The 115,343-nt window shown below is 68.3% G+C and carries 102 protein-coding genes, 1 tRNA gene and 2 pseudogenes (1 of these 105 running past the window's edge); 47 read left to right on the plus strand and 58 right to left on the minus strand.

The window, feature by feature from the left end:
• The first annotated feature begins 97 nt into the window (after positions 1 to 97).
• Positions 98 to 307, plus strand: a complete 210-nt coding sequence (locus NGR01S_RS24420; protein ID WP_063040739.1) for a hypothetical protein — start codon at positions 98 to 100, stop codon at positions 305 to 307.
• Between the two features lie 67 nt (positions 308 to 374).
• On the opposite strand, the gene NGR01S_RS24425 is transcribed toward NGR01S_RS24420, so the two are convergent.
• From NGR01S_RS24425 to NGR01S_RS31180, 3 genes are all read right to left on the minus strand, one after another.
• The gene (locus NGR01S_RS24425) at positions 375 to 659 is read right to left on the minus strand and encodes a hypothetical protein (protein ID WP_157107421.1); all 285 of its coding nucleotides are present in this window, start codon (positions 657 to 659) and stop codon (positions 375 to 377) included.
• Positions 660 to 920: 261 nt separating this feature from the next.
• On the minus strand, positions 921 to 1,217 hold the full coding sequence (locus tag NGR01S_RS24430) for an excalibur calcium-binding domain-containing protein (protein ID WP_084481673.1): 297 nt from the start codon (positions 1,215 to 1,217) through the stop codon (positions 921 to 923).
• Between the two features lie 192 nt (positions 1,218 to 1,409).
• Positions 1,410 to 3,770 (minus strand): Rv0361 family membrane protein, encoded by a 2,361-nt coding sequence (locus tag NGR01S_RS31180; protein WP_063040745.1) that lies wholly within the window; start codon positions 3,768 to 3,770, stop codon positions 1,410 to 1,412.
• 86 nt (positions 3,771 to 3,856) lie between these two features.
• Here NGR01S_RS31180 and NGR01S_RS24440 point away from each other — a divergent pair, with 86 nt between their 5' ends.
• Entirely contained in the window at positions 3,857 to 4,300 is a 444-nt protein-coding gene (locus NGR01S_RS24440; protein WP_063040747.1) for a DUF3151 domain-containing protein, read from the plus strand.
• 68 nt (positions 4,301 to 4,368) lie between these two features.
• Positions 4,369 to 5,484, plus strand: coding sequence for an FUSC family protein (locus NGR01S_RS24445; RefSeq protein ID WP_063041009.1), 1,116 nt, complete (start codon positions 4,369 to 4,371; stop codon positions 5,482 to 5,484).
• 316 nt (positions 5,485 to 5,800) lie between these two features.
• On the opposite strand, the gene NGR01S_RS24450 is transcribed toward NGR01S_RS24445, so the two are convergent.
• Together NGR01S_RS24450 and NGR01S_RS24455 are read right to left on the minus strand one after the other, a co-directional pair.
• The gene (locus NGR01S_RS24450; protein WP_063040749.1) at positions 5,801 to 6,580 is read right to left on the minus strand and encodes a site-2 protease family protein; all 780 of its coding nucleotides are present in this window, start codon (positions 6,578 to 6,580) and stop codon (positions 5,801 to 5,803) included.
• Positions 6,581 to 6,704: 124 nt separating this feature from the next.
• The gene (locus tag NGR01S_RS24455; protein ID WP_063040751.1) at positions 6,705 to 7,364 is read right to left on the minus strand and encodes a hypothetical protein; all 660 of its coding nucleotides are present in this window, start codon (positions 7,362 to 7,364) and stop codon (positions 6,705 to 6,707) included.
• Between the two features lie 199 nt (positions 7,365 to 7,563).
• On the opposite strand from NGR01S_RS24455, the gene NGR01S_RS24460 reads away from it, so the two are divergent.
• A complete protein-coding gene (locus tag NGR01S_RS24460) occupies positions 7,564 to 8,853 on the plus strand; it encodes an adenylosuccinate synthase (RefSeq protein WP_063040753.1) in 1,290 nt (429 codons plus the stop codon).
• A gap of 4 nt (positions 8,854 to 8,857) precedes the next feature.
• Here NGR01S_RS24460 and NGR01S_RS24465 read toward each other — a convergent pair whose 3' ends face one another.
• Together NGR01S_RS24465 and fbaA are read right to left on the minus strand one after the other, a co-directional pair.
• A complete protein-coding gene (locus tag NGR01S_RS24465; protein ID WP_063040755.1) occupies positions 8,858 to 9,973 on the minus strand; it encodes a BTAD domain-containing putative transcriptional regulator in 1,116 nt (371 codons plus the stop codon).
• Between the two features lie 24 nt (positions 9,974 to 9,997).
• Positions 9,998 to 11,032, minus strand: coding sequence for a class II fructose-bisphosphate aldolase (gene fbaA, locus NGR01S_RS24470; protein WP_063041011.1), 1,035 nt, complete (start codon positions 11,030 to 11,032; stop codon positions 9,998 to 10,000).
• 210 nt (positions 11,033 to 11,242) lie between these two features.
• Here fbaA and NGR01S_RS24475 point away from each other — a divergent pair, with 210 nt between their 5' ends.
• Complete coding sequence (locus tag NGR01S_RS24475) at positions 11,243 to 11,983, plus strand: DedA family protein (RefSeq protein ID WP_245664760.1); 741 nt, start codon at positions 11,243 to 11,245, stop codon at positions 11,981 to 11,983.
• Between the two features lie 30 nt (positions 11,984 to 12,013).
• Positions 12,014 to 12,649, plus strand: a pseudogene (locus NGR01S_RS24480) (DedA family protein); the annotation flags it as partial.
• Positions 12,650 to 12,736: 87 nt separating this feature from the next.
• Here the strand turns inward: NGR01S_RS24480 and NGR01S_RS24485 are convergent.
• The gene (locus tag NGR01S_RS24485) at positions 12,737 to 13,927 is read right to left on the minus strand and encodes a glycoside hydrolase family 76 protein (RefSeq protein ID WP_084481693.1); all 1,191 of its coding nucleotides are present in this window, start codon (positions 13,925 to 13,927) and stop codon (positions 12,737 to 12,739) included.
• Between the two features lie 302 nt (positions 13,928 to 14,229).
• Here NGR01S_RS24485 and NGR01S_RS24490 point away from each other — a divergent pair, with 302 nt between their 5' ends.
• Positions 14,230 to 14,991, plus strand: coding sequence for a TrmH family RNA methyltransferase (locus NGR01S_RS24490; RefSeq protein ID WP_063040757.1), 762 nt, complete (start codon positions 14,230 to 14,232; stop codon positions 14,989 to 14,991).
• A gap of 27 nt (positions 14,992 to 15,018) precedes the next feature.
• On the opposite strand, the gene NGR01S_RS24495 is transcribed toward NGR01S_RS24490, so the two are convergent.
• The 7 genes from NGR01S_RS24495 to clpB all read right to left on the minus strand — a co-directional run bounded on the left by NGR01S_RS24495 (position 15,019) and on the right by clpB (position 22,713).
• Complete coding sequence (locus NGR01S_RS24495) at positions 15,019 to 15,336, minus strand: hypothetical protein (protein ID WP_063040759.1); 318 nt, start codon at positions 15,334 to 15,336, stop codon at positions 15,019 to 15,021.
• A 54-nt stretch (positions 15,337 to 15,390) separates the two neighbouring features.
• On the minus strand, positions 15,391 to 16,095 hold the full coding sequence (locus NGR01S_RS24500; protein WP_063040761.1) for a lysoplasmalogenase: 705 nt from the start codon (positions 16,093 to 16,095) through the stop codon (positions 15,391 to 15,393).
• A gap of 1 nt (position 16,096) precedes the next feature.
• Complete coding sequence (locus tag NGR01S_RS24505; protein WP_063040763.1) at positions 16,097 to 17,155, minus strand: beta-ketoacyl-ACP synthase 3; 1,059 nt, start codon at positions 17,153 to 17,155, stop codon at positions 16,097 to 16,099.
• Positions 17,156 to 17,249: 94 nt separating this feature from the next.
• Positions 17,250 to 17,798: an orotate phosphoribosyltransferase gene (pyrE, locus tag NGR01S_RS24510; protein ID WP_063040765.1), complete on the minus strand. Its 549-nt coding sequence runs from the start codon at positions 17,796 to 17,798 to the stop codon at positions 17,250 to 17,252.
• 135 nt (positions 17,799 to 17,933) lie between these two features.
• A complete protein-coding gene (locus tag NGR01S_RS24515; RefSeq protein ID WP_245664753.1) occupies positions 17,934 to 18,950 on the minus strand; it encodes a TtfA family protein in 1,017 nt (338 codons plus the stop codon).
• Positions 18,951 to 19,015: 65 nt separating this feature from the next.
• Positions 19,016 to 19,789, minus strand: coding sequence for a DUF5666 domain-containing protein (locus tag NGR01S_RS24520; protein ID WP_063040769.1), 774 nt, complete (start codon positions 19,787 to 19,789; stop codon positions 19,016 to 19,018).
• Between the two features lie 332 nt (positions 19,790 to 20,121).
• Positions 20,122 to 22,713: an ATP-dependent chaperone ClpB gene (gene clpB, locus NGR01S_RS24525; RefSeq protein ID WP_063040771.1), complete on the minus strand. Its 2,592-nt coding sequence runs from the start codon at positions 22,711 to 22,713 to the stop codon at positions 20,122 to 20,124.
• A 334-nt stretch (positions 22,714 to 23,047) separates the two neighbouring features.
• On the opposite strand from clpB, the gene NGR01S_RS24530 reads away from it, so the two are divergent.
• Positions 23,048 to 24,205 (plus strand): globin domain-containing protein, encoded by a 1,158-nt coding sequence (locus NGR01S_RS24530; RefSeq protein ID WP_063040773.1) that lies wholly within the window; start codon positions 23,048 to 23,050, stop codon positions 24,203 to 24,205.
• A 65-nt stretch (positions 24,206 to 24,270) separates the two neighbouring features.
• A complete protein-coding gene (locus tag NGR01S_RS24535) occupies positions 24,271 to 25,053 on the plus strand; it encodes an FAD-binding oxidoreductase (RefSeq protein ID WP_063040775.1) in 783 nt (260 codons plus the stop codon).
• A 441-nt stretch (positions 25,054 to 25,494) separates the two neighbouring features.
• Here NGR01S_RS24535 and NGR01S_RS24540 read toward each other — a convergent pair whose 3' ends face one another.
• The 4 genes from NGR01S_RS24540 to dnaK form a co-directional block, all read right to left on the minus strand.
• Positions 25,495 to 25,929 carry a heat shock protein transcriptional repressor HspR gene (locus NGR01S_RS24540; protein ID WP_174551748.1) on the minus strand — a complete coding sequence of 145 codons (435 nt, stop codon included), beginning with the start codon at positions 25,927 to 25,929 and terminating at the stop codon, positions 25,495 to 25,497.
• Between the two features lie 53 nt (positions 25,930 to 25,982).
• Positions 25,983 to 27,152: a molecular chaperone DnaJ gene (gene dnaJ / locus NGR01S_RS24545; RefSeq protein WP_063040779.1), complete on the minus strand. Its 1,170-nt coding sequence runs from the start codon at positions 27,150 to 27,152 to the stop codon at positions 25,983 to 25,985.
• A gap of 171 nt (positions 27,153 to 27,323) precedes the next feature.
• Positions 27,324 to 28,034, minus strand: a complete 711-nt coding sequence (gene grpE / locus NGR01S_RS24550; RefSeq protein WP_063040781.1) for a nucleotide exchange factor GrpE — start codon at positions 28,032 to 28,034, stop codon at positions 27,324 to 27,326.
• Complete coding sequence (gene dnaK / locus NGR01S_RS24555; protein WP_063040783.1) at positions 28,031 to 29,881, minus strand: molecular chaperone DnaK; 1,851 nt, start codon at positions 29,879 to 29,881, stop codon at positions 28,031 to 28,033. Before dnaK ends, grpE begins: the two co-directional genes overlap by 4 nt.
• A gap of 496 nt (positions 29,882 to 30,377) precedes the next feature.
• Here dnaK and NGR01S_RS24560 point away from each other — a divergent pair, with 496 nt between their 5' ends.
• The 3 genes from NGR01S_RS24560 to NGR01S_RS24570 all read left to right on the plus strand — a co-directional run bounded on the left by NGR01S_RS24560 (position 30,378) and on the right by NGR01S_RS24570 (position 34,554).
• Positions 30,378 to 31,718: a hypothetical protein gene (locus NGR01S_RS24560; protein WP_174551744.1), complete on the plus strand. Its 1,341-nt coding sequence runs from the start codon at positions 30,378 to 30,380 to the stop codon at positions 31,716 to 31,718.
• Between the two features lie 145 nt (positions 31,719 to 31,863).
• Positions 31,864 to 33,219 carry a S1 family peptidase gene (locus NGR01S_RS24565; protein WP_063040787.1) on the plus strand — a complete coding sequence of 452 codons (1,356 nt, stop codon included), beginning with the start codon at positions 31,864 to 31,866 and terminating at the stop codon, positions 33,217 to 33,219.
• Positions 33,220 to 33,237: 18 nt separating this feature from the next.
• On the plus strand, positions 33,238 to 34,554 hold the full coding sequence (locus tag NGR01S_RS24570) for a S1 family peptidase (RefSeq protein ID WP_444979989.1): 1,317 nt from the start codon (positions 33,238 to 33,240) through the stop codon (positions 34,552 to 34,554).
• Between the two features lie 477 nt (positions 34,555 to 35,031).
• Here NGR01S_RS24570 and NGR01S_RS24575 read toward each other — a convergent pair whose 3' ends face one another.
• Positions 35,032 to 35,790, minus strand: a complete 759-nt coding sequence (locus NGR01S_RS24575) for a DUF8020 domain-containing protein (RefSeq protein ID WP_063040789.1) — start codon at positions 35,788 to 35,790, stop codon at positions 35,032 to 35,034.
• 452 nt (positions 35,791 to 36,242) lie between these two features.
• Between NGR01S_RS24575 and NGR01S_RS24580 the strand changes: the two genes are divergently transcribed.
• The gene (locus tag NGR01S_RS24580) at positions 36,243 to 39,542 is read left to right on the plus strand and encodes a heterodisulfide reductase-related iron-sulfur binding cluster (RefSeq protein ID WP_063040791.1); all 3,300 of its coding nucleotides are present in this window, start codon (positions 36,243 to 36,245) and stop codon (positions 39,540 to 39,542) included.
• 133 nt (positions 39,543 to 39,675) lie between these two features.
• On the opposite strand, the gene NGR01S_RS24585 is transcribed toward NGR01S_RS24580, so the two are convergent.
• A complete protein-coding gene (locus NGR01S_RS24585; protein WP_063041017.1) occupies positions 39,676 to 40,107 on the minus strand; it encodes a PPOX class F420-dependent oxidoreductase in 432 nt (143 codons plus the stop codon).
• Between the two features lie 171 nt (positions 40,108 to 40,278).
• Here NGR01S_RS24585 and NGR01S_RS24590 point away from each other — a divergent pair, with 171 nt between their 5' ends.
• Entirely contained in the window at positions 40,279 to 41,088 is an 810-nt protein-coding gene (locus NGR01S_RS24590) for a phytanoyl-CoA dioxygenase family protein (protein ID WP_063040793.1), read from the plus strand.
• A 19-nt stretch (positions 41,089 to 41,107) separates the two neighbouring features.
• On the plus strand, positions 41,108 to 41,761 hold the full coding sequence (locus NGR01S_RS24595; protein ID WP_063040795.1) for a Uma2 family endonuclease: 654 nt from the start codon (positions 41,108 to 41,110) through the stop codon (positions 41,759 to 41,761).
• Positions 41,762 to 41,862: 101 nt separating this feature from the next.
• On the opposite strand, the gene NGR01S_RS24600 is transcribed toward NGR01S_RS24595, so the two are convergent.
• The 3 genes from NGR01S_RS24600 to NGR01S_RS24610 all read right to left on the minus strand — a co-directional run bounded on the left by NGR01S_RS24600 (position 41,863) and on the right by NGR01S_RS24610 (position 44,928).
• Positions 41,863 to 43,008 carry an acyl-CoA dehydrogenase family protein gene (locus tag NGR01S_RS24600; protein WP_063040797.1) on the minus strand — a complete coding sequence of 382 codons (1,146 nt, stop codon included), beginning with the start codon at positions 43,006 to 43,008 and terminating at the stop codon, positions 41,863 to 41,865.
• On the minus strand, positions 43,008 to 44,240 hold the full coding sequence (locus NGR01S_RS24605; RefSeq protein WP_063040799.1) for an acyl-CoA dehydrogenase family protein: 1,233 nt from the start codon (positions 44,238 to 44,240) through the stop codon (positions 43,008 to 43,010). Before NGR01S_RS24605 ends, NGR01S_RS24600 begins: the two co-directional genes overlap by 1 nt.
• Positions 44,241 to 44,373: 133 nt before the next feature.
• Complete coding sequence (locus NGR01S_RS24610) at positions 44,374 to 44,928, minus strand: YdcF family protein (protein WP_245664754.1); 555 nt, start codon at positions 44,926 to 44,928, stop codon at positions 44,374 to 44,376.
• A gap of 344 nt (positions 44,929 to 45,272) precedes the next feature.
• On the opposite strand from NGR01S_RS24610, the gene NGR01S_RS24615 reads away from it, so the two are divergent.
• Positions 45,273 to 46,595, plus strand: a complete 1,323-nt coding sequence (locus NGR01S_RS24615) for a UDP-glucose dehydrogenase family protein (RefSeq protein WP_063040802.1) — start codon at positions 45,273 to 45,275, stop codon at positions 46,593 to 46,595.
• A gap of 156 nt (positions 46,596 to 46,751) precedes the next feature.
• A complete protein-coding gene (locus NGR01S_RS24620; protein WP_084481676.1) occupies positions 46,752 to 48,443 on the plus strand; it encodes a DUF7159 family protein in 1,692 nt (563 codons plus the stop codon).
• 398 nt (positions 48,444 to 48,841) lie between these two features.
• Here the strand turns inward: NGR01S_RS24620 and NGR01S_RS24625 are convergent.
• From NGR01S_RS24625 to NGR01S_RS24635, 3 genes and pseudogenes are all read right to left on the minus strand, one after another.
• Positions 48,842 to 50,113, minus strand: a pseudogene (locus NGR01S_RS24625) (YibE/F family protein); the annotation flags it as partial.
• Positions 50,114 to 50,436: 323 nt separating this feature from the next.
• A complete protein-coding gene (locus NGR01S_RS24630; RefSeq protein WP_063040806.1) occupies positions 50,437 to 51,690 on the minus strand; it encodes a pyridoxal phosphate-dependent aminotransferase in 1,254 nt (417 codons plus the stop codon).
• Positions 51,691 to 51,853: 163 nt separating this feature from the next.
• The gene (locus tag NGR01S_RS24635) at positions 51,854 to 53,176 is read right to left on the minus strand and encodes a helix-turn-helix domain-containing protein (protein WP_084481677.1); all 1,323 of its coding nucleotides are present in this window, start codon (positions 53,174 to 53,176) and stop codon (positions 51,854 to 51,856) included.
• Between the two features lie 290 nt (positions 53,177 to 53,466).
• Between NGR01S_RS24635 and NGR01S_RS24640 the strand changes: the two genes are divergently transcribed.
• Positions 53,467 to 53,913, plus strand: a complete 447-nt coding sequence (locus tag NGR01S_RS24640) for a hypothetical protein (protein WP_063040815.1) — start codon at positions 53,467 to 53,469, stop codon at positions 53,911 to 53,913.
• A 108-nt stretch (positions 53,914 to 54,021) separates the two neighbouring features.
• On the opposite strand, the gene NGR01S_RS24645 is transcribed toward NGR01S_RS24640, so the two are convergent.
• Positions 54,022 to 54,522: a hypothetical protein gene (locus tag NGR01S_RS24645; protein ID WP_063040817.1), complete on the minus strand. Its 501-nt coding sequence runs from the start codon at positions 54,520 to 54,522 to the stop codon at positions 54,022 to 54,024.
• 94 nt (positions 54,523 to 54,616) lie between these two features.
• On the opposite strand from NGR01S_RS24645, the gene NGR01S_RS24650 reads away from it, so the two are divergent.
• The gene (locus tag NGR01S_RS24650) at positions 54,617 to 55,186 is read left to right on the plus strand and encodes a TetR/AcrR family transcriptional regulator (RefSeq protein WP_063040819.1); all 570 of its coding nucleotides are present in this window, start codon (positions 54,617 to 54,619) and stop codon (positions 55,184 to 55,186) included.
• Between the two features lie 10 nt (positions 55,187 to 55,196).
• Here NGR01S_RS24650 and NGR01S_RS24655 read toward each other — a convergent pair whose 3' ends face one another.
• Both NGR01S_RS24655 and dcd read right to left on the minus strand, forming a co-directional pair.
• Complete coding sequence (locus NGR01S_RS24655; RefSeq protein ID WP_063040821.1) at positions 55,197 to 55,490, minus strand: hypothetical protein; 294 nt, start codon at positions 55,488 to 55,490, stop codon at positions 55,197 to 55,199.
• 10 nt (positions 55,491 to 55,500) lie between these two features.
• Positions 55,501 to 56,076: a dCTP deaminase gene (dcd, locus tag NGR01S_RS24660; RefSeq protein WP_063040823.1), complete on the minus strand. Its 576-nt coding sequence runs from the start codon at positions 56,074 to 56,076 to the stop codon at positions 55,501 to 55,503.
• A gap of 142 nt (positions 56,077 to 56,218) precedes the next feature.
• Between dcd and NGR01S_RS24665 the strand changes: the two genes are divergently transcribed.
• Positions 56,219 to 56,593 (plus strand): VOC family protein, encoded by a 375-nt coding sequence (locus NGR01S_RS24665; RefSeq protein WP_063040825.1) that lies wholly within the window; start codon positions 56,219 to 56,221, stop codon positions 56,591 to 56,593.
• 89 nt (positions 56,594 to 56,682) lie between these two features.
• A tRNA-Gly gene (locus NGR01S_RS24670) sits at positions 56,683 to 56,756 on the plus strand.
• A 367-nt stretch (positions 56,757 to 57,123) separates the two neighbouring features.
• Here the strand turns inward: NGR01S_RS24670 and NGR01S_RS24675 are convergent.
• A complete protein-coding gene (locus NGR01S_RS24675) occupies positions 57,124 to 57,606 on the minus strand; it encodes a GbsR/MarR family transcriptional regulator (RefSeq protein WP_063040827.1) in 483 nt (160 codons plus the stop codon).
• Positions 57,607 to 57,691: 85 nt separating this feature from the next.
• On the opposite strand from NGR01S_RS24675, the gene NGR01S_RS24680 reads away from it, so the two are divergent.
• Entirely contained in the window at positions 57,692 to 58,507 is an 816-nt protein-coding gene (locus NGR01S_RS24680) for a class I SAM-dependent methyltransferase (RefSeq protein ID WP_063040829.1), read from the plus strand.
• A gap of 65 nt (positions 58,508 to 58,572) precedes the next feature.
• Here the strand turns inward: NGR01S_RS24680 and NGR01S_RS24685 are convergent, their stop codons facing one another.
• The 5 genes from NGR01S_RS24685 to NGR01S_RS24705 all read right to left on the minus strand — a co-directional run bounded on the left by NGR01S_RS24685 (position 58,573) and on the right by NGR01S_RS24705 (position 61,650).
• Positions 58,573 to 59,376 (minus strand): alpha/beta fold hydrolase, encoded by an 804-nt coding sequence (locus tag NGR01S_RS24685; RefSeq protein ID WP_169811962.1) that lies wholly within the window; start codon positions 59,374 to 59,376, stop codon positions 58,573 to 58,575.
• 221 nt (positions 59,377 to 59,597) lie between these two features.
• A complete protein-coding gene (locus tag NGR01S_RS24690; RefSeq protein WP_063040833.1) occupies positions 59,598 to 60,095 on the minus strand; it encodes a flavin reductase family protein in 498 nt (165 codons plus the stop codon).
• A 10-nt stretch (positions 60,096 to 60,105) separates the two neighbouring features.
• Positions 60,106 to 60,615, minus strand: a complete 510-nt coding sequence (locus NGR01S_RS24695; protein WP_063040835.1) for an NADPH-dependent FMN reductase — start codon at positions 60,613 to 60,615, stop codon at positions 60,106 to 60,108.
• A gap of 52 nt (positions 60,616 to 60,667) precedes the next feature.
• Positions 60,668 to 61,243: a hypothetical protein gene (locus NGR01S_RS24700; RefSeq protein ID WP_063040837.1), complete on the minus strand. Its 576-nt coding sequence runs from the start codon at positions 61,241 to 61,243 to the stop codon at positions 60,668 to 60,670.
• Positions 61,244 to 61,314: 71 nt separating this feature from the next.
• The gene (locus NGR01S_RS24705; protein ID WP_063040839.1) at positions 61,315 to 61,650 is read right to left on the minus strand and encodes a hypothetical protein; all 336 of its coding nucleotides are present in this window, start codon (positions 61,648 to 61,650) and stop codon (positions 61,315 to 61,317) included.
• 278 nt (positions 61,651 to 61,928) lie between these two features.
• Here NGR01S_RS24705 and NGR01S_RS24710 point away from each other — a divergent pair, with 278 nt between their 5' ends.
• A complete protein-coding gene (locus NGR01S_RS24710; protein ID WP_063040841.1) occupies positions 61,929 to 62,726 on the plus strand; it encodes an alpha/beta fold hydrolase in 798 nt (265 codons plus the stop codon).
• A 78-nt stretch (positions 62,727 to 62,804) separates the two neighbouring features.
• Here the strand turns inward: NGR01S_RS24710 and NGR01S_RS24715 are convergent, their stop codons facing one another.
• The 3 genes from NGR01S_RS24715 to NGR01S_RS32695 form a co-directional block, all read right to left on the minus strand.
• Complete coding sequence (locus NGR01S_RS24715; protein ID WP_063040843.1) at positions 62,805 to 63,569, minus strand: crotonase/enoyl-CoA hydratase family protein; 765 nt, start codon at positions 63,567 to 63,569, stop codon at positions 62,805 to 62,807.
• Positions 63,569 to 65,089, minus strand: a complete 1,521-nt coding sequence (locus NGR01S_RS24720; protein WP_063040845.1) for a TLP1 C-terminal extension domain-containing protein — start codon at positions 65,087 to 65,089, stop codon at positions 63,569 to 63,571. The genes NGR01S_RS24715 and NGR01S_RS24720 overlap by 1 nt, the downstream gene beginning before the upstream one ends.
• Before the next feature lie 188 nt (positions 65,090 to 65,277).
• Positions 65,278 to 65,517, minus strand: a complete 240-nt coding sequence (locus tag NGR01S_RS32695) for a hypothetical protein (protein WP_245664756.1) — start codon at positions 65,515 to 65,517, stop codon at positions 65,278 to 65,280.
• A 55-nt stretch (positions 65,518 to 65,572) separates the two neighbouring features.
• Between NGR01S_RS32695 and NGR01S_RS24725 the strand changes: the two genes are divergently transcribed.
• The 3 genes from NGR01S_RS24725 (at position 65,573) to NGR01S_RS24735 (ending at position 67,469) form a co-directional block, all read left to right on the plus strand.
• Positions 65,573 to 66,496: a glycoside hydrolase family 183 protein gene (locus NGR01S_RS24725; RefSeq protein WP_245664757.1), complete on the plus strand. Its 924-nt coding sequence runs from the start codon at positions 65,573 to 65,575 to the stop codon at positions 66,494 to 66,496.
• A gap of 66 nt (positions 66,497 to 66,562) precedes the next feature.
• Positions 66,563 to 66,763, plus strand: a complete 201-nt coding sequence (locus tag NGR01S_RS24730) for a hypothetical protein (protein ID WP_063040849.1) — start codon at positions 66,563 to 66,565, stop codon at positions 66,761 to 66,763.
• 40 nt (positions 66,764 to 66,803) lie between these two features.
• Positions 66,804 to 67,469 (plus strand): class I SAM-dependent methyltransferase, encoded by a 666-nt coding sequence (locus tag NGR01S_RS24735; protein WP_063040855.1) that lies wholly within the window; start codon positions 66,804 to 66,806, stop codon positions 67,467 to 67,469.
• 12 nt (positions 67,470 to 67,481) lie between these two features.
• Here the strand turns inward: NGR01S_RS24735 and NGR01S_RS24740 are convergent, their stop codons facing one another.
• Positions 67,482 to 68,081: an alpha/beta hydrolase family protein gene (locus tag NGR01S_RS24740; protein WP_063040857.1), complete on the minus strand. Its 600-nt coding sequence runs from the start codon at positions 68,079 to 68,081 to the stop codon at positions 67,482 to 67,484.
• A 319-nt stretch (positions 68,082 to 68,400) separates the two neighbouring features.
• Here NGR01S_RS24740 and NGR01S_RS24745 point away from each other — a divergent pair, with 319 nt between their 5' ends.
• The 3 genes from NGR01S_RS24745 to NGR01S_RS24755 all read left to right on the plus strand — a co-directional run bounded on the left by NGR01S_RS24745 (position 68,401) and on the right by NGR01S_RS24755 (position 71,856).
• The gene (locus NGR01S_RS24745) at positions 68,401 to 70,236 is read left to right on the plus strand and encodes an acyl-CoA dehydrogenase (RefSeq protein ID WP_063040859.1); all 1,836 of its coding nucleotides are present in this window, start codon (positions 68,401 to 68,403) and stop codon (positions 70,234 to 70,236) included.
• 482 nt (positions 70,237 to 70,718) lie between these two features.
• Positions 70,719 to 71,246, plus strand: a complete 528-nt coding sequence (locus tag NGR01S_RS24750) for a CAP family protein (protein ID WP_169811963.1) — start codon at positions 70,719 to 70,721, stop codon at positions 71,244 to 71,246.
• Between the two features lie 247 nt (positions 71,247 to 71,493).
• Positions 71,494 to 71,856 carry a nuclear transport factor 2 family protein gene (locus tag NGR01S_RS24755; RefSeq protein WP_063041019.1) on the plus strand — a complete coding sequence of 121 codons (363 nt, stop codon included), beginning with the start codon at positions 71,494 to 71,496 and terminating at the stop codon, positions 71,854 to 71,856.
• A 335-nt stretch (positions 71,857 to 72,191) separates the two neighbouring features.
• On the opposite strand, the gene NGR01S_RS24760 is transcribed toward NGR01S_RS24755, so the two are convergent.
• Positions 72,192 to 72,980 (minus strand): glucose 1-dehydrogenase, encoded by a 789-nt coding sequence (locus tag NGR01S_RS24760; protein ID WP_063040863.1) that lies wholly within the window; start codon positions 72,978 to 72,980, stop codon positions 72,192 to 72,194.
• A 110-nt stretch (positions 72,981 to 73,090) separates the two neighbouring features.
• Between NGR01S_RS24760 and NGR01S_RS24765 the strand changes: the two genes are divergently transcribed.
• Positions 73,091 to 73,786, plus strand: coding sequence for a TetR/AcrR family transcriptional regulator (locus tag NGR01S_RS24765; protein ID WP_084481679.1), 696 nt, complete (start codon positions 73,091 to 73,093; stop codon positions 73,784 to 73,786).
• A gap of 397 nt (positions 73,787 to 74,183) precedes the next feature.
• Positions 74,184 to 75,275 carry a glycoside hydrolase family 183 protein gene (locus NGR01S_RS24770; RefSeq protein ID WP_063040865.1) on the plus strand — a complete coding sequence of 364 codons (1,092 nt, stop codon included), beginning with the start codon at positions 74,184 to 74,186 and terminating at the stop codon, positions 75,273 to 75,275.
• Positions 75,276 to 75,330: 55 nt separating this feature from the next.
• Here the strand turns inward: NGR01S_RS24770 and NGR01S_RS32910 are convergent, their stop codons facing one another.
• Positions 75,331 to 78,036: a VanW family protein gene (locus NGR01S_RS32910; protein WP_063040867.1), complete on the minus strand. Its 2,706-nt coding sequence runs from the start codon at positions 78,034 to 78,036 to the stop codon at positions 75,331 to 75,333.
• Between the two features lie 339 nt (positions 78,037 to 78,375).
• On the opposite strand from NGR01S_RS32910, the gene gnd reads away from it, so the two are divergent.
• Entirely contained in the window at positions 78,376 to 79,407 is a 1,032-nt protein-coding gene (gene gnd / locus NGR01S_RS24780; protein WP_063040869.1) for a phosphogluconate dehydrogenase (NAD(+)-dependent, decarboxylating), read from the plus strand.
• Here the strand turns inward: gnd and NGR01S_RS24785 are convergent.
• On the minus strand, positions 79,383 to 80,444 hold the full coding sequence (locus NGR01S_RS24785; protein ID WP_084481680.1) for a LysR family transcriptional regulator: 1,062 nt from the start codon (positions 80,442 to 80,444) through the stop codon (positions 79,383 to 79,385). The two genes, gnd and NGR01S_RS24785, sit on opposite strands and share 25 nt — an antisense overlap.
• Before the next feature lie 113 nt (positions 80,445 to 80,557).
• On the opposite strand from NGR01S_RS24785, the gene NGR01S_RS24790 reads away from it, so the two are divergent.
• Both NGR01S_RS24790 and NGR01S_RS24795 read left to right on the plus strand, forming a co-directional pair.
• Positions 80,558 to 81,310, plus strand: a complete 753-nt coding sequence (locus NGR01S_RS24790; RefSeq protein WP_063040871.1) for an SDR family oxidoreductase — start codon at positions 80,558 to 80,560, stop codon at positions 81,308 to 81,310.
• A 153-nt stretch (positions 81,311 to 81,463) separates the two neighbouring features.
• On the plus strand, positions 81,464 to 81,811 hold the full coding sequence (locus NGR01S_RS24795; protein ID WP_063040873.1) for a nuclear transport factor 2 family protein: 348 nt from the start codon (positions 81,464 to 81,466) through the stop codon (positions 81,809 to 81,811).
• A 200-nt stretch (positions 81,812 to 82,011) separates the two neighbouring features.
• Here NGR01S_RS24795 and NGR01S_RS24800 read toward each other — a convergent pair whose 3' ends face one another.
• A complete protein-coding gene (locus NGR01S_RS24800; protein WP_063040875.1) occupies positions 82,012 to 83,304 on the minus strand; it encodes an acetyl-CoA C-acetyltransferase in 1,293 nt (430 codons plus the stop codon).
• Between the two features lie 276 nt (positions 83,305 to 83,580).
• On the opposite strand from NGR01S_RS24800, the gene NGR01S_RS24805 reads away from it, so the two are divergent.
• Positions 83,581 to 84,939, plus strand: coding sequence for a 3-oxoacyl-ACP reductase (locus tag NGR01S_RS24805; protein ID WP_063040877.1), 1,359 nt, complete (start codon positions 83,581 to 83,583; stop codon positions 84,937 to 84,939).
• Positions 84,936 to 85,799, plus strand: coding sequence for a MaoC family dehydratase (locus NGR01S_RS24810; protein ID WP_063040879.1), 864 nt, complete (start codon positions 84,936 to 84,938; stop codon positions 85,797 to 85,799). The genes NGR01S_RS24805 and NGR01S_RS24810 overlap by 4 nt, the downstream gene beginning before the upstream one ends.
• A 188-nt stretch (positions 85,800 to 85,987) precedes the next feature.
• On the opposite strand, the gene NGR01S_RS33265 is transcribed toward NGR01S_RS24810, so the two are convergent.
• Both NGR01S_RS33265 and NGR01S_RS24815 read right to left on the minus strand, forming a co-directional pair.
• The gene (locus NGR01S_RS33265; RefSeq protein ID WP_373861461.1) at positions 85,988 to 86,272 is read right to left on the minus strand and encodes a recombinase family protein; all 285 of its coding nucleotides are present in this window, start codon (positions 86,270 to 86,272) and stop codon (positions 85,988 to 85,990) included.
• A 304-nt stretch (positions 86,273 to 86,576) separates the two neighbouring features.
• Positions 86,577 to 87,992: an ATP-binding protein gene (locus tag NGR01S_RS24815; RefSeq protein WP_063040881.1), complete on the minus strand. Its 1,416-nt coding sequence runs from the start codon at positions 87,990 to 87,992 to the stop codon at positions 86,577 to 86,579.
• A 327-nt stretch (positions 87,993 to 88,319) separates the two neighbouring features.
• On the opposite strand from NGR01S_RS24815, the gene NGR01S_RS24820 reads away from it, so the two are divergent.
• On the plus strand, positions 88,320 to 89,279 hold the full coding sequence (locus tag NGR01S_RS24820; protein ID WP_063040883.1) for an NsdA family TPR-like regulatory protein: 960 nt from the start codon (positions 88,320 to 88,322) through the stop codon (positions 89,277 to 89,279).
• A complete protein-coding gene (locus NGR01S_RS24825) occupies positions 89,276 to 89,857 on the plus strand; it encodes a GNAT family N-acetyltransferase (RefSeq protein WP_063040885.1) in 582 nt (193 codons plus the stop codon). Before NGR01S_RS24820 ends, NGR01S_RS24825 begins: the two co-directional genes overlap by 4 nt.
• 1,118 nt (positions 89,858 to 90,975) lie before the next feature.
• Here the strand turns inward: NGR01S_RS24825 and NGR01S_RS24835 are convergent.
• Together NGR01S_RS24835 and pgfA are read right to left on the minus strand one after the other, a co-directional pair.
• Complete coding sequence (locus tag NGR01S_RS24835; RefSeq protein ID WP_157107425.1) at positions 90,976 to 91,200, minus strand: hypothetical protein; 225 nt, start codon at positions 91,198 to 91,200, stop codon at positions 90,976 to 90,978.
• A 167-nt stretch (positions 91,201 to 91,367) separates the two neighbouring features.
• Entirely contained in the window at positions 91,368 to 92,540 is a 1,173-nt protein-coding gene (pgfA, locus tag NGR01S_RS24840) for a cell envelope lipid trafficking protein PgfA (RefSeq protein ID WP_063040891.1), read from the minus strand.
• A gap of 352 nt (positions 92,541 to 92,892) precedes the next feature.
• On the opposite strand from pgfA, the gene NGR01S_RS24845 reads away from it, so the two are divergent.
• Complete coding sequence (locus NGR01S_RS24845) at positions 92,893 to 93,978, plus strand: acyltransferase family protein (protein WP_245664762.1); 1,086 nt, start codon at positions 92,893 to 92,895, stop codon at positions 93,976 to 93,978.
• Positions 93,979 to 94,029: 51 nt separating this feature from the next.
• On the opposite strand, the gene NGR01S_RS31185 is transcribed toward NGR01S_RS24845, so the two are convergent.
• The 3 genes from NGR01S_RS31185 to NGR01S_RS24860 form a co-directional block, all read right to left on the minus strand.
• On the minus strand, positions 94,030 to 94,275 hold the full coding sequence (locus NGR01S_RS31185) for a hypothetical protein (RefSeq protein WP_063040893.1): 246 nt from the start codon (positions 94,273 to 94,275) through the stop codon (positions 94,030 to 94,032).
• Positions 94,276 to 94,281: 6 nt separating this feature from the next.
• Entirely contained in the window at positions 94,282 to 94,914 is a 633-nt protein-coding gene (locus NGR01S_RS24855; protein ID WP_063041021.1) for a TetR/AcrR family transcriptional regulator, read from the minus strand.
• 161 nt (positions 94,915 to 95,075) lie between these two features.
• Entirely contained in the window at positions 95,076 to 96,254 is a 1,179-nt protein-coding gene (locus NGR01S_RS24860; protein ID WP_063040895.1) for a glycoside hydrolase family 3 N-terminal domain-containing protein, read from the minus strand.
• Positions 96,255 to 96,360: 106 nt separating this feature from the next.
• Between NGR01S_RS24860 and NGR01S_RS24865 the strand changes: the two genes are divergently transcribed.
• From NGR01S_RS24865 to NGR01S_RS24875, 4 genes are all read left to right on the plus strand, one after another.
• Complete coding sequence (locus NGR01S_RS24865) at positions 96,361 to 96,873, plus strand: universal stress protein (protein WP_063040897.1); 513 nt, start codon at positions 96,361 to 96,363, stop codon at positions 96,871 to 96,873.
• 28 nt (positions 96,874 to 96,901) lie between these two features.
• Positions 96,902 to 98,002, plus strand: a complete 1,101-nt coding sequence (locus NGR01S_RS24870; RefSeq protein WP_063040899.1) for an isochorismate synthase — start codon at positions 96,902 to 96,904, stop codon at positions 98,000 to 98,002.
• A gap of 144 nt (positions 98,003 to 98,146) precedes the next feature.
• Positions 98,147 to 98,317 carry a DUF2613 domain-containing protein gene (locus tag NGR01S_RS30510; protein ID WP_084481682.1) on the plus strand — a complete coding sequence of 57 codons (171 nt, stop codon included), beginning with the start codon at positions 98,147 to 98,149 and terminating at the stop codon, positions 98,315 to 98,317.
• Between the two features lie 68 nt (positions 98,318 to 98,385).
• Complete coding sequence (locus NGR01S_RS24875) at positions 98,386 to 102,663, plus strand: alpha-(1->3)-arabinofuranosyltransferase (protein WP_245664758.1); 4,278 nt, start codon at positions 98,386 to 98,388, stop codon at positions 102,661 to 102,663.
• On the opposite strand, the gene NGR01S_RS24880 is transcribed toward NGR01S_RS24875, so the two are convergent.
• Positions 102,620 to 103,810 (minus strand): polysaccharide biosynthesis protein, encoded by a 1,191-nt coding sequence (locus tag NGR01S_RS24880; RefSeq protein WP_373861464.1) that lies wholly within the window; start codon positions 103,808 to 103,810, stop codon positions 102,620 to 102,622. The two genes, NGR01S_RS24875 and NGR01S_RS24880, sit on opposite strands and share 44 nt — an antisense overlap.
• Before the next feature lie 137 nt (positions 103,811 to 103,947).
• Between NGR01S_RS24880 and NGR01S_RS24885 the strand changes: the two genes are divergently transcribed.
• Positions 103,948 to 105,741, plus strand: a complete 1,794-nt coding sequence (locus tag NGR01S_RS24885; RefSeq protein WP_174551745.1) for an MmpA family trehalose lipid delivery protein — start codon at positions 103,948 to 103,950, stop codon at positions 105,739 to 105,741.
• 353 nt (positions 105,742 to 106,094) lie between these two features.
• Here the strand turns inward: NGR01S_RS24885 and NGR01S_RS24890 are convergent, their stop codons facing one another.
• Complete coding sequence (locus tag NGR01S_RS24890; protein ID WP_063040903.1) at positions 106,095 to 107,303, minus strand: glycosyltransferase family 4 protein; 1,209 nt, start codon at positions 107,301 to 107,303, stop codon at positions 106,095 to 106,097.
• Between the two features lie 247 nt (positions 107,304 to 107,550).
• Between NGR01S_RS24890 and NGR01S_RS24895 the strand changes: the two genes are divergently transcribed.
• Positions 107,551 to 108,351 carry a class I SAM-dependent methyltransferase gene (locus NGR01S_RS24895; protein ID WP_063041027.1) on the plus strand — a complete coding sequence of 267 codons (801 nt, stop codon included), beginning with the start codon at positions 107,551 to 107,553 and terminating at the stop codon, positions 108,349 to 108,351.
• Positions 108,352 to 108,354: 3 nt separating this feature from the next.
• Here the strand turns inward: NGR01S_RS24895 and NGR01S_RS24900 are convergent, their stop codons facing one another.
• The 5 genes from NGR01S_RS24900 to NGR01S_RS24920 form a co-directional block, all read right to left on the minus strand.
• A complete protein-coding gene (locus NGR01S_RS24900) occupies positions 108,355 to 108,669 on the minus strand; it encodes a hypothetical protein (protein ID WP_063040905.1) in 315 nt (104 codons plus the stop codon).
• Positions 108,670 to 109,009: 340 nt separating this feature from the next.
• Positions 109,010 to 109,192 (minus strand): hypothetical protein, encoded by a 183-nt coding sequence (locus NGR01S_RS24905; protein WP_063040907.1) that lies wholly within the window; start codon positions 109,190 to 109,192, stop codon positions 109,010 to 109,012.
• Positions 109,193 to 109,464: 272 nt separating this feature from the next.
• A complete protein-coding gene (locus NGR01S_RS24910) occupies positions 109,465 to 111,297 on the minus strand; it encodes a phosphoenolpyruvate carboxykinase (GTP) (protein WP_063040909.1) in 1,833 nt (610 codons plus the stop codon).
• 225 nt (positions 111,298 to 111,522) lie between these two features.
• Entirely contained in the window at positions 111,523 to 113,028 is a 1,506-nt protein-coding gene (locus NGR01S_RS24915; protein ID WP_084481683.1) for a hypothetical protein, read from the minus strand.
• A 79-nt stretch (positions 113,029 to 113,107) separates the two neighbouring features.
• Positions 113,108 to 114,226, minus strand: coding sequence for a hypothetical protein (locus NGR01S_RS24920; RefSeq protein ID WP_245664759.1), 1,119 nt, complete (start codon positions 114,224 to 114,226; stop codon positions 113,108 to 113,110).
• 126 nt (positions 114,227 to 114,352) lie between these two features.
• Here NGR01S_RS24920 and trmB point away from each other — a divergent pair, with 126 nt between their 5' ends.
• Both trmB and NGR01S_RS24930 read left to right on the plus strand, forming a co-directional pair.
• Positions 114,353 to 115,171, plus strand: a complete 819-nt coding sequence (trmB, locus tag NGR01S_RS24925; RefSeq protein ID WP_063040913.1) for a tRNA (guanosine(46)-N7)-methyltransferase TrmB — start codon at positions 114,353 to 114,355, stop codon at positions 115,169 to 115,171.
• Positions 115,171 to 115,343: the start of an NYN domain-containing protein gene (locus NGR01S_RS24930; RefSeq protein WP_063040915.1), read on the plus strand. 556 nt of this gene lie beyond the right edge of the window; the window shows 173 of its 729 coding nt (coding positions 1-173); the start codon lies at positions 115,171 to 115,173; its stop codon lies beyond the right edge, outside the window. Before trmB ends, NGR01S_RS24930 begins: the two co-directional genes overlap by 1 nt.

Raw genomic sequence — 115,343 nt, forward strand, 5'->3', positions numbered from 1 at the left:
AGCCAGTCCTGTCGCGCCGATCACCCGTGTCGCCATAGGGTCCAGTATTAAGCGATTGGCTCTTTCGCGGCAAGTCCAGTTACCGGATGCTGAACATATGACACTCTTTGTGGCACTCGTGGGAGTGGGAACTTTCGGCTTCATCGCATACGACTACGTCGTGCATGAATCCCGGATCGCCGAACTACTGGGCCGGTACCGACCACTCGGTTCCGCCACCGAGGAGGCGACGAACAGTTACGAACTCGAGCGGATATATCGCGATCTGGACGCCGCCCGTTCCTACCGGGAACGGGACGCGGCCTGACGCCGGGCCGAGCGCGGCGACCGTCGCAAATCGACCAGTCCAGTTATGTAACTGGACTGGTTGATTGTCAATTCAGCGGATGCGTGCGATAGAACTCGCACGCCTGCCCGGAGAGCAGACCGTCCTCGCAGGCGAAATACGTCTGGATACAGGAGTTGGTATCGCAACCCAGCCGGACCAGTTCGTCGCGCACCCGCAGGTTGCGCTCCTGTGGGCTCTCCGGCTGCGACGACGCGGCGACCGGCGCCACCGGGACAGCGGTGCCCTGGTTGTCCGCACACGCCCCGAGCAGCAGCGTTCCGGTGCACAGCGCCGCCACGGCGGCGAATCGACCAGCGAATTTCGTAACCATGCGCACCTCCACATCCCCCGGAGTGTTCGAGCGGCCAGCGTAATCGATACCCGGACCGATGGGTACCGGGCGGTCGGGCCACCCCGGTTCCGTGACGACCCGGCGGGTACCGGGAAAACCGCAGGCGACAGGCCGCGGGACGCGGTCGGGAAGCAGTCTTCCGCCCGAGGATTCCTCGATCGGTCATCTCCGGTTTCGCGGACGCTTCCGCTCATGGCCCGGGAAAGCCGTACGCTCACACCGGTTCCACAGTGTGCGAGATCAGTACTCCCCCACCTCGCAGGCCACGCCGTCACCGTCGGCGTCGAGCTGCCACGAGTACCCGGGCCGACCGCTCCACAACGGGGTATCGGATTCGCGGCGGGCATGCGCGCAATCGATGTAATAGGGCTGCCCGTCCTTTTCGGGTTCGGCTTCGGCCCGATCGGCGGGCAGCGGATGGGAATCCTGGCTTCGATTCGACGACTGCGGGGTATCGGCGGCGGACGGGGCGGCGGCGAGCACCGACAGCGCGCCTCCGGCGAGCACGAGACGGGCCAGTGTTCTTCGAGTTCTCATGGCGAAAATCCTTGCGACGAGGTGATACCACCATCCTCACGCGGACCCGCCGGTTGCGAAAGGCCCTTGTTTCGCCCACCACTCGTGCGCACGGCGATCCGGGACGGCCGCACGCACGAGTGCCGGTCGATCGCGACGATGACCGACCCGGACGGAACCACCGGTACGCCGGTCACCGTGCGGTACAGCGGATTACGGAGTGCCCGACGGCGGATCGCAGACCTTCCAGCCCTCGTCGGTCTCCTGCAGATCGAAGGTCCGGGTGGTCTGCGCCGAATCCGCTTCGGTCTGCACGGTCACCTGGGCCAGCGCGGTCCGATCGGTGATCTGTACGGCGTCGATGCCGGTCACATCGGGGATATCGCCGCCGTCGACAGCCTGCTGGTGCACCGCGGCGAACTGCTCCTCGGACAAACCTTGGTAGTAGTCGTGCAGCCCGCCGCAGGTGATATCGCGCAGTCCGGCCAGATCACCGTTCTCCAGCGCGCCGGTGTAATCGCCGATGGCTGTACGGATCCGGGCCTGCGGGGAATCGTCACCGGAACCGATGCCGGCCACGATCGCGATCAGTGCGATCACGACCACCACGGCCGCTCCCGCGGCGATCAGCCACTTCCGGTTACCCGCGGACCCCGCCGGCGCGGCCGCCGGTTCCACCCGCTGTGGTTTCGCGATCTGTCCGGGCGCACCGTACTGCGGCGACTGCGCGACCCGGTGTTCGGCCACAGTCGGTTTGATATCGGCCGGTGACGGCGCACCGGCCGGACGCGGTGCCGCGGTCTGCGGGCGCCCGGGCCCACCGGCCGGACGCGGTGCGCCCTGCGGCCCGCCGGTGCCCTGCGGTGCGGGCGCCGGACCGCCCGGTCGCTGCGGTGCGGCCTGGTCCGGGCGGCTCGGCGCCTGCGGACCGGGCCCCTTCGGGCCCGACTGCGGCCGGGGTGTGCTCGGCGGTTTCGACAGCGGCCCCGCCATACCCGGCCCTACCCGGTCGGTACGCGCCGGCCCCTGCGAACCGCCCGGTTGTTTCGTTCCCGGGCGGCCGGGACTGCGCACCTGGCTCATATCGATGCGCTCGGTGGCGTTCGGGTCGGGTTTGCGCACCGAGATGGATTCGGTCGGTGCCTCCTCCGGCCGCTGCGGCCGGGGGATCACCACTGTCTTCGCCTCAGGACCCGCCGGCGCCGCCAGTTCGACCGTGGGGTCGGTGGTCGCGGCGCCGGTATCCGCGGTTTCGGCCGAGCCCTTTTCCGCGGCGGCGGCATCCGCGCCCGGCCCGGCTTCGGTCACCCCGTCGGCCGTCTCTCCCGCCGTATCGGGGTCCGGCACGGTTCCGCTTGCGGTGATCTCGGCGGTGGCGGCGTCTCCGGGCCCGGCCTCGCCGTCGGACGCGGCGGCCGTCTCCGTGCCGCCGGCCGGTGCGGCAGTCCCTACCGCGCCACCGGCCGAGGCGGCAGGTCCGGCGGTGGCTGCTGCCGTTTCGCCTACCGGGCCGGCAGTGCCGGCGGTAGCCGCCTCGTCTGCTGTCGAGGCGGCAGACCCGGCGGTTACCGTCTCGGCATCACCGGCCGATGCGGCAGCTTCGGTGGTAGCCGTCTCCGCGTCACGGGCCGAACCGGCGGTTCCCGCGGTAGCCGCCTCCGCATCACCGGCCGAACCGGCAGTCTCCTCCGCGCCTGATTCGGCGGCACCGGTGTCGGCTTCCGCGGAGGTACCGGCTGCCGAATCCGCGCTTCGGGCATCGTTTTCCGTGGCAGCGGCGTCCACGGTCCCGGCGCCGGCGGCTGTCGCTCCGGCGGTCTGCTCGGCCGCGGCGGCGGATCCGCCCTCCTGGGATACCGGTGCGGCAGCGCCGGACGCCTCTCCCGCATCCGCCCCGGCCGACGCCGATGGAACCTCGGTGGTCACGTCGTCGGTAGAGCCGGCGCCGGGCTGCCCGGAGTCGCCACCGGGACCGCTGTCGGCAATCGACTGCTCCGATTCTCCGCCGACCGCGGGTGCCTCCGCGCCGGTTTTCCCGGCGGGCGCCGCTCCGGCGGACGGACTGTCCGCGGCGAGCTCCGGCTCGTCCGATCCGGTACCTACGCTCCGCGCGGTCTCATCGCCTGTCCCGGCCCCGCCTTTCACGACCGGCGCCGCGGCGGCGGTATCCGCGTCCGAACCCCGTATCGCCGCGTCCGCGGGTTCACCGTCCGCGCTGTCCGGGGCATCCGCCTGCTCCGCCGCCGGACCGCCCGACTCCGTAATCGCCCCCGCTGGAACGTCCTCGGCCGTACCGTCACCATCTGCCGACTCCGACTCCCGCGCGGACCGTTCGAGTGCCTCGGTCGGCGCACCGGCCGCCTCAGCAGGGCCCTTTCCGCCGGCCGCCCCCGTTTTTCCGGTCGTCTCCCCGCCGGTCGCCGAGGTCGCCGCATCCGCTGCCCGCGACGGCTGCGATCCGGATTCGGACGGCTGCGACTGCTCCGCGGCGGAGGAATCCGCGCGGGATCCGCCGCCGGTGCCGGAGTCGGATTCGGAGCGGATCGGTTCCTTGTCGTCGGTCGGGTGCGACACCTGTACCCCTCGTTGCTGGCTTATCAGAATGTGACGTAGATGGCCAGCCTATCGAGCATTCCCGCCACCCGTGCACAATGAAGCCCATGACCTCGTTCGGTGATCTGCTCGGCCCGCAACCGGTACTCCTTCCTGAACTACACGACGCGGAGGACGCGCTCGCCGCCGGCACCGATCCGGTGCGCGTCGCGGCCGATAATCCCGCCGCCTCGATCGCCTGGGCGACCCTGGCCGAAGCCGCGCTGGAGCGCGCGGCCGAGGCCGCGGAGCCGGTGAACCACGATGTCGTCGCCGCCTACGCGTTCGCCCGTACCGGCTACCACCGCGGATTGGACCTGCTGCGCCGCAACGGCTGGAAGGGCTTCGGCCCGGTTCCGTGGGAGCACGAACCGAACCGCGGCTTCCTGCGCAGTGTCGCGGCCCTGGCCAAGGCGGCCAAGGCCGTCGGAGAGTCCGACGAATACGCCCGCTGCTTGGACCTGCTCGAGGACTGCGATCCGCGGGCGGCCGGCGAACTGGGTCTGGGCTGAACGAACCCGGAGCGTTGATCGACCCGAAATCCCCGGTGGGCCGGGCCCGGACCAGGGGTGCCGACCGGATGCGGCGGTCCTGGAAGCGGCTCCGTCTCTCGGCGATCCCGATTCTGCAGTGTTCGCTGGCGGCGGCGCTGGCCTGGTTCCTGGCCAAGGACGTCGTCGGCCACGCCCTGCCCTTCTTCGCGCCGACCGCCGCGGTGGTGTCCATCGGCACCGCCTTCGGCGCGCGGCTGCGCCGCTCGCTGGAACTGGTGGTCGGTGTCGCGCTCGGTATCGGCGTCGGCGATCTCTTCATCTCGCGGGTGGGCACCGGGGTCTGGCAGATCGCCCTGGTGGTGGCGGTGGCCATGGCCTTGGCGGTATTCCTCGACGGCGGGGCCATCATCGGTATCCAGGCCTCGGGTTCGGCCGTGCTGGTGGCCACCCTGATGCCGCCGGATACCGGCGCCGGTCTGTCGCGCATGGTGGACGCGCTGATCGGCGGGCTGGTCGGGGTGGTGGTCGTCGCCGCGCTACCGTTGCATCCGGTGCGCCGGGCCCGGGAACAGGCGGCGGCGATCCTGGGGGTGATGGCCAAATCGCTCACCGAGGGCGCCCACGGACTGCTCGAACAGGATCCCGGCAAGGTGCATAACGCGCTCACCGCGGTACGGGCCACCCAGGCGCAGCTGGATTCGCTGCGCAAATCGCTCGAGGGCGGCCGCGAGGTGAGCCGCATATCTCCGCTGTACTGGAATTCGCGCGGGCGGTTGGAGCGTTTGCGCGCCGCGGCCGATCCACTGGACAACGCGGTCCGCAACATCCGAGTGCTGCTGCGCCGCTCGCTGACCTTGGTACGCGACGACGAGATCCTCAAACCGGGCCTGATCGAGGAAGTGGAGCAGTTGGCCGCCGCGGTCGAGGTGGTCCGGCGCATGATCCTCACCGATCCGGGCGAACAACCCGACCGCGCGGAGGCCGCCCGCGTGCTGCGCTCGGTGGCCAAACAGGCGCGTCCGGAACTGGTTGCGGGGGCCGGGCTGTCGGCGCATGTGGTTTTCGCCCAGATCCGGTCCACGCTGGTAGACCTGCTACAGGTATGCGGGGTTCAGCGCGTTTCCGCCCTGGCGTTGCTACCGCCCACCGTGCCCAATCCCTATGTGACACCGACGAATCGGTCCGCCGATACGGTCGGTTAGGTCCCGAGGGGCGATATCGTTCGCTACCGGGTTGCCGGAACCGGCCGGGCCTCCGATCGCGCACCGCGCGCACCTCATCGCCCGGCCACGGCCGGTATTCGAGTAGTCGACCATCTGTGCCGCGGCGGGCGGTCTCCACTAATGTGAAACATGACCGCACCGGTGCACAGCCGGTTCGGTCGGACCCTTCCCGTGCGCCGCGTCGCCGACAGATGGCGCCCCGGCGCCGAATGTTTCGGATACCCGGACGCCGGCCCGGGCGGGGAATCCGGGCCCGTCCGGCCGGCGCCGCGCCGGGCGGGCCCTCTCGGATGAGTTACGCCCAGAACCTGGTCAGATATCCGCCGTACCGGGACCACTGCTCCGATACCCCGGACAGGTCGTAGAGCGCGTACACGGCGTCGAAGAAGACCTGATTGATCGCCGGGGTGAACAGCAGGGCGAACAAGATGAGCATGCCGAAAGGTTTGAACTGCTCCAGACCGCGCCGGGTCTGGTAGCTCAGGGACGGCTCCACCACACCGTAGCCGTCCAGGCCCGGTATGGGCAGCAGATTCAGCAGGGTCGCGGTCACTTGCAGGAAGGCCAAGAAGCTGAGCCCGAACCAGAACGCCTGATGCTCCTGCGCGCTGCCGAAGAAACGCACGACCAGCAGCAACACCACCGCGCACACCGCGTTCACCCCCGGGCCCGCCACACTGATCAACCGCTGAGTGCGGGGTGGCACCTGATGGGTGTGCACATAGACCGCGCCGCCGGGCAGCCCGATACCGCCGAGTGCGATGAAAACCATCGGCAGCACGATCGACAGCAGCGGATGACTGTATTTGAGCGGGTTCAACGTCAGGTAGCCGCGCAGTTCCACCTCACGGTCCCCGGCCCGCCAGGCCATATAGGCGTGTGCGAACTCATGCAGGCACAGGCTCACCACCCAGCCGAACACCACCAGTACGAAAACACCGGCCTTGGCCCGGACCGAATCCAGGTCCGCGTCCCAGGCGAGCACACCGCCGGCCACCGCGAGAGCCACGACCAGCAGGAACACCGGGCTGGGACGGATCGCGCCACGCCGCAGGGCCGGGACGCCGGGGGTCACGGCCGCCTGCCGACAAACACTCCGGGGCCGATCCGCCGCCGGCGAAGGCACCCACCCACCGCAACCGGCCCGGACCGGCCGTCTCCTGGACGGTGACGGCCGAGACGCCGGCGGGGGTACGACATCAGCGGACCAGCAGCCAGGGTTCGTGATGCCGGTAGAACGTCGACCGCGGCACCACCCGGTCGCTCTGGATACCGTCGCGGTTGATCACCGCGCCCGGTGTGCCGAGCTGCGCGGCGCGCCCGGAGGTCCAGCGCCGGCGTCGGAACCGGCGCGGATAACTCGCCCGCACGCCGGGCAACTCCAGCGTGGGGGTGACGAACATGGCCCGGATCGTGCCGGAGAACAGGCGGGTGTCGTCGACATAGGCCTCACCGGTCAACTGGCCGCCCTCCGGTCCGGTGATCTTGGCGCGGCCCACCAGCACGGTGCCGGTGTCGTCGCGGACCAGCGGGGTCCGGTTGGCCGAACCCTCGAGCGCCCGTTTCGCCGCGGCGTTTCCGGTGTCGAGGTCATAGACCTGCGCGGCGTAGGTCCGCTCCAGGGGCACATAGCCGACCTCCACGTGCAACCGCTCGGTGCGCATCAGGTGGGTGAGCACAGCGGCAAGCGCCGCGTCGCCGCCCAGCACGATCAGACGCGGCAGACTGTCGGCCGCCAGCACCGGCAGCAGCTCGTCGATCAGCCCGGTGTCCGGTATTGCCCCGGTCTGCGCGGTGGGCTGCGCGGCGAGGGCGATGGGTACCGGTGCGTCGGCACAGCGGAGAACCTGGGTACTCAAACGCCCAACACCCTCCCTCGGACCGGTCACCCATGAGTGTAAAGGGTGCCCGGTGGCGACCCGCGCAACGGCCCGGCCCCGGCGACCGTTCCCCGGCGCCCGCACGGTCTCGGCTAGACTGTGCTCCCGGCTTCCTCCGCATTACGGCAGGTAGCTGCAGCACTGAAGTGTTGCGCGTCGAATCGTAGGAGACACGACCATGCCGGCAATCGTCCTCATCGGAGCCCAGTGGGGTGACGAGGGCAAGGGCAAAGCCACCGATCTACTCGGGGGCCGCGTGCAGTGGGTAGTGCGGTACCAGGGCGGTAACAATGCCGGCCATACCGTGGTGCTACCCAACGGCGACAACTTCGCGTTACACCTCATTCCGTCCGGCATCCTGACCCCCGGGGTCAAGAACGTCATCGGTAACGGTGTGGTCGTCGACCCCGGCGTATTGCTCGACGAACTGGCCGGGCTGGAGGATCGCGATGTCGACACCTCGGGTCTGCTGCTCTCCGCCGACGCGCATCTGATCATGCCGTACCACGTGGCCATCGATAAGGTCACCGAACGGTTCCTCGGCAACAACAAGATCGGCACCACCGGTCGCGGTATCGGCCCCTGCTACCAGGACAAGGTCGCGCGAGTCGGGGTCCGGGTCGCCGACGTACTGGACGAGAAGATCCTCACCCAGAAGGTCGAGGCCGCGCTCGAGTTCAAGAACCAGGTGCTGGTCAAGATCTACAACCGGCGCGCCCTGGATCCCCAGCAGGTGGTCGAGGAGGTGCTCGGCCAGGCCGAGCGCTTCGCGCATCGCATCAGCGATACCCGGCTGGAACTGAACCTGGCCCTCGAACGCGGCGAAACCGTGCTGCTGGAGGGGTCGCAGGGCACCCTGCTGGACGTGGACCACGGCACGTATCCCTACGTCACCTCGTCCAACCCGACCGCCGGCGGTGCCGCGGTGGGCGCGGGCATCGGACCCAACCAGATCGGTACGGTGCTGGGCATCCTGAAGTGCTACACCACCCGGGTCGGCTCCGGCCCGTTCCCGACCGAACTGTTCGACGAATCGGGCACCTACCTGGCCAAGACCGGCGGCGAGGTCGGCGTCACCACCGGCCGGGCGCGCCGCTGCGGCTGGTTCGACGCGGTTATCGCCCGCTACGCGACCCGGGTCAACGGCATCACCGACTACTTCCTCACCAAACTCGACGTGCTGTCGAGCCTGGAGCGGGTGCCGATCTGTGTGGCCTACGAGGTGGACGGCGAACGGGTCGAGCAGATGCCGACCACCCAGACCGGCTTCCATCACGCCAAGCCGATCCTCGAGGAGATGCCCGGGTGGTGGGAGGACATCTCCGGCGCGCGGACCTTCGAGGAGCTGCCCGCCAACGCGCAGGCCTATGTGCGGCGGCTGGAGGAGCTCTCGGGCGCCCGGATCTCCTGTATCGGGGTCGGACCGGGCCGCGAGCAGACCATCGTCCGCCACGACGTCCTGGGCTGAGGTTTCAGCGGACGGCCTGGAAGGCCAGCACGGTATTGCCGATCCGGATCGCGTCGCCGTCGACCAGCAGCGCGGAATCGATCGGCTGCTCGTTGACGAACACCCCGTTGGCCGAGCCGAGGTCCTCGATCAGCAGGCCGGCCCGGCCCAGTTTGATCTGGGCGTGGTACCGGCTGGCCTTCGGATCGTCGAGAATCAGATCGTTGTCGGTCATCCGGCCGATCCGGAAACCGCCGTGGACGACCGGCACCGTCCGCCCGTCGGGTAACCGCAGCCGACCGCTGCGCACGGTGCGCGGCACCTCGGTGACCGTATCGGTCATCGCCGCGGCCATCCGCTCGACGCTCTTCATCTCGACGGTGCTCAGCGGTTCCTGTCGCAGTACTCGCCGTTCCAGCTCCATCAGCGCGGGCCCGGGGTCGATACCGAGTTCTTCGGCCAGCACCGCCCGCACCCGCCGGCACGCCTCCAGCGCGTCGGCATGGCGCTCGGACAGGTAGAGCGCGGTGATGAGCTGGCCCCACAGCGGTTCCCGCAGCGGGTGCTCGTTGGTGAGTGCGACCAGTTCGCCTATCACGGCGGTGGCCCGGCCGCAGGTGATCTCCGCGTCGAACCGTGCCGATACCGCCAGCAGCCGCTCCTCCTCCATGGCGGTGGCGAAACTGTCGGCGAAACCGAGACCGGCGAGGTCGGACAACGCCCGGCCGTTCCATTCGCGCAGGGCGGTGGCGAACAGCCGGGACGCCGAGTCGTGATCGCCGACCCCCGATGCCCGGATGCCCGCGTCCCGGGCGGCTTCGAACCGGCCCAGGTCGCAGGCATCGTCGGCGATCTCGAGCCGATAACCCGAGGACTCCGTGCGCAGGACGCCCGCCGGGTCGACACCGGAATTGCGCAGCGCCTTGCGGATATTCGAGACGAACACCTGCAGGCTGGCCGCGTAGGCATCCGGCGGCTCCTCGTTCCAGACCATATCGGCCAGGGTGGAGGAGGACACGGCCCGGCGCCGGTTCACCGCGAGTGCGGCCAGCAGCGCCCGGGGTTTGGGCCCGCCGACCGGCACCGGCTCACCGCCGACCAGTAGACGCACGGGCCCCAGCACGCGGAGGTCGAGTGTCATCCGGCTACGGTCGGTGCGCAGAGATCAGGCACTGATGGAACGCCCGGCGGACCGCAGATCGTTGCACGCCTGCACCACCCGCTGGGCCATCGACAGCTCCGCCTTCTTCAGGTAGCTGCGCGGGTCGTAGGTCTTCTTGTTGCCGACCTCGCCGTCGATCTTCAGCACACCGTCGTAGTTGCTGAACATATGCGCGGCCACCGGCCGGGTGAACGCGTACTGGGTGTCGGTGTCGACGTTCATCTTCACGACGCCGTAGCGCAGCGAATCGTCGATCTCCGACTTCAGCGATCCCGAACCGCCGTGGAACACGAAATCGAACGGCTGGGCGTCATTGGCCAGACCCAGCTTGGCCGCGGCCACCCGCTGCCCCTCGGCCAGCACCTCGGGCTTGAGCACCACATTGCCCGGCTTGTACACGCCGTGCACATTGCCGAAGGTGGCGGCGAGCAGGTACTTGCCCTTCTCACCGGCGCCGAGCGCGTCGATGGTCTTCTCGAAATCGGCGGGCGAGGTGTAGAGCTTCTCGTTGATCTCGGCCTCGACACCGTCCTCTTCACCGCCGACGACACCGATCTCGACCTCGAGGATGATCTTCGCGGCGGCCGCTGCGGACAGCAGCTCCTGCGCGATGGACAGATTCTCGTCGATCGGCACGGCCGAACCGTCCCACATATGCGACTGGAACAGCGGGTTCTGCCCGGCGTCCACCCGCTCCTGCGAGATGGCCAGCAGCGGCCGGACGAACCCGTCCAGCTTGTCCTTGGGGCAGTGGTCGGTGTGCAGCGCGATGGTGACGTCGTATTTCGCGGCCACCACATGGGCGAATTCGGCCAACGCGACCGCACCGGTGACCATATCCTTCACCCCTTGGCCGGAACCGAATTCCGCGCCACCGGTGGAGAACTGGATGATCCCGTCACTACCCGCCTCGGCGAAGCCCTTGATCGCCGCATTGATCGTCTCCGACGATGTGCAGTTGATGGCCGGGAAGGCAAAAGAGTTCGCCTTGGCCTGACCGAGCATCTCGGCGTAGACCTCCGGAGTCGCGATCGGCACTGTGAAGACCTCCGTGTTGTGCGGCAGACGTGGGATTGTCTGTTTCTGCACATACCCTAAGGCAGGCAGGTTTCATCCGGTATAAGGGGATTGTTTGCGCCGCCGCACCCTACAGCCGTCGATGTAACCGGTACTGTGGGCCGGGTGATTGCGCTGGCAGCTACCGACGCGGTGACGAGCAATCTGGCTCTGACCGAACTGCTCGACCCGATGCACCTGTTGACCGAGACCTGGCTGAAGAACGCGGTGCTACCGGCCATTCTGGTGATCGTCTTCATCGAGACCGGCCTGCTGTTCCCACTGCTCCCCGGTGATTCGCTGCTGTTCACGGGTGGTCTGCTGGCCGCGCAACCCAATCCGCCGGTATCCATCTGGGTATTGGTTCCGGCCGTCGTCTTCATCGCTTTCGCCGGTGATCAGTGCGGGTATTGGATCGGCCGGGCCATCGGTCCCGCGCTGTTCAACAAAGAGGACACCCGCTTCTTCAAGAAGAGCTATGTCACCGAAACGCACGAATTCTTCGAGAAGCACGGCCCCAAAACGATCATTTTGGCCCGTTTCGTCCCGATCGTTCGGACTTTTATGCCGGTGCTGGCCGGGGTCTCCAAGATGAGCTACCAGCGCTATGTCGCCTTCGATATCGTCGGCGCCGTCGCCTGGGGCGGTGGGGTGACCGTGCTCGGGTACTTCCTCGGCAATGTCGCCTTCATCCGCGACCATGTCGAGGCCATTTTCCTGCTCATCGTGTTCATCTCGATCCTGCCGGGCATCAGCGCGGTCGCCAAGAAGCTGGCCGGCCGCAAAGCGGACAAAACCGTCGCGAACGGCACCCTGGCCTCGACCGCGGAGCTTCCGGCCATGGATATGCCCGACCAGTTCGACAACACCATGCCCCTGCCGGTGGTGCATCACGCCGGACCGGTCGGCGCGAACGATTCTCCCGTTCGGTAAGTGGTGAGCGTCCAGGCCGTGCCCCATGCGATGGGCAGCTTCGAACCCCTGATCTCCGCGGGACCGGCACTCGTCTGGACCGTGGTCCTGACCTTCGTCTTCCTGGAATGCGCGTTCATTCTCGGACTGTTCCTGCCCGGCGATTCGATGCTGCTGACCGCGGGCATCGTGATGGCCTCACACGCCACCGGCGAAACCCAGGTCTGGCTGCTCGCGATAGGCGCGATGGTCGCCGCGATCGCCGGCAACCAGGTCGGCTACATGGTCGGGCGAAGAACCGGCCACCGGCTCGTCGCCCGCAAGAACGGGCGCTACATCAACACCCGCAACCTGTCCCGGGTCGCCGAGCTATTACAGCGGCACGGTTTCGTGGCGGTCCTGATCGCGCGGTGGATCCCCTGGGTGCGCACCCTGTGCCCGATGGTGGCCGGCGCGGCCGGCATGGACCATCGCCGCTACACGGTGGCCAGTACCATCGGCGCCATCATCTGGGCCCCGGTCCTGCTGCTCATGGGGTACTACGCCGGTGGTTTCATCCAGCGGATCTCCTGGCTCATGCCCATCGTGATCGGTTCGCTGGTGGTGTGCCTGATCGTCGGCACCGTCATCGGTATCAGGCAGTACCGGCAGGAGATGTCCCAGCCGATCGAAGACTTCGAACTGGATCCCGCGTCCGCCGACGCCGACACGATGCCGCTGCCCGGCATCGGAGGGGCGGGCCACCACCCGGGCCGCGGTCACGACCGGCGCGAACTACAGACCGGCCGCGGTGACCATATGGGCGGCTTCCATGAGCATCCATCCCGACAGCTGTACCGATAGATCCCGTTCGGGGACCCGGGAGGAGCTGACCGCCCCGTTGGCGGTGAGCCCGCCGGCGCCGCGGCCACCGCTGGGCAGCTGAGCGGATACCGTCCAGTCGTGGCCGAAGAGGGGTTCGCTCTCCACGTCGAGCCGGTTCTCCCACGCCGCGGCCGCCGATTCCTTCACGATGCGCGCGGCCACCCGCCGATCGGCGAGTTGTTCGTGTTCGTTGCCGGGCAGCATCAGCGCGACCTGGGCGAGATAGCGCACGAGAATGCCGTTGAACAGCCCGCCGTCGCCACCGGTGCCGCCGCGCACCACACAGTCGACGGTGAGATGCTCCTCCACGGCGTCCAGGAGGCGGCGCACCCGGTCGAGATGCGCGGGATCCCCCGTGTGTACCGCGAGCTCGGTTTCCAGGCCGAGCACGACGCCCTGGCAGTAGGTGTAGACCGGGCGTTCCAGCTCCCGAGCGGGCAGGTGGATACCGTCGAAGATCAGGCCGGTCTCCGGATCACGCAGCGTCGCATCGATCCAGCCCGCTATTTCCGCTGCCCGCTCGTAGCGGCCGAGCCGGGCCAGCGCGATACCGGCGGGACCATTGGCCGGGGCGTTGTAGAAATCCGCCCCCACCCGCCAGGGGATACCGCCGCCCACCGCGGGGTTCCACGCCGTATACAACTTCTGTTCCAGCGGGCCGAGGGCGCCGACGGCCTCCGCGTTGTCGTGGATTCGGGCCGCGCGTTCCAGGGCGATGGCCAGCCAGGCCATATCGTCGTAGTAGCGGTTGGTCCACCCGGAGATATTGCGCAACCGGTGCGACCGGACCAGGGTCGCCACCCGTTTGCGGCGTTCGATGGTCGGCGCCCGGTTGGCGGCGTCGACGGCGCAGTCGATGAGATGGGCTTGCCACCAGTAGTGCCAGGTGAGAAGGAATCGCTCACGGCGGATCGACGGCCAGCCCACCACACCGAGCGCGGTGCCCGGCAGCAGCCATACCGGCCGCAGATGACGGGACAGGATCGCGGCCTCGGCGCGGTCGGCCCGCTCGGACCAGTGTGTCGCGGAGTCGCCCGGCGGTCTGCGCTGTTGCCCGGCCGAGCGCCGGGGAACGTCGAGATCGTCGCTGGGCGGGGTCATGAAACCCATATTGCCAGGCGAATCGGCTTTTCCGCCGCTCAATTGTTACCGACTCGACGCGCAACTGTTCGACTCCGCCCGGATTCGGTCCGGACCTCGTGGAATTACTGCCGAACAACGCGCGGAACGGGTCACCGGATGCCGTAAACCCGGGTTTACGCCCGGGCGTGTCGCGCGGGCCGCGGCGGGCCGCGGCGCGGCGAGTGGACGAGACGCTCGCAGAACCAACGGGCGCGCAACGGGTTTCGGCCGGGCCGGACCGAACCGGACGATGCCGTTCCGCCCGCACTACGATTCATGCCGTGACCAACCCAGCGCTAGGGGCCGATCCGGGCCTCGCCACAGCGCGTACCCCGGACCCGGAGCCGGCGGCGCGACAGGAATCCGACGATCCCGACCCGGATCCCGAACCCGGGCCCGGTCCGACCGAATGGGGTGAGAACCCGAACGGGGTCGGGCCGTGGACGGCCGAGCACGACGGGCCACCGCCGGATGACGACCGGCTCGACCCGGTCCTGCTCGCCGAAGGCGACCGCCGCAATGTCGTCGACGCGTACCGCTACTGGACCCGGGAAGCGATCGTGGCCGATATCGATCGCCGCCGCCACCCGTTCCATATCGCCATCGAGAACTTCGGACACGACGCGAACATCGGCACGGTCGTGCGCACCGCCAACGCCTTCGCCGCCGGCGCGGTGCATATCGTCGGCCGCCGCCGCTGGAACCGGCGCGGCGCCATGGTCACCGACCGCTACCAGCACATAACCCATCACGCGGATATCGAGGCCCTGCTCCAATTCGCCCGGTCCGAAGATCTGAGCGTGGTCGCGGTGGACAATGTCCCGGGCTCGGTACCGCTGGAGACCGTCCGGCTGCCGCGACGCTGCCTGCTGCTGTTCGGGCAGGAGGGACCGGGAGTCACCGAAAGCGCCCGGGACGCCGCGGTGCTCACGGTATCCATCGCCCAGTTCGGTTCCACCCGCAGTATCAACGCGGGAGTGGCGGCGGGTATCGCCATGCACGCCTGGATCCGCCAGCACGCCGACCTCACCGCCGCCTGGTAACCGCGCGTGCGGTCGGCCGTCCGGGCGCTAGCCCGAACTCGACCCGATCAGCACGACCATCAAGACGATGTAGGCGATGACCGCGAGCACTCCCAGGATCAGCAGCACCGAGCCGATGATGCCCAGGATGTAACCCACCATCACATTGCTGCGGCCGCCCACGGTGCCGCCGGAGGCGTCGATCTCGTTGAGCGTCCGGCGTCCCATCACCCACGCGAACGGGGCGCAGACCTGGCAGAACATCATCCCGACGATGCCGAGGATCAGCACGGTGGTCGCCTGCGGGTGATCGGGTGGCGGCGGACCGTACGCCGGATAACCGTACGCGGGCGGCGGATAGCTCATGTGTGGATGGTATCGGCGGCGCCTGCGCGCTACCCAGCGGAAATCCCTTCCGGCTCAGCGGGTGGCGAATGGTGTGCGCTCGTGTGCGGCCGGATCGGCGAGTAGGAACTGGGCGGCGCCGTAAGTCGCCAGGATGACCGCTTCGATCACCCGCCGTGACCGTTCACCGCGCGCGAAGAGCCGCCGCAGCACGATGAGACCGTCCGATACCGTGAACAGCAACGCCCCCGCGCCGAGCCTGCTGCGGGGATCGGCGTTCGGAATGTTCAGGCCCGCCACGTTGTCCGCGTCCGGGGCCAGGGCCGGAGCGGAGGCGAGTACGGCCGCGGTACCCAACGTCACGCCGTACGCGCTCAGCGGCGCGGCGAGTGCGGGCGCTTTCGCGCGAAGCAGTGCGGCGGCACCGGCCCAGGCCAGCACCCTCGGTATCGCGACAGCGGCGGACGGCCGCGCACCGTAACGCCACCACAGCGCGGCATACCCGGTCTGCATCACGGCGAAGGAGGACGCGCCGGCGATGAGCCGGCGATCGTCGTCGGGATCGATGAGCAGTACGTCTCCGACGGTCGCGGCACCCAGCGAACTCAGCAGCAGGGTCCGGTCGGCCGGCACGATATCGGCGCGGCTGGTGGCGATATCGGCCGCGAGCAGCGGCATCATCAGCGGTTTGGCCGCCCACTGCCATCGCGGCCGGCCGGTGAGCGCACCCGCCACGGTCACCGCGGTGGCGGCGAGGAATCCGACCCGCAGCGGGCGCATCTCAGAGACTCGACTCGGCGGGCGCCGGCGGCAGGATGACGACCTGACCCGCGTAGCTGAGCCCCGCGCCGAAACCCAGCAGCAGCGCCAGCTGACCGCCCTTGGCCTTACCGGTGGCCAGCATCTCCTCCATGGCCAGCGGAATCGAGGCCGCGGAGGTATTACCGGTGTTCTCGATATCGCCCGCCATGGGGATATCGTCGGCCAGGCCGAGGTTCTTCTTCATCAACTCGTTGATCCGGGCATTGGCCTGGTGCGGGATGAAAACCTCGATATCGTCCTTGGACACCCCGGCCACATCGAGCGCGGTGGACAGCGCCCGCGGCAGCGTGACGGCGGCCCACCGGAACACCCGCGGCCCCTCCATTCGCAGTGCCATCCGGCCCACCGGCTCCACCTTGGGATCGGTGCCCTGTAGGTCCTCGGCACGCTGCATGTAATCGATGAAATCGACGTCCTGTTTGATCGCTTCGGCGTTCTCGCCGTCGCTGCCCCAGACCGTCGGGGAGATCCCGTTCTCCTCGCTCGGGCCGATCACCACCGCGCCGGCGCCGTCACCGAAGATGAATGCCGTACCGCGGTCGGTCGGGTCGATGCCGATGGTCATGGTCTCGGCCCCGATGAGCAGCACGTATTCGGCCGAACCGGCGCGGATCATATCGCCGGCGACCCCGAGCCCGTACCCGAAGCCACCGCATCCGGAAGTCAGGTCGAAGGCGGCGATACCGTTCATGCCCAGTTCGCTGGCGACGATCGGGGCACCGTGCGGGGTGAGCATCGGCCAACTGGAGGTGGCCAGAATGAGCGCGCCGATCCGCGAGGGGTCGACACCGCTGTTGCGCAGCGCACGCCGGCCCGCGGCCACCGAGATGGACCGCAGCGACTCGTCGCCGCTGATCCAGCGCCGGTTACGGATACCGCTGCGTTCGAAGATCCATTCGTCCGTGGAATCCAGGACCTGGCACACCTCGTCATTGCTGACCACGCGCGTCGGCCGGTAGGCACCGATGCCGAGCATTGCTACGTTGTCGTGCCCCTTCTTGCCGGCAATGCTCACCACGACTCCACGACCCTTCACTTGCGATACTGTCGGATTCTCAGGCTAACCGAGCGGGACGGACCGGTGCACAGCCGCCGTGATTCGGCAGCGGTGTTCAGTTGAGCTCGAGGTCCCCGAGACTCAGGATGGAGCGGTACTCGAGACCCTCGTCGGCGATGACCCGGTCGGCGCCGGTCTCCCGGTCCACCACGGTGGCCACCCCGACCACTGTCGCGCCCGCGTCGCGCAGCGCGCGCACCGCGGTCAGCGGAGAATTACCGGTGGTCGTCGTGTCCTCGACCACCAGGACCCGCCTACCCACCACATCGGGGCCCTCGATCTGACGTTGCATCCCGTGGGTTTTCGCCGCCTTGCGCACCACGAACGCGTCGATCGGCCGGCCCGGGGCGTGCATCACCGCGAGCGCGACCGGGTCGGCGCCCATGGTGAGGCCGCCGACGGCATCGAAGTCCCAGTCGGCGACGAGGTCGCGCAGCAGTTTGCCGATCAGCGGACCGGCCCGGTGGTGCAGGGTCGCCCGGCGCAGGTCGACGTAGTAGTCGGCCTCCTTACCCGAGGACAGCGTCACCTTGCCGTGCACGACGGCTAAATCGCGCACCAGTCCGGCCAAAACGTCCCGGTCGGTCGTTGCCTGGTCGATCATCGGTGTCCTTCCGCCCACGTAGGCGAGTCACGGCAGTACATGTCCCGGCGCCCGCTGCGGCGCCCTGCGAAGCAGGATACGGGGACGCTCCGCGCGGAGTTGTCGCAGGTCGCGCGGAGTGCGTATCGGGGAAATCTACTGCGGGACCGGACCCTGGTAGGGGCGGAATCCCGGGTGGAACGGACCCCCGGGCCGGGACTGCTCCTGATCGTCGCCGCGGGCCGGTTCCCGGTGCTCCCGCGGGTCGGAGTCGCGGTCGGATTCCGCACGGGCGGGCCGGTCCGCCGGGCGGGAATCGGGGACCACGGCCAGGCTCGGTCGCCGCGGCGGGGCATCGCCGGTATCGGCGTCGCGCCGGTCCGGTTCGTCGATATCCTCGGGATCGTCCTGGCGGTACCGGACATTGGGGGCCGGCCGCCCGTACCGACCGCCTTCGCGGTCGTCGAAATCGTCGTAGTCCTCGTCCCGGTCGTCGTACTCCGCCGAGCGGATCCGGGCGCGCGGGCGCCCGCCCCCGGGTTCGGGATCGTCGGAGCGGGGTTCGGTGACCGGCGGCAGCACGTGCAACAGGCCCGACAGCCGCAGGACGGCGTCGATACCGGTCTCCCAGTCCTTGGCCGCGGTGCCGACCGGAAGCATGCCGAGGGTCCAGTTGCCCTCGCTCCACAACATCTGCACCGTATCGGCCAGCGATTCGATGAACGCGACCATCCGCTGGTCGACCGCATGCCGCGCGATCTCGGGATTGGTCGCGAAAACGACGCGGTCGCCGATGGCGCCGAGCAATTCGAGGTCGGCGTCCTTGGGCGGATTCATCGTCTTGAGCCGCATATCGACATCGATATCCGAGCCGATCTGGCGACGGACCGCGACCAGGGTCGCGGAATCCTCCAGATCCAGCAGCACGAATTTCTCGCCCTTGCGGATACCGGTCACCACGTCCACCGCGGTCAGATACCCGAGCTTGGCCAGCGCACCGCGCCGCCACGTCGAAGCGAGCGCCGGTTCCACCGACACATAGGTGTATCCCTGGGCTTTCGCCCACACCTGCCGCGCGTGACCGGTCCGCTGCCGCTGGCGCCGGTCGAAGTAGAGCAGCACTATCGCACCCGCGAGGGTGATTGCCGCCAGCCCGAACCACATTGCCGTCATCGTCGCCTAGCCTATCGACCCGCCCGGCGTAATGCCGGGCACCCACACTGCGCGCCGCGGATTTCTCATCGCCCGCCCCCTTCGAGGGCGGTGCTGATGATGACATCGGCCTGAATGGATCCGTCCGGACTCTTCTGACCCTGCACGATCACCAGGTCGCCGGTCGGCAGCGCGTCCACGGTGGCCCCGGCCAGCGATATCACCTGAGTGGACGGGCTGGTGTGCACCGTTACCTCGGCTCCGGTGAGTGTACTGATCGTGAGCGTACCTCCGGAATTCGCGCTGATGGTGCCCATAGTGGTACCACCGGCTTCGGGATCGCCGGTCTCCGGCATATCCGGCAGGCCGGGCAGGCTGGGCAGCGCGGGACCCGAATCGCCCGGATCGGCCGGTAGTCCACGACTCGTCGGACGACTGCTGGTCGTGGTGTCGCTCGCCGTGGTGCCGGAGTCACCGCCGAAGAGCATCCCGGCGGCGATACCGGCGAGCCCGATCAACGCGATGACCGCGAGCGCGATACCGACCCACATCCCGGTCCGCTTCGGCGGCGGCGGTTCGGGCGGCATCTGTCCCGGCGGTACCTGGCCCGGCGGACCGTACCCACCCCACTGGTTCTGGTAGGGCTCGCCCGGATAGAGCGGCATCTCCCGGGTCGGATTCGGACCCGCCCCCCAGCCACCGTAGGGATCGTTGCCCGGATAGGCCGTGGTCGGCTCCCCGTAACCCACCGGGCCGTAGCCCGCGGATAGCTTCTCGGTGGCCGATTCCCCCGGCTGACCCAGGTGCTGGGTCGGATCGTCGTCCGGCCGCCTCGCCCAGGGATCGTTCGGGTTGGTCATGTCACCCAGACTAGGCGTACCCCCGCCTCCGCTCCGGCCGTGCACGCCGACAAGCCGACTGTCCGCCCACAGCACCCACCGGAGCCAAACCGGCGTACCTCCGCATCCGCTCCGGCCGAGCACGTCCATATGCCGACGGTCGGTTCACACTCCCCGCAATCAACCTCGGCGTACCTCCGCGTCCGCTCCGGCCGAGCGGGTCGACATGCCCACGGCACCGGCCCCGAACCTCGACCGAACGGTCCCGGGCGAGCGCGGTCGTCCGGGACCGGTGCCGAGATGCGGCGCCGACGACAGGTCGGCGCCGCATTCGCGGTGAACGTGGCGCAGGGTTATGGGCCCGCGGTGACCGCGGCGGGGTCGCGATCGCGCGGCCCGACGACGAGCCCGTCCCCGTCCGGGGTGACGCCCACATCGACCGTGTCACCGTCGGTGACCTTCCCGGCCAGCAGTTCCTTGGCCAGAGTGTCGCCGATGGACTGCTGGATGAGGCGCCGCAGCGGGCGGGCACCGTAGACCGGGTCGTATCCGCGCACCGCCAGCCAGAACCGGGCCGAATCGCTCACCTCGAGGGTCAGCCGCCGTTGCGCGAGCCGCCGCTGCAGCTGATCGAGCTGAATGTCCACGACATGAGCGAGCTGGTCCTCGTCGAGGGCCTGGAACATGACCACATCATCGAGCCGGTTCAGGAACTCCGGTTTGAACGCGGCGCGCACCGCGTTCATCACGAATTCGGCGTCGGCTCCGGCGCCGAGATTGGAGGTGAGGATCAGGATGGTGTTGCGGAAATCCACCGTCCGGCCCTGTCCGTCGGTGAGCCGGCCCTCGTCGAGTACGGCGAGCAGGATGTCGAAGACATCCGGATGCGCCTTCTCGATCTCGTCGAACAGCACCACCGTGTACGGCCGCCGCCGTACCGCCTCGGTGAGCTGCCCGCCCTGGTCGTAGCCGACGTATCCGGGCGGGGCGCCCACCAGGCGGGCGACCGCGTGCTTCTCGCTGTACTCGCTCATATCGATGCGGACCATCGCGCGTTCGTCGTCGAACAGGAAGTCCGCGAGCGCCTTGGCCAGCTCGGTTTTACCGACACCGGTAGGCCCGACGAACAGGAACGAGCCGGTCGGCCGGTTGGGGTCGGCGACTCCGGCCCGCGCTCGCCGCACCGCGTCGGACACCGCGCGCACCGCGTCGTGCTGCCCGACGACGCGACGGCCGAGTTCGGCTTCCATCCGCAGCAGTTTCTCGGTCTCACCCTCCAGCAACCGGCCCACCGGAATACCGGTCCACGCAGAGATCACCTCGGCGATATCGTCCGGCCCGACCTCTTCCTTGAGCATGACCTCGCCGTCGGCCGCCGCGCCGGAGGTCTTCTCGGCCTCGGCGAGTTCCTTCTCCAGCGTCGGGATCCGGCCGTACCGCAGTTCGGCGGCCTTGCCGAGGTCACCGTCGCGTTCGGCGCGCTCGGATTCGCCGCGCAGGTTTTCGAGCTTCTCTTTGAGTACCCGGACCTGGTCGATGGCGGTTTTCTCGTTCTGCCAGCGGGTGGTGAGCTGGTTGAGCTTCTCGCGATCGTCGGCGAGTTCGGCGCGCAGCCGCTCCAGCCGCTGCTTGGACGCCTCGTCGGTCTCCTTCGTCAGCGCCACCTCTTCGATCTCGAGCCGCCGCACCGCGCGTTCGACCTCGTCGATCTCCACCGGCCGGGAATCGATCTCCATCCGCAGCCGCGATGCCGCCTCGTCCACCAGGTCGATCGCCTTGTCGGGCAGGAAGCGGGAGGTGATGTAGCGGTCCGACAGCGCGGCCGCGGACACCAGGGCGGAGTCGGTGATCCGCACACCGTGGTGCACCTCGTAACGCTCCTTGATACCGCGCAGGATGCCGACGGTGTCCTCCACCGAGGGTTCGCCGACCATCACCTGCTGGAAGCGGCGCTCGAGCGCGGCGTCCTTCTCGATGTGCTGCCGGTACTCGTCGAGGGTCGTCGCGCCGACGAGCCGCAGTTCGCCGCGGGCGAGCATCGGCTTGATCATGTTCCCGGCGTCCATCGCGGATTCGCCGGTCGCGCCGGCACCCACGATGGTGTGCAGTTCGTCGATGAAGGTGATGATCTGCCCGGCACTGGATTTGATCTCCTCGAGCACGGCCTTGAGCCGTTCCTCGAATTCGCCGCGGTACTTCGCGCCCGCGACCATCGCGCCCAGGTCGAGCGAGATAACGGTCTTTCCACGTAGCGATTCCGGGACGTCACCGGCCACGATGCGCTGGGCCAGGCCCTCCACGATCGCGGTTTTGCCGACGCCCGGCTCACCGATGAGCACCGGGTTGTTCTTGGTGCGTCTGGACAGCACCTGCACCACCCGGCGGATCTCGGTATCGCGCCCGATCACCGGGTCCAGTTTTCCGGCGCGCGCGGCGTCGGTGAGGTCGGTGGAGTACTTTTCCAGCGCCTGATAGCTGCCTTCCGGGTCCGGGCTGCTCACGCGGGTATTGCCACGCACCGTGGTGAACGCCTCGCGCAGAGCGGTGGCCGTGGCGCCGTATTTGTCCAGCAGCATGGTCACATCGGAGTCGCCGGAGGCCAGGCCGACCATCACATGTTCGGTGGAGACGTACTCGTCGCCGAGTTCGGTGGCCAGATGCTGGGCCGCGGTGATCGCGGCCAGCGCTTCGCGACCCAGCTGCGGAGTCGTGGTGGCGCCGGTGGCGCGCGGGAGCCGGTCGACGATGTCCTGGGCCTCGCGTCGCACTGTCGCGGGGTCGGTGCCCACCGCTTTCAGCAGGGGCGCGGCGATACCGTCGGTCTGGTCCAGCAGTGCCACCAGCAGATGAGCCGGCCGGATCTCCGGGTTGCCGGCGGAGGAGGCCGCCTGCAATGCGGCGGTCAGCGCGGCCTGGGTCTTGGTGGTGGGATTGAACGAGTCCACGAAGCACCTTCCTGCTAGTCGATATCTCATCCGGCATCCGCACCGATCCCGGTGTCTCGTGCCGTCCTGCCCGATTCAACGTTCGAAAGGTTGAGTCTGTTCCGCTCAACTTTAGTTTTTTCTACGGCTGTACCCGGCCGCCGGGTTGCCAGAAAAGTGCTGGGTCACGGCTCATAACGACGCGTCGTTACCCGCCAACAAGATCGATCAAACCCGGTAACCGTATTTCACACCCACCATCATCTCTTTTTTCGGGGATACTGGTCGGGTGAAGGACCGCCGGTAACGGCTACGTCCGTCCGGGTCGGAATCCAGGGAAAGGAAGCTCCACGCCGTGGATGCGCGTTCGGCAGCGCTGGTCCGCGCCAACTTCCAGTCGGTGCTCGATGCGCCGAGTGGTCCCGAGCGGTTGGTCAGCGCGTTTTACGGTCACCTGTTCGCGGAGAACCCGCGGCTGCGGGAACTGTTCCCGCCCGCCATGGATATGCAGGCGAAGCGGATCGTCACCGCGGTCCAGTACATGCTCGATCACCTCGAGGACTGGGATCGCGCCCAGAAGTTCCTCGAACAGCTGGCTCGCGATCATCGCAAGTACGGCGTCGAGGCCGCACACTACGACCAGGCCGGCCCCGCCCTCTACGCCGCCTTCCAGACCTACAACGGCCCGTACTGGACCAGAGAACTCGCCGAGGGCTGGCGCGATGTGTGCCTGCTCATCTCCGCCGCCATGGCCATCGGGGCCAACTCCGACGATTCACCGCCTTACTGGGAGGCCACCGTCGTCGGGCACCGGCACGTCCTCGAGGACCTCGCCATCGTCCGGTTGCAGTCCGACGACCCGATCCCCTACCTGGCCGGGCAGTACGTCCCCGTTTCCGTTCCGCAGCGGCCACGGATGTGGCGCTACCTCTCCCCCGCCATCCCGTCGAACCCCTACGGCGAGATCGAATTCCATGTCCGCAAGGTCCGCGGCGGCTGGGTGAGCCCCTCCATCGTCAACGAGACCAAGGTCGGCGACCGCTGGCTCATCGGCGGACCGCTCGGCGGCCTGCAGGTCGACCAGGACAGCGGCCGCGATGTACTGATGATCGGTTCGGGCACCGGTGTCGCGCCGCTACGCGCCCAGCTGATCGAGATGGGCCGGCGCGGAATCAACCCTCGCGTGCACTTCTTCATCGGCGGGGTCTACCCCTGCGACCTGTACGACGTGGAGAACATGTGGCAGCTCTCGCAGAGCAACCCGTGGCTCACCATCGTCCCGGTCTGCGAGCACAAGACCAACCCGTGGTGGTACCCGCATCCCACCGAGGACGCGCCCTACGGAATGCACCGGCGCCTGGTCGGCAACCTCGGCGCCGTGGTGGCCAGCTTCGGCGCATGGGAGGATCGGCAGATTCAGATCGCCGGTTCGGCGAAGATGATCGCCGACACCCGGCGCGCGCTGCTCGCGGTCGGCACCCCGGAGGAGATCATCAGTACCGATCCGGTCTGATCGGTATCGGCACATCGAGCACCGGGCGGTCTACCGCTCGGCCCGGCCTGTCAGCGGAGTGAGATATGACGAACGACCCGAGCGCGTCCCCCGCCCATTCGTCCCAGCGGTCGTACTGGCTGGCCGATGTCGTCGAACATCACCGGCTGCGCCACGATATGGCGGTTGTCCGCTTGATCGGCGAGTACATACCGTTCCATGCGGGCCAGTCGGTGCAGGTGGAGGTCCCGCAGTTCCCGGGAATGCGCCGCCGGTTCTCCCCCGCGCTGCCGCCGTCGCTGGACGGAAAGCTCGAATTCCACGTGAGAACCGTCGCGGGCGGCTGGTGCAGCGCCGGTATCGTCGCCGACACCGCGGTCGGGGACCGGTGGAAACTGTCCGCGCCCGAGGGACTGTTCACCGTCGACCCCGACGGCGACGAGGTGGTGATGATCGCCGGCGGCACCGGTCTGGCTCCGCTGCGGGCCCAGATCCTGGAACTGGCCCGGCACGAGAACCCGCCCACCACCTATCTGTTCTTCGGCGGCTCCGCCCCGCGCGACCTGTACGCCGCCGATATGCTCGTCCTGCTCGCCGCCGACCTGCCCTGGCTCACCGTGGTGCCGGTGGTGGAACGGCTCGATGATCCGTCCTGGCCCGACAAGTGGTACGAAAGTCACCGAGTGGACATCGGTTTCGACGAGGACGACCTGCTACAGGGCACCCTCGCCGAAGTGGTCGGCTCCTACGGTTCGTTCAACCGGCACCAAGTGCTGGTCTGCGGTTCGCCCGCGATGACCAGGTCCACTGTGGAACGGCTGCTCGACGCCGGTACCCCGGCCGAACGAATCCAGTTCGAAGGAGCCTGACCCGGCGCCGGTCGATCGAGTCGGAGTCGACAATCCAGAGACCGGTGAATTGAGCACTTACGGTGGCGTGCGCCTCCTCAGGCCGGTCGAGGCACACGACAGCATCCACCTTCTGTCTATCCCGGATGGTCTACCTCAATGGTCGGGCCCCCGATTCTGGAGCGATAGAGCGAAGGAGCGCAGCGACCGAGCGTGTGCAGTCAACAGTCCAGAGACCGGTGACCATTGAGCACTTACAGTGGCGTGCGCCTCCCCAGGCCGGTCCAAGCGCACGACAGCATCCACCTCCGGTCTATTCCGGATGGTCTACCTCAATGGTCGGGCCCCCGATTCTGGACCGACGGAGCGAAGGAGCGCAGCGACCGAGCGGAGGAGGGAAGAATCGGGGTCACAGGGCCCCGACCCGCGCGCCGGAGGCGCGCAAATCAATACTGCCGCAAATCAATACTGCCGCCGGTGACGCGGCTGCCACACCACCAGGGCGGTATTGCGCTGCGGCGGAATCAGTTCCGGCCGATAATCCGGCCGGGTCCGCTCCCGTTCCAGTTCCGCGGTCAGCTCGACCACCCGCTGCTGGAGTTCGGTCACCTGATTGGTGAGCTCGATGATCCGTTTGATGCCGGCGAGATTGACGCCCTCGTCCTGGGAAAGCCGCTGCACCTCGCGCAGCAGCTCCACATCCCGTTCCGAGTAGCGTCGGCCGCCACCCGATGTGCGCTGCGGTGTCACCAGACCCAGCCGGTCGTAGGTACGCAGGGTCTGCGCGTGCATACCGGCCAGCTGGGCGGCCACCGAGATCACGAAATATTCGGTACTCGATTGCCGCCCCTCCCGGGGGCCTACGTGGTTACGCTGCGCTGCCGCCTCCGGGCCCATCGCTCGGGCCGCCGCGCGAGCCGATTCTGCCTCGGGTCCTCGTTTCGGCTCCATCACGCACCTGCCCATCCCGCTCTCGGATCGAAGCCGCTGGCCTTCTCAGCCTCCTGCAACGCGCGCAGCGCGGCAACGGCATCGTCATCCAGCTTCGGCGGCACGGCGACCTTCACGGTGACCAGCAGATCACCGGCTCCGCCACCACGTTTGGGCACTCCGCGGCCCCGCACCCGCAGGATGCGTCCGTCCGCGGTACCCGGTGGCACCTTCACGCCGACCCGGCCCTCCAGAGTGGGCACCGATACGGTCGTACCGAGCACCAATTCACTGTAGCTGACCGGCAGTGCCAGGGTCAGGTCGTCGCCGGCCCGGCCGAAGACCTTGTCCTGGCCGACGTGCACCGTGACGAACAGGTCGCCCGAGGGCGCGCCCCGCAGGCCCGCCTCACCCTGTCCGGCGAGCCGGATCCGTTGCCCGTCCGCGATACCCGGGGGGATGCGGACATTGATGGTGCGGGTGCGGTTCTGGATACCGCTGCCGTGGCAGTCCACGCACGGGTCGTCGATGATCGACCCGGTGCCGCGGCACTCGTCGCACGGTTCACTGAATCCGAACGCGCCCTGATTGCGGCTCACCACACCGCTGCCGTTGCAGATCGGGCACACTCGGGGGCTGGTACCCGGTTTGGCGCCACTGCCATGACAGGTGGTGCACGGCGACGGGCTGGTCAGGTGCAACGGCACCGTCACGCCCTTGGCCGCCTCCCGGAACCCGAGGGTCGTCTCGGCCTCCACATCGGCGCCCCGGCGGGGCCGGCCGCCCCCGCGTGTGGGACCGCCGCCCCGGTTGAACAGGCCGCCGAACAGATCACCGAGCCCACCGTCGGCACCACCGCCGGCCTGGCCGAAGATATCGCCCAGATCGAAACTCTGGGAGAACCCGCCACCGGCACCCGGGGTGAAACCGCCGCCCCGCCCGTACCCGCCGCCGGAGAACAGCCGCCGGGTTTCGTCGTACTCCGCGCGCTTGGCGGGATCCGACAGGACGGTGTGCGCCTCGCTGACCGCCTTGAACCGTTCCTCGGCCAAGGCATCGCCGGGATTGGCGTCCGGATGCAGATCACGGGCCAGTTTGCGGTAGGCCTTCTTGATCTCTTCGGTGGAGGCGCCGGCGGAGACACCCAGCTCCTTGTAGAAGTCCTTCTCGATCCACTCCCGCTGGCTCACCGGGCATCTCCTCCTCTCGATACTGTTCCGCGGCCCGCACGGGGCCCTGCGTGGTCGTACTTTCCTACCGCCTCCGGGCCCGTCGCGCGCCGCGTGACGGGAGCGCGGCGCGCGCGGATCACTCCGTGCGCGCGCCGCACCACCCGGTCCGTGGCTTTCGCCGCGGAGTCGTTACTTGTCCGAGCCGGCATCAGCATCCGATGCCTCCGCCCGAGCGGGTTCCGCGCTGTCCGCGGCACCCTGGCCCGCTCCGAGGTCGCCGACACCGTCGGTGACGCCGACCAGCGCGTGCCGCAGCACCCGCTCACCGAAGCGATACCCCTTCCGCATCACCACGCCGATCACCGGATCGTGTCCGGAGCCCTCGTGCTGGACCGCCTCGTGCAGGTTCGGATCGAAAGGCTCGCCCTCGAACCCGAACTCCTCGAGCCCCTGTTTGCGCAGAGCCTCGATCAACTTGTCGGCCACCGAGCGCAGCGGCCCGGATTCCAGGTCGCCGTGCGCCTTGGCCCGGTCCAGGTCGTCGAGGACACCGAGCAGTTCGGTGACCACGGCGGCCTTGGCGGAATCGATCGCGGTCTTGCGATCGCGTTCGACCCGGCGCCGGTAGTTGGTGTACTCGGCCGTCAGCCGCTGCAGATCGGCGGTGCGCTCGGCGAGTTCGTCCGATGCCGGGGCCGCGGCGGGCGCCGCGTCGACGCCGTCACCTTCGAGGCCGGCCTGGGGCGCCTGGGGGGCTACGCCCTCCTCGGTCCCGGCCGAGGAGGCGCCGTCGGCCGCCCCGGCCTGTTCACGGACCTCACCGGTCTCCGGATCGATCTTGCGCTTGTCGACGAAGCTGACCGGCTCTTCGGAGTTTCCCTTGTTTCCCGAATTCGTCACTTCTTCTCCGTGTCGACCGGCTCGTCCACGACCTCGGCGTCGACCACCTGGTCGTCGCCGGCGTCCGCACCCGCGGCGCCGTTACCGGAGGCCGCGCTCTCGGAGGCCTGCGCCTCGTAGATCGCCTGACCCAGTGCCTGCGATTCGGTGGCCAGCTTCTCCACCGCGGCCTTCACCGCGGCGGTGTCGGTGCCCTCGAGCGCCTTCTTGGCGTCGTCGATCGCCGCCTCAACCTTGGACTTCACATCCGCCGGAACCTTGTCCTCGTTGTCGGAGATGAACTTCTCGGTCTGGTGTACCAGCGATTCGGCCTGGTTGCGGGTCTCCGCTTCCTCGCGGCGCGCCTTGTCCTCGGCGGCGTGCGCCTCGGCGTCCTTGACCATCCGGTCGATCTCTTCCTTGGACAGGCCGGAGCCGTCCTGGATCTTGATCGTGTTCTCTTTACCGGTGCCCTTGTCCTTCGCGGTCACGTGCACGATGCCGTTGGCGTCGATATCGAAGGTGACCTCGATCTGCGGCACCCCGCGGGGGGCCGGCGGGATACCGGTCAGCTCGAAGGAGCCGAGCAGCTTGTTGTGCGCGGCGATCTCGCGCTCACCCTGGAACACCTGGATCTGCACCGACGGCTGGTTGTCGTTGGCCGTGGTGAAGGTTTCCGAACGCTTGGTCGGGATGGTGGTGTTGCGCTCGATGAGGTTGGTCATCACGCCGCCCTTGGTCTCGATACCCAGCGACAGCGGGGTCACGTCGAGCAGCAGGACATCCTTGACCTCACCCTTGAGCACACCGGCCTGCAGTGCGGCGCCGACTGCGACGACCTCGTCCGGGTTCACGCCCTTGTTGGGTTCTTTGCCACCGGTCAGTTCCTTGACCAGTTCGGAGACCGCGGGCATCCGGGTGGAGCCACCGACGAGCACGACATGGTCGATATCGGAGACCTTGATCCCGGCGTCCTTGACCACGGACTGGAACGGCGCGCGGGTGCGGTCCAGCAGGTCCGAGGTGATCTTCTGGAACTCGGCGCGGGTCAGCTGCTCGTCGAGGAACAGCGGGTTCTTGTCCGCGTCGACGGTGATGTAGGGCAGGTTGATCGAAGTGCTCTGCGAGGAGCTCAGCTCGATCTTGGCCTTCTCGGCGGCCTCGCGCAGCCGCTGCATGGCCATCTTGTCCTTGGTCAGGTCGATGCCCGAGCTGGACTTGAACTTGTCGACCAGCCACTTCACGACCCGCTCGTCCCAGTCGTCACCACCGAGGTGGTTGTCACCGGAGGTGGCACGGACCTCGACGACACCTTCGCCGATCTCCAGCAGCGAGACGTCGAAGGTACCGCCACCGAGGTCGAAGACCAGGATGGTCTGTTCCTTGTCGCCCTTGTCCAGGCCGTAGGCCAGGGCGGCGGCGGTGGGTTCGTTGACGATGCGCAGCACATTGAGGCCGGCGATCTGGCCGGCTTCCTTGGTGGCCTGGCGCTGGGCGTCCTCGAAGTAGGCGGGCACGGTGATCACCGCGTCGGTGATCTCCTCGCCCAGGTAGGACTCGGCGTCGCGCTTCAGTTTCATCAGCGTGCGCGCGCTGATCTCCTGCGAGGTGTATTTCTTACCGTCGATCTCCACGGTCCAGTCGGTGCCGATATGCCGTTTCACCGAGCGGATCGTGCGGTCGACGTTGGTCACGGCCTGGTTCTTGGCCGGCTGACCGACCAGCACTTCACCGTTCTTGGCGAACGCGACGACAGAGGGCGTGGTGCGCGAACCCTCGGAGTTGGCGACGACGACCGGCTCACCACCTTCGAGAACGGCGACGACCGAGTTCGTGGTCCCGAGGTCGATTCCGACCGCACGAGCCATTTGTTTCCTCCTCATTTTCGACTGCTTGTGTCTGTCCGGGCACTGTGCCCATTGCGCCGCGGGTCGAGGGACCCACCGCGCGGACCAGCCCCAGGCAGAACATAGAGCACGGTCCCAGCAATACTGAGCGTGGTCGGCTCAATCCTGCCCGGCTTCCGAGAGGCCGTCAAGTCAAACTTGAGCCTATGTCACTCAACATTGTCGATCAGCTCAACCCCCGGCCCCGGCGATCTATTCCCGCCCCCGCAGCACACCGGTGCCCGCCCCATTCTTCCCCGACCCGACACCCTCAACCGGCTCGGCGCGGTATCGTGACCCAGCTGTATCGCGCCGGCACCCCACCGGGCCCCGCGCCCCGATCCCCACGACCCGATCGTCAGCGCTATTGTCGAAGCTCCGCCCATGGTGACCGCACCGTCCCGCGTCGCGGTACGGCGACGTGCGGGTGAACCGTACCGTGGTTTTTGGATGAGGAAGTCGAAGCGAGGATCCGAGAATGGCCACTGGGGTGGGCCTGCACATCGCCGAGTACGCGTGCACCGCGGCGGTCGTCGACGACGACGGGGATCCGCACTTCATCCTCCGTGAGCCGGTGCTGTACATGTCCGAGGACGGGGACGCGGCCCTCGGCGGCGCCGTCGCCCCGCCCGGGCACAGCCATCCGATCACCGGTTTCGTGGCAGCCGTGGGCGATCCGGCGGGCGTCGTCGTGGACGACGGCGAGGCCTATCGCGGCGAAGACCTGCTCGCCACCGCCCTGTTCTGCCTGATCAACCTCACTGCCGAACACCTCAACGGTCCCGCCGAGTTCTATGCCGCCCATCCCGCCGGATGGGACGCCGGACAGGTGATGGCCCTACGCGGCGCGCTCGACTATCTGGGCCTGAAATCGGTGGCCCTTGTCGGCGAGGACGAACTCCCCGCGGGCCCCGCCCATCTCACCCCCGCGGATACGGGCCGGTATTTCGCCGAGAGCGCGGGCCGGGCGGCACTCGCGGTCGTCCTGGAGACCCCGGCCGGCGCCACTCCGCCCGATCCCTCCACCGCCCAGAACTCCGCGCTGGACACCGTCGTCATGCCGAAACTGCGCGACGGCGATACCCCGGCCAAGGCGTATTCCGCGCTGGTTCCCGCCCTGGATCCCGAAGCCACCTACGGTGGCCCGAGCCTGGCGGCCATAGCCGCCGGGTCGGACCCCGCCACCGGATCGCGGCCGGCCACCGGGTCGGGGCCGGCGGCCGGCCCCCGGCCCGCGACCGGTACCGCGGCAGCGGTTTCCGCCTCGACCCCGGCGAAGCCCGCGACCGCGGTGGCGGCCACCGACCGGAATCGCGGCCACCGACGTACCGCCGCGCTGGTTGCGGCCGCGGCGTTCGGCGGCCTGCTGATCGGCGCCCTCGGCGTCACCGCGATCCTGCGGCCCGGCGCGGCGGAGCCGGGCGAACCGGCCACCACCTCGGTGGCCGATACCCCGCCGGCTCCGCCGCCGGTCCAGCCGCCGGTTCAGCCGCAGCCGGTCGCCCCGGCCCCCGAGATCCCGTCCTACACATCCGAGCCGACCTACGAGCCGGAACCCATCTACACCGAGGAACCGCTCCCCGCCCCGCCTCCGGTCACCGTCACCGAAACGACCCCGGCGCCCACCACGGCCCCCTCGACGACCATCCCGGAGCCCAGCGGCCCGACCCTCACCGAGCCGACCACCGAGACCGAGACCACAACCACCCGGACCCGGCCGCGGATCTTCCCCTTCCCCGTTCCGTTCCGCACCGAGGACCCGGAAATGGACCTTCCCGACACCGGATCCAAGGAAGGTCGTCAAGAAGAGGCCAGATAACGATTTGTGCCTTAGAGTGATCCGCTGACCGGTGTTATTCCGGCCACCCCGGCAACTCGGTCGAAGCTCGAGCAAACCTGTGCGCCAACGGATTCGCTCTCGTGGCCACGGATTATCTGGCACACAGTGCCGACGAAGGGACTCCATGCGCAAGTCGGTGGCGCGTCGCGCCGCGGTCAAGGCTGCCGTTATCGGCTCGACCGTTCTCCTGGCTCCCCTGTTCGGTGCGACCGCGGCGATCGCCGCCCCCGAACCCGGGCAACTCAGCGCCGAGGACCTACCGGCCGAACTGGTCGAAGCGCTGTCCCGCGATCTGAACATGACCCCGACCGAATATCTGGACCGTGCCGCGCGCGCCCAGCAGCTGCAGACCTACGCCGCCGAGTTCCGCGCCGAGCGCCCGGAGGTCTTCGCCGGCGCGTGGATAACCCCGGAGGGTAAGCCCACCGTCGCGGTGACCTCGCCGGACGCCGCCAAGGTGGCCAGCGACGACGGGTATTCCACTCGCCTGGCCCCGGTCTCGGCAGCCGCGCTGGAAACCTCGCTCACCCAGATGAACCAATGGGTCGCCGCGCAGCCCCGGGATATCTCGCAGCTGATCAATTCCATCGCCATCGACTTCCTCAACAGTCAACTGGTCGTCAATGTCGCGAATACGCCACTGGCACATATGCTCAACTTGCCGACCCTAATCGCCAACATCAAGGTGGTCCTTTCCCCGGACGGCGGCGGCCCGGTGGAGCATCATCCGATGGGTGGGGACACCTATATCAGCGCCCCCGGCGCGCTCGACGACGCGGAGTTGAAGAGCGTCGATGTCTGCTCGTTCGGCTTCAACAGTGTCGATTCCGCCGGTAACGCACTGAATATCAGTGCCGGACATTGCAATCCGAATATCGACAAAGGCGACGGGCGGGCCGCGGTATACGGTCCGAATATCCGCAATATTCCGGCGAGTCCGCAGCTGGGCACCTTCGTACGGTCGGAACTCGGTGGTCCCAGCACGCTGGACTATTCGGTTATCCAGCTGAACGAGCGCGCGGTGGGCGCGGGCATGGATCAGCCGTCGGTGCGCGGCGCCAACGGCACCACCCTGACCATCACCGGTACGGCCGATCCGGTGGTCGGCGCCCCGGTGTGCAAATCAGGACAGTCGTCCACCTTCACCTGTGGGTTCGTGGTCGCCGACCGGGTCGAGACCCAGCTGTTCACCACCGAAGGCGACTCGAAGATCATCCGCGGTTTCGCCAGCTCGGCCTGCACCCTGGGCGGCGACAGCGGCGGCGCCATCGTCACCGGCACCCTGGCACTGGGTATCACCAGTGGTTCCAATGCCGCCGACGCGCCCGATTGCGAAAAGGCCAATATCGCGCTCGCCCAATACGGCGGCACCGCTACGCTGGGCATTCCCATTCGCGGCATCCTCTCGCACGCCGACGCGACGGCCGGTGGGGGCATCGGCAGCGGTATCGCCGTACGAACCAGGCCGAATGCCGGGTGAGCCCGATATAGTCTTCGCATGCTCATGCCACGCATAGGTAAACGAAGGTCGGCGCCGACCAGAAAACGCATGCAACGTGCCGCGGTCGCCGCCTCGGCGGCAGTCCTGCTGTTCGGCCCGACCGCGGCGCTCTCTTCGGCCGCCCCCGACCCGGGTGTCGGCCTGCCGGCCGACCTGGTGGCGGCGCTGAACCGAGATCTGCACATCTCCCCCGAGGAGTACCTGGCGCGCGCCGATACCGCGCAGCAGGTGGCGGCCTTCGCCACCACCGCCCAGCGTCAGTTCCCCCAGGTGTTCGGCGGCGCCTGGCTCGACGAGCAGGGCCGCGGAGTGGTGGCCCTGGCCAACGGCCCGGGCGGCGACGAAGCCCGCGGCGCGGCCGAATCGAGCGGATTCGTGGTCCGCAATGTCGCCAAGAGCGAAACGACGCTCCGCGGCGAGAAGAGCGCCTTCGAACGCTGGCTCGACGGCCAGCCCGAAGCGGTGTCCTCCCTGGTGCGCGGTGTCGTCATCGATACCGTGAACAACAGCATCGCGGTGCGCGTCGACAAGGTCGGCCTGCCCATGCCGAACTTCATCGATCCGGCCCGTGTCATCGTCATGGCCCCGCCGGTCGCGGCCGAAACGCTGCCTCAGGCGTCCGCGGTCGCCGAGGCGGGCGACGCCGCGATCGGCGGCGGTGACGGCTTCGCCGCCATCGCCGGCGACAGTTCGCTGCGCTGCTCCTTCGGCTTCAACGCAATCGGTCCGGCGGGTAACACCGTCAACATCACCGCCGGGCACTGCAACCCCGATCTGAACAATGTCGGCGCCGCCGGCGTGCACGAGTCCCTCGGCGGCAACAAGGTCGGCCCACAGATCGCCACCTACCAGAAGTCGGTGCTCGGTGCCCAGGACTACTCGATCATGAGTATCGCCGACGGCGCCGCGGGCCGCTTCCAGAACAATCAGGTCAAGGTGCCCGGCGCGGCCCCGATCGCGGTCGACGGCGTGGCCACCCCGGTGGTCGGCGCTCCGGTCTGCAAATCGGGTTCCCGTACCGGGTTCAGCTGCGGTGTGGTGAACGCCGTGGATCAGACCGTCCAGGTCGGTGACCGCCAGCTCACCCAGAGCTTCTCCGCCAATATCTGCGCTCTCCCCGGCGACAGCGGCGGGCCGATTGTGACCGGACGCCAAGCCCTGGGCATCTCGAGTGCCTCCTCGGTTGCCGATTACCCCATCTGCGAGATCCCCAACATCCTGGGCGTGCTCACCGGTAACGCCCCGCAGCTGTTCGCGCAGCCGGTGAGCGTCGTGCTCTCCGACAACCCGGGCCTGCGCATCCGCACGAGCTAGAGGTCGTTCCGCTCTCCGCGCCGGCCGCACCCGGCTCGGTGCGGAGAGCGGAATATCGGCACCGCACCCGTGGGTGCGACTCGCATCGAGCATCGAGCAACGAGAGGGCCGGCAGCGCTGCGCTGCCGGCCCTCTCGCCTGTCCGGGACTCCCTGCTACCGATCTGCCGCCGTCGACGCGGCCCACGAGGTCGAGCCCGACGGCCGCGGGGTTGGGGTGCGGAGACTCCGGCCGTCGCGCTGTTACCGCGCCCGAGGCAGGGCAAGCTGTGCTTCTTCATTCACTTGCGCACACAGCCGGAGTCCGATCGCCCGGTCAGCGGGTGGCGGCCCGGACGGACACACCCCGTCCGGGGCTCCCGTCGCGCGATGACAGCAGTAGGCCGCCCCCGTTACGCATCTTTCTGTACGCGAACAGACAAAAGGGCCGACAGCGGCAAGCTGTCGACCCTTTTGGTTACTTCGGTGACCGGGGGCCCTACTTCTCCGCGGGGGCGGGCTCCTCCTGGATGACGGGCTTGCCGTCGTTGGCCCACTTGGTCGTACCCGCCGGCGCCTGCAGCGTGTTGATCAGCTCGATACCCGCAGCGACCAGCGTCGGACCACCGACAGCGATGGTGCCCAGAATCCCGCCTACACCCGCACCGGTGAGCAGTCCGGGAACACAGCCGGCCACGATCGTCACGGCGCAGCCGATAACGGCACCGATCGCGGTGCCCACAAACCCGCCGATGGCCGTCGCAACGCCGAAGTTGCTCGAAAACTCGTTCTGGGCCTGCTGGTTTTCCGACGGCGAGGCGATGGCCTTCACGGCCAAGGGCTGGTCCGTGGCCAGTCCGGCAGGCTTCTCCGGAATGATCTCGAGGACGGTGCCGTCCTTCTTGACCTCTGATTTCACCGGAATTGCAGTTCCGTTGGCGGTGAACTCGAGCGGCATCGAGACGACGACGTCGCCGGCCTTGTCCTTGATCTCGAGTACCTGGGTCTTGTCTACTTCCGCGACCGGCTCGGCCTCCGAGACGGCGCCGTCCTGTGCCAGGGGCTCCTGCTCCTTCTCGACGATGGAGAAGGTGCCGCCACCCAGGGTGGCGACAACCGTCTTCTCGACGAGCTGCACGGCGTAGTTGACCGGCTCTTTCGGTGCGGGAGCCGCCGGCTGGGCGTGCGCGGTGCCCCAGCCCAGGGTGAGCGAACCAATGACCGTTGCTGCAATCGCAGTAGGTCTCGCGAGTTTCATCCAGTTCCAATCGGGGTATGGACGTCACATCCCGCACGCGAGGGGCCCGCGAGGGGACGCGACCCGAAATCCTCACCCGAGCGTTATGAGATGTCACGGTTCCTGATAGATCGGGCTGAGCGTAGTCGAATCCACTGCCAAATGGCGAGATTCGTTTCCCAAACGTAAGAAGCGACAGGGTAAGTGTGGCCTTATCACGCCCCGCGTGAGCGCGCCCTTTACGGTGTTAATCAGCCCTTTTGCGATTCGGGCGACCAACTGAAAAGAGTGATATTGATCACGACGCGATCTATGCATATAAGCCCAGGCAGATGCCATCGCGGGCCGACGCGGATCGTACAGTGGACACCATTAGTTACTGATGGGTAACTTACTGGCGGTTACGATACGAGCCGGACGGGGTACTGCTCAATTCCTCGTAACTCGTGTGGCTTCGAAAGAAAGGTCGCGACATGAATGCCCTGACAGTGACGCTGGGCACCCTGGGAGCGGCGCTCAGCCTGCTGTGTTGGGCGTCGTTCTTCGGCGGCGTCCGGGATATCGTCCGCGCCATCATGCTGGGCCAGCCCGCCCCGGACCGCTGGCGGCCGTTCTTCCCGCGTTTCAAACAGATGCTGGTGGAGTTCCTGGCGCACACCCGGATGAACAAGTTCCGGACGGTGGGCTGGGCGCACTGGCTCGTGATGATCGGCTTCCTGGGCGGCGCGATCCTCTGGTTCGAAGCCTACGGTCAGACCTTCGACCCGTCCTTCCACTGGCCGCTGATCGGTAATACGGCGATCTATCACCTGTGGGACGAGATCCTCGGTATCGGAACCGTCGTCGGCATCGTGACGCTGATCGTCATCCGCCAGCTGAACCATCCGCGGGTGCCCGAGCGGCTCTCCCGCTTCAGCGGCTCCGCGTTCGGCCCCGCCTATGTGATCGAGGCCATCGTCCTGCTCGAGGGCCTGGGCATGATCTTCGTGAAGGCGGGCAAGCTCGCCACCTACGGGCACGCCCACGCCGGTACCGATTTCTTCACCATGCAGGTGGCCAAGCTGCTGCCGGCGAGCCCGACCCTGGTGTCGATCTTCGCCTTCATCAAGCTGATGTCCGGTATGGCCTTCCTCTATTTCGTCGGCCGCAATATCACCTGGGGTGTGGCCTGGCACCGGTTCTCGGCCTTCTTCAACATCTATTTCAAGCGTGAGGACGACGGTGATGTCGCCCTCGGCGCGGCCAAGCCGATGATATCCAAGGGCCGTGCCCTGGATATGGAGAACGTCGACCCGGACACCGACACCCTCGGTGCCGGCCGGGTGGAGGATTTCTCGTGGAAGGGCTGGCTGGATTTCACCACCTGCACCGAATGTGGCCGCTGCCAGTCGCAGTGCCCCGCGTGGAACACCGGTAAGCCGCTGTCACCCAAACTGCTCATCATGTCGCTGCGTGACCACGGCCGCGCCAAGGCGCCGTATCTGCTGGCCGGCGGCAGCAAGGATATGGGTGGCGACGAGGTCGGCCTGGTCGACGGCGAGGGCAACCCGGACGAGAAGAAGCTGGCCCGGATCTCCGAGGCCGCCCGCGCCGAGGCCGAGCGCCCGCTCGTCGGCGACCACGAGGTGAACGGGATCATCGACCCGGAGGTGCTGTGGAGCTGCACCACCTGCGGCGCCTGCGTGGAGCAGTGCCCGGTCGATATCGAACACGTCGACCACATCATCGATATGCGCCGCTACCAGGTGCTCATCGAATCGGATTTCCCGTCCGAACTCGCGGGCCTGTTCAAGAACCTGGAGAACAAGGGCAACCCCTGGGGCCAGAACGCCAAGGACCGGCTCAACTGGATCAACGAGCTGGACTTCGATATCCCGGTCTTCGGCCAGGACGCCGACAGCTTCGACGGCTACGAGTACCTGTTCTGGGTCGGCTGTGCCGGCGCCTACGAGGACCGCGCCAAGAAGACCACCAAAGCCGTCGCCGAACTGCTGGCGACCGCTGGGGTGAAATTCATGGTCCTCGGCCAGGAGGAGACCTGCACCGGCGATTCCGCCCGGCGCGCGGGTAACGAATTCCTTTTCCAGCAGCTGGCGATGCAGAACATCGAACTGCTGAACTCGGTATTCGAGGGTGTCGAGCAGAAAAAGAAGAAGATCGTCGTCACCTGCGCGCACTGCTTCAACGCGCTCAACAACGAATACCCGCAGGTGGGTGGCACCTACGAGGTGGTGCACCACACCCAGCTGCTGAACCGGCTGGTGCGCGCTAAGCAATTGGTCCCGGTGGCCCCGGTCTCGCAGAACGTCACCTACCACGACCCCTGCTACCTCGGCCGGCACAACAAGGTCTACAACGCACCGCGTGAGCTGATGGCCGCCTCCGGGTCCACCCTGGTGGAAATGCCCCGGCACGGTGAACGGTCCATGTGCTGTGGTGCCGGTGGCGCCCGCATGTGGATGGAAGAGCAGCTGGGTAAGCGGATCAATATCGACCGCGTGGACGAGGCGCTGACCACCTCGCCGGCCAAGATCGCCACCGGTTGCCCGTTCTGCCGGGTCATGCTCACCGACGGCGTGACCGCCCGTCAGGAGTCCGGTCAGGGCGAGGGCGTGGAGGTCGTGGATGTCGCGCAGCTGATGCTCGAGTCGATCGAGCGGCAGCAGCCGGACCGGTTGACCGCCAACCTCACGGTGATCCAGGAGCCCAAGGCCGAACCCGAGCCGGAATCCGAACCCGAACCCGAGCCCGTCCCCGCCGAAACCGAAGCCGCCCCGGCGGCCGAGAAAGCGGCGCCCAAGGGCGGCGGACTCGCCATGAAGGGCCCGGCCAAGGCACCCGGTAAGGGTTTGGGTATGAAGGGCGCCGCAAAGGCCCCTGGCGCCAAAGCTGCCGCCCCCGCGGCCGAGACCGAGGAGAAGGAGGCGGCTCCGGCCGCGAAGGGTCTCGGTATGAAGGGCGGCGCGAAAGCGCCCGGTGGTAAGGGTTTGTCGATGAAGGGTGCGGCCAAAGCACCCGGAACCAAGGCCGAAACCGCCCCGGAGGCGGAGGAGGCGGCCACCGCGGCGCCCGAGGCTCCGCCGGTGAAGGGTTTGGGTATGAAGGGTGCCGCCAAGGCGCCCGGCGGTAAGGGCCTGGCCATGAAGGGTGCGGCAAAGGCGCCCGGAGCCAAGGCCCCCGCCGCCGAGAAGCCCGCTTCGGCCGCCGAACCGGCGATCGAAGCCCCTGCGGAGGCCGATGCGAGTACTACGCCGACCGAAACCAAGCCCACGGTCGCGGCCAAGGGATTGGCGATGAAGTCCGGATTCAAACGCCCCGGCGCGAAGGCCCCCGGCGCCAAGGCCCCGGCCGCCGCGCCGAAGCCCGACACCGCTCCGGCCGAACCCGTGGCCCCGGCCGAACCGGATACGGTGGCAACCGAGCAGGCCGCCGCGGCGGCACCCGCCGAGAGCAAGCCGTCGAAACCGGCCAAGGGGCTGGCGATGAAGTCCGGGTTCAAACGCCCCGGCGCGAAGGCGCCCGGCGCCGAGACCCCCGCCTCGCCGGAACCGGAATCCACCCCGGCTCCCGCGGAGGCCGAACCGGCTCCGGCCGCGACCGGCACGGAACCGGCCACGGAAAAGACGGCCGAATCCGCGCCCGAGGCCACTGCGGAGAAAGCCCCCGAAGCCTCCGGTAACGGCAGCGCGGGCAATGGCGCGGCCCCGCCGCAGGCCAAGCCGGGTGCGCTCGGCTTCAAGTCCGGTGCGAAGGCACCAGGACGCAAGGGCTGACCGGAACAGGGAACGCCCAGCAGGGCCCGGCGGAGTTCCGCCGGGCCCTGCTATATGTAATGGCCTGCCCGCGGAATCGCCACTGGGCGAGGGAGAAGACGCACCGCCGCCGGTATGACCGCGGTGTGCGGGCTCAGTGCAAAGCCGCGCCGTACACGTTCTCCACCGCGAGTTTCATGAGAACCCGGCGGTCGGAGACCATGACCGTCCGGTACTCGTCCCAGTCCGGGTGTTCGCCGGCCGCATTCCGGTAGTAGTCGACCAGCGCCTCCACTTCCGGGCCGTGCGGATCGGTACCCGGACCGGTGAGGGTGACCGTGCCCTCCGCGGTCGCCCAGGCCCAGCCGTCGGCCCGGGTGACCTCCAGCGCGGCCCGCGGATCACGGCGCAGGTTCACGGTTTTGGCGCGGCCCTCGGTCATCGAGACATAGATGATCTCGGCCGTGCGGTCGTAGTAGGGGGTCACCGGGGACAGCTGCGGCAGGCCGTTCGCTTTGATGGTGGCCAGGACGCCGAGCCGGCTCTCGCTGAGCAGGGTGCGTGGATCGAACTGCGAACTCGTCATATCCGGGTCCAAGTCGGCGGGACGAAACGGTATTCCGACACCGATGGAAACAGGGGCTACCAGCACAGATCGGCTCGGGCGGGTGCGGCGGGCGCTGTCGTACGGGAGTACGCACCCCGGCATACCGGAAAATCACTGGCGCGACACTTCGGCACCGACTGCAATGGGCCCGTGCTCGACGACGTACAGGTGGCCTCCTTCATCGACAACGGATACATTTACGTCCCCGACGCGTTTCCGCGCGCAGTCGCCGAGGAGTGCCGCGAGATAATCTGGCGGGACCTGGATGCTTCTCCCGACGATCCCGGCAGCTGGCCCACCCCGGCCGCCTTCCGGCCGGATTACCCGAACGCACCCTTCGTCTCCGCCGCGGCCACCCCGCGGCTCTGCTCGGCCTATGACGCGCTCGTGGGCCCCGGGCGCTGGACGCCGCGCCGTAGTCTCGGCGGTTTCGTGATCCGCTTCCCAGGTCAGGAGACAGCCGTCCTCGACGGCTGGCATGTCGACGCCAGTTTCCCCGGCCCCGATTCATCGCCCACCGATTATCTGAGCTGGCGGATCAATATCCATTCGAAGGGCCGGGCGCTGCTCATGCTGTTCCTGTTCTCCGATACCGGCGAGCTGGAGGCGCCCACCCGGCTGCGGGTGGGCTCGCACAAAGTAGTGGCCCGTATTCTCGAACCGGAAGGCGACGCCGGTCTCGACGCCCGCGAGCTCGCCGCCCGCGCCGACCCGGCTACCGCCGACCTCCCCACGGCCTACGCCACGGGCCGGGCCGGCGACGTCTACCTCTGCCACCCGTTCCTGGTCCACGCGGGACAGCCGAACCGCGGATCCCACCCCCGGTTCCTGGCCCAGCCCAACCTCGAGCCGGCGCAACCGTTGCGTATCACCGAGCCCGGGCGGTTCTCGGCGGTCGAGACGGCGATCCGGGCCGCGATAGGTGACGGGGTCCGATCGATGCGGCGAATACGGGCCTGACCAGGCATACGATAGTGCCATGTCCCTGCCGCACACCGAACGGCCCGAGCTTCCCGAGTACATGACCTGGGAGGAACTCGAGCAGCTACCCGAAGAGATCGCCGAGCAGATCGAACTGTGGGACGGACGCGTGGTATGGCTACGCCGGGGGCCCATGGAGCATCAAGCTTTCAGCCGCCGCCTGACGAATGCTCTCGAAAGCTGCGCCCGGAAGACGATGGCAGCAGACCCGCAACGTTGCTGGCGGGTCGAATCCGAGACGAACGTATTTTTGGGCAGTCACGGTAAGTCCGACTTTTTGACCCCGGACTTTCTGGTGTGCCGGTGTCCGAAGACACCATTCGAGGATATTCGCGCAAATACAACGCTGCTGGTCGGCGAGGTTCTCTCACCGTCGAATACTCAAACCGACATGGAGGCGAAAAAAGGCCGGTACGCCAGCGCAGGTATCCCCTGGTACTGGGAGGTGACCTTGGCCCGCGAAGTGAGCGCGATAGCAACGGTTCGCGCCTATGGGCTGGAGACCGGCCCCGGGCGACTGCCCGGAGGCGTGCGCCCGCTCCGGTCGGCCAACTATCTCCTCGCCGGCGAATGGAGCCCGGGGGACCCGGACGGCATACGCATCGAACTCCCCTTCCCCATAACCATTCCGTGGACGGAACTCGAATACTGATTTCGGTCCCGGCCGCGCGGTGATCCCCTCTGGACGAACCATCACGCGACCGGGGCCTTCCGCACCCCACCCGGGAGCACGGATGAGTGGGTGCGTTCCGATCAGTATTTCGACGCCGCGATATAGCGCGCGAGATGATCGGAGCTGGAACCGAACTCGTATTCGATGGCGGTGAGGCGCTTGAAATAGTGACCGATGGCCAATTCCTCGGTCATCCCCATCGCGCCGTGCAGCTGGACCGAATTCTGGCCGATGAAACGGGTCGCCCGGCCGATCGTCACCTTGGCGGCCGAAACCGCGCGGCCCCGTTCGGTGGGTTCGGCTTCCACGGCGTAGGCGGCCAGATAGGCGGCGGCGATACTCTGTTCGAGTTCGATCAGCATATCGACCATCCGGTGCTGTAGCGCCTGAAAACTGCTGATCGGCACCCCGAACTGCTGCCGCTGCTTTGTGTATTCGACGGTATCGTCCAAGACCTTGCGCATCAGTCCGACGGCCTCGGAGGCGACCGCGGCGATCGCCTCGTCGATGGTGGCGTCGATGGCGGGCCACGCCTGTCCCTCGTCGCCCAGCAACGCGCTCGCGGGCACCCGGAACCCGCTGAAGGTGAGGTCGGCGGCGACGCGGTCGTCGATGGTGCGGTACTGGTGCGCCTCGACCCCGGCCGGCGTGGCGGCGGGATCGAATTCGACCAGGAACAGCGAGATCCCATCCTGATCACGACGTTCGCCGGAGGTACGCGCGGAGATGATCAGATGCGTTGCGACGGGCACGCCGGTGACCACGATCTTCGACCCCTCGATCACCCAGTCGTCGCCGGCCCGGCGGGCGGCCGTCGAAACATCGTGTCGCACTTCGCCGGATTGTGGTTCGAGCGCGGCGAAGGCCGGCCGGACGTCACCGGTCGCGATGCCCCGCAGCAGGGCACCGGCCCGCTCACCCCCCGCGCGGCGCAGCAGACCCCCGCCGACCACCACAGTGTCCACATAGGGTTCGACGACCAGGGCGCGGCCCAGTTCCTCGGCGATGATCATGCTTTCGACAGGACCGCCACCCGACCCCCCGGATTCCTCCGGCAGGGTCAGGCCCAGCACATCCAGTTCGGCCAGCCCGCGCCAGATCTCGGGCTGCCAGCCGGGACCGGATTTGACCGCGGTACGACTTTTCACCAGGTCGTATCGGGCGGCGAGAAAACCGGAGACCGCGTCGCGCAGCATCTGCTGTTCGTCGGTGAAGGTGAAGTCCATCAGAGCCCCAATGCTGCCTTGGCGAGGATATTTCGCTGGATTTCATTACTGCCCGCGTAGATCGAACCGGCGCGATCGTTGAAATAGCGCAGCGGCGCGACGGCCTGCCAGTCGGCGCCGCTGAGGTAGCCGTCGGCGGGCGGAGTGTATTCGGCGATCGGGCCGCCGGGCGCGGTGGCGTGCGGCTGATATACCCGGCCGCGGGGGCCGGCCGCGGTGAGCGCGAGTTCGGTGAGTTGCTGGCTGAGCTCGGTGGACAGGATCTTCAGCATGGACGAGGACGTGCCCAGATCCTTGCCCTGGGCCATGGCGGCCAGGGTCCGGAATTCCAGTACCTCCAGGACCTCGGTGCGGATGCGCGCGTCGGCCAGCTGCGCCGCGAAATGCGGGTCGTCGCTGAGCGGGTTACCGTCCCGGCCGGGCTGCCCGGCCGCGGCGGTGGCGATGTGCTGGGCCATGGCCTGCAGTGCCGGCGCCATGGCACCGCCGCCACGTTCATGGACCAGCAGGTACTTGGCGACGGTCCAGCCGTCGTCGATCTGCCCGAGCACATTGCTCTTGGGCACCCGCACATTGTCGAAGAAGATCTGGTTCTGGACCTGCTCGCCCGAGCTCATCACCAGCGGCCGGATCTCGATACCGGGCGCGGTCATATCCATCAGCAGGAAGGTGATGCCCTGCTGTTTCTTGCCCCCGCGCGAGGTACGGACCAGTGCGAAGATCCAGTTCGCCTCGGTGGCGTGGGTGGTCCAGATCTTGCTGCCGGAGACGAGGAAGTCGTCGCTGTCGGGGACGGCGGACATGTTCAGCGCGGCGAGATCGGACCCGGCCTCGGGTTCGGAGTAGCCCTGGCAGAAGAAGACTTCGCCGGTGAGGATGCGGGGCAGGAAGTAGTTCTTCTGCTCGTCCGTGCCGAACGCGATCAGAGCCGGGGCGACCATCCGGATACCCATCGGCGACAGCGCGGGGGCACCGGCCAGGGTGAGTTCCCGGCTGAATATGTAGTGCTGGGTGAGCGACCAGTCGCAGCCGCCGTACTCGACCGGCCAGTGCGGTGCCGCCCAACCCCGCTCGTGCAGGATGCGCTGCCATTCCAGGCTCGCCTCGTGATCCGAGTAGACACTGGTCATCAGCCGGCCCGCGGTACTCACCTCCGGTGTCAGCTTCTCGGCCAGGAACGCTCGTACCTCGTCTCGGAAGGCCCGCTCGGCCTCCGACCAGTCGTAATCCATACCCGCTCCCGAAGGCTTCATGCGTCGTCGCAGCAGATCCGGCGACTACCGGTGCCAGTGCGAATGTAGCCAGGTCACCGCCACCGCGTCAAACTGAAGGCATGTGCCCTCACAGCTTCGGAAATCCTCCGGACTACTCCCGGCAATCCTCGAAAATCGCCTTCCCGTACCCCACCGATTGATAGACATAGTCATAGGCCCAGCGCGGCACCGACAGCCGCGGACGGGTGTCCACGAACAGCAGCCGGCCACCCCAGCACTTGCCCAACACGAACCTGGCCCGGGATATATGCGGGGTGAAGGTGACCACGATGACCCGATCCCAACCGTGCTTGCGCGCCTGATCGGCGAGATAGCGTCCCTCCCCCCGCGTCGTACGTGGCGACGGATCGAAGCAGATGACCTCGAAGCTGTACCCACCGTGACAGATCCGGTTCACCAGCGGACTGTCCTCGTACGGGTTGGAGATCAGTACCCGCGGCGCGTATCCCGCGCGGGCCAGCCGGAGCCCCAGTTCTTCCCGCCCGTCATGGGCGCCGCCGAGCACCAGGATCGCATCGGCGGGCGCGGGCTCCTCACGCTGCGGACTCACATAGACCGGCCACAGTCCGAGCACCAGCACGACGACAGAGACCACCGCCGCGGCGAGGACGAGTCGGCGGCGCACGGCCGCGATCCTAACGGGCACGGTCCATCCACAGAGATTCACAGGACGCGTATGCCCGGACCGAAAGTGTGGCACGCGGGCCGGACCCGGCCGGAACGAACGCACAGGCGAGCACAGAGCTCCCGGCCGAAGCGCGCGCCGAGGTACGCACAGAACGCGGGGACCGGACGAACCCACCGGAGCGCGCCGAACGCACAGCCGCAGCGAACAGGCAGGCGCCCGCGGCGTCCCCTGCCGAAGCGAATGTGGAGATACGCACTGACAGCACAGTTCGGCATACAACGTCGCCCGGTGTACATCTGCTGTTGCCCGGCACCTCGCCTCGGTTTTCTGGTGTGTGCACCGGCGGGGATTACCAATCGATCATGCGATGCACAGTCTTCGGAACCGGGTACCTGGGGGCCACGCACGCAGCGTGTATGGCCGAGCTCGGGCACGATGTGATCGGGGTCGATATCGACCCGGGCAAAGTCGCGAAACTCTCCGACGGTGTCACTCCTTTCTACGAACCCGGCCTCGAGAAGGTGCTGCGCCGCAACCTCGACGCGGGCCGGCTCAGGTTCACCACCTCCTATGCCGAAGCGGCCGACCATGCCGACGTACATTTCCTCGGGGTCGGCACTCCGCAGAAGAAGGGCGAGTACGCCGCCGACCTGAAATATGTGCACGCGGTCGTGGATACGCTCGCACCGCTGATCACCCGCCCGTCGGTGATCATCGGCAAGTCCACCGTCCCGGTGGGAACCGCCGCCGAGCTCGGTCGCCGCGCCCGCGCCCTCACCGCGGTGGAAGTGGAGGTCGCGTGGAATCCCGAATTCCTTCGCGAGGGCTTCGCGGTCGAGGACACCCTGCGCCCGGACCGGCTGGTGCTCGGCGTGGACGAGCAGCGCGAGCGGTCGGCCTGGGTGCGCGAGGTGGTCGAGGAGCTGTACGCGGAGCTCCTGGCCGCGGAGGTCCCCTTCCTGCGCACCGATCTGGCCACCGCGGAACTGGTCAAGGTGTCCGCCAACGCGTTCTTGGCGACCAAGATCTCCTACATCAACGCGGTCTCCGAGGTGTGTGAGGCCACCGGTGCCGATGTCACGGTACTGGCCGACGCCCTCGGTTACGACGCCCGGATCGGCCGCCGCTTCCTCGATGCCGGAGTCGGTTTCGGCGGCGGCTGCCTGCCCAAGGATATTCGCGCCTTCATGGCCCGGGCCGGGGAACTCGGCGCCGATCACGCGCTGGCCTTCCTGCGCGAGGTCGACAACATCAATATGCGACGCCGCACCAAGATGGTGGATATGGCGGCCCGGGCCTGCGGCGGGTCACTGCTCGGTGCGAACGTGGCGGTACTCGGCGCGGCCTTCAAACCCGAATCCGACGATGTGCGCGACTCTCCCGCGCTGAATGTGGCCGGCATGATCCAGCTGCACGGTGCGGTCGTCACCGTCTACGACCCGAAGGCCCTGGAGAACTCCGGTCGCGTATTTCCCACACTCAACTACGCCACCTCGGTGGCGGAAGCCTGCGAACGCGCCGATGTGGTGCTGGTACTCACCGAATGGAACGAGTTCGTGCGGCTGCGCCCACAGGATCTGGACGGCGTGGTGCGGGCACGCTCGATCATCGACGGTCGCAATTGTCTCGATCGGGCCGCCTGGCGCTCGGGCGGATGGGTGTACGCCGGGCTGGGCACCCCGTAGCATCGTGGGGCCGGTTCGGCAACGCCGGTGGCTGCCGCCTCCCGTGGTGACGGGGCGGGGCGGTACTGTCGACAAGAGTGGTTCGGGGGATGAGCCGTCACCATCGACCGGGCGACGCTCGCAGATCGTGAAGCGGGAAGTACGGATGGGCTGCCGATGAGTTCAGCACTGGGAGTGTCGGTGGGAACCGGCGCGATCCGCCTGGCACGCCCACCTGCGGGTGCCGCGACGTCCGATCCACAGTCGTTCGAGCTGCGGACCTTCGTCGTCCCGCCCGAGACCCCGAGCGCCGAGCGGGCCGCGCTCTCGGTGGCCGCCGCATTGAATTCCGACCCCGGAATCGCCCGGACCGTTCTGGCCTGCCGCGACGAGTCGCAGGCCGAGGCCATGCACGTGGCAATGGCCGAACACGGGCTCGACGACTACGACATCGTGCCCGATTTCGAGGCCACGCTCGAATTCGCCAACGCCTCCGGCGCACTGGCCGGGGTCGGCACACTCGGTGTCTACGATCTGGGCGCTTCCGGTCTGTCGGTCACCGTCGTGGAGGTCGCCGACGGGCAGATCGTGCATACCGAACGCACCGGCGATATCAGCGGCGAATATTTCGATTCGCTGATCCGGGAGCAGCAGATCAACTCCGGCCGGATCGCCCATCCGCCCGCCCCGGACGGTCTGGCGCGGCTGGATGCGCTGTGCCGCTCGGCGAAGGAAAAGCTTTCGGGCAGCTCCGCGGTGGCGCTACCCAGCGATTACGGTCCGGTGCTGCTCACCCAGGAGAATTTCACCGCTCTCATCGCCCGGGCCGTCGAGGCCTCGGTTCACTCCACCCGGGAGATCATCGGCCGTTCGGGCCGCCCGGTGCAGGCTGTGCTCGCGGTGGGCGGCGGTGTCCGTATCCCACTGGTGAGCCGCACGCTCCGGGAAATCCTGGAGATGCCGGTGCTGGTGCCGCCGGAGCCGGAGGCGGCGATGGCGCGCGGTGCCGCCCTGCTGGCGCAGCGGGCGCCGGAATCGCGTCCGGCCGTTACCCCGCCGCGCTCGGACAGTTCGACGCCATCACTCGCGACCGTCGCGGCGCAGGCCACCGATACCCCGCCCGCACCACAGGTCGGCATCTTCGGCGCCGGACTAGAAAGCCCTCCGGCGGCACCGGAGCACACGGTCACGAAAGCGACCGTTGTCGCCCCGGCCGTTTCGCGCCCGAATATGCCCATGCCACAACCCGGAATCTTCGGCCCGCCCGCCGGTACCGCGGTCGACCTGCCGACCGATTCCGTCGTGCATACCGTTGCCGCCGCCGAGCACCCCGACGCCGAGAAGTACGCGAGCGGGACCGCGGCCGCACCGCAGACCGTGGTGGCGCGCCCGGTCGCGTCCCCGGGTCCGCAACTGACACCCGAGGAGGATCCGCCGACCATCGCGCTGCGGATTCCGCAGAAACTACTGCCCCGGCGGTCGTTCCGGGAACCTCCGCAGCGCCGGCGCCGTGAGCTCGGCGTCGCCGCGGTGGCCGTGAGCGCGCTGGTGGTGGTGGCCGCGATCGGTATCGGCCTCGGTTACGGCCAGCACATGTTCCGCCAGGAATCGACCACCGTCGAAGGTACGACCCCGCCACCGGCGACCTCGGCGACCTCACCCACGGCTCGCCCCGGTATGGCGGGAGCATCGCTGACCACCGCGCCAGAGCACGCATCGCTGGCCGAGCCACCTCCGGTGGTGGTGCCCCGGGAGACCGAGACGCCCACGACCACCAACGGCCCGAACACCTTCCAGGTGCCGGGTCTGCCGCCGATCGTCGTCCCGACCATTCCGCCGCTGTTTCCACCGCCGCCGCCGAACCGCTGACCGCCCGAGCCGCGTATCCGCACGGCCGCGCCGACAGGTCAGCCCTCGCCGTAGCCCGGTCCGGGCCGGCCCGGACGCCAGCGGCGAATCTCGCGTTGCTCACCGCTGTTCGGCCACTGATTGTCCGAACGCGGAGGTCCGGGTTGCCGGTTCCGCGGTTCCGGCCGGGCGGGATACCGCTGCGCGGACTGCGGCGGCCCGTACTGCCCGCCCCGCACGACCGGTGTCTCACCGGTTCGCGGACCGGGACGCTGGTCACCGGAACCGCGCGGTGCCCGCGGCTGTTCCCCGGTCGTCGGCCACGGCTGATAACCACGGCCGGACCGCTTGCGCGGCGCGCCGCCCTCGGTATCACCCGGGCGAGCGACCTTACGGTGCGTTCCGGTATCCGAGCGCCGGGCCCCCGCGGTCCGCCGGGCCGGGGCGACCGGGCCGCCGGAGGGTTTGTTGCCGAACGGCTTGGCCAGCATGACCGCGATACCGGTCGTCAGGGGGACCGACAGCGCCAGGCAGATACCGCCGACCGCCGATCGCGCGATCTCGATGGCCACCGCGTCGCCCACCAGCACATCCCGGATCGGCCGCCCCGCCACGCTGAACAGCAGCAGCAGCGGCAGGGCCCCACCGGCATAGGCCAGTACCAGGGTGTACACGGTACTGGCGATATGGTCACGGCCCACCCGCATGGCCGCGGCGAACACTTCGCGACGGCTGGCCTTCTTGTCCAGTTCCGCGAGTTCGAACGCCGCGGACGCCTGGGTGATGGTCACATCGTTGAGCACACCGAGCGAACCGATGATGAATCCGGCCAGCAGCAGGCCGGTGATGCTGACATGCTCGATATAGGTCGCGACATTGGTGTTCTGCTCCTCGGACAGGCCGGTGAGCGTGGTCGCCTCGATGGTCAGCCAGGACAGCACCGCCGCCACCACCATGGAGGTGAGGGTGCCCAGCAGCGCGGAACTGGTGCGCAGATTCACGCCGTGCGCCAGATACAGGACCGCGTACAGGATCAGGGATCCGGCGACCAGCGCCACCGGTATCGCGGGCTTTCCGTCCAGCAGCGCGGGCAGCAGGAAGAACACCAGCACCGCGAACGCGAATATCAGGCCGAGCAGCGCCCGGACTCCACGCCAGCGGGCGACCACCACGATCACCACGACGAAGGCCAGCACGATCAGGCTCAGTGGCATACCGCGCGCGTAATCGTCGAACGAATACAGCGGCGTCCCGTCCGGCCCGGTCTGCCGCACGATCCGCAGGTCGTCCCCGGCGGCGAGATCGGGTTGTCCAGGGCCGGGCGCGATTTCGAGCAGAGTGTGCTTACCCTCGTGCGGACCGGATTCGATGGCGATCAGACTGCGCTGGCAGTCGTAGACCCGCATGGTGGGCGGCTGGGGTTCACCGTCGAAGACCCGGCCGATGGACGGACTGCCACAGGCGCCGATATCCTGCCGGATCACCTTCCCGGCCTCGGTGACCACCGCGGTTCCATCGGCGTTCTGCAAGGGCAGCGGGATCTCGACCTGTTGGCGGTCGGGCCACAGGGCGATCGTGGCGACGACGACAACGATTCCGACGGCGACCAGCAAACCGATCACGACGCGGGCGGCGGTCGCGCCGATGGCGATCGGCCGGGAGTGGTCGTGATGGTGATGGTGGTCGCTCACCCCGGTCAGCCTAGAGGATTCACCGAGGGCTCTCGTGACCGGCAGATGCGGCTTACGCTGCGATTTCGCTATATTTCCGAGGACCTCGGGAAGGGGCGGCGGAGAGCAGGGGGATGTCTCCGCCGCCCGCGGGCAGGCGGCCCAGGGGGGTAGGCGGCCTAACCCGAGGACCAGGTTGCCCAGGGGGGGTAGACAACCTGGCCGGGCACTTTGAGGTGCCGAGGACCACTGTACACACAGAATCCTCTTTTGTGCCAGTAGGTTCGGAAAATTGGGTTTAATCCGGATGGAAGGTCGGTTTTACCCCGAAGTTACCCGCCACGCTACTGTCGATAGTTCGCGAGGAAATTGCCGAAACGCTCTATGGCAACGGCCAGATCGCGAGCCCACGGCAAGGTCACGATCCGCAGATGATCATGATGCGGCCAGTTGAAACCGGTGCCCTGAACCATCAGGATCTTCTCCTGCAGCAGCAGATCCTGCACCAGCTTCTCGTCGTCGTGGATCTCGTGTACCTCGGGGTCCAGCCTAGGGAACGCATACAGCGCGCCTTTGGGTTTCACGCACGACACGCCGGGAATCGCGTTCAACCGCTCCCAGGCCACATCACGCTGCTCCAGCAACCGCCCGCCCGGCAGGATCAGATCCTCGATGCTCTGATACCCCCCGAGCGCGACCTGAATGGCGTGCTGTGCGGGCACATTCGGGCACAGCCGCGACGACGCGAGCAGATCCACCCCCTCCAGGAAGCCGGCGGCGTGCTCCTTGGGCCCGGTGATGGCCAGCCAGCCGGATCGATAACCGGCCACCCGGTAGGCCTTGGACAGACCGTTGAAGGTGAGGCACAGCAGATCGGGCGCCAGCGTCGCGAGCGAGATGTGCTTGGCATCGTCGTAGAGGATCTTGTCGTAGATCTCGTCCGCCAGCAGCAGCAGCCGATGCTTGCGCGCCAGATCGACGAGCTGCTGCAACACCTCCGCCGAGTACACCGCACCGGTCGGATTGTTGGGGTTGATCACCAGCAGCGCCTTGGTACGTTCGGTGATCTTCGATTCGATATCGGCGATATCGGGCTGCCAGCCACTGGCCTCGTCACAGAGATAGTGCACCGGGGTGCCGCCGGCCAGGCTGGTCATCGCCGTCCAGAGCGGATAGTCGGGGGCCGGGATCAGCACCTCGTCCCCGTTGTCCAGCAGTGCCTGCATGGTGATGGTGATCAGCTCGGAGACCCCGTTGCCGAGATAGACATCGTCGACATCGAGTTCCGGGAAACCGGGGACCAGCTCGTAGCGGGTCACGATCGCCCGGCGAGCGGGCAGTATGCCCTTGGACTCGGAGTAGCCCTGCGCGGTCGGCAGGGCGGCGATCATATCCCGCATGATCACATCGGGGGCTTCGAAGCCGAAGGGCGCGGGATTGCCGATATTGAGTTTCAGGATCCGGTGGCCCTCGGATTCCAGCCGTGCCGCGTGCGCGTGTACCGGTCCCCGGATCTCGTATACGACATTCTGCAGCTTCTTGGACTGCTCCAGAATCCGGGGCGCGGGGTGCGAATGGCCAGTACTCACCCGGTCCATGGTGCCACCAGGGGCAAGCGGATATCCGGCCCGCCCCGCCCCGGCGCCGGCCTGTTACCGCCGCACGGACCATCCGCTCCGGACCGCCGGCCTGCGCCGGGGCGGAAAACTGGCGTTGATTCCGCCGCTCCCGCGCCCGCTCGAGCACACCCGGTCGCCGCGGCTATCCGCCGCCCGGAGGCAGGCTGCGCGCCGCGGTCGAGTCGCAGAATTCTTCGATCCGCTCATCGAGCGCCCGCGCCTCGGCGACCCCACGGAAAGCCGGAGCGCAGATCCGCCGCCGCAGGCCCGTCAGGCGTTCCTCCAACTGGGCGATCCGCTTGTCCTCGTCGAGGGCCAGGACCGGCAGCAGGGCCGCCGTGGCGCCGTCGAGGCTGCCGTTGATCAGATGGGCGGCGGCCGAATCGACGCGGGCCAGGGATTCGGCACCGTAGGAACGCTGCCGCGCCGGGCCGGTCCGGTAGAGCTCGATCGTGCGTTCGGTGGCCGCCAGCGCGGGTTCGGCCAGGCCGAGATGGATATAGGTCGCGCCTGCGTAATAGCCGGCTTTGGCGTCGGAGAAACCGAACACCCCGCCCACTTCGTCGTGCAGGCTGTCGGCCCCGGGCCCGGCACTCGCGTCGGCGGCGGCACGGATGCACCGCTCGGTATCGGCGGTACTTCCGATCTTCGACCAGATCCGCGCCTCGATATTGTGCAGGCGCACCGCGGCGGTGGCCGAATCCGCGAACTCCTGGCCGTGCTGTGCCAGCTGTAGCGCCCGGTGCGGCCGTTCGGACCAGTATTCGATCAGCGCGTGCATCCCCCGCGACCAAGCCCGTAACCCGTTGTGGCCGCACAGCTCCGCGTACGCCCAGGCGGCCCGGATCTGTTCCCCGGCGGCATCGAGATAGCCGAGATCGGTACTCGCGTTGGCGAGCAACCCCGACAGCGAGCCCGCCAACAGGTATAGGTGGCCGGTATCCGAGGGCCGCTGATGGCCCTCCAGCAGCCGGTACACCCGGCGTCGCACCCGCAACATCTCGACCATCATCGGCATCGGCGGGGTGTGCACGTAGTCGTTCGCGATCCGCGTCACATCGGCGTCGAGCTGGTCCAGCGTGCTCGGACCGATATTCGTACTCTCGGCCCGGCCCGCGTGTTCGCTCGCCTCGTGCGCTGCCGCCATGATCAGATCCCTCTCCGAAATCGCCGCCAGTCCTTCCCCGCGGGCCGCACCGGTATCGATGAGGGCCAGGAGTTCGGCGTCATTGGAATATCCGCCGGACGCGGCGTACCGGCCGGCGTCCGGGAGCGAACCGGGAACGGGTTCGGGGACGGTCAACGCCGCGAACCGGGTCCGTTCGACGTCGTCGGAACGGGCGAGACAGGTATCGAGGGCAGCCTGGTTCACCGGACGCGGATGCACCCGGTCGCCCCCGGCCTCCCATTTGGACACCAGTCGTTCGTGCACACCCAGATGTGCCGCGAACTCCCGGATACTCATCCGCTTGGCCTCGCGAAGCGCCCGGGCCTCCCTTCCAGACCACTGGCCGACCACGTTGTCACCCTTTCCGAACGATTGCCTTCTCCAGGGTACGAGCCGAATGTGACTGCAACCACAAGGAATTTCGCCATTACCGGCAATGGCAGCGCAAGGGCAGTGGAACGGGAGCGTGTAGGCGGTTCCGACGCGCCGGTGCGGGCGCGATCCTGGAAGGACAGGTCGGCGAGACCGGCTCAGGCCGTGGCTCGGCACGCCAGGGAGGCTCGGCAGCAGGAGGCAAGGGGTTCACCGTGAACGTGGAAAAGCTCAGAACAGTCGACGACTGGGCCGCTTACTATCGCCACGAATTCGGGTTACCGGCCACCGAACGCGGCGGTTTCGTGATGTTGCCGATCACCAGCCGGGCCTGCGTCGTCCACCTACCGACCGAACGCGCGAAAGCCGTACGCGACCTGCTGGATTCGCGGGAGATCCGAGTTCCGATGCTCGCCCGCCAGATTCGCTGGACCTTCCTGGCCTACCCGGATCGCCGGACGGATCCGGAAGTGGTCGAGATGTTGCAGCGCATCGATATCGATATCCCGGGGGTGGGTAGCGCCGTCATGCTGCCCACCGGGCTGGGCCGGTGGAACCGCGAGGGGTGCAACTGGGTCGTGGCGCCGGAACGCGACGGCCTGCTGCCCCCGCTGTCCACGGTGATCAACGCCGCGTTGCTGGCCGGTGGCGCCGCGGAATGACCGGGGATGGGGCTACGTCCGGCGGCCAGGTCCGCCGGACGTAGCCCGCCCGGACGCCATGCTGTGTCCGTTCGATACGCCACCCGGGGTGATCCGCAGCGCCGCTTCCTACCAGGCGGACAGGATCCGTGACGCTTCGGTCAGCAATAACGGCACGAAACGCCGATGCCCCGGGGAGACGGCGGCCCAGACCCGCTCCCCCATCCGGCATTCGTAGTGGACGAAGGTGGCCACCGCAGCGGTGCCGTCGGTGAGCTCGACCACCAGACGGCCGTTGATCAGCCACGACCGGGCTCCCAGTGTGATCCAGGTGGCACCGCGTTCGACGATCGGCCAGCCGGCCACCTGTCCGGCCGCCGACCGGCGCCGCAGCCGCAGACCCAGTACGACCCGCCAGACGAACTGGCCGCGCGCACCGGCCACTTCGCCGAGCACCGTGCGCGCCCATTCCTCCGGTGCCGCGACCGTGCCGGGCAATGTGTCGATCGTGAACTGGTCGGCGTAGTCGTAGTCCGCCATACCGCTGTGCGCCCGGATCGATGCGCCGATCTGGTGCTGCCGGCGGGCGACCGGCCCGGTGGCCGGGTGAAGCTCGGAATTCTCGGTCATCTTCGACACCCACTTCCTGTTATACGCTGGCGTATATTAGACGGTAGCGCGAATATACGGTGGCGTATAGATCTTGGATGGTGAAGGGAGACATATGGGCGCGGTACGGACGACCAGTACCGGCTGGATCGACGAAGGGCTTCGCGCTCTGGCGCGCGGCGGCCCCGACGCCGTCCGCGTCGAAGCGCTCGCGAAATCACTCGGCGTGACCAAGGGCGGCTTCTACGGCTACTTCGCCGACCGCAACGCACTACTCGAGGCGATGCTGGACACCTGGGAGCGACGCAGCATCGACGACGTCCTGGAAAGTGTCACGCGCGAAGGCGGCGATGCCCGGGCCAAGATCCAGCGGGCCGGGGCACTGACCCTCTCCCCCGAACTGCTGCCCATCGACCTCGCCGTGCGCGACTGGGCCCGGCGCGACGACGAGGTCGCGACCCGCCTGCGCCGGGTGGACAACCAGCGCATGGCGCTACTGCGCGAAATGATCGGCACCTACTTCACCGATCCCGTGGAAGTCGAGGCCCGCAGCCTGCTCGCCTTCTGCGCGCGGATCGGTATGCACTTCCTGGCCGCCGACCCGCTCGATGGCACCGACCGCGCGGCAGTGCTGGCCCGGGCCGCCGATCTGGTGCTCGGTCCGCGTGCCACGGACGACCCGTAGCGGCCTCCGCTCAGCGATCAGCCACCCAGCGCGCACCCACCGGCCACGACCCCGCGGCGACAATGTGCCGCACGACCTCGACCACATCGGCGATCGGCACCGTATCCGAGCCCGGGTACTCGTCGTACCGAACGTTGGCGAGCAGGAACCCCTCGCTACGGCCCGCGACTCGCGGACCCACCGCGTGCTCGCCGGGATCGCCGGCGCCGTCCGGCAGCACCACCATCGCGCGCTCGGCATTCGTGACGAAGGCCGGCGACCAGGCCGGGTTGCACGAGCCGGTCGGCCACACCGAGTTCACCACCGGAGCGCGGTCACCGGCTCGGCGCCGGGAAATTCAGGTACGCCCGCGACGGGGTCGGCCCGCGCTGCCCCTGGTACTTCGATCCGGCGCCCGCGCTGCCGTACGGATTCTCGGCCGGACTGGTCAACCGGAACAGGCACAGCTGCCCTATCTTCATACCCGGCCACAAGGTGATCGGCAGATTCGCCACATTCGACAGTTCCAGGGTGATGTGCCCGCTGAAGCCGGGGTCGATGAACCCGGCGGTCGAATGCGTGAGCAGCCCCAGCCGCCCCAGACTCGACTTACCCTCCAACCGCCCGGCCAGATCGTCGGGCAGGGTGCACACCTCCAGGGTGGACCCGAGCACGAACTCACCCGGATGCAACACGAACGGCTCGCCCTCGGCGGGCTCCACCAGGCTCGTCAGCTCGTCCTGGCGCTGGGCCGGGTCGATATGGGTGTAGCGAGTGTTGTTGAAGACCCGGAACATCCGGTCCAGCCGCACATCAATACTCGACGGCTGGACCAGGGTGTCCTCGAACGGTTCGAGCCCAAGCCGTCCGGCGGCGAACTCCGCCCGGATGTCACGATCGGAAAGCAGCACGCCACGAGCGTAGCGACCGCCCCGCGAGGCGAGGCCCCCGGTCCGCGCGGTCCCGTTTCCTGTCAGCACCCTCGGGCATACTCCACCCGATGGGCGAGACCCATCCGCACGCACAGACAGCCGCCGATCAGGAGGTACTCCCATGGCCGAGACGAGCCCCCACACCCATCACGGCATCGACTACATCGAACTCGCCGTCACCGACCTCGACGCCGCCAAAACCTTCTACCGATCGGCCTTCGGCTGGGAGTTCAACGACTACGGTCCCGCCTACGCCGGTATCCGCCGCTTCGACGGCTCCGAAGGGGAAGCGGGCGGGCTGGCCTCCACCGACGAGGCCCCCACCGGCGGCGGCCCCCTGGTCCTGCTGTACTCCGACGACCTCGACACCACCCTCCGGAATGTCGGAGCGTCCGGCGGCACGGTCACCGAAGGCCCCTTCGACTTCCCCGGCGGCCGCCGCTTCCACTTCACCGACCCCAGCGGCAACCAACTCGGCGTCTGGTCCGAACGTTGACCCGGGCGTGGACGGCCGGAGCGTGAACCGAAAGATTTAGAGCTCCGGCCTGCCCTCTGCTAAGCTGCCCTTCGCGCCTATGGGCGCATGCCGGTGTAGTTCAATGGCAGAATCTCTGCTTCCCAAGCAGATGGCGCGGGTTCGATTCCCGTCACCGGCTCCATCCTCATTGCGGTTGATCATCGCGCGTACGGACTTTCCTTTGCGCTGCCGGTCCCGAATCTTCGCGTGCCACTTTGCGAAGACATCGGCCGAGTGGACGCGGCAATCGCTGCTACCCGCCCGGCGCGCCGCCGAAAGTCGTGCCTACCAGATCTATTGCGAGTTCGGCGCTCGGTTACGCCCCGGGGATATCGCACCGTAGAGCACTCGACGGGCCGGGAGCGGGTGGGCGTGGTGTCGCCGGCACGACCGGCTTGGCGCGCGGACTGCCCGAGCCGAGTTCGCGCGGCACTGCGGAGCACCGGCGGGGCCCGGCTCCGGAAGCCGCCGCATGAGCTCGCCGACGGCCGCGGTCGCGGCCACCTATGTCAGCCGGGCTCCCGTTCGTCGGCCTGAAGCCGCCGCCACTTGGCCATCGACTGTTCGATCTCCGCGCGCAGGAATTCGAAGAACCGGCGGGTCTCGGCCAGTCGCTGCCCGGCGGGGGAAGCGGGATCCAGAAGCTCGGCGCCCTCGGCGGCGCCGACCTGCACCCGAGCCAGGACCGGGTCGGATCGGCTGATGTAGTGGCTCCAGGTGTGCTCCCGGATCCGGCAGAAGTCACGCCGGCTACCGGGTTCGCGGCCGCGTTCGACGAGCCGCACCTGGACCAGGTATTTGACCGCCCCCGAGATGGCCGGCGCGCCGACGCCCAGCCGCTCGGCGAGTTCGGCGGCCGACAGCTTGCCGGAGTCGGTGACCAGCAGTGCGGCGAATACGCGCGCGGCCATCCGCGGCATACCGGATTCGACCATGATCTGCGCGAACCGTTCCTGGAAGCCGGCGATAGCGATCTCGTCCGCTCGCGTCACTGAAGCAGTCTCCTCGTCGTGGCTTTCGCAGCCCTCTTGTCCGATGTTTCACGAAATTCGTGAAACATGAGTACTGTAGACGAGCGTGGAAGACAGCGGACTCGTCGGAGTGCAGCAGACCGCCCGCCCCGTGCTCGCGGCCAAAGCGCTGGACAACCGGCTGCCGGACCCGATTCTCGGTGACGAGTACGCCGAGCGGGTGATGCGCCGCCTCGACCCCGCCTACGACAGCGGCAGATTCGGCACCAGCCAACTGGGCCTCGTGGCCGTGGTGCGCGCCAAGATCCACGACGACTGGGCCAGAGGCTTTCTCGCCGATCACCCCGCCGCGGTAGTGCTCCACCTGGGCTGCGGCCTCGACGCCCGGGTGTACCGGATCGCCCCGCCCGCCACCGTCGACTGGTACGACCTGGATTACCCGGCCATGATCGAAGTGCGGAAACAGTTCTTGCCGCCGCGCGACCACTACACCCTGATCGAATCCGACGTCACCGACTCGACCTGGCTGGACCGCATCCCCCGCGGCCGACCGGTGCTGGTGATAGCGGAGGGACTGGTGCCCTACCTGACCGAAACCGACGCCCGGCGCCTGCTGACCGGCGTAGTCGACGCTTTCCCCACCGGGCAGATCCAAGTCGACACGGTGGCGGCTTGGGCGCGGCGCATCTCGCGGTGGGACCCCACGCTGCGCAAATACGACACCCGGTTCCGCTGCGGCTTCGACGATCCCGCCGCCCTGGCCGAGTGGCACCCACGGCTCGAATACATCGATGAGGTGCCGATGAACGACTCACCGGTGCTGATGGCGAAGGCGCCCGCGAACGCGCGCCGCATATTCCGCCTCCTGGCCCTGCTGCCGGGCATGAAACGGTCCACCCGCATCGTACGGTTCCGGTTCTGAACAGCGCACTCGTTCTCGGAGTCGTGCCTCATTCCGCCAAGGCTTCGACACCCGCGAGCGCCGGGCTAGTACAGGAACTCCGCGAGCGCCCTCGCCACGGTTTCGGGGCTCGTCGACGGCGCGAAATGGGTCTGCCCGGGAAACGTCTCGAGCCGCGCGTGCGGCATTCCGGTCGCCAGCCGCTCGACGGTCTCCGGCATCGGCTGCCAGGTATCGGCACCGCGCATCAGTAGTGTCGGGGTGGTCACGCTCGACCAGCGTTCGAGATAGGTCGTATCGGCGATCATCGACTCGAGATCGCGGCTCCAGCCGTAGGAGTCGTCGGGTTCGTTCTCGTCCGGTTCGATATCCCCGGCGGCCGCCAGCAGCGCCGCCGGAACGCGGGACACCTTCTCCGCCAGCAGCCGGACCGCCCGGCCCCGTTCGCCCTGCGCGGTGAGTTCTTCGAACCGGGTCAGCACCGGCGCCAGCTCCGCGCCCGCCGCGTACAGCGGTGGCTCCCACAGCGCCAGCGAACGGATCGGGAGTCCGGCCGCCGCGGCGTGCAGAGCGACCGTGGCGCCGTAGGACATACCCACCAGATGGGCGGGCCGACCGATCATATCGATGATCACCCCGAGATCACTCAGCTCGTCGGCGTAGTGCTTGGGGGCGTGGCCGGGCCCGCTGGGCGCATAGCCGCGGCGGGCCGGCAGCCACAGCTCGAACCGGTCCGCCAGATACTCGGCCACCGGCTGCCACGAGTGCAGTCCCCCGCCGGACCCGTGGATCATGATCACCGGGGAGCCGGAGCCCATCCGCCGGTAATAGATGCGGGTTCCATCGAAGGAATCGAAGGACGCCGGCGGCGCGCTGGTGAACTGTGCCATGCCGCTACTCTCGCAAAGCCGGGCGCACTCCTCCAGTGAATTGCCGCCGGTTTCGCCGACTTCTCCCCGGTTGTCCGGCATGCCGTCCGTGGCGGCCCGCACCGGCGCAGTAGCACTCCACGGCGCACCCGCGTGACTCGACGGCGTCGGCAGGTGATCGACTCCCACACCGCACGAACCCGACCGGCGCCATCCTGGGCGAAACCCCGCGGCCGTGCCGGTCAGCTGGCGTGCAGGAGGCGGAACCGCGAACCGTGGAATACGAGGGGCTCCCGGTCGGGGTGGATGGCCAGCCGGTTGATCCGCAGGATCACCACGGTGTGGTCACCGGCCGGGACGTGCGCTTCGGGCGACCCCTCGATCCATACCGAGGCGCCCTGGATGAACACCGCTTCGCCGGTGCCCTCGTGCAGCTCCAGATCGCGGAAACGGTCGCCGGTCCGCGAGCTGAGCGAGCGCGCGGCCTCCTGTTGATCGGTGCCGAGCAGACTCAGGCCGAGATAGCCGGCATCGACCAGCTTGGGCCAGGTCGACGAACTGTTCTGGATACAGAACGACACCAGCGGCGGATCCAGGGAGACCGGGACGAAAGTGCTCACCGCCAGGCCGACCGGTTTCCCGTCGACCTCGGCGCAGACCGCGACGACCCCGCTCGGGAAGTTGGCGAAGGCACGCCGCAGGCCGGTGCCGTCGGCGGGGGTTTCGAAGACATCGTTCATGATCAGCCCTTCACTTCGAATGGGTCACCGTGGCCGACAGCGCCTGCGCCACCGGGCGCCACCGCTCGGCATAGGCGTCCAGTACGCCGTCCTCGGCGAAAGTCCGGTCGGCGAGATACAACCCGGGCAGGGCGGTGGTGGCGCCCAGTTCCACCAGGACCGGTTTGAGCAGCAGATCGGGAGCGAGCGCGTGCGCGGGACCGGCACCCAGCATCAGGGGGACGGCCAGTACTCCGGCCAGGCCGGTACCGCCGTCGAACTGCTCCAGGAAGAGCTTCAGCAGGCCGGTATAGGTGGCCTTGAACGTGGGGCTGGCGAAGACGACCAGTTCGGCGGCGGCGACGGTGCGGGCAGCCGCCGCGACCGCGGGGTCTCCCCAGCTCAGCAGACCGGGCCCGAACTCGACCAGATCGATGACCGCAGGCTCGGTATCCGGCCGCAGCGCCGTGGCGAGGCCGACGGCCGCGGAGAGAGTTCGGGATGCCGGTTTCGGGTTACCGACCACAACTGCCACGGACACGCCGGAGCCTCCTGTCTCCGGCGCGGGCCGGACTCGACTGGTGCTGCACTTCTCAGTGCACCATCCGTGGGCCCGCGGCGGGAGGGTTCGGCTCGATGCGATCGGAACCGGGGGTCCGGATGAGCACATACAACCCGCGCAGCGACCGGGGCGAGCCGCGGTGAACGGGCCGGACCCCGGCGGCCGGGAAGTATCCGGCCAGGCGGCCGCGACCGGCGGCGACCAGGGTGAGATCGGTGGACGCGGCGATCGCGCCCAGTGATTCCGGCGTCACCGATTCCACCAGGAAGGCGCCGCCACGCTCGACGAAGGAGGCGATCCGGCCCGAGGTCTCGAGCGAACTGTCGACCATGACGCCGACATACCCGTCGAAGGCGATACGGCCGGTCGGCCGCGGGCGGCCCGGGCGCCGACCGCTCCCGGCCGGCCCCGTAGGCGGCGGGGCCACCGCGACAGCCCGAACGCCCGGCCGGGTTCGACTGCGCAACGCGTTCTGGTCACGATCGCTGTAGAGGGCGACGTCGAATCCCGCGTCGAGCAACCCCAGCGCGACGGTCACGCCCACCGGGTCGGCGCCTATCACCGCGGCCGTACGGGCCGCGGCGAAGGGCGGATTCTGTGGTGTCATGCAGGCATGCTGCTGGGAGGTGATTCCCGAGAGCAGTATTGCGCTCAGCGAGAATCATTTCCGCACGACTACTACTGCGTCTTACCGAGGCATTCGGTGACGATCTTGTTGGTCGCCGCCCGGGCCTTGTCGGCGTCTTCCTCGCTCATGCCCAGGGTCTCCGGGTCCGCCATCCGGGTATCGAATTCGTCGCCGACCATGGTCCGCAGGCCGTCCTGCGAAATGCCTTCGCCGATGTAGAGTTTCGCGGCGCAGTCGGCGAAGGCGGGATCCTGGAGTCCCTTTTCCTGCAGGGATTTGGACAGGTCCGCTTCGGTCAGCGCCGGCGCGGAGTCGGTATCGCTACCGCAGGCCGCCGCGAACAGCGGCAGAATGACGAACGTCGCGGCAATCAGGGTCTTCCGCACCGGGTTCCTCTCTCAGATGTATCGCACGGACGCCGTGTCGGCCGGGGAACAGCACCCGCGGCCACCCACCGACGTCCACGCATGTGTGTAGTCGCACCTACATACGGCGTGCAACCCGGGGCCGGAATTCGGCTGTGATTCACAGCCGCCGACCCTCTTCGCGGCCTGAACCGGGCCGGGTCCCCCGGCTCTCACGCGCCCGCGCGGAGCCAACTGAGGGCCGGCGCCTGCTGTTAGTCTGGGACCCGGAATCGCGTCCCGATCGGAGAGCGGCGAATATGACGATCCTCGAGCACCATCGCGAAGGCCGCGGTGAACCGCTGGTGCTGGTCCACGGCGTCGGCAGCAGGTGGCAGGTCTGGGAACCGGTCATCGGCGCCCTGGCCGCCCACTACGAGGTGATCGCGGTGGACCTCCCCGGTTTCGGCGGTTCCGCCCCGCTCCCGCGTACCACCGTGGACACACTCACCGACGCCCTCGCCGAATTCCTGGCCGAACAGGGCATCGAGCGACCTCATCTGGCGGGTAACTCGATGGGTGGCGGCATCGCGCTGAACCTGGGCGCCCGCGGTCTGGCCCGCTCGGTCACCGCCTTCTCCCCGATCTTCTTCTGGGACACCGCCGGCCGGGTCTGGTGCCAGCAGGCGCTGGGCCGGTCGAAGAAACTCGGCCGCGTTCTCGGCCCGGCCGTGCCCAAGGTCCTCGGTACCGCGGCCGGCCGGACCGCCTTCCTCGGCCTGGTCTTCGGTAAACCGTGGGCCGTCAGCGCCCGGGTCGCGCTGGACACCGCACGCGGCGCAATCGACTCCCTGGGTTTCTCCCCGGCGCTGGACTCGTTCACCGACGCCCGGCTGCACGACCCCGCCGCGCTCGCCGAGGTGCCGGTGACGATCGCCTGGGGCAATCGCGACATCCTGCTCACCTACGCCACGCAGAGTAAGCGGGCTCGCGAAGTACTGCCCGGAGCCCGGCACATCACGCTCGCGGGCAGTGGCCACACACCCTTCTACGACGACCCCGAAGGCTGCGCCCGGGTCCTGTTGGACTGGCTGCCCACCCTGCACGGCGCCGCCTAGCTGTACCCGGCCGGACCCTCGGCACCCGAATAGCGGACCGGGCCGGGGCCGAACGGCGCCGCGGCCCGGCGCCGAACCTCAGCGTCCCTGCCAGACCGGATCGCGTTTCTCCGCGAAAGCCAGCGCGCCTTCGGCCGCGTCCTTGGAAACCAGCGCGGGCAGCGCGATCTCACCCTGTTTGGCGAAGCCCTCCGCCGCGGTCCAGTCCGGGGTCTCGTCGATGATCCGCTTACTGGCGGCCACCGCCAGCGGGGCGGCGGCGGCGATCTCACCGGCCAGTTCCAGCGCGACCTCCAGCGCCTCACCCGGTTCGGTCACCCGGTTGACCAGGCCCAGCTGGTAGAGGCGTTCGGCGCTGATCCGCCCGCCGGTGAGCGCCAGTTCGGCGGCGATACTGCGCGGCAACCGCTGGGTCAGCCGCATGACGCCGCCGGCCGCCGCCACCAGACCGCGTTTCACCTCGGGCAGACCGAATTTCGCGTCCCGGGCGGCGACGATCAGGTCGCCGGAGAGGGCCAGTTCGAAACCGCCGGCCAGTGCGAAACCCTCGACCGCGGCGATCATCGGTTTCGCCGGTGGCTTGGAGGCGATCCCGAGCGGGCCGCGGCGCTCGGTCACCGGCACCTCACCGCGGGTCATGGCGATGAGATCCATTCCGGCGCTGAAGGTCCCTTCGGCGCCGGTCAATACGAGGACCCGGGACGAATCGTCGGCCTCGAACTCGTCGAGTGCCGCCTCGATCGCCTTCGCGGTGGCCAGATCGATGGCGTTACGCGCCGCGGGCCGGTTCACCGTGAGCACGGTTATCGCATCGCACCGGTCCAGGAGCACGGTCTCGGTCATCAGGCGGTCCTCTCGCTACGCAGAATGAAACGGTCGGCGGCGGTGATCTCGATGGCGGCGCCCAAGCGGTCGCCCGCGGTGACCGCCGCGATGGTCTCGCTGTCCGTCGCCCGGACAAGTATGCGGGCACCGGCGGGGTTCAGCGCACTCACCACAGCGGCTTCGGGTTCGTCGCCCGCGCTGCCCTTGCGGTACGGAACCGTGTATGCCTCGATCACCGCCGGACCGGTGTAGCCGGGTGCGGTCTCCCGCCGGGCGACCGGCACCTCGGCCTCCACCGGGCGGAACAGTTCGGTGGGGGGTTTCGCCGAGTAGACCCCCACTCCGTGTTTGGTGATGTACCAGCCGAGCGCGGTGGTCAGTCCGTAGTCGCCGGGGTTGCGCCGCAGGATCTCGGCCATGGTGGCGATGCCGTGGGTGCTGTAGTTGTTGCCGGGGCCGCCGCCGAAGGTCAGGCCGCCGGTCACGGTCAGGGGTCGCGCCGGATCATCGATGCACAGACCCAGCGCCGCCGCGCCGACCTGTACGGCCACCGGGAAGCATGAGTACAGGTCGATATGGGCGATATCGTCGATGCCGATCCCCGCCCCGCCCAGTGCGGCCCGGCCGGCCGCGGCGATGGCCGGGGACGCGGCCATATCCGTGCGTTCGGAAAGGAACCAGGTATCGGTAGCGGTGGCGCCACCATGCGGGAAGACCCAGAGGTCCCGCGGCACCCCGGCCGCGTCCGCCGCCGCGGCGCTGCACAGGATCAGCGCCGCACCCTGGTCGACCGTCAGGTTCGCCATCAGCAGCTTCGGGTACGGGGTGGAGACCATCCGGTTGTCGGGTCCGGGGGTGACCAGTTCGCTCACACTGCGTTCGTGGGGCAGCCACGCGTAGGGGTTGCGCGCCGCCACGGCGGAGAACCGCGACCACAGCCCGCCGATCCGGGCCAGATGGGCCTGTTCGTCGAGGCCGAGCCGATTGCGCATGGCGGATTCCATCAGCGCGTACACATAGATCGGACCCCACAATCCGGCCGCGAGCTCCATCTCGGTGTTGGGGGCGTCGTCGGAGCCGACGATCTGGTCGGGCCGGGCGTTCTCGTCCTGCTCCGGCCAGCCCGGATCGGTCCCGGACCGCTTCGCCACATTCCACGAGGCGACCGATTCCGCCCCGCAGAGCAACGCGATATCGGACCGGCCCTCGGCGATCTCGCGGGCCAGCAGGTTGAGCAGCCGTTGCGGGGCGTCTCCGCCGTAGGGGGCCGATTGCACTGTCCGTTTCGGCGCGGCGCCCAGGTCGGCGGCGACGAGCACGCCCAGGTCGGCGTACTGGCGGCTCACCGGGGCCACCGAGGCGATCACATCCGCCGAACGCAGCAGCGCGTCCCCGGTCCCACTGTCCGCACCGGCCCGGCGCAGTGATTCGGCCGCCAGCTCGACTGGTCCGGGTAGGCCGGGTTCACCGGATCGGTGCACAACCTGTCCGACGCCGACGAGCACCGGTGTGCGCGGGTCCATTCCGGCCGGCAGCATATGTCCTCCGCTTCCTCGCTGAAGTCTCCCGCTGAAATCGGCGGTTAACTTCCGATTAGACCATGGAGTGATCTATGTCGCCCGGGGGCCGTAGTCCCTGGACCCTTTGGGCGAAGACCGGACAACGCCATCGCCGTGGCCCGGAATGACACCGGCACTGAACCACCGACAATGCGTCTGATCAGGTGCTATGCACTGATAGCATGACCGGGTTCTGCCAGCCAGTCGAAATGTTCCGTGTATCCATCGAGGCGCCGCACATATGCGGCGGCGTCTTTGACATGACCCGGAGGTCCGACGGACTTGAAGAGAACCCGCTCGATACTCATTTCTGTGCTGGCGGGCGCATCGGCTGCACTGATCGCAGTCACCGCACCGGCCACGGCGAATCCCAACGCCATCAATCCGATCCCCGTCTTGAACGGCACCAACGGGCTTCCGCAGTTGCACGGAGCCACTCGGGCCGTTTTCCAGGTGACCGGTATGGCGAGCCCGAACGGAACCCACAGCTACAACATGCTCGGTACCGACCTGGGCATTATGTGGGATAACGGACAGGGCGAAATGCTGACCGCTTTCGGCGATACCGCCGGGGTCGGTTTCCCCAATCTTCTCGCGGGCAGTATGTGGGCTTGGCGCAGTAATGTTCTCGTGCGCAGTCATACCCAGGATCCACGGCAGGGGATCTACTTCGACAGCGTGGTCAAGGATGTGTTCGGCCAGGCCAGGGACCTGATTCCCAGCCCGAAGATCCCACTTCTGGAGATCAGCCGCATTCCGACCGCCGGTATCTCGATCGGCGGCGTGCAATACATGAGCCTGATGTCGGTGAAAACATGGGACACCCCTGGTGAATGGACCACCAATTACTCCGGGCTGGCCGCTTCGGCGGACAACGGGGAAACCTGGGCCGATCTCGCCTTCACCCGCCGCCCCAACGAGGGCGCGAACCGCAATTTCCAGATGAACGCCTTCGTGAAGGAGGGCGGTTTCGTCTACGTCTACGGCACCCCGTCGGGTCGCGACAATGCCGCCTATATCTCCCGGGTCCGGGAACCGGATTTCCAAGACCTGGCCGCCTACGAATACTGGGACGGCCGCACCTGGAAACGCGATGTGAATGCGGCACAACCCATCATGCACGGCGTGGGGGAACTGTCGGTGATGTGGAACGACTACCTCGGGCAATTCGTCTCCCTCACCACCGATCCCTTCAACTCGGTGGTGATGCGAACCGCGTCGTCACCGGCCGGCCCCTGGAGCGAACCGCGGGTATTGATCGATACTCGTGAATTGCCGACGGCCTATGCGCCGTCGATTTTCCCGTACCAGACCGGAGACGATCTCTACTTTCTCACCACTGTGCACAATCAGTACAACGTGGTTCTGATGCGCACACAGCTGTGAGAGTCCCGGTTCGATTCCGGCGAAGAGCTCGACGGACACTGGCCGTCCAGGACACCGCGCGGTCCGGTGCGCGGCTCGACGCCTACATCCGCACCGGGGCGGGCGATCCCCACCGGGCGCTCGCCGGCGATCAGCGGCGTTTACGACCCGGCTCGCGACGAGGAAGCCCGCTTCCGGGTGGAAACGCTGCGCGCCGCCTTCGACGCGCTGGTCCCTATCCGCGAAACCACCCCGGTGCGGTGGCCGCCCGAAACCGGTACGGCCTGACCGATCGGCGGTTCCCGGCCACCTCCATACACTTGACGGTATGAAGGCGGCCGAATGGGATGCGCGCTATGTACAGAGCGACCTGGTGTGGGGCGCACCCCCGAACAACACGGTGGTGGAGTTCGTGCACGGTCTGGACCGGCGCGTCCCCCGCCTGCCCGGCCCCGACGGGGAGATACCGGATCTGCCCCGCGCACTCGACCTGGCCTGCGGCGAGGGCCGGAACGCACTGTGGCTGGCCACGCACGGCTGGCGGGTGCACGGCATCGACTTCTCCCAGGTCGGCATCGACAAGGGCCGAACCGTGGCGACCCGGCTCACCCGGTCGATCCGGGAACGGATCACCTGGCAGTGCACCGACCTCACCGATCCCGCGCTCGACCTCGGCGGCCCGTGGGAGTTGATCCTGCTGGTGTTCCTGCACCTCCCGGCTCCCGAACGGCGGCGGCTGCTCCGGCAGGCCGCCGCCGCGCTCGCCCCCGGGGGAATGCTGCTGGTGCTCGGTCACCACAGCGAGAATCCGGCACGGGGGTACGGCGGCCCTCAGGACCCGGCGATCCTGTTCACGCCGGAGGACGTCGTGGCGGATCTGGGTGCCGATTCCGGACTGGATATCGATACGGCCCGGGAGGTGCTGCGCCCGACCGAGGGCGGAGACGCGATCGATGCCCTGGTCGTGGCGCGCAAACCCATGCCGGAGCAGTAGCAGTGGCCCTGGTCAGGAACTCCACTGCCGGAACCACGGCACGAGGGTTTCGGCGATGGTGTCGAAACCCTTCCGGAAGGAATGCGGCTGGCCCGGGATCACCCGCACCTCGGCGGCATCGGCGGCATCGGGGATGCCGAACGGGTCGCTCCCGCCGTTGATCACCACCACCTCCGCGGCGCCGGCGGCCAGTAGTTCGTCGCGGCGGGATTTCTCCGGCTTTCCGGGCGGATGCAGCGGAAACGAGAGGGCGACCACCCCGCGCGCGCCGACCTCGACCGCGGTCCGGCACGCCACTCGGGCTCCATTGCTGCGCCCGCCCTGTACCAGCGGCAGATCCGGGCCGAGCTGTGCGCGCAGAGCGGTGATCAGTTCCACCCAGGCCCGGTCCTGGGGCTCGGGTTTGCCGGGTGCGCGGCGTCCGGCCACCCGGTACGGCTGGAGCACCCGGGCCACCACTCCACCCGCGGCCAGCGCGGTATCGCGCACTGTGGTGATATCCGCGGAGTCCACCCCGCCGCCCGCCCCGTGGGTGAAGACCAGCAGAAACGCGGGAGCGTCCGGATAATCGATCTCCGCCTCCGCGGGCCCTGAATCCGTTTCGATCCGCACGCCCAACCCTAACGGGCCGGCCCGCCGCGAGCCGCACACCGCACGCCGGTGGAGGTACGTCGACCAGGCCGTTATGCTCGCGAGCCCCAGCGCGACGCCGCCCGATATCGGACCGAAACCGCTGGTGAGGGGGTTGCGCCTGTTCCGCGCATCACAATGCGGCGCGACTCCGTTGCCGACAGCCTTACTCGCCGGTAATATAATTAATAAGTTACCCGCGAGTAGCCTGCCGTTATACGTCAGCTACCCGGCGGCAACCGACGGGCGGGAACGGTATGAATACCGACCGCACCCGACTCAACGGAGAGTGAGCATCACAATGGGTCATTACAAGAGCAACGTCCGCGACCTGGAGTTCAACCTCTTCGAGGTACTCGGCCTGGGCAGCATCCTGGAGTCCGGCGCCTACGGCGATCTCGACACCGACACCGTCAAGGAGATGCTGAACGAGGTCCGTCGCCTGGCCGAGGGACCGCTGGGCGAATCCTTCGCAGACGCCGACCGCAACCCGCCGGTCTTCGACCCGGAAACCCACACCGTCTCCCTCCCCGAATCCTTCAAGAAGAGCTACCGCACCCTGCAGGAAGGCGGCTGGGACTCCTACTCCGTCGACCCCGAGCTCGGCGGTATCGACTTCCCCCGCGCCGCCTACTGGGCCATCGCCGAACTGGTGCTCGGCGCCCAGCCCGCGGCCTTCATGTACGCCGCCGGCCCCGGCTTCGCCAATATCTTCTACAACAACGCCACCGAAGAGCAGAAGAAATGGGCCAAGATCGCCGTCGAGCAGGGCTGGGGCGCCACCATGGTGCTCACCGAGCCCGACGCCGGCTCCGATGTGGGCGCCGGCCGCACCAAGGCGGTCCAGCAGGAAGACGGCTCCTGGCATATCGAGGGCGTGAAGCGCTTCATCACCTCGGCCGATTCCGACGACCTGTTCCCGAACATCATGCACCTGGTGCTCGCCCGCCCAGAGGGCGCCGGCCCGGGCACCAAGGGTCTGTCGCTGTTCTTCGTACCGAAGTTCCACTTCGACCACGAGACCGGTGAACTGGGCGAGCGCAACGGTGTCTTCGTCACCAATGTCGAGCACAAGATGGGCCTGAAGGTCTCGGCCACCTGCGAGGTCACCTTCGGCGGCCACGGCGTCCCGGCCCAGGGCTGGCTCGTCGGCGAGGTCCACCAGGGCATCGCGCAGATGTTCGAGGTCATCGAGCATGCGCGAATGATGGTCGGCACCAAGGCGATCGCGACCCTGTCGACCGGTTACCTGAACGCACTGGAATACGCCAAGGAGCGGGTCCAGGGCGCCGACCTGACCCGGATGAGTGATAAGACCGCGCCGCGGGTCAGCATCACCCACCACCCGGATGTGCGCCGCAGCCTGGCCACCCAGAAGGCCTACGCGGAGGGCCTGCGTGCGGTGTATCTCTACACCGCCGCCCACCAGGACGCCGATATCGCGGCCGTTGTCTCCGGCGCGGACGCCGACACCGCCGCCCGCGTCAACGACCTGCTGCTGCCGATCGTCAAGGGCGTCGGCTCCGAGCGCGCCTACCAGTACCTGACCGAATCCCTGCAGACCCTGGGCGGTTCCGGGTTCCTGCAGGACTATCCGATCGAGCAGTACATCCGCGACGCCAAGATCGACTCGCTGTACGAGGGCACCACCGCCATCCAGGCCCAGGACTTCTTCTTCCGCAAGATCGCCCGCGATCGCGGTGTGGCCCTGGCGCACGTCGCCGGCCAGATCCAGAAGTTCATCGACGCCGAGGCGGGCAACGGCCGCCTCAAGGGTGAGCGGAAACTGCTCGCGACCGCGCTCGAGGATGTGCAGGCCATGGCCGCCACCCTCACCGGACACCTGATGGGTGCCCAGGAGCAGCCCGAAGAGCTGTACAAGGTGGGCCTCGGCTCGGTCCGCTTCCTGCTCTCGGTGGGCGACCTGCTCATCGGCTGGCAGTTGCTGCGCCACGCCGAGGTCGCGGGCGCGGCTCTCGACGCGGGCGCCGAAGGCGCGGACAAGAACTTCTACCAGGGAAAGGTCGCCGTGGCACAGTTCTTCGCCCGCAACATCCTGCCCGAACTGACCGCCACCCGCACTGTCCTGTCGAACCTCGACAACGACATCATGGAGCTCGACGAAGCCGCGTTCTGAGTTCTCTGGCGGCGGCGCGGGGGCGAGACCCCGTGGTCTCGCCGTTTCGGCCTCGAGCCGCGAGCGGTCGGCCTTCCCCGGAAGGCCGACCGTTGAGCATCTCCGGCCAAGGGACAGACCGGCCTCAACCCTTCGCGGTGTCTCGTAGAACCCGACGCATATGGTTACGTAGGGATTCGATGTCCAGATTCGATGCCGACCCGGTCGCACTGCCGGCCTCGTATCCGGTCCATTCATGGAGGCGGCGCCCGCTCTCACGGTCCTGGCGCGTCAAGGCGTCGGCGGGACACCGCTGCCCAGTCTTTGCTGTACCGCCTTCGCGGGTTGGCTGCTGCCGAGGTCGAGTGTTCGTCGGAGATTCGCGGAGCAGCGCGGCGAGTACGAGTATGCTCACCTGAGCCCGGAACCCACACAGCCTGTGGATGTTCCGAGGTTCGTGTGGTTCGTTTCTGTTGTGTCCGGCTCTGTTTCGGGAGGTTGTCGTGCGTGTCGGTCGATTGGGATCGGTTGTTGCCGCGGTGATGCTCGCCGCGCTCGTCACCGGCGGGGGCCCTGCCGCCGGACAGAGCGACTACGCGCAGACCGGGCTCACCCTGCACAACCAGTACCGGGCCAAGCATGGTTCTCCGGCCATGACCTCGACCCAGAGCCTGAATGACTCGGCCCAGAAATGCGCGCAGTACTACACCCAAAAGCGCACGATCGATCACAGCTGCCCCTACAAGAACGGGGCCGGGGAAAACCTCGTGGGGGGAGAGGGCAGCTGGGACGGTGTCTCCTTTGTTCAGATGGGCACGCAGATGTGGTACGACGAGGTCGAGGGCTACGACTTCAACAACCCCGGGTTCAGCATGGCGACGGGTCATTTCACGCAGTTGGTGTGGAAGGCCAGCACCCGACTCGGTGTCGGGTACGCCTCGGAGGGCGGCTACACCGCCGCCGTCGCTCTCTACAGCCCGGCCGGCAACGTTGAGGGGCAGTTCCCCGAGAACGTGGCACGCCCGCGCTGAGCCGGCCCTGCCCCCGGCATCCTCCCGGCCGTAGCGGCCGGGCAGGTGAACTGCAGCGTCGTTCTCCAGGTGAATTCGAACGTCAGGAGGACGTTGCAAGAGCCGGGAATCCAGACGGAAAGTAGAGTCACTCCGGGCGGCCAGAGCATCGACGGTGAGTGGTACCCGGTGCGGAATCCGCGGGCGTAGGTCTGCTGTGAGCGAAACGGGAGGGCTCGACCGACAGCGCGCTGGCAGGATGGGGGTCATGGAGAACGACTTGCGAGAAGCCGAGCGGCGACTTCAGGCCGCGCAGCTGGCTGGGGATGTCCAGATGCTGGATGAGTTACTCGATGATCGGTTGATCTTCACGCTCGGCGCCGACACGGTCACCAAGGCCGATGATCTCGAGCTGCACCGCACCAGGGCTCAGATCGTGAGCAAGCTCGAGGAAGAACAGCTGACGGTGCTGGTGGAAGGGACAACCGGGGTCACGTGGTTCCTCGGCCTCGTCGAAGGAAGCATTCACGGGTCACCATTCGCGGCCAGGATGCGTTACACCCGCACCTGGGCGCACGACGACTCCCGTGGCTGGCGGGTCGTCGCCGCTCACGCCTCGGCGGCCGAGTAATCCAACCTCGCTGTGGTGTACCCCGCTTGATTCGACATTCTGGGATCAGCTGGAACGCGTCCGGATTCAACGCCCGCGGCGGGTACTTCTCGCGCCGTCGCCGGCCGGCCACGCCGAACTCGCAACGTGGTCTTCACCCTTTGATATCCGACGATGCGCTTGTACTGCAGTTTCCGCCTGCCCGGGAGTCTCACCGGATCGCGGCATACAGCTGCATCTCGGTCTGACACGGCGGCAACGCCGATTCCTGGATTCGGGTTCTGGCGGGTGGATGCGGCAGGTGTTATCCGGAGCAACTGCTGCATCCATCATGGTTTTCTTCACGTGTCCGGCGATCAGGCTGCGGTGCCCGAGTCGTATTTCAGTGCGGGGCCGAGCAGCAGGCCGCCGTCGAGCACGAATTCCGAGCCGGTCGCGAAGCTCGCCTCCGGTGAGGTGATGAACAGCAACAATCGCGAGATCTCCTCAGGATCGGCAAGTCTGGGGACTGCGAACGGGTCGGGTGTGTAGAAGTCGGAGATCGGACGCTCGCCGGGGGCCGCTGGTTCGTTGATCAGCGGCGTGGAGACGACACCGGGCGCGATGGAATTGACTCGGATGTTGTCGCGTCCGAGTTCGAGTGCTGCGGTCCGGGTGAGTCCGCGCAGGGCCCATTTGCTGGCGGTGTAGGGGGCGTAGAACGCGGTGCCGACGTGGGCCATCGTGGAAGCGATGTTCACGATGGACCCACCGCCGGCAGCGCGCATGGACGGTGTCACGGCGCGGATGCCGAGAAACGCTCCGGTGAGGTTGACGTCCAGCACTGTCCGCCAGTCGCCGAGGTCGGTGTGCTCGATTTCGGCGGCCCGGTTCTGGATTCCGGCGTTGTTCACGAGGATGGTGATCGGTCCGAAATGCCGTTGTACCTGCTCGACCGCTGCGGTCCAGTCCTCTTCGCGGCTGACATCCAGGTGCACGAAGTGCGCCCGGTGGCCGAGTTCCGCGGCCGACGCCCGTCCGGCTTCGTCTTCGCGGCCGGTGAGCACGACCTGGGCGCCCTCGGAGTGAAAGGCGTGCGCATGGCGGGCACCTTGACCGCTGGTGGCCCCGGTGATGAGGACGGTGTGATTGTCGAAGCGCCCCATGAGGCTCTCCTTCCCGGAAAATGGTGAGTCGATCAACTCACCATTGCCAAGGTACGGATTCTTCAGTGGTGAGTCAAGTGACTCGCCTCAGAGTGTGGCATGCTGGTTCCATGACCACTGGGGCTCGGACGTATCACCAGCGCGTCGCCGCTGAGAAGCGTTCCGCCATCATCGAGGCAGCGGCCCGGCTGTTTCTGGACTCCGGTTACGACGGCACCTCACTGTCACGGGTCGCCGAAGAGGCCGGGGTGTCCAAAGCCACCTTGTTCAAGCAGTTTCCGACCAAGGCGGCACTGTTCGAGGCGATAGTCACCGAATCGTGGAGCCCTGATTCGGGCGAGGAGACAGCCCCGCAGGCCGGTGATCTGCGCGCCGGTCTCACCGCTGTCGGGGGTCGCTATGCCACTCTTTTGAGCAGGCCCGGCATGGCGTCGCTGTTCCGCATCGTCATTGCCGAGCTGCCGCGGTTTCCCGAGCTCGGCCAGACTCTGTTCCAGAAGGGCAAGATGCCCTACTTCACCTCGGTGCGCCGCTATCTGGAAGCCGAGCAGGACGCCGGCACAGCACTACCCCACGACAGCGTGACCGGCGCCACCCAGTTCCTGGGAATGATCTCCGATTACGTTTTCTGGCCGCGGATGCTGCTGGTGGATTGGAATCCCGGGCCTGCCGATATCGACAGGGCGGTGAGCCAGGCGGTGCAGACCATGGTGGCGCGTTACGGCACCCCCGGCGACAGTACGCGCCGAGGCCGATCGGAGAAGCCGACGCCGGCCGGTGGGCAGGTGCGATCACCATCGCGGTGAGCGAAGTGGCAGTCGAGGCCCGGTCCGGCTCTCGACTGCTCGCAATCGGCTACGACCACTTGTTCGAGCGAGACCGACCGGACACAGTGCAGCCGCCGGCACCTGGCAAGCCGTGCATGTTCATCGCAAGAGCCCGCGGGTCCAGCTATGCCCAGTAGCTACTCGGTCGAGTATTCCTGCGTCATACCCGACGGCATTGCGCATATTGTTGCCCACATAGTCGACACACCCATTCATCCCTGACTGTCTGCTGCGCACGCTCTTCTTCGTCGCGCCGGATCAGCGCGTTCGGGGCCTCGACCCCGCGACGCCGAAACCACAGCACCCCGCGGGGCGGCTGTGATCATGGCAAGATGACCCCCTGAGTCGCCGCGCCGCCCAGCAGGAGGACATCGAGATGACCCCCCGCCCGCTGTCCCTTCTAGTGCGTACCGGAGTCGCCGGTGCTGTCGCGGCCCTGGTGCTGGCCGGTCCGGCGGTAGCGGATCCGAACAATGTGAACCCGATTCCCGGTATCAACGGCGAACCCCGTGGTCTGCCGACGCTACCCGGGGACACCCAGGCCATCTACCAGGTGACGGGTATGGACAGCCCCAACCGGACGCAGCAGGTGAATGTGCTGGGCACCGATCTGGGGGTGATGTGGGACGACGGGGCGGGCACGCTGTTGACCGCGTTCGGCGATTCCGCGGGACTCGGAGTGCCGAACCTGCTGGCCGGCAGTGTGTGGGCGTGGACCAGCAATGCCCTGTTCTTCAGCCACACCAAGGATCCGGCCCAGGGCATCGTTTTCGACGGCGCGGTCCCGAATCCGCTGCCCAGCCCGAAGATCCCGGGTGTCGAGATCAGTTTGATCCCGACCGCCGGTATCTCGGTGGGCGGTGTGCAGTACCTGAGCATGATGTCGGTGCGGGAGTGGGGCGATCACGGTCTGTGGACCACCAACTTCGCCACCCTCGCCGCGTCCGGCGACGGCGGACGGACCTGGGCCCAGCTGCCGACCACGCGCCGGGCGAATGTGGACGGACATGAGCGGTTCCAGCAGAACGCGTTCGTGAAGGACGACGGATTCGTGTACCGGTACGGCACTCCGGCGGGCCGTAACCATCCCGGGTACGTGTCCCGGGTACAGGAGGCCGATATCACGAATATCGACGCCTACGAGTACTGGGATGGGCACGGCTGGAAGCCCGGCGACGCCAAGGCGGCCGCACCGGTCGTCGACGGGGTGGCCGAACTGTCGGTGCAGTGGAACGACCATCTGCGCAAGTTCGTGATGCTGACGACGGATCCGTACAACTCGGTGGTGCTGCGCACCGCGGACGCGCCGGAGGGTCCGTGGAGCACACCCCGGGTGCTGCTGGAAGCGGCCGCGCTGCCGACGGCCTACGCGCCGATGATCTTCCCGTACCAGACCGGCAGCGACCTGTACTTCCTGCTCACCGTGCACCGCCAATACAACGTGCTCTTGATGCGCACGCCGCTGTAGCTCCTTCGGATACGACAGTGCCCGCCCCGGCTTCCGGGGCGGGCACTGTCGTATCTCAGCGAGATCCGGGGCGGCTGCTCGGCCGGCTGCTCGGAGCGGTGCTGCCGGGCTGGCTGCCGCCGCTCGGCTCGTCGGTGGATTCTTCCGCCTTCTCCTTGTCCGGCGACTCGCATTTGACCTCCGGCACCGGGTCGTATTTCACGGTCCGGGTGTGGCGGGAGATCTCGGCGCCGGTGTTGATATCGGTGATCACCCGGGTGTCGGAGGTGGTGAACCCGGGAGCGCCCGTGGAGGCGATGCAGTCGTCGCCCTCGGGCAGGGTGATGGTTTCCGGTTCGGTCGGCTTGGTCCGGTCGCCGGTGAACGATTCCACGTTCACCGTTTTGGTTCCCCAGATGCGAACGGTCACCTGGGAGCTGTCGGCGACGGCCTGGATGTAGATGCCGTGCGGAGTGTTGTTCCGGAACTGCAGGTCGATGGCGCCGTCGAACACGGTCGCTTCCCGGGCTGCCGGATAGCGCGAGATGTAGTAGCTGTGTTCGGTGTGGCCGGCGTCCTCCAGGCCCGCGAAGTAGGCCGCGTTGTAGAGCGTGGTGGCGAACTGGCTGATCCCACCGCCCACGGCCTTGCTGGGCCGGCCGTGGTCGATGATGCCCGATTCCACATAGCCTTCGGCGGCGGTGCGCGGTCCGGTGTGGGTGTTGAGCGAGAAGGTGTCGCCCGGTTTGACGACTGCGCCGTCGACCTCCTGGGCGACCGTGCGGATATTCACGCCGGACGGGCCGGTGAAACCGCTGGTGGTGAACTCGCCCATTGTCTCGTTGATACCGAGTGCCTCGGCGGCCTGCGTGGTGAGTTTGGGTTCGATTCGCTCGTAGATCGCCGGTGTGGTGCGCGGGGCGCCGGTCGCGGCGAGCATCGCCGGCAGCTGATCCAGGGTTTTGGCCCAGTTGACCTTGTCGCCGACCACGGCGGGCTCCACGGTGGGCGCACCGGAGAAGGTGAAGGTCGCGTCCTCGGGTTCTACCTCGGTATCGGCCAGCTGGGGGGCGAGCAGATCGGTGGCCACCTTGTGGTCGAACTCGACCCGCAGCCCGCCGTGCCCGTCCGGTACGAATCCGATGATGGTGGCGATCTGCTCCGGGCTCAGAGCGGCGGTGGCCCCCTCTTTACCGGTGTAGGACACCGGAGCGCTCACCGCGGGTTCGGCGATCTGGTGCATGGCCGCATCGATCGCGTCCTGGCGGACGGCGGGCGGTGCCACGGCGACCGGCAGATCCAGGGTGCTCGCGGTCGCCCACTGCTCGGTGATGACCGTACGCGCGGCGGCGACGTCCAGGACCCGGCCGGAGACGGGGTTCACCTCGATCGGCCGCGTGCCCTCGAAATGGATACCGCCTTCGACGGGCGGCTGGTCGTGCACCTTCAGTTCGTCGAAGGTCCGGCTCATTGCCGTCTCGTCGACCGAGCTGGCCACCGTGACCTCGCGGGTGGCCACGAAGGACAGCAGCCGCGACGCCGGATTGAGCGGCTGACCGCCCACTCGCTCCCAGGTCGCCTCCCAGTCCACGCCGAGACCGGCCGCGGCCGGAACCAGCTCGGTCTGCACATCGCCGATCTTCACCGGGACGACTTCGCCCGAACGTGGATCGAGTGTTGCCTGCAGCTTCGCGCGGGCATCGTCCTTGTCCATCCCACCGATGGCGATGTCGGCGACCTCGACACCGCGCGGAATCTTGCCCGAGGTCAGCACCAGGTCGGCGATATAGCCAACGAGCGCGACACCGAACACGATCGCGGCGACCAGCAGGACGCGCCGAGCGTTCGCGGAGTCGCGGAGCCAGGTACGAGCGGCGGAGAAACGGCCGTTGTCGTCGCCGGACCCACCGGTACCGCGGCCCCCACCCGGGCCGCGCGGCGGTGTGGGCGGCCCGGATTTGTCACCGTGGGCGAGGATATCGGCGCTGGTCGGATTGTTCGGATGGCCCGGCCAGGAGGACGGGCCCCCGGAGAGCCGCTTGTTCAGCGCGCCCGAATCGAAAACCTCGGTCGGCGCATCGTCCGGGTCCGCGTCGGCGAACGCGGCGGGCGGGGGCGCGGCGGTGGGCAGCGAGAACTGCTGAGTGGTGTACTCGGGCCCGGTGGGGTCGGCCGGGGCGGGGCCGGAGGGAGCGGACGGTCCGTTGTCGGGGCGCCGAGCGGGGCCGGGAACGCCGCCGGGACCCGAGGGGGCACCCGGGGCGGGGGACGGGCCGGGACCGGAGGCCGCCGGACCGCCGGAGCCGCGTGGGGTCCTGGCGTCGGAGGGCACTACTGGCCCGGAACCGTTGGCAGGCCGGGCGTCGGGCGGGCCGGCCGGTCCAGGACCGTTGGCAGGCCGGGCACCGGAAGGACCGGGACCGGAAGGGCCCGGGGCGCCCGGCCCGGGTGGCCCCGCCCGGCCGGCCGGCCGGGGGGCATCCGCGGCGTGCGGCAGGGTATGGGGAGAAGCGGCGCCGGACACCGAACCCGCCGACGAGGGGTCCTGGTCCGCCGCGGACCGCTGCGCCGCGGAGCCGGCGCTGGGATTCAGCCAGGAGCTGCCCCCGCGCCAGCCGGACGCGACATTGCCGGCCTGTTCGACCGGTTCGGTCGGTGCGGGCGACTGCTGCCCCTGCTGGGCGCGGCCGCTGTCGAGCAGCTGACGTAGGCCGCCGTCGACCGGCTGCGGGCGGCCGTGGTCGCGTCTGTCACCTCGGTCGGTGCTCGATTCGCTGCTCACGAACCGTCCTCCCCAATCGATACTTCGGGGACTCGCGGGGTGCGAGCCTTCGCCAACGATAGTTGTCCGAACTGTAATCTTCAGTGCCGGATCCATCACAGCTGCGCCATCTGGATAGCCACTGACGTCACAGATGGGACATATCGCCCGAACAAAGCCCTGGACAGCAAAGTGGCCCCGTGCAGTCGCCGGGTCGGGGGTCAGGCGATTGCACGGAGCCGACCTGTATATCGGTGCCACGCGCGGGTCGTTACACACGCACTCGGCGAAAGTTCTCGAGGGGGCGGGCACAATCGGGGGCGGCATGCGATCCGACCTCTATGAGTAAGGGGACGCGAGATGCAGTTGGGCATGATCGGGCTCGGCCGGATGGGGGCGAATATCGTGCGGCGGATCATCGCGGCCGGTCATACGGCGGTCGGCTGCGAACGCCACGCCGAGGTGATCGACAACCTCGCCGCCGAACTCGGTGACAGCTTCCGGGGCAGCACCGACCTGGCGGAGTTCGTCGCCGATCTCGACGCACCTCGCGTGGTGTGGGTGATGATCCCGGCCGGTCTCACCGGCCGCACGGTGGACCAGCTGGCGGAACTGCTGGAACCCGGCGATATCGTCATCGATGGCGGCAACAGCCGGTATCACGACGATATAGCCCGCGCCGCGCAGCTGACCCCGCTCGGTATCCACTACCTCGATATCGGGACCTCGGGCGGGGTGTTCGGCCGCGACCGCGGATTCTGCCTGATGATCGGCGGCGAGGCGGCGCCGGTGCGGTACGTGGAACCACTGCTGCGGGCCATAGCGCCCGGCGTGGCGGCCGCGCCACGGACCCCGGGACGTGCCGGAGAGCCCGGACCGGCCGAAGAGGGTTACCTGCACTGCGGTCCCGCGGGGGCGGGCCATTTCGTGAAAATGGTGCACAACGGGATCGAGTACGGCCTCATGGCGGCCTACGCCGAGGGGTTCAACATCATGCACAAGGCCGACTACGGCAACCGCGCCGGCGGCGAGTACTCCGCGGAGGAGACCCCGCTCGAACATCCGGAATACTACCGGTACGACATCGATATCGCGGAGGTCGCCGAGGTCTGGCGGCGCGGGTCGGTGGTGGCGTCCTGGTTGCTCGACCTCACCGCGACCCAACTGCACGCCGACCCGAATCTGGATTCCTTCGGCGGCCGGGTCTCCGATTCCGGCGAGGGACGCTGGACCCTCGACGCCGCGGTGGATATCGGAGTACCGGCTCCGGTGCTCTCGGCGGCACTGTTCCAGCGTTTCGCTTCACGCGGTGAATCGACGTACGCGGACCAGACGCTGTCCGCGATGCGCGAAGCCTTCGGCGGGCATCACGAAATACCCGGGTCGGGCTGACACTGCCGAAGTGGTCGGGAATGGTCGTCGGCGGTGACGTCATTGTCGGGGCCGACCGCCCGGTCCGGATGGTGAGCATTGCCCGGAAGCGGCGGTCGGGCAGGGATCGGGGCGTCCGAATGCATTTCGAGAAGTCGCGTTCGGACCGGATCTATGGTGTGCGGTGTCCAGAGCGCCTGGGTGGGTGCCAAGATCGGTGGGCTCATCGGGATGACGCGCACCTGCCCGTTGTGAATCGGGCCAGGATCGGAGGTGACGAAGGCATAGCCGTCGGGATACACCGCCGGCGCGGTGGTCGGCGGGGTGCCCTGGATCCTGTTGACGACCACGGTGGGGTCGAACCCGGCTCGGCGACAGTGTGAGACCAGGTAGTCGGTGTAGAAGGAATGGTGTTCGGGCGCCCACACGATCAGGGGATAGGGCTCGAGATCCCGCATTTCCAGAAGCGAGGCGCTCGCCAGCGGATGGGAAGTCGCCACCGCGATATGCAACGGACGGTAGGTCACGATACTGGTGGCGAGGTCGCGAGGGGTTTCGATACCTCGACGAAGGACGATGTCGAGGCGCCCCTCGGTGAGTTCTCGGGCGATCGCGTCCGGATAGATCGCCACTGCCGTAGCCGCCAGATCCGGCTGTTCGACGATCAGTGGCCGGAGTAGTTCGAACACTTCGCCACTGCTGATCGCCGGCGTGTGGCCGATCAGGAACGGTCGGCGGCGTGGCGCGCCGGCTTCGCGGGCGCGGCGACCGATATGGGTTGCCGCGGCCAGCAGCGACGGTGCCGCGGCATACAACTCACGGCCGGCTTCGGTGAGTCGGAGACTTCGCTGCGAGCGGTCGAACAGAGCGACACCCAGTTCTCGTTCCAGGTTGCGCAAGGCCGAGGAGAGTGCCTGCTGGGTGATGTACAGGCCGCCGGCCGCCGCAGTGATGCTGGGAGCCTCGACTGTCGCGACGAACTGACGCAGCCGCCGTAGATCCACCAGCTGACTGTCTCTGCCGTCTTCCTGCTCCGCGGACGTGTTCTCTGCCGACATCGGCACAACCTTTGCTTGTCGACTCACACCTATTTGGTGATTGCCACTTGTGGACGTCGATCCTAGCGTGGCAATGGTCAGAGACAAGAAGAGACGAGGCCGGAGGAGCGCGCATGATCGAAGATCTGAGTGGCAAGAAGGCCGTGGTGGCCGGCGGCGCGAAAAATCTCGGCGGTCTGATCAGCCGGCAGCTCGCGCAGGCGGGCGCGGACGTCGCCGTCCACTACAACAGCGACTCGAGCGAGTCCGATGCCGACAAGACAGTCGCATCCGTCCGCGAAGCGGGCCGGCGAGCGGTCAAGATCCAGGGCGACCTCACCGTCCCCGCCAATGTCACCGCGCTGTTCGACCAGGCCGCACAGGAACTGGGTGGGCTCGATATCGCGGTGAACACAGTCGGCAAAGTGCTACGCAAACCGATCGTGGAGACCACCGAGGACGACTACGACTCGATGTTCGCCATCAACGCCAAGTCCGCCTACTTTTTCATCAAGGAGGCCGGCCTGCATCTGGGTGACAATGGCAAGATCATCACCATCGTCACCGCACTGCTTGGAGCGTTCACCGACGGATACTCCACCTACGCCGGGGGCAAAAGTCCGGTGGAGCACTTCACCCGGGCCGCGGCCAAGGAGTTCGCCGATCGACTGATCTCGGTGAACAGTATTGCCCCGGGACCGATGGACACACCGTTCTTCTATCCGCAGGAGACAGACGAGCGGGTGGAGTTCCACAAGAGCCAGGCGATGGGCGACCAACTCACCCAGATCGAAGATATCGCCCCGATCGTGCACTTCCTGTGCACACAGGGCCGGTGGATCACCGGCCAGACCCTGTTCGCCAACGGCGGCTACACCACCCGATGAGTGCGGCGCGGTAAGGAGTGGCGGCGGACACCGGCGCCGAGGTGCGGTGCGTCGCCCACGTCCGGGGCGCACCGCAACCGCATCCACACCCCGCCACCTTGCTCGTGTTTCGATGACAGCAAGGCACCTACGTCACGGAAGGACGCCATACCCATGGCCGATGAGCTGACGATCCCGAGCCCGGTCGACACCTTGATCGATGTGGTCAATCGCCACGAGGCCGATCGCTTCCTCGATTTGTTCACCGAAGACGGCTTTGTCGACGACTGGGGCCGCACCTTCACCGGGCGAGACGCGATCGCCGCCTGGAGCGAGCGGGAATTCATCGGATCCGACGGCACCCTCACGCCGCGACAGGTGACCGTCGATGACGGCAACGGCGAGGTCACCGTGATCGGCGACTGGCGCAGCAACCACGCCAACGGCCTCTCCCGATTCACCTTCGGTACTCGTGGCGACCACATCGCGTCGATGACGATCCGGGAAGGCCGAAATCCGTAGCGACCCGGGCACCGCACGCCGCCGGGCCTGCGTGCGCGGCCGGAGCCGGGACCGCGTGCGCACGGACGAATCGCGGGAACGGAAAGGAGGTGCCCCGACCTTTCGGATCGGGGCACCTCCGGTCCCCCTGCGCCGGTCCGGGTTCCATCACGGCTGTGGGCGCTTCCCTCACCCGCCGGACGGTCCCGTACCGGGCCGGTTCAGCGCTCCAGAATGGCGACCACGCCCTGGCCGCCCGCGGCGCAGATCGAGATGAGCGCCCGGCCCGACCCCTTCTCCGCCAGCTGCTTGGCGGCCTGGGCGACGATCCGGCCGCCGGTGGCGGCGAACGGGTGCCCGGCGGCCAGCGAGGAACCGTTGACGTTCAGCTTGGTGCGGTCGATCGAACCGAGCGCCCCGTCGAGGCCGAGCCGCTCCTTGCAGTACTGATCCGATTCCCAGGCCTGCAGGGTGGCCAGCACCACCGAAGCGAAGGCCTCGTGGATCTCGTAGAAATCGAAATCCTGCAGCGTCAGGCCGTTGCGGGCGAGCAGCCGCGGCACCGCGTAGGTGGGGGCCATGAGCAGGCCGTCGGGGCCGTGGATGTAGTCGACCGCGGCGACTTCGCTGTCCACCAGATGCGCGAGCACCGGCAGATTGCGCTCGGCCGCCCATTCGTCGCTGGACAGCAGCACCGCCGACGCGCCGTCGGTGAGCGGAGTGGAGTTGCCCGCCGTCATGGTGGCATCGCCCAGCTTCACCCCGAAGACCGGCTTCAGTGTGCCCAGCTTCTCCAGCGAGGAGTTCGGGCGCAGGTTGTCGTCGCGGGTGAGGCCGAGGAACGGGGTCACCAGATCGTCGAAGAAGCCGCGCTCGTAGGCGGCGGCCATATTCTTGTGCGAGAGATAGGCCAGTTCGTCCTGGGCGTCCCGGGAGACCCCGAACTCCTTGGCGGTGATGGCCGCGTGCTCGCCCATCGACAGACCGGTGCGGGGTTCGGCATTGCGCGGGATCTCGATACCGACCATGCCCGGACGCAGCTGTCCGACCAGTTTCAGCCGCTCGGCATTGGTGCGGGCGCGGTTGATGTTCAGCATCCACTCGCGCATTCGTTCACTGACCCCGATGGGCGCGTCGGAGGTGGTGTCGGTGCCGCCACCGATACCCACTTCGATCCGGCCGGCCGCGATCGCGTCGCCGACGGTGACGACCGCCTGCAGGCCGGTACCGCAGGCCAGCTGCAGATCGTGGGCGGGGGTGTAGGGGCTGAGCCGGCTACCCAGCACGCTCTCCCGGATCAGGCCGTGCTCGCCGACCCGTTTGAGCACCGCGCCGCCGGCGACCATGCCCAGCCGTTCCGATCGCAGGCCGAAGCGGCTCACCAGCCCGTCCAGCGTGGCGGTGAACATGTCCTGGTTGGAGGCGTGGGCGTAGGCCTTGTCGGAACGCGCGAACGGGATGCGGTTACCGCCGAGGATCGCTACCGGACGGGTCGAACGGGATGTGGTGGTCACTCGGGTCTCCCAGGTTGTCGAGTTGGCGAGAGGGTCGGGTGCTCCGGGCCCGGGCCGCGGCTGCGCGTCGCGGCTTCCGACGCCCGCCCGCGCTCGGTTTACGATAAACTTACTCCGGAGTAAGTTCAATGTCGACACCGCCTCCGGCGCCCGCGGGCCGGCCGCCCGCCGAGCCCCGCACTCGATGCAGGCCGGCGGCGTGATGGCACCGGACGAGCGGGTATCGGGGAACTACCGGTACCTACACCACATCGAGCAACAGAAAAGGTGGGAACTGTGGCAGCCAAGAGCAAGGGTGCACCCAACCTCTACGGATCGTTCGTCAACTCCGCGCCGGGCGGGTTCCTCGCGAACAAGCTGGGCCTGCCGAAACCGGAGAAATTGCGGCGCTATGTGGCCGGTGAGCCGCCGCTGCCGGGGCCGGTACTGCTCGGCGGTAAGGGCCGGGTCGCCGAACCCCTGCGGGCGCTGCTGGCCGAGGACTACACCTTCGCCGATTCCCACACCACCGGAACCAAGTACGGCGCACTGGTCTTCGACGCCACCGGGATCGGCAGCATCGAGGATCTGTCGCAGCTGTTCGAGTTCTTCCAGCCGGCCATGCGCAGTATCGCCCCGTCGGGCCGGGTCCTGGTCATCGGCACCACCCCCGAACTCGCCGGCAACGTGGACGGCCAGATCGCCCAGCGCGCGCTCGAGGGGTTCACCCGGTCGGTGGGCAAGGAACTGCTGCGCGGTGCCACCGCGCAGCTGGTGTACCTGCACCCCGACGCCTCCCCCGCGGCCACCGGTCTCGCCTCGACCCTGCGGTTCGTGCTCTCCGCCAAATCGGCGTTCGTGGACGGTCAGGTGATCCGCGTCGGTAAGGACGACGCGGTCGCGCCCGCGAACTGGGACAAGCCGCTCGACGGCAAGGTCGCCGTGGTCACCGGCGCCGCCCGCGGTATCGGCGCCACCATCGCCGAGGTCTTCGCCCGCGACGGCGCGAAGGTCATCGTCGCCGATATCCCGGCCGCCGGAGAGGCCTTGGCCGAGACCGCGAACACGGTGGGCGCCACCGCACTGGCACTCGACGTCACCGCACCCGATGCCGCGCAGCGGCTCGCCGAATTCGCCACCGAACGTTTCGGCGGGATCGACATCATCGTGCACAACGCCGGGATCACTCGCGACAAACTGCTCGCGAATATGGACGAGGGCCGCTGGAACGCCGTCCTGAACGTGAACCTGGCCGCGCCACACCGCATCACCCAGGGCCTGGTGGCCGCGGGCGCGCTGAAGGAGGGCGGCCGGGTGGTGGACGTCTCCTCCATCGCCGGTATCGCCGGTAACCGCGGGCAGACCAACTACGGCGCCTCCAAGGCCGGCGTCATCGGCATGGTGAACGCCGAGGCCCCCGAACTGGCCGAGAAGGGCATCACCATCAACGCCGTGGCACCCGGTTTCATCGAGACCGCCATGACCGCCGCGATCCCGCTGGCGACCCGGGAGGGCGGCCGGCTGATGGCCTCCCTGAACCAGGGCGGCCAGACCATCGACGTCGCCGAAACCATCGCCTACTTCGCCAGCCCGGCCTCGAACGCGGTGAACGGCAATATCGTCCGGGTCTGCGGCCAGAGCATGATCGGCGCATGATGACCGAGACCATCACCCTCGACGCACCGCCGAAGAACGGCGGCCTGTACGCACAGGCCGTGCTCGGCGCGATACCGCTGGTCTCGTCGCGGAAATCCGAGATCCCGGACCGCGCCGTCCGCCTCGACGGCTACCGGGTCGACCCGGAAAACCTGGCGGCCTACTGCGCGGCCACCGGACTGCGCTTCGGCGACACCCTGCCGCTCACCTACCCGTTCATCATCACCTTCCCCCTGGTCATGAAACTCGTGGTGCAGCGCGACTTCCCGTTCGTCGCGGTCGGCGCGGTGCACGCGGAGAACCTCATCGAACGCACCCGGGAGATCTCGCTGAGCGAACCGCTCGATATCACCGCGCATATCGAGAACCTGCGGGAACACCCCAAGGGCCTGCTGGTCGACGCGATCAGCGAGATCCGGGTGGGCCGGGAACTGGTGTGGCGGCAGGTCACCACCTTCCTGCACCAGCAGAAGACCTCGCTGTCGGGCGGTCCCAAACCCGAACCGAAACCCGAAGAGGTGCCGCCACCTCCGCTGCGGACGTGGAAAGTGGACCAGAAGACGATCACCCGCTACGCGAACGCCTCCGGTGATCAGAACCCGATCCACACTTCGGCATTGGGTGCCAAGGCTTTCGGCTTCCCCCGGGCGATCGCACACGGGATGTGGTCGGCGGCAACGATCCTCGCCACGGTCGAGGGCCGGGTCCCGGACAAGGTCTCCTACGCGGTGAAATTCGGCAAACCGATCCTGCTGCCGTCCACCGTGAACGTGTACGCGGATCAGGTCGAGCAGGGTTGGGATCTGGCGCTGAAGCATCCGAAGAAGGGCTACCCACACCTCACCGCCACCCTGCGCTGACGGACCCCACGCGAACCCCGCTCCGGAAGCTTCGGGGCGGGGTAACTCTGAACCCGAGGACCGCACGACCACTACAACCACGGCCCGCCGACCCAACTTCGGCGTATTCGCAGGTCAACAAGCTGATAGCGGACAGGGCATTATAGTCGGCCGTACCGTAAGCGAATCATTGACATCGCACGAGATCGTCAGGGTTCGCCGTCCTCAGCCCAGACACGCAGCCGGCCGATCTGGTTGGCAGCGAGGGGCGGCATGCGACCCATGTAGCCGCCGCGAGCTTTCGCTGCGGCTATGCCTTCGCGCGGGTGTTCCAGGATCAGCGCGCGCTCGAAGTCGGCGAACGCACTCATCACCGAGAGCAATAGGTTCGCCGTGGATGCACTGATGCAGGTGCAGCAGCGCGTTGTGGTCGGCCACCTCGTGTAACGCCAACACTCCGGACCCCGGATCAGTAGACGATATCGACCCGGCACTACGCGCCCAGATCCAGGCCCGCGCCGACGACGTCCACGCCGGAACCGACGCCGAGGGCTCAACTCTGCGCGACGGTGCGTGGTACGACGCAGAAGGAAACCTGCTCTACACCCAAGGACCAGGCGGTGGTACGCCCCCTCCGAGGTGCTGGTCTACGACCTGCTGGGCCGCAGACCGAACACCAATAGCCGACACGTCGTGCAGAAGACATCGCTGTCGGGCGGACCCACGTTGCGCTGACGGACCCACGGAACCCCGCTCCGGAATCTTCGGTGCGGGGTTCGTATCTCTATATCCTCACGGTCATGCCTCGAGCAGTTCGTCCGGCGTCAGCACCCGCACACCCGTGGTCGAGCCTCCCGCGCGCGCGACGGCCAGCATCGGAGTATCGACATCGGCGCCCGGTAGTTGTGACCGGTGGGTGATGAGAGCCGCGAGGTCACGCTGATCGAACGGTTTCTTCTCCAACCACTTCACCGATCCCACACACGTGATCCGCTGGGCGATCGGCCCCCGGTCTGCGGCGACGATATCTATCTCCGGGTTGTTCGTCCGAGTCCAGTAACCGCCGATCGCTCCCGTCCCCTCGGGCAGGTACCTGTCCACACCCCGCCACAGCGCTTCCCGGATCACCGGCTCCACGGCCCGGCCCCGCCAGGAAGTCCAGCCCGCCCGGATGGTCTCGAGTACCCGATCCCCCCGTCCACGTTCGATTGCGGGCATACCGGGTCCGAGGAAGTACAGCCAGAACCGCAGATAGGGATCTTCGACGCGATAGCGGGTTTCCTTGCTCGGCCGCACCGAGAGCGGACGTTCGGCGGCCACCACCCGTCGGTCGGTGAGCAGCCCGAGCGATCGAGTGAGCGAGGTCGGGGCCAAATCGCCGGCTGCCCGGCCGATGAGACTGAAAGTTCGCTCGCCGTGACCGATCGCGCCGAGAACCGTGCGCGCCTGCGCCTCGGTCGGAAATTCGGCAGCCAGTGCCCGTTCGGCACTGACCAGCAAGGCCGAGGTGGGGTGGCGGAGCGCGTAGTCGAGGTATTCCCACAGACCCGCCCCCCGCGGCCACTCCTCGAGAATCAGCGGCAGACCGCCACTGATCAGGTACGCGTCGAACGCATCGGCCGGCCGGAGATCGAGCATAGCCGCGACATCGCGCGGATTCATCGGGGGCACGATCATTTCGGTACCGCGCTGATAGAACGGCCGACCGTAGGTGTTGAGTTTCTCCATCATCGCGATATCGGAACCGATGAGCACCAGCAGCACCGGCAACTTCGACAGGGTCCGATCGAAAACCTTCTGTAGCGTGCCCTCGAACGCCCGATCTTCCCGCACCAGATAAGGCATCTCGTCCAGGACGACCACGCTCGGACGATCCCGAGGAAGCACGGTGGCGAGTAGGTCGAACGCGGCCCGCCACGTCTTCGGCGCCGCGAACTCCGAGACCCGTTCGGCGCCAGGTAGGTCCGAGTCGGCGATATCGGAAACAAACCCCGCCAAGTCCTCGTCCCGCGATCCCCCCACCGCCGTGAAGAACACGTGCGGCACCCGAGCCCGATCCAGAAACTCTTCAACGAGCCGCGACTTCCCCACCCGCCTGCGGCCCCGGATCAATACCGCTCGCCCCGGCCGCCCCGACCTACCGCCCCCGCGCACCGGCTCGAGCAGTTCGTCGAGAAGGGCGAGCTCGGTGCGCCGCCCAATGAATCCGCCCACAGTACCTCCTGGGATACTATCATCAACGATAGTATCATCCATGGCAGCCTCTGGCGGTACAGGCCACGCCCGAACAGTAATCGACGTGCCGCCGTACCCAACTCGGCGGGCATCGTGACTGCACCGACGTGAGGCCCGGCCGCGATGACGATCCTTTGTGGTTCTGACTGCACCACTGCCGCCAGTCCGCACGAGCGGTAGAAGGCGCACCGAGTCGTGGGCGTATCTCCGGTGTTGAACCCTGCTTTCTCATCCATAATGAAGCGCCATTCGGTTCGGCGGCAAGGGCGTGACAGGTGCGGAGAGCAGCGAGACTTCGATCGATGTGTGGTTTGCGATCCCGGTACGCCCGGCACCGGACTGCCGAGACCTTCGGACGCGCAGCGGCTGCTGGCGGCTGTCGGCGAGCTGGAAGAGAAGGACCAGAAGGTAGGTGGCGGCGCCCTGCTCAGATTCGCGCTCGAACAGCTCGAGCACGCCAAACACACCCTCGACACCGCGAGTTACGACACCGCGACCGGGCACGCTTTCGCTTCCGCCACGGGGCATCTGTCTGTGCTCACCGGCTGGCTGGCACACGACTCGGATCGCCATATGGTCGCGCGACGTTGCTATGCCGAGGCACTCTCGCTGGCGAGTGAAGCAGGCGACGAAGACCTCATTGTCCATACATGCCTGAATGCGGCGAATCAGTCGATCGATCTGGCCAGAAGGGGGCAGGGCAGCCCGCATTACGCCTTGAAGCTGATCGACCGTGCCCGCACACTGGCCGGTGGCCGGCCGCCGGGCCGGATTCACGCTCTGATTGCGGGGCGGGAGGCTCAGGCACGCGGATTGCTCAGTGACCGGCTCGGATTCGGTCGCGCCGTCTCTACTGCCTGGCGGGAGGTAGAGCACGCCATCAGCTATGAGTCGCTGGAAGAGTGCCCACAGTGGCTGTGGTTCGTAACGCCCGCGGAGATCCGTGGGCACGAGGCACGCGGATACGACGAGATCGGCGAGGTACGCAAAAGCATCGAACTTCTCTATGCCGCTCCGTCGGAGGAGAGGGGCGCTCGCAATGCCGTCAGCGATCGAGCGCATGCGGCGGTGGCGCATATCCGCATGGGGGATATCCGGTCGGCACTCACCTTGGGGACGGCTGTGCTCGCCGAACTGGAGAACGTCACGTCGGGCCGGACACTGCGAGTACTGGACCCGATACGAACCGTCGACCATCCCGCGGCCGAAGAGTTCCGCGACCGGTTCGCGTCGCTGGAGAGTGCCACACTTAAGGAAAGCGCATGATCGCACCGGAATTCCGGCGTTACTCCGCCGCCCAGGCCCGCGAAATACGAGACACCGTCGAAGACATCTACCGCCGTTCCTACGTCGATGCGATCGCTTCGGGCGACCCGTTCGAATCCCCTGCGGCATTCATGCACAGGTTCGACGCCTACACCGATCCTGCTCGCGGCTCAGGGTTCGACCTGGTGTTGGCTTACGTCGACGGCGCGACGGCCGGACAGACGTGGGGATGGCCGCTACGACCGGGCGCGGCGGGATGGGGTGGGCTGCACCTGGACGACGGTGGTCTCAACGACTCTGATCTGGAGGAGTTCACAGTCGAGACCGGTGATCGGACCTTCGCTCTTTCGGAGATCATGGTGTGCGTCGAGTACACCGGGCGCGGACTCGCCCGCGCCTTGCAAGACAAGCTGTTGGCCGGTCGCGCCGAGCAACGGGCGACACTGCTGGTGAATCCGGCCAACGAGCGCGCCTACGCTCGGTATCGGAAGTGGGGGTGGTACCGGGTCGGTTGGCAACGTCCGGACTGGGACGACGCCCCCAGGTTCGATGTGCTGGTGCGAGACCTGCCGCTCTGACCCGAGACAGCCCTACACGAATCGCTCTGGGCGGGTGTGCATAACTCGGTCGTTCCAATGCCCGTGAGCAGGTGTGGAGTCTATGACCTCGGATGGTGGTCGGCGGGAGAACTGGGCCACATAGCGAACCGACTCCGGATCTTTTCATTACGAGGGTCAAGCGGGTCTGCGGCAAGGACCTTCGGCGTGAGTATCTGGCCCGTCTCATGTGTTGGCCTGGCCGGTAGTGGTGTCGCCGTTGGTGTCACGACTGGTGTCACGACTGAGATAAGGCCATTCGATCCAGATTGTGCGAAAGCGCAGCCTCGGAAGGCTCCCGCCTCAGTCGTTGGTGAGCGTTGGCAGTGAGCGTGGTGCTGCGGACTGAGTGCGGAGCGCCTGGGCAGGCGGATGGGCTCGGCGCTAGTCCGCCGCTTTATCGTGTCCGGGCCACTGGAATGGCTTTCTCGGTGGTGGTGTGCGCCCAGAGGCGGGCTGGCTCCGTCCGCCCTATATCGGCCTGCCCTTCGCGCGCAGAGGCTCCAAGGTCGAGGGTGGCGGTAGCCATCACGGAGTGACGCCGGGGGCGCCCTTGGGGCTGGAGGGGCGCGGGAACACAATGCAGGCCACCACCGAGGAAGGCCCCGCGGCCGAAGGTCGCGCTGTCCCGAAACACCGCGATGGTCTGTTTATGGCTGGTGAGGGGCGTGACGGTTAAGGCGTTCGATTCCGAACCGCCGGACACCACCGCAAACCCGTCCTTCCCGGATACCCCGGGCCAGCCAGCGGTCTGGTTCCAGGTCGAAGGTCTCGACGAGTTCACCGCCGAGCTCGATGTGGATTCGGTAGCGCAAGGCCGGGTTCGGGAACCGCAGCCCGAAACGAAACACACGAGCACCGGTCCGCGACGGAGTCGGGCAGGCATCGGTAACCCTGAACAGAGACAGCGACCGGCAGCATGACTTGCGCTGAACGCGGTGGACGGAGCTGGGCCACCGACGCGGCTCAAGTATCCCGCCCCCTTGCGATCCGTGGGATGCACGCCGATCTCGACGGAAGCATCTGAATCACCGCGTTCAAATGCGGAGTCGTCCGCCCGGCCGCCGCCTACGAAAAGACCACCTCTGCGGGCAGCCTCCCTATCCGTTGAACACCTTTTCGAGGGTGGCGGCCGTGACGGAGCGACGGAGCCAGGTGCGGATTTCTTCGGGTCTGCCGGTCTCGATCTTCCGGATCGCTGTCCGGGGGACCGAACCGAATTTGGCATCGAGGAGGTCGATCAGAGTTTCGGTTCGGGCGCGGGCCTCACCACGAGCCTCACCAATGGCCTCACCTTCGGCGCGGAGCCGTTCGGCGGTTGTCATCAATGCCTCCTTGGCTCGGGGACCCAACTGCTCGATCACGGGGTCGAGACCGTCTTCGGTTGTGTCGCTGACTTGCAGGATACGGTCGCGAAACTACCCGTAAGAGCCGACAAACAAAGGCGCCCCGGACCTTTCCGGTCCGGGGCGCCTTCGCTGTGCTCGTACGCTCAGAGGTTCTTCGGGAGTTTGATGGTCTCCGTCGGAGCGTCCGCGTTACCCGTGCGGGGCAATGTGGTGGTCGGGGCGTCGTCCGCTGCGACCGTGGAACCGCCGGTGGGGCGCCGGGCCGGGCCGGTGGGGCGGGCCGGCTGACCGCCGCGGCCGCCGGTGACGCCGAGCACGATTCCGGCGATCAGCGCGATCACGCCGAGGATGCCGAAGACGATCGGCAGGACGCGGCCGAACAGCGACAGCTTGTCGATATTGTCCTTGGCCACGGCGAGCTGGGATTCCACGGTGTCGGTGTCGAAGACCATATTGGCCTTGAGGGCGGGCACCTCCACCTTGTCGGCGGTGCGGCTGTAGAAGATATTGAGCTGTTCGCCGCCCTTGACGATGGTGCCGGTCTCCGGCTCGACCCAGACGTCGCGGGTGTTGCCGTAGAAGCGGTACATGGTGACCGGTTCTTCGCCGCCTTCGACGCCCCACTTGGCGGCGGGCAGTTCCAGTTTGTTGGTCGGCGCCTTGGAGACGTCGGCCAGCTTGGTCACCGGGACCTCCTGCCGGAAGTGGTAGACCTTGGTGCCGTTGATCTCGGTCTCTTCCTGGAACACCATGTCGGTGGTGGTCCGGGCGAGCACGTCGAAGTAGGGGTAGGTCTTCTGCTCGGTGCCGATCGGGAACCGGTACTGCAGCCCCGTGTGCTGTACCGGATCGGCGATGCTCTCACCCTTGGAGTTCGTGGTGATCGCGATCGACCCGTTGGGATCGGTGGCCACCGGCTCACCGGTCGTGCGGTCGATGGTGACCCGGTCGACGTAGGCGGTCAGCACGCCGGTATCGCCGGATTTATCGATCCGGCGCAGGGTGTTACCGGCCTGGATGGTCATCTCGTCGGCGTTGGAGGGGTCCTCGACGGTGAGAAACCGCTGGGAGACCAGCGGTACATTCTTGTTGACCTCGGCCGAGCGCCCCTCGGCCGTCAGCGACGAGGAATCCAGGACCAGGCTCTCCTGGTCTTTCTGGTTGACCGCGACGGTGGTGATCTCGAGGTCGAGAGGAGTCTTGGCCATCTTGCTGACGGTGTAGGTGGGGATCATCAGCGCGGCGACGATAAGCAGCGCGCCGAGACCCACGAGCACGCAGGCAACCGTCCTTCTGGTTCCGGCACTCAGTGCCATGCAAACTCTCCTCGTCGTAGAACACAGGTCGTTCCGCGGGTACAGCGGGGCGCCGCGGCACTCGTGAGCCCTGACACTAACAGCCTGGACGTTCCCCAGGGGTTGGCGAGGCCGGAATCCGACCGAAATCGGGGGGAGTTCGACCCGCATTGTGAAATACCGGCTTTCTACGAGCACAGACGGCCCGGCAGACTGGGACCCGATGACGACCACTCCGACCACCGATACCGGCCCCTGGCACCCCGCCGACCAGGCCGAACACCGAGCCGCAGCCGGTCATGGCCCGGCGCCGGCGGGGACGGCGCCGGTACCGGCCGGGCGTCAGCGGGGCTTTCTTCCCGCGCTCGAGGGTATGCGCGGTCTGGCCGCCCTCGGCGTGCTGCTCACCCATGTGGCCTTCCAGACGGGTGCCACCGGGATTCCCGCGCTCGGCCGCCTGCTGGAACGCTTCGATATGGCGGTCGCGGTGTTCTTCGCGCTGTCCGGCTTCCTGCTGTGGCGTCCGCACGCACTCACCGCCCGCGGCCTCGGCGAGGCCCCCGGTCTCGGCTACTACCTGCGCCACCGGGTGGCGCGGATCGTGCCCGCCTACTGGGTCGTGGTGTGCGCGGTACTGATCCTGGTCCCGGCCGCCGCCGGTACCGCCGGGCTGCAGGTGTGGATCTCCAACCTGCTGCTCCTCCAGGTCTTCGTACCGCTCACACTGACCGACGGGCTCACCCAGATGTGGAGTCTGTCGGTCGAGGTGGCCTTCTATATAGCGCTGCCACTGCTGGCCTGGCTGCTGCACGGGTTGCGCGGCCGCGCGGCCACGGCACGGGTGCCGGCCGTCCTGCTACTCGGGCTGGTCTTCCTCTGCTGGAACTTCATCCCGGTGCCGACCCCGGATGCCATCCACGCCGACAACTGGCTGCCCGCCTATATCCCCTGGTTCGCGGGTGGCATGCTGCTGGCCGAGCTGACCTGTGACGACCGGTGCCGGGCACACCTGCGGCTGCTGGGCAACCAGCGGCTGATGTGGGCGATCGCCGCCGTGGCGTTCGTGGCGTCGGCGACCCGCCTGGGCGGAGTCGCCGGGCTGACCCGGGCCGAGCCCTGGCAGTACGCCGTGAAGATGGGCCTCGGCGCGGTGATCGGGTTCGCCCTGCTGGCGCCGCTGGTACTGGGACCGCCGGACAAACCGCATCGCTGGCTGACCGCGACGCCGGTCGCGACGGCGGGACGCTGGTCCTACGGGATCTTCATCTGGCATCTGGCCGTGCTGTCGGTGATCTTCCCGGTATTCGGCATCCTGCCGTTCAACGGCAATTTCGGGGTGGTGCTGGTACTGACGGTGGCGTTCACGCTGCCGATCGCCGCGGCGAGCCACGCCCTGGTGGAGGAGCCGTGCCGGCAGTGGGCGCGGCGGCGGGACCGGCCGCGGCCCGCGAAATCCTGACCCGGCGGCCAACAGTCGCATCCGCAGCAGCCACCACAGTCCTTACCGCAGCTACAGCAATCGCAGCAGCTGCCGCAGTCGTCGCAGGAACATCCCCGGCCGCTGCGGGCCGGTGGGATGGACGCCGACCAGGTTCTTTCCGGTGGACGCGGTGGGCGGTGGCGCGATACTGCGGCCGAGCCCGCACAGGGCGGTGGTGAGTGGATCCAGTAGTGCCCAGCGCAGCGTCGGCAGACCGCTGAGGCCGACGGACCCCAGCGACGCCGCGCACCCGCGAAAGCACCACTTAACGGGCAATACGTACTATTCGGGCGACTCACCAGTTTCCGCTCTGTCCGGCGCGCCGGGTTTGCGGCCGGACAGACCGCGCCAGGCCAATGCGTCGAGCAGATCCACGGCTTCGGCCACATCGATGCGGCCGTCGGCGACGGAATCGGCGATGGCCTCACCCGCGCCGATCACCGCGACCGCGACGATATCGAAGTTGGTCCCGGGTTCGGCGTGTTTGGCGCTGGACTCCAGCAGTTTGGCGGTCAGCTCGATAACCCGCTCCCGGGCGTTATCGATCTCCGAGGCGAAGGCCTGCTGGCCGAGCGCCTGACGGTAGAGGACCTGCCAGGAGTTGCGGTGGGTATCGACGAAGCCGAGAAAACCCTCCAGGGCGGTGCGCAATTGTTCGTGCGGGCTGAGCAGCGGGTTGCCGGCAGGTGCGACCGATTCGAGGAAGCGCAGCCCCTCCCGCTGGATACAGGCGCGGAACAGTTCGTCCTTGGAGCCGTAGTAGAGGTACAGCATCGGTTTGGAGATCTCGGCTTCGGCGGCGATGGCGTCCATGGAGGTCTCGTGGAAGCCCTTGCGCGAGAAGACCTCGACCGCGGCATCGAGCATCTGCTGCTCGCGCACCGCTCTCGGAAGCCTTTTCGTACCGCCCGCCATCACGTTCTCCTACCGCAGTGAGCTCATTATATTACTCCAAAGTAAGTTCCCCAGGACCGAAACCACCGGCCGCGATGCCCGCGCGCCGGTGTTATTCCGGTAGGCGGCCGGAAACCCCGGCCCGTCATCCCGGGTCCGGGCCCGTGGCCCGGCCCGGACCGTCAGCAGGTGCGGGGGATCCGCTTGTAGTCGGCCATCCGCAGTACCGAGGCGTCCACCCGCTCCATCGGCAACCGACCGGCCGCCACCGCCTGCTCCAGCTGATCGAGCACCTGCCCCACGGCGTCGGTACTGATCCAGAGCGCGTTGTCCGCGCCGGCGACGAGCGCGGCCTCCACCGCCTGCTCGATGGACAGCCGTTCGGTGATCGCGGCCATACCGCTGAGGTCGTCGGTGAAGATCACGCCGTCGAAAGGCGCCGCCCCGTACCCCGAACCCTCGCGCAGCAGCTTCATCACCTCGGGGCTGATACTGGCCGGCACGCCCGGGGTAGTCAGCCCGGGGACATCGAGATGACCGACCATCACCGCCGAACCCGTATCGATCAGCTCACGGAACGGCACCAGATCGCTGGTGCTCAGTTCCGGCAGCGGCGGCACCTGCACGGCGCCGAGATGGGAATCGCCGGTGCTGGAACCGTGGCCCGGGAAATGCTTGAGCACCGTCCCGAGGCCGACCTCGTGCATGGCCCGGATATAGGCGTCGGCGTATTCGGTGACCACGGCCGGGTCGTCGGAGAACGAGCGGTCACCGATCACCGAATCGTCGGGCTGGGAGCTCACATCGATATCGGGGGCGAAATCCACCGTGATCCCCAGGTTCTGCATCGCCCGCGCCCGGTCCAGGGTCGCGGTATAGAACTCGTCGGGCGTCATGGTCTGTGCGGTGACCCGGGCCGAGGGCGCGGTCCCGATGAGATTCCCGAGGCGCGACACCCGGCCGCCCTCTTCGTCGGTGGTCACCATGAGTGGCACCTTCGCCGCGGCCGTCACCTGCGCGAGTCCGCCGTCGGTGAGCATCGACTGATCGGTCCAGCTGCCGACGAAGATCCCGCCGACCTGATGGTCGCGCACCACGGCGAGCGCGTCGTCGGTGCCGGTCACCCCGACGGTGAGCAGCTGCGCGAGCTTCTCCCGGGTGCTGAACTGCGCCAGGTACCGGGCGGCGCAGTCGCCTCCGGTCGTGGTGGGACCGGCCGCGTCACCGGTCGCGGCCTCGGGGCTGGTGCCGGCGCCCGGGGTCGCGGTGGTGCCGGGACCGGAGCCGCCGCCCTCGGAGCCGGAACAGCCGGTGAGGAGCGCGGCGAGCACCGCGAGCAGGACCAACGGTATCTTCCGCATCGTTCGACGGTAGCCCGCGCGCCGCACCCGCGACACTTCGGACCGGCATCCGGACAGAGGTAATCTGATAACACCGGTCAGGAGTCCGCCCTGGGAGGTCGCCGTTATGCCCTGCGATCTGATGCTCATCGCCTACGACGGTTCCGAACACGCCAAACGCGCGATCGAATACGCCGGACGTTTCCTCGCCGCCGACCGCGCGGTGGTCCTCACCGCCTGGGAGCCGATGGTCCGCCAAGCCGCGCGCATCTCTGGCATCTCCGGGATGGTCCAACCGGAATGGGTGCCCGACGAGGAACTCGAGGACATCGCCTATACCACCGCCCGTGAGATCAATGCCGAAGGCGTGCACCTGGCCGCGCTCGCGGGACTGAACGCCGAGGCGCGCACCCAGGAATACGCCGCCGGCGCCTGGCAGGCGGTCGTGGAGGTCGCCGACGAACTCGATGTCGACATCATCGTCGCGGGCACCCGGGGGGCGACCGGGCTGCGCGCACTGGTGCACAGCAGCGTGGCCGACGCCGTGCTCAAACATTGCCACCGCCCCGTTTTCCTGGTTCCCCCGGTGCAACCGGCCGGCGCGCGGAAATCCGGGCACGACGATCACGCCGCGCAGTAGGGGCGCCGCGCGTGGTTACGGTCGGCTCATGACCGGGTTCCTATTGGCACGACCCGACGGCGTGGTGCGTGGCACCGGCGTCCGCACGGTGCACCGCGATCCGTGGCAGGCCGCGGCCGCCCTGCGGGAAGGCGCCGCCGCGGCGATCGCCGGGGCGCTACCGTTCGATCCACGCCACCCGGCCGCGCTGATCGAACCCGGCGAATTGCTGCACACCGCGGGGCCGTGGCGCCCGTCCGCGCTCCCGGAGCTGCCGCGGGTACAGGTGGTGGAGCAGACGCCGAGCCCGGCCGAACACCGTGCGCGAGTCGCGCGCTTGGTGGAACTGCTGAACGAACCCGCTCCTCGCCTGCGCAAAGTGGTGGCGGCCCGCTCCGTGCGCGCCACCGCGGCGGCCGCACTGGAACCCGAGGTGCTCGCCGCGTATCTGCTGGCCCGGAACCCACGGGCGAATGTCTTCGCGGTCGATCTCACCCCCGCCGGGCGTACCGGCGCGACGCTGGTCGGCGCGAGCCCGGAGCTGCTGATCCATCGCCGCGACACGGCCGTCGAACTGTATCCGCTGGCCGGCACACTGCCCCGGTTCCCGCACCGGGTGGCCGATTCCGCGCAGGCCGACCGGTTGCGGGCGAGCGCCAAGAACCACGCCGAACACGCGTTCGTGGTCGACTGGATCACCGAACGGCTGTCCCCGGTCTGTATCGGTCTATCGGTGCCCGCGCGCCCGCAACTGGTCGCCACCCACGATGTGTGGCATCTGGGGACGCCGATCCACGGCGTGCTGCGGGCGCCGGCGCCCAGCGCGCTCGAACTGGCGCTGCTGCTGCACCCGACCCCGGCGGTCTGCGGTACCCCGACCGCCGACGCGCTCGAATACCTGACCACCCATGAGGAGGACCGCGGGTTCTACGGCGGCGCGGTCGGCTGGTGCACCGCCGACGGCGACGGGACCTGGGTGGTCGCCATCCGCAGCGCGGAACTGGCCGCGGGCGGCCACGAGTTGCGCGCCTACGCCGGCGGCGGGATCGTCGCGGCCTCCGAACCCACCGCCGAACTGGCCGAAACCACTGCCAAACTGCGCACCCTACTGGGCGCCCTCGATTGCGCCGTACCACCCGACGACGAATGAGTCGGGGATCGCGTCGGCGCGGACCGCGATAGGGGCGGCCGGAGGCAACCGTTAGGGTGAAACGCTGGACGGTCCTACCCGGACCCGGCCGGTCCTGCTAGGTTGGCCCAGATATCTGCCTGCTTCGGAGTTTGGAGTGCTGCGATGAAGTTTGCTGTCCCCGGTGTTGCGAGTGCAGTCGGCGGCGCCCTGCTGGGCGCGATCGCGGTCTTCGCCATCACCGCCGCGCTGCAGCAGAACAGCCGGCCGGAAGTCGACCGCAGCGGTAACGCGGACAGCTCGCTGCTGAACAACGTCGAATACGGCAAGCGCTGAGACCCGGCCCGATCTCGTCCCGTCCCCGCCGGAGCCTGTCGGCGGGGACGGCAAACGCCTGACCCACGGTGCCCGTCCAGTCCGATCCCGTCGAATCTGCCGACGCGGCCACCCGATTCATCCCTGACTCGGAGCCCACCGGCGAACTGGGCCGCCGCTGGTTGCTCGGCACCGCGTTCGCCGCTTTCCTGCTGACCTTTCTGCAGGCCCCGGCCCTCACCGCCGCCGACACCAAATACGATCTCGCCGAGAATCCGCTCGGTTTCCTCGCCCGTGCCGCCCATCTGTGGAGCAGCCAGGCGCCGATGGGCCAGGTCCAGAACCAGGCCTACGGTTACTTCTTCCCGCACGGCGCGTTCTTCGCGCTCGGTGATGTACTGCATCTGCCCGCCTGGGTCACTCAGCGGATCTGGTGGGCTCTGCTGCTGCTCGCGGGTTTCTGGGGTGTGGTCAAACTCTGCGAAACCCTAGGGATCGGCAGCCGCGGCTCCCGCGTCATCGCGGCCGCCGCCTACGCACTGTCGCCGCGGGTGCTGACCACCGTCGGCTCGATCTCCTCGGAAACCCTGCCCATGATGCTGGCGCCGTGGGTCCTGCTCGCGCCCGCCGCGCTGGGCACCGCCTATCGCAGGCATCGGCGCGGCGGGGCGCGGTCCCCGGCGGGCAGCGCGATGGCGCTGGCGCTGATGGGAGCGGTGAACGCGGTCGCCACCGTGGCCGCCTTCCTACCCGCGCTGCTGTGGTGGGCGAGTTTCCGCCCCGACCGCGTCTGGTGGCGGTTCACCGCCAGGTGGGTACCACTACTCGTCCTCGCGGTGGCCTGGTGGGCGGTACCGCTACTGCTGCTGGGCCGGGTGAGCCCGCCGTTCCTCGACTACATCGAATCCTCCGGGGTCACCACCCAGTGGGCGTCACTGGGTGAGGTCCTGCGCGGCACCGACAGCTGGACGCCGTTCGTCTCCCCGGAACGGATCGCGGGCGCGGTGCTGGTCACCCAGCCCGCCGCGGTGCTGGCCACCGGGCTGATCGCCGCGGCCGGAATGGCCGGGCTGGCGCTGCGGTCCATGCCGTCCCGCGGGCGGCTGGTGCTGATCCTGTGCGTCGGGCTGACCGGTATCTGCGCGGGTTATGTGGGGCAGCTGGGCGGGCCGTTCGCCGAACCGATCCGTGTCTTCCTCGACTCCGGCGGCGCACCGCTGCGCAATGTGCACAAACTCGAACCGCTCATCCGGCTGCCGCTGGTGCTGGGCATCGCCCAACTGCTGGCCCGGATCCCACTCCCGGCCTCGGTCCGGCCGGAGGTGTGGCGGGCGGCGTTGGCCAATCCGCACCGCGACCGCCGGGTCGCGGTCGCCATGCTGGTCCTCGCGGCACTCGCGCTGTCCAGTTCCCTGGCCTGGACCGGGAAACTCGCGCCCCGCGGCGCCTACGACGCGGTCCCCGCCTACTGGCAGCAGACCGCGGACTGGTTGCGGGACAATGCCGCCGACACCCGGGCACTGGTGGTTCCCGGCGCCCCCTTCGGCAGCCAGGTGTGGGGTCTGACCCGGGACGAACCCCTCCAGGCACTGGCGCAGACCCCGTGGGCGGTACGGGACGCCGTCCCGTTGAATCCGCCCGGCACCATCCGGGCGATGGATTCGGTACAGCGGCTGATCGCCGACGGCCGGCCCTCCGACGGGCTGGCAGCCACACTGCGCGGGCAGGGCATCGGGGTACTGGTCCTGCGCAACGATCTCGATCCGGACACCTCCCGCTCCACCCGCCCGCTGCTGGCGCACAGTGCGGTGGAGGGTTCACCGGGACTGCACAAGGTGGCCGAATTCGGGAAACCTGTGCAGAACGACTCCGGCCGGGACGATTTCGTGGCCCACGCGGATCTGCGGCCCGACTATCCTGCGGTGGAGATCTACCGGGTCGATGCCCCCGCCCCCGGCACCCCCGCCGAGGTGCGCGGCGGGACCGGGGCACCCGAGCGGTTCCCCGGCGCGTACACCGTGCCGCTCGATTCGGTACCGGTGGTCCAGGGCGGGCCGGAGGTACTGGAAAGACTGCATCGCGACCCCGCGACCTCACACGAGCCCACCCTGCTGGCCGCCGATGCCGCGGCCGCGGGCCTACCGGTGGGCCCGGTGACGGTGACCGATACCCCGATGAACCGGGAAACCGATTTCGGCAAGGTCGACAATCACAACTCCGCGCTGCGCGCCCCCGGCGACGCGCGCCGCACCCACAACCTGGTCCCCGACTACGCCGTGCCGGGCGCTGAACCGGTGCAGGGCGGCTGGACCGGGGCCACTATCACCGCGTCGAGTTCGGCGGCCGACGCGACACAGATCGGCGGCGTCGCCCCCGGCAACTCGACCGCCGCCGCCGTGGACGGCGATCCGGCGACAGCTTGGATCAGCAATGCGGGCGAATACGCCCTGGGCCAATGGATCCGGCTCGATCTCGACAAACCGTTCACCTCAGGTCTGCTGCGGTTCACCACCACCCCCGCCGCGATCGGCGATCCGGTGAAATGGGTGGAGGTGCGCACCAACAACGGCAGTGTCTCGGCCCGGATCAGCGAAGCGGGCGAACCCGTTTCGGTCGCGCTGCCGGTGGGTTCCACCGAATGGGTGAAGATCACCGCCATCCGCACCGAACGCGGTACCACCGGTGGCCAGTTCGGGATCAGCGAACTGGGGCTGGAGGACTACACCGTGCGCGACGCCGGCGTCCCGGTCGAGATCCGGCACCGGACCGTCCTGCCACCGCCGCCTCCGGATGCCACGGTCACCGAATGGGATCTGGGCCAGGAATTCCCCGGGCGCGGCGCATGTTTCGACAGTCCCGATCGCGTCCGCTGCGGTAAGGGCCTGGCGCTGGCGCCCGAAGAGCTGGGCCCGTTCGGCCGGACGCTCTCCGTGCCGGCGCCCGCCACCGTCGAACCACGACTCATGGTCCGCCCCCGGCAGGGTCCCGGGCTGGAGGCATTACTGACCGATCCGGCACGCCCCGTGGCGCGCGGCGCCTCCGATGTCGGTGATCTGCGTGGTTCCGCGTTCGCCGCCACCGACGGCGATCCCCGCACCAGCTGGACCGCGCCGGAGGACACGGTCCGCGACACCCTGGGGCCCAAACCCGCGCTGACCATCGAACTTCCGGAGCCCACCCTGGTGACCGGCCTGGAACTGACGCCTTCGCTGGGCGGCCTGCCCGCCGCGCCCACCTCGGTCACGGTGAACCTGGGCAACGGCCCGCAGGTCCGGGGGATCGAGGAACCCGACAAGGTCTCCCGGATCGACCTGCATCCCACGGTCACCGACCGGATCGAGTTGAGCATCCGCAGCTGGGAAGCGGTATTGGACCGGACGGCGCTCGGCTACAGCCAGCCCCAGCCGCCCGGCCTCGCCGAAATCGGTGTGCTGGGTCCGCAGTATCCGCCGCCCGCCCCGGCGGACCGGCCGGTGACCGTCGGGTGTGACGCCGGCCCGACCATCGCGGTCGGCGGCCGCCTCGTCCACACCAGCGTCACGGCCACCGTGGGCGAACTGCGTGCCGGTGACCCGGTGCCCGCTCAGGTGTGCCCCGACGCGCCGCAGGACGCGGGCACCTTCCCGGCCACCGCACCCGGTGTCGTACAACCGGTCTCACTGCCCGCCGGAGAGGTCGACGTAATGGTCGCGCCGACGGAACTGTTCTTCGTCGACCGGCTGCGCCTGGTGGACACCCGGCCCGCGGCTCCCGCCCCGAGCACCGGCGCCCGCCTGCTGACCCTGCCGCTGAGTACCAATACCGGCTGGTCGGCCCATACCGCCGACGGCCGCGAACTGCGGCCGGTCGTGGTCGACGGCTGGCAGCAGGGCTGGGTGCTGCCCGCCGATACCACCGGCCCGGTGACCGTCTCCTTCCCGATCGACAGCTGGTACCGGCTCGCGCTGCTCCTCGGCCTCCTGCTCCTGATCCCGCTCATCGCCCTCGCCGTGCCGCGCGGCCCCCGCACCGAGGCGGTGGCGGCCCCGGGCGTGTGGTCACCGCGGATACCCGCCGCCCTCGCCCTGATCGCCGCCGCGACCCTGATCGCCGGGGTGACGGGCACCGTTCTCACCGTCGCCGGCCTGGCGGCCGTCCGATTCGTACCGCGGCTGCCGCGCCGCGCCCTCGCCGCGGTCGCCGGAGCGGGCACGGTGATCTCGGCCGCCGCGCTGTCCACCGGACCGTGGCGGATGCCCGGCGGTTATATGGGAGATTCGCTGTGGGTCCAGTTCCCGGCCCTGGTCGCGGTGATCGCGGTCGGGCTGGCGGCGCTGCCCCGGATCAGGCGGGCGCCGGAACCCGGCGACCCGCCGCCGTCCGGATGACCAGTACCGCGACGAGAGTCGTGGTCACGGTGGCCACGGACGCGACCGTGACGATCAGTCCGGTGACACTGTTCGCCAGGGTGAGTACGAGCACCACCTCGAGAACCAGGCCCGCCCACGCGATCCCCGCCAGCGCCGTCCGCTGCACCGCGATGGCCGACAGCAGCGCTCCCTGGAGTACCGCGAGAATCGCCCCGTGCAGCGCGAACAACCACAGCAGACCCTCGATCGGCGCGTAATCCCGGCCCGCGAAAACCGGTGCCAGCGGGGCCGCCAGCGCCGCGGCCAGCACGGCGACCACCCCGATACCGGCGAGAACTGCCAGCGCCGATCGCACGGCCGACCGGGACGAGGCCGGCTGCGCCATCCGTGGATACAGCACCACCCCCACCGCCTGCGGTAACCAGAACGCGACCTTGGTAGCGATCGTGCCCAGCGCGTAGCGGCTGGCATCGGGTTCGTCCAGCACGATGCGGACCACGATGAGATCCGCGGAGGACAGCGCCATCAGGGCCGCCTGCACCTGCGCGGCCTGCAGCACCGCGAACACCCCGTCGAATCCACCCGCGACACCGGCGACCGGAACCGGGGCGGGACCGTCCACGGTTTCACCCGCCGCAACCACCGGCCGGCCGCTGCCCGCCACCACGCGGGCGTAACCCGCGGCGGCGGTGATACCGCCGGCCGCCGCCCACAGGGCCGGGGTCGCGCCACCGCCGCAGGCGAGCACCACCAGCGCCGGGAGTACCTTGGCGATACCGGTGACACCGAGCACCACCGCCAGCCCACGGAACCGGCGCGACCCCTGCAACACACCCTGGTCGCCGGCCAGCACCACCAGCGCGGGCGCCGATCCCAGAGCCGCCGCCGAGGCCGCGATACCGACCTCGAGCAGCGCACTCACCACCGGTACCAGCACCACGACGGCCACGGCCACCAGCAGCGCGCACCGCCGGCGCAGCGCCCGCAGCGCGGCGATATCGGCACCGTGCACGAGTTCGCGGGCCACCACGTTCTGCAGGGCCAGCGCCGGTACCGCGCACAGCAGCTGCACGGCCAGCAGGCTGGCGAACTCGCTGTACCCGGCCACGCCGAGCCAGCGCCCGGCCAGCAGCTGCAGCAGATAGCTCGCGATATTCGCGATCATCGCCCCCGCGGTCACCAGGGTCATGTCCGCCACGGCGGGGAGACGGCGAACGGACTGCACGTGCGCAAGTGTCCCACCCGGGCCGGCGTACATACCGGTCCGCCCCGCCGCGGCCGGCGAACGTAGGGTGACTGGCCGTGAGTGCGCAACGAACAGGCCGGTGGACGCGTCTGCTCCCGGCCGGTTACAGCCTGCTGCTCACCCTGCTCATCACCGCGCCCCTACTGCGACCCGGATATCTGCTGCTCCGCGATGCCGTGAGCACGCCGCGCTCCTATCCCACCGACGCCGCGCTGGGGTTGGGCGACGCGGCCCCGCGCGCCGTACCCCAGGACGCCCTGCTCGCCGCGTTGTCCCCGCTGATCGACGGCGGGTTGCTGGTGAAAGTCGTCCTGCTGGCCGCGCTCTGGGCCGCCGGGTACGGCGCCGCGGTGCTCGTCCGGGAATTGCTCGGCGCCCCGCTCGCCGCGCAGCTGGTGGCGACCACCCTCGTCGTCTGGAACCCCTATATCGCCGAGCGGCTCCTCCAAGGGCACTGGAGCCTGCTCACGGGCTACGCCGCGCTGCCCTGGACGACCCTGGCCGCACTACGGCTGCGCACCGCCGGCCGGCCCCGGTTCGATCGGTTCCGGGACCGGTCGGTACTGGCCGGCTGCCTCGCGGCCGCGGGCCTGACCCCCACCGGCGCCCTGCTCGCCACGGTGGTCGCCGTGATCGTGGCCGGATGGCGTCGCGCGCCCGGAGTGATAGCGCTCGCGGTCCTGGCCTGCGCCCCCTGGCTGGTGGCCACCGCCGTCTCCGGGGTCGCGGCCGAACCCTCCGACCCCGCGGGCGTCACCGCGTTCGCCGCCCGCGCGGAACCCTGGCTCGCCACGGTGGGCAGCCTCGCCGGACTGGGCGGTATCTGGAACGCCGAGGCGGTACCGGTCTCGCGGACCACTCCGCTGGCCGCCGTCGCGACGATCCTGCTCCTCGCGGTGGTCCTGCTCGGCTTCCGACGGGTCGCGGCGGCCGACGCGGACCCCGAACACACCCGGGCCCGCCGGATCCTGCTGGTCCTGGCCGTCGCGGCCGTACTGGCCCCGGCGCTCGCGGCCACTCCCGCCGGACTCACGGTGATGGAATGGCTGGTAGTCGAGATTCCCGGCGCCGGACTGCTGCGCGATACCCAGAAATACGTGGCGCTGGCCGCTCCCGGCTATGCGCTCTGCGTGGCCGCCGCATGTCTCGGTTTCCCCGGCCGGCGCACCGGCGATGACACGGACCCCCACGGCGACGAGCGCCCCGGTCTCGCCGACGACCACGGTGCCCCGGACCGCTGGCCGCCGGTCCTGGCCGCACTGTTCATCGGCGTGCTGACCCTGCCGCTGCTCGACCTGGGCTGGGGCGTCGGCGGGCAAATGCGGGCCATCGCATACCCGGCCTCCTGGCACGAGATCGCCGAGCGCGTCGACGGACCGGGCGATATCGCCGTACTGCCGGGCGGTATGTTCCGCCGCTTCCCCTACACCGGATCGGCACCGGTCCTGGACCCGGCGCCGCGACTGCTGCCCCGCGACGTCCTGCAGACCGGGGCACTGCCCGTCCAAGGCGCGACGGTGACCGGCGAGGGAGCCCGGGCGCGGACCGTGGAGAACCTACTCCTCGACGGTGGTCCGGCGGCTGACCTGGCACGGCTCGGCGTCGGCTGGGTGCTGGTCGAACGGGACTCCCCCGGCCCGCTAGGGAACTCCGCGGCGACGCTGGCGTGGTTGACGCCGGTCCACGATACCGGCGACCTGGCCCTGTACCGGGTCCCGGACGTCCGACCCCGGCCCGTGCCCGAACACCGATCGCCGGTGGTGGCCGCGCATATCCTGTGGGCGCTGCTGCTGGTAGCACCGCTCGCCGTCCGGGCCGCCGAGTTCGTAGTGCGCCGAGTCAGAAGCTGAGACCCGGTTGCCGGTGCGATGGCGCCGGCCGGTACACCCTTGCGAGTGCCGAATTACGGAAACCCGCACGGACTGGTACACCGAGGCCGGAATGCGGCCGGCCGGGGACCGCGCCGCGACGCAGGTGCAGTCCGGCAGGCCGGCAACAGTGGTCGGACCGCTATCGCCTGTGACCATCGGAAGCGGCGCAGCTCGAGGAGCCCGCACAAGGGCGCCTCGCCGGGTTCGATAGACGCCCTTCGCCGGTTGCGCCGACGTATGAACGGCACCCGGCCCGGCGCTCGGCCGATCTGGGCCGCCGCCGTGGTACCGGTGGCGATCGATGTGATCGAAGGCGCCAGGGCGGCGTACCCTCAGGCGCCGGCCGGGAGTTCGGCGCGCGTCCCGGCACGCACGTCCTCGCGCGGTGAGATCAGTCCGCTGATCCGCCGACCCGCCGCGGCGGCCGCCAATACCCGGTGTACCCCCGAGGCCGTGTGCTCCCAGGAGAACTCGCGCGCCCGGGCCCGGGCCTTCTCACCCATGATCGTGCGCGCGGCCGCGTCGTCCAGCAGTTCACCGACCGTGGCAGCCAGCTGATCGACGTCGTCGGCCAGCACCCCGGTCACGCCGTCGACGATGGAATCGGTGAGACCGCGCGACGAGCGGTAGCCGACGGTCGGCACACCGTGCTGGGCTGCCTCGATGACCGCCAGACCCCAGCCCTCCTTACGGGAGGGCAGTACGTGCACCCAGGCGCGGGAGAGCAGCTCGTGTTTACGGCCCTCGTCGACGTGGCCGTGGAAGGTCACCGCGTCGGCGATACCGAGGGCGGCGGCCTCGTCCCGAAGTTTGTCCGCCCACCAGCCGCCGCCGATCACATCCAGCCGCACCTCGGGGATCCGGACCCGCAACCGGGCGACAGCGGTGAGCGCGTCCTCGATCTGCTTGTGCGGGACGAGCCGCGACAGCACCACCACTCGGGGTTCGGCCGAGCGAACGACCGCACTGCCCGTCGGGACATGCGCGGGGACCGGTTCCGCCCCGTTGCGGACCACCGCGATCCGGGATCGGTCGACGCCGAGCGTCGCCAGTTCCTCGGCCGAGGGCAGGGAGACGGTGAGATACTGGTCGGCGCGATGTACCCGGGGCGAGAGCACCGATTCGATCCACCAGCCGATCCGGCCGACCAGCGCACCGGCCACCGGCCACTGCTCTCGGTGCCCGTGATGGACGAGCACCACCGAGGGCACACCCGAGACCAGCCGGGCGAAGAAAGGAATGCCGTTCTGGGTGTCGATCACGGCCTCGGGGCGGATGCCGCGCAGCGGGCCGATACCGCACCGGCCCAGCGCGATGGCGGCCAGCGCGCGCGGATACACCGAGAACCGGCCGCCGCCCCGGCTGATCTCGATACCGTCGATCCGCTCTCGTTTCGGCGCACCCCGATAACGGGCGGTACGCAGCGTCACCTGCATACCGCGGGCGGCGAGATGCGCGCCGACCTGTTCCAGGTACCGCTCGCTACCGCCGCCCTGTGGATGACCGGTATCACGCCAGCAGAGCAGAAGTACTTCGCGCACGTGGGTGTTCTCCGGTGGGCTCGGGTCCCGCGTATGGGACATGGGCATCGCGGTACACCTTAACGCCGAAGTCCGTCCGGCAAGTCGCCCACCTGCGTGTCCATTCGGTATCGAAGATCGCACGAGGGGATTTACCGGCGGCGAGATCTGTCATATTTCACAATGTGCGAAACTCGGCATCGTGCTCGACGCCGAGGAATCAGTTGTGGACCGGATATCGCCCGAGGCGGGCAGCGACGCCGATACCATGCTCCGGCCCGGCTCCGCCGGCTCCCCGGCCCGGTCTGCGCCGAAGCGCTTCCGCTTCGCGCGCCGCGCCTCGGTGCGCAGGTCATTGCGCCTGCTGCACAGTTTTCGTTTCGAACAGACCGATCCCGCGCGCTTCTACGGCGGTATAGCCACCGACAGCGCCCATCTGCTCGCCGATTTCTATGCCGATCTCACCGGCCGCGATCTCGCCGGCGCCACCGTCCTCGATGTCGGCGGGGGTCCCGGATACTTCGCCGACGAGTTCGCCCGAGCCGGTGCCCGCTATATACCGGTGGAGCCCGATTCCTCGGAGATGCACGCCGCCGGTATTTCGGTACCGGCCGCGGTCCGCGGCTCCGGGATGGCACTGCCGTTTCGCGACGACGCGGTCGACATCTGTTTCTCGTCCAATGTCGCCGAGCACGTACCGGATCCGTGGCGGATGGCCGACGAAATGGTCCGGGTCACCCGGCCCGGGGGCATGATCGTGCTGTCCTACACGGTGTGGCTCGGCCCCTTCGGCGGCCACGAGACCGGCCCCTGGCACTACCTCGGCGGAGAGTACGCTGCCCGGCGGTATCGGCGCCGACACGGAAAGGAACCGAAGAACCGTTTCGGCACCTCGCTGTTCGCGGTCCGGGCGGCGGACGGGGTGCGCTGGTCACAGCGCACATCGGCGCACACCTTCGCGTTGTTCCCCCGTTATCACCCGCGCTGGGCCTGGTGGCTGGTGCGGATACCCGGCATCCGCGAGCTACTGGTCAGCAATCTCGTGGTCGTCGCGAGCAAACCCGGCTGAGGATTACATCGCCACCTGCGCCCGGCTCCGGCCGATCCGGCCGCGCCAACCGTTGCGCACCACCGGTTCGGTTCTGGCCCAGGGTGATTCCTGAATGGCCAGGCCCACGGTTTCGAGAGTGGTGAGCCCCACGAGATCGGCCAGTCCACCGACCACCGCCACGGCTTCAGCGGCCTGCATGGCCGCTATCGCCTGTTCGGTGGTCAGGGTCCGTCCCGGTAGGAAGGAGACGACCCAGCCGCCGCTGCCAACGCTTTTCGCTTGATGGTCGGTCTGGTCGCTTGTCATCAACGCCCGGCCGATCACTTGCACCGCCATGAACGCCTCTCCCAATCGCGGGTATTCGGTTCGATCAATGGAGCGAGCTGATATCTGGCTAACATCATGCGCCCTCCAGCAACAAAACGCAATAGTGCGTTCGATGAAACACGAACCGGGAGGTCGGATTTCGCGGCGACGGCCACCTGCAACAAACATCAACCGACGGGCTACTCGCATTACGGAGTTCACGAGTTCTCCTCGCGCACAGCGCAACACCCGTGGGACTCGAAAGTCTGCCACAGTGACCGCTTTCCGCCGCGCCGAAACACCGGGCAGGCGAAAGAACACCGATATCAACCGATCCCGGTGACACGGCACGGAAAACTCGTGTAGCGAACTAATCGGTAGCCGGCAATGCCCGGACGACCGGCTCGTCGCCGTCGGCCGGACCGCCGGGCGCGACCACATCGACCCGCCAGCCGGCCGGAAGAACCGCGCGCAACCGTCCCGCCTCCCGGCGCAGCGGTGTACTGACCGATACACCGTCGGAGAATTTCGGGGTGATGAACTCATCGGCCATGTTCCAACCACCTCTCAGGGGTGATCGGCTCGGCCACGGATAACGACGGCGGGAGCCGATCGGGCGATATCGGGACGTCCAATCGGGGAGTGCGTGGTCTGAGATCCAGGACACAACCAGAATAAGGCACCCGGCCTCCGCGAAGCCGCCTCCACCCCGCCGCGTGGCGGGCACCGCTCGCGATACAGCGCGACCCGTGGCGAACAGATGTTCGCCACGGGTCGCGGCGCGAAAATCGGGTCACCCGGGCCGGGCCCGAACGACCGCCGTGCCTACTGCACGCGCTGCTTGAGCGCCTCGAACTCGTCGCGCACGCCGGAGGGCAGCTTATCGCCGACGAACTCGAACCATTCCTCGATGAGCGGGATCTCGGCCCGCCATTCGTCCACGTTCACCGCGAGCGCCGCGTCGACATCGGCGGCGTCCACATCCAGGCCATCCAGGTCCATCTGCGCGGCGGTCGGCACCTGACCGATCGCGGTGCTCTCGGCCTCCGCCGAACCCTCGATACGGCCGACGATCCACTCCAGCACCCGGGAGTTCTCGCCGAAGCCCGGCCACAGGAAGCGGCCGTCGTCACCGCGCCGGAACCAGTTCACGTAGAAGATCTTGGGCAGCTTCGCCGCGTCGGCGTTCTTGCCGAGGTTGATCCAGTGGCCCAGGTAGTCGCCCACGTGGTAGCCGAGGAACGGCAGCATGGCCATCGGGTCACGACGGACGGTACCGACCTTGCCCTCGGCGGCCGCGGTCTGCTCCGAGGACAGCGTGGCGCCCATGAACACGCCGTGCTGCCAGTCGAAGGATTCGGTCACCAGCGGCACCGTGGTCTTGCGCCGGCCGCCGAACAGGATCGCCGAGATCGGCACGCCCTGCGGATCGTCCCATTCGGGCGCCAGGGTCGGGCACTGCGACATCGGGGTGCAGTACCGGGAGTTGGGATGCGCGGCCAGCGTCTCGGTATCCCGCAGGTACCAGTCGTTGCCCTTCCAGTCGATCAGATGATCGGGCTCACCCTCGAGGCCTTCCCACCACACATCGTTGTCGTCGGTCCGGGCGACATTGGTGTAGACGGTGTTGCCCGCCTCCAGCGTCTCCATGGCATTGGGGTTGGACGAACGGTTGGTGCCGGGCGCGACACCGAAGAAACCGAACTCGGGGTTCACCGCGTAGAGGCGGCCGTCCTTGCCGAAACGCATCCAGGCGATATCGTCGCCCAGGGTCTCCGCGCGCCAACCCGGCACGGTCGGCTGGATCATGGCGAGGTTGGTCTTACCGCAAGCGCTCGGGAACGCCGCCGCGATGTAGTAGGCCTTGTTCTCCGGGGAGATCAGCTTGAGGATGAGCATGTGCTCGGCCAGCCAGCCCTCGTCGTGGGCCATGGCGGAGGCGATCCGCAGCGAATAGCACTTCTTGCCCAGCAGCGCGTTGCCGCCGTAGCCGGAGCCGTAGCTCCAGATCTCCCGGTCCTCGGGAAAGTGGGTGATGTACTTGGTGTCGTTGCACGGCCACGGGACGTCGGCCTGGCCCTCGGCCAGCGGGGCGCCCACCGAATGCAGCGCCTTCACGAAGGGTCGATTCGTGCCCAGCGAGTCCAGCGCGGCCCGGCCCATCCGGGTCATCACCCGCATGGACACCACGACATATTCCGAATCGGTGATCTCGACACCCAGCTTGGGGTCGTCGGCACCGAGCGGGCCCATGCAGAACGGCACCACGTACATGGTGCGACCCTTCATCGAGCCCCGGTACAGCTCGGTCATGGTGGCCCGCATCTCCGCGGGATCGACCCAGTTGTTCGTGGGGCCGGCGTCGGCCTCGGACTTCGAACAGATGAAGGTGCGCGATTCGACCCGGGCCACGTCGGAAGGATCGGATAAAGCCAGGAACGAGTTCGGCTTCTTCTTCTCGTCGAGCTTGCGGAAAGTGCCTGCCTCGACGAGCTGGGTGGTGAGCCGGTCCCATTCGGCGTCGGAACCGTCCGCCCACACGACTCGATCCGGCTGAGTCAGTTCGGCGACCTCCTGAACCCAGGCGAGCAGTTCGCTGTGTTCGGTCGGCGCGGTGCCGTCGGATCCACGAAGACCGGGAATGGTCGCTGAGGTCATTGAAAATTCTCCTGAAATGGGCGGCGAAGAATGCTTCCGCCCTGGCCCTTGGGCCCGTGACCAGCGCGAAAACACCTAGCGCCACCATTGGCGGGTGAGGCTTCCGCAACGGTCCATCCTGTGCACCGCCGGATCGAGGCAGTGTACTAAGGCGCGAAGCGGACGCCCAGGTTCCTGTCTAGAGGTTAACGCGGTATTGCGCCCCCGATGGAAGCGGGTTGCCGATCAATAGGGGTGAACGAACTGATTTCCGGCGGTCGGGGCCCACTGCTCCAGTATCTGCCGGTCACGGGCACATGCGGCGAGTCGGCCGGGCTGCCCGGTGGTGGCGCGGCGCAATGCCGCCTCCAGTTCGGCGACCCGCCGGTCCACCGCCACCATGCCGGCCGCCGCGGCCCGCACCATTTCGTCGGAAAGGTCGGATTCGGTCGCCACCAGCGCGGTCACCGCTCGCTGCTCGAGCTGGGCTTTCACATTCGCCACCGCGTCGGCGACCCAGTGCCGCAGATGATCTCGGTCGGCGAGCTGGCGGCGCGCCCGCACCACCCAGGCGGCCGCGCCCGCGCCGAGCAACAGAGTCACCGGCACGCTCGCCGCGTCCAATGCCGGCACCAACGCGAGCGGCGACACCATCAGCCGTCCCAGACCGACCCCCGCCGAGGCGCCCAGCACGATCATCAGGTGATCTTCGACACCCCCGGGCCGGGGTTGCGGATCCGGACCGAGCGTGGGCGCCGGCTCGTACCGCAGTGTCGGAGTTCCCTCCGCAGGTGGGACGCTCGCCGGGTGCGCGGCCGCCGCCCGCGCCCGCAGTTCGGTCAGCCGGGCGGCGATATCCAGATCCACCGTCCCGGTCAGCTGCCCGACCGCCTGCCGCAGCCGCTCCGGGAAGTCACGCCGGCCGGCGCGAGCCATGTTGTCCAGTTCGGCCCGGGCCTCGGCGTGCAGTGCCCGCACGCGGGAGCCGACCTGGGTGAGCAGGTCCACCCGGGCCAGATTGATCTGGGCCCGCAGGGTGGATACCGCCACCGCGCGCCCACCGTCCCGATCGGCGAGCAGCCGGGCCCGCTCCGCCCGCAGCAGCTCGACCTCGGTACCGGACCGGAGCTGCGCCTCCTCCTGCACGATGCGCTCCCGGGTTCCCGCGACCACCTGGGCGAGGGCCGCTGTCCGGCGGGCGCCCGCCGTCGCGGTATCGGTGGTGAGCGCGACGAGCCGGGTGTGCAGCGCGGCCAGCCCGGAACGGTCCGACAGGGCCGAATCGGCCCCGGTCCGGGCGGCCAGAGCCAACCGGGCCGATACCGGCACGATCTCGCAGTCCAGTTCGGCGGCGGCGAGCAGTTCGGCGCTGCGGTCGCGGACCAGCTGCCAGTCCTTGTGCGCATGGGTGCCGTTCAACACCAGTAGTACCCGGGCTCCCTCGGCGCACAACCGGCGCACGGTATCCAGTTCGGCCGCGCCGATCACCACGCCGGCATCGAGGACGAGCAGCACCACACTGCCCGGTGCCGCGCGCGCCCACGGATCGGCCGTGGGCGCGCCGAGCTCGATCCGGGGTTCGATGCGGGTCAGTTCGGTACGTAGCAGGGCGGTGTTGGCGTCGTCGGCGCCGATGAGCCGGACCGCGGTCGCGCCACCGGAGACCGGCATCGTCCGCAACAAGGCCATACCCTGCGGATTCCAGCGCGCCACCACCTCGGCCACGGCGTCGGGCAGCGTATGCGCCGCCACGCTGCCGGTGGCCGCGGCGATACCGGAAGGACCCGGGAGACCCGGCGGTCCCGCCCCCGGACCTGGACCTGGACCCGGGTCAGAGCCCGACACTGCTCATCCGCTCCCACATCCGGAGGTATCCGTTGTGGACCCGGATGGCGGCGCGGCGCGCACTCGGCGCCATATCCCCGGCCACCACCGCCCGCCACCGGATGGCGCGGGCCAGCGCGTCGTCGGCGTCCTCGGGCTCGGGCCGGGGATAGCCCGCGGCCAGATGGGCGACCTCCGGATCGACCAGACCGCCGCACAGCGCCAGCCACCGGGCCTCGTCACTGTCCAGATATTCGGTGATCAGTGCGCGCGCCCGGCTGCGCCCGTGCGGCACGGCACGCGCGGCCAGCCGGGTCAGTTCGTCTATCAGCGCACCCGCTCGCCGCGATACCGCCTGCTGGTAGCGCTGACCGAGCAGGCGCGCCACCGGCTCGACCCCGCTGACGGTGTGCAGGATCTGCAGCACCGTCTGCGGGGCGAGATCCGGGTCGCGTTCCAGTGCGGCCAGTACACAGGACAGCCCGTACAGATCCCAGCGTTCGAGCAGTTCCGCGCGTTCCGCGGTATCGGGGCCCGGCGAGACGAACGCCTCGGCGGACAACGCCGCCGCGATACCGGACTGCGCCAGCCGGCGCAACAGCGCCAGATCGGTTTCCTGAAAGGCACCGGAAACGGTCCGCGCCGCCAGCGAACCCACCATCGGGAACGCGGGCAGCCCGAATTCCCGGCCGAACTGCCGGGCCGCGGCCACCGCGTCCGCCCAGCCGGTGCCGATCGCGTCGGCCTTGTTCAACACCAGAATCGTGCGTTCCGGGCGCAGTGACCCGAGTAACCGCCGGTCGCCCGGGGAGGGGGTACTGGCCAGGACGTAGACGACGATATCGGCGTCGAGTACCGGATCGGGGAAGCCCGGTTCGTCGACGGGCGCGGTCTCCACCGCCTGATGCAATCCCAACGCGCGGGCCACGGTGGTGCGGCCGGCACGGGCGCGCCCGGCGACCTGGGCGCGCGGCAGGGTCCGCCAGCGCTGCACCGCCATCTCGATACCGTTCGCGATACCCGCGTCGGCACCGTCACCCATCCGGAGCGTGGAGATCAGCCGGTCCAGCGGATCCCCGGCCCCGGCCTCCCGCATATACCTGTCCGATCCCTCGACTGCCGGCACGCGCCACACCCCCTTCTTCCGGTGCGCATTCTGTCAGAACGGGGGCCGCCCCGCGTTGGGTGCGGACCGCAACCGCCCTACCAACGGGTAGCCCCCTGACCGGTCCGTTGCGGCCCGGAACCGGCCATGCTGGACAATAGGGCTGTGAACGACGCTGCGCACCCCGGCTCCGAGTCCGTTCCGGTCGCTCTCTCGGAAACCTCCGGCGATACCGGAGAGCGGCGGCGACGCCATGCCGGTTCCCGGCTCTACCCCCGGGTCACCAGTTTCCGGTCCCGGCGCGGCGCACTCACCCCCAACCAGCAGAAATCCTGGGACCGCAGCTGGCCGGTGCTCGGCCGGGAGGTCGCCGACGAACCGCTCGACGCCGCGGCGTGGTTCGGCCGCTCGGCACCGCTGGTCATCGAGATCGGATGCGGTACCGGAACGGCGACCGCCGCCATGGCACTGGCCGAGCCGCATCTGAACCTGATCGGTATCGAGGTCTACCAGCCCGGCCTGGCCCAGCTCGTCCAGCGGATCGAACGCGAGGAGATCGGCAATATCCGGCTGCTGCGCGGTGACGCCGTGGACGTACTGGAGAATATGATTGCTCCAGGATCGCTGACCGGTGTGCGCGTATTCTTTCCGGACCCGTGGCCCAAGGCGCGCCACCACAAGCGCCGGCTGCTGCAAGCGGCCACCTTCGCCCTGATCGCCGATCGGTTACGGCCCGGCGGGATTCTGCACGTGGCGACCGACCACGCCGGGTACGCGGAGCACATCGCCGAGGTCGGCGCGGCCGAGCACCTGCTCATCGGACTGAACGGGACCGTCGGGGGAGCCGGTACCACACAACGGGCCGCCGCGCCGATCGGTTTCGAGCGGCCGGTCACCAAATTCGAGAGCAAGGCACACACCGCCGGTAGTGCGATCAACGAGTTCATATGGGGCAAGATCGAATGATGAGCGTCAGTGAGATGGCCCCGGCCGGCGACGAGGTTGCCGGAAGTCTGCACGAATCCGGTGACGAGTCGGTAGGGCCGGATACGGACGGTCTGCGGCGGGTCCTGCTGGTCTGGGATGCGCCGAACCTGGATATGGGACTAGGCGCCATCCTGGGTGGGCGGCCCACCGC

This window comes from Nocardia grenadensis NBRC 108939 (genome assembly GCF_001613445.1).
GTDB classification, from domain to species: Bacteria; Actinomycetota; Actinomycetes; order Mycobacteriales; family Mycobacteriaceae; genus Nocardia; species Nocardia grenadensis.

Bases quoted from the DNA above. Each gene is read 5' to 3' on its own strand.
- NGR01S_RS24420 (WP_063040739.1), top strand. From the start codon at position 98: ATGACACTCTTTGTGGCACTCGTGGGAGTGGGAACTTTCGGCTTCATC.
- NGR01S_RS24425 (WP_157107421.1), bottom strand. From the start codon at position 659: ATGGTTACGAAATTCGCTGGTCGATTCGCCGCCGTGGCGGCGCTGTGC.
- NGR01S_RS24430 (WP_084481673.1), bottom strand. From the start codon at position 1,217: ATGAGAACTCGAAGAACACTGGCCCGTCTCGTGCTCGCCGGAGGCGCG.
- NGR01S_RS24440 (WP_063040747.1), top strand. From the start codon at position 3,857: ATGACCTCGTTCGGTGATCTGCTCGGCCCGCAACCGGTACTCCTTCCT.
- NGR01S_RS24445 (WP_063041009.1), top strand. From the start codon at position 4,369: ATGCGGCGGTCCTGGAAGCGGCTCCGTCTCTCGGCGATCCCGATTCTG.
- NGR01S_RS24460 (WP_063040753.1), top strand. From the start codon at position 7,564: ATGCCGGCAATCGTCCTCATCGGAGCCCAGTGGGGTGACGAGGGCAAG.
- NGR01S_RS24465 (WP_063040755.1), bottom strand. From the start codon at position 9,973: ATGACACTCGACCTCCGCGTGCTGGGGCCCGTGCGTCTACTGGTCGGC.
- NGR01S_RS24475 (WP_245664760.1), top strand. From the start codon at position 11,243: ATGCACCTGTTGACCGAGACCTGGCTGAAGAACGCGGTGCTACCGGCC.
- NGR01S_RS24485 (WP_084481693.1), bottom strand. From the start codon at position 13,927: ATGACCCCGCCCAGCGACGATCTCGACGTTCCCCGGCGCTCGGCCGGG.
- NGR01S_RS24495 (WP_063040759.1), bottom strand. From the start codon at position 15,336: ATGAGCTATCCGCCGCCCGCGTACGGTTATCCGGCGTACGGTCCGCCG.
- NGR01S_RS24500 (WP_063040761.1), bottom strand. From the start codon at position 16,095: ATGCGCCCGCTGCGGGTCGGATTCCTCGCCGCCACCGCGGTGACCGTG.
- pyrE (WP_063040765.1), bottom strand. From the start codon at position 17,798: ATGATCGACCAGGCAACGACCGACCGGGACGTTTTGGCCGGACTGGTG.
- NGR01S_RS24515 (WP_245664753.1), bottom strand. From the start codon at position 18,950: ATGACGGCAATGTGGTTCGGGCTGGCGGCAATCACCCTCGCGGGTGCG.
- NGR01S_RS24520 (WP_063040769.1), bottom strand. From the start codon at position 19,789: ATGACCAACCCGAACGATCCCTGGGCGAGGCGGCCGGACGACGATCCG.
- NGR01S_RS24535 (WP_063040775.1), top strand. From the start codon at position 24,271: ATGACGAACGACCCGAGCGCGTCCCCCGCCCATTCGTCCCAGCGGTCG.
- NGR01S_RS24540 (WP_174551748.1), bottom strand. From the start codon at position 25,929: ATGGGCCCGGAGGCGGCAGCGCAGCGTAACCACGTAGGCCCCCGGGAG.
- dnaK (WP_063040783.1), bottom strand. From the start codon at position 29,881: ATGGCTCGTGCGGTCGGAATCGACCTCGGGACCACGAACTCGGTCGTC.
- NGR01S_RS24560 (WP_174551744.1), top strand. From the start codon at position 30,378: ATGGCCACTGGGGTGGGCCTGCACATCGCCGAGTACGCGTGCACCGCG.
- NGR01S_RS24565 (WP_063040787.1), top strand. From the start codon at position 31,864: ATGCGCAAGTCGGTGGCGCGTCGCGCCGCGGTCAAGGCTGCCGTTATC.
- NGR01S_RS24570 (WP_444979989.1), top strand. From the start codon at position 33,238: ATGCTCATGCCACGCATAGGTAAACGAAGGTCGGCGCCGACCAGAAAA.
- NGR01S_RS24575 (WP_063040789.1), bottom strand. From the start codon at position 35,790: ATGAAACTCGCGAGACCTACTGCGATTGCAGCAACGGTCATTGGTTCG.
- NGR01S_RS24580 (WP_063040791.1), top strand. From the start codon at position 36,243: ATGAATGCCCTGACAGTGACGCTGGGCACCCTGGGAGCGGCGCTCAGC.
- NGR01S_RS24585 (WP_063041017.1), bottom strand. From the start codon at position 40,107: ATGACGAGTTCGCAGTTCGATCCACGCACCCTGCTCAGCGAGAGCCGG.
- NGR01S_RS24595 (WP_063040795.1), top strand. From the start codon at position 41,108: ATGTCCCTGCCGCACACCGAACGGCCCGAGCTTCCCGAGTACATGACC.
- NGR01S_RS24600 (WP_063040797.1), bottom strand. From the start codon at position 43,008: ATGGACTTCACCTTCACCGACGAACAGCAGATGCTGCGCGACGCGGTC.
- NGR01S_RS24605 (WP_063040799.1), bottom strand. From the start codon at position 44,240: ATGGATTACGACTGGTCGGAGGCCGAGCGGGCCTTCCGAGACGAGGTA.
- NGR01S_RS24615 (WP_063040802.1), top strand. From the start codon at position 45,273: ATGCGATGCACAGTCTTCGGAACCGGGTACCTGGGGGCCACGCACGCA.
- NGR01S_RS24620 (WP_084481676.1), top strand. From the start codon at position 46,752: ATGAGTTCAGCACTGGGAGTGTCGGTGGGAACCGGCGCGATCCGCCTG.
- NGR01S_RS24630 (WP_063040806.1), bottom strand. From the start codon at position 51,690: ATGGACCGGGTGAGTACTGGCCATTCGCACCCCGCGCCCCGGATTCTG.
- NGR01S_RS24635 (WP_084481677.1), bottom strand. From the start codon at position 53,176: ATGAGTATCCGGGAGTTCGCGGCACATCTGGGTGTGCACGAACGACTG.
- NGR01S_RS24645 (WP_063040817.1), bottom strand. From the start codon at position 54,522: ATGACCGAGAATTCCGAGCTTCACCCGGCCACCGGGCCGGTCGCCCGC.
- NGR01S_RS24650 (WP_063040819.1), top strand. From the start codon at position 54,617: ATGGGCGCGGTACGGACGACCAGTACCGGCTGGATCGACGAAGGGCTT.
- NGR01S_RS24665 (WP_063040825.1), top strand. From the start codon at position 56,219: ATGGCCGAGACGAGCCCCCACACCCATCACGGCATCGACTACATCGAA.
- NGR01S_RS24685 (WP_169811962.1), bottom strand. From the start codon at position 59,376: ATGGCACAGTTCACCAGCGCGCCGCCGGCGTCCTTCGATTCCTTCGAT.
- NGR01S_RS24690 (WP_063040833.1), bottom strand. From the start codon at position 60,095: ATGAACGATGTCTTCGAAACCCCCGCCGACGGCACCGGCCTGCGGCGT.
- NGR01S_RS24700 (WP_063040837.1), bottom strand. From the start codon at position 61,243: ATGACACCACAGAATCCGCCCTTCGCCGCGGCCCGTACGGCCGCGGTG.
- NGR01S_RS24710 (WP_063040841.1), top strand. From the start codon at position 61,929: ATGACGATCCTCGAGCACCATCGCGAAGGCCGCGGTGAACCGCTGGTG.
- NGR01S_RS24715 (WP_063040843.1), bottom strand. From the start codon at position 63,569: ATGACCGAGACCGTGCTCCTGGACCGGTGCGATGCGATAACCGTGCTC.
- NGR01S_RS24720 (WP_063040845.1), bottom strand. From the start codon at position 65,089: ATGCTGCCGGCCGGAATGGACCCGCGCACACCGGTGCTCGTCGGCGTC.
- NGR01S_RS24725 (WP_245664757.1), top strand. From the start codon at position 65,573: ATGGCGAGCCCGAACGGAACCCACAGCTACAACATGCTCGGTACCGAC.
- NGR01S_RS24735 (WP_063040855.1), top strand. From the start codon at position 66,804: ATGAAGGCGGCCGAATGGGATGCGCGCTATGTACAGAGCGACCTGGTG.
- NGR01S_RS24745 (WP_063040859.1), top strand. From the start codon at position 68,401: ATGGGTCATTACAAGAGCAACGTCCGCGACCTGGAGTTCAACCTCTTC.
- NGR01S_RS24755 (WP_063041019.1), top strand. From the start codon at position 71,494: ATGGAGAACGACTTGCGAGAAGCCGAGCGGCGACTTCAGGCCGCGCAG.
- NGR01S_RS24760 (WP_063040863.1), bottom strand. From the start codon at position 72,980: ATGGGGCGCTTCGACAATCACACCGTCCTCATCACCGGGGCCACCAGC.
- NGR01S_RS24765 (WP_084481679.1), top strand. From the start codon at position 73,091: ATGACCACTGGGGCTCGGACGTATCACCAGCGCGTCGCCGCTGAGAAG.
- NGR01S_RS24770 (WP_063040865.1), top strand. From the start codon at position 74,184: ATGACCCCCCGCCCGCTGTCCCTTCTAGTGCGTACCGGAGTCGCCGGT.
- gnd (WP_063040869.1), top strand. From the start codon at position 78,376: ATGCAGTTGGGCATGATCGGGCTCGGCCGGATGGGGGCGAATATCGTG.
- NGR01S_RS24785 (WP_084481680.1), bottom strand. From the start codon at position 80,444: ATGTCGGCAGAGAACACGTCCGCGGAGCAGGAAGACGGCAGAGACAGT.
- NGR01S_RS24790 (WP_063040871.1), top strand. From the start codon at position 80,558: ATGATCGAAGATCTGAGTGGCAAGAAGGCCGTGGTGGCCGGCGGCGCG.
- NGR01S_RS24795 (WP_063040873.1), top strand. From the start codon at position 81,464: ATGGCCGATGAGCTGACGATCCCGAGCCCGGTCGACACCTTGATCGAT.
- NGR01S_RS24810 (WP_063040879.1), top strand. From the start codon at position 84,936: ATGATGACCGAGACCATCACCCTCGACGCACCGCCGAAGAACGGCGGC.
- NGR01S_RS24825 (WP_063040885.1), top strand. From the start codon at position 89,276: ATGATCGCACCGGAATTCCGGCGTTACTCCGCCGCCCAGGCCCGCGAA.
- NGR01S_RS24835 (WP_157107425.1), bottom strand. From the start codon at position 91,200: ATGACAACCGCCGAACGGCTCCGCGCCGAAGGTGAGGCCATTGGTGAG.
- pgfA (WP_063040891.1), bottom strand. From the start codon at position 92,540: ATGGCACTGAGTGCCGGAACCAGAAGGACGGTTGCCTGCGTGCTCGTG.
- NGR01S_RS24845 (WP_245664762.1), top strand. From the start codon at position 92,893: ATGCGCGGTCTGGCCGCCCTCGGCGTGCTGCTCACCCATGTGGCCTTC.
- NGR01S_RS24855 (WP_063041021.1), bottom strand. From the start codon at position 94,914: ATGGCGGGCGGTACGAAAAGGCTTCCGAGAGCGGTGCGCGAGCAGCAG.
- NGR01S_RS24860 (WP_063040895.1), bottom strand. From the start codon at position 96,254: ATGCGGAAGATACCGTTGGTCCTGCTCGCGGTGCTCGCCGCGCTCCTC.
- NGR01S_RS24865 (WP_063040897.1), top strand. From the start codon at position 96,361: ATGCCCTGCGATCTGATGCTCATCGCCTACGACGGTTCCGAACACGCC.
- NGR01S_RS24870 (WP_063040899.1), top strand. From the start codon at position 96,902: ATGACCGGGTTCCTATTGGCACGACCCGACGGCGTGGTGCGTGGCACC.
- NGR01S_RS30510 (WP_084481682.1), top strand. From the start codon at position 98,147: ATGAAGTTTGCTGTCCCCGGTGTTGCGAGTGCAGTCGGCGGCGCCCTG.
- NGR01S_RS24880 (WP_373861464.1), bottom strand. From the start codon at position 103,810: ATGATCGCGAATATCGCGAGCTATCTGCTGCAGCTGCTGGCCGGGCGC.
- NGR01S_RS24895 (WP_063041027.1), top strand. From the start codon at position 107,551: ATGCTCCGGCCCGGCTCCGCCGGCTCCCCGGCCCGGTCTGCGCCGAAG.
- NGR01S_RS24900 (WP_063040905.1), bottom strand. From the start codon at position 108,669: ATGGCGGTGCAAGTGATCGGCCGGGCGTTGATGACAAGCGACCAGACC.
- NGR01S_RS24905 (WP_063040907.1), bottom strand. From the start codon at position 109,192: ATGGCCGATGAGTTCATCACCCCGAAATTCTCCGACGGTGTATCGGTC.
- NGR01S_RS24910 (WP_063040909.1), bottom strand. From the start codon at position 111,297: ATGACCTCAGCGACCATTCCCGGTCTTCGTGGATCCGACGGCACCGCG.
- trmB (WP_063040913.1), top strand. From the start codon at position 114,353: ATGCTGGACAATAGGGCTGTGAACGACGCTGCGCACCCCGGCTCCGAG.